Annotated in this window: 95 protein-coding genes and 3 pseudogenes (2 of these 98 running past the window's edge); 58 read left to right on the forward strand and 40 right to left on the reverse strand. The window is 37.9% G+C overall.

All coding sequences use genetic code 11. The annotated features are described in order from the left end of the window. The 8 genes from pepN to thiC all read right to left on the reverse strand — a co-directional run. A protein-coding gene (pepN, locus tag BTR_RS03605) for an aminopeptidase N (protein ID WP_038473406.1) crosses the window boundary here: on the reverse strand, positions 1-2,244 show its 5' portion. The gene continues 384 nt to the left of window position 1, outside the view; 2,244 of the gene's 2,628 nt are visible here — the first part of the coding sequence; it begins with the start codon at positions 2,242-2,244; its stop codon lies off the left edge, out of view. A 71-nt stretch (positions 2,245-2,315) separates the two neighbouring features. After that, entirely contained in the window at positions 2,316-3,155 is an 840-nt protein-coding gene (locus BTR_RS03610; RefSeq protein ID WP_012231288.1) for a uracil-DNA glycosylase, read from the reverse strand. 350 nt (positions 3,156-3,505) lie between these two features. Further along, a complete protein-coding gene (locus BTR_RS03615) occupies positions 3,506-4,264 on the reverse strand; it encodes a hydroxymethylpyrimidine/phosphomethylpyrimidine kinase (RefSeq protein WP_038473409.1) in 759 nt (252 codons plus the stop codon). Continuing rightward, on the reverse strand, positions 4,255-4,860 hold the full coding sequence (locus BTR_RS03620) for a thiamine phosphate synthase (protein ID WP_012231290.1): 606 nt from the start codon (positions 4,858-4,860) through the stop codon (positions 4,255-4,257). Before BTR_RS03620 ends, BTR_RS03615 begins: the two co-directional genes overlap by 10 nt. Beyond that, a complete protein-coding gene (locus tag BTR_RS03625) occupies positions 4,860-5,630 on the reverse strand; it encodes a thiazole synthase (RefSeq protein ID WP_012231291.1) in 771 nt (256 codons plus the stop codon). The genes BTR_RS03620 and BTR_RS03625 overlap by 1 nt, the downstream gene beginning before the upstream one ends. A 5-nt stretch (positions 5,631-5,635) precedes the next feature. Beyond that, positions 5,636-5,833, reverse strand: a complete 198-nt coding sequence (gene thiS, locus BTR_RS03630; protein WP_012231294.1) for a sulfur carrier protein ThiS — start codon at positions 5,831-5,833, stop codon at positions 5,636-5,638. Positions 5,834-5,836: 3 nt separating this feature from the next. Then, on the reverse strand, positions 5,837-6,787 hold the full coding sequence (gene thiO, locus BTR_RS03635) for a glycine oxidase ThiO (protein ID WP_012231295.1): 951 nt from the start codon (positions 6,785-6,787) through the stop codon (positions 5,837-5,839). Then, complete coding sequence (gene thiC / locus BTR_RS03640; RefSeq protein ID WP_012231296.1) at positions 6,784-8,604, reverse strand: phosphomethylpyrimidine synthase ThiC; 1,821 nt, start codon at positions 8,602-8,604, stop codon at positions 6,784-6,786. The genes thiO and thiC overlap by 4 nt, the downstream gene beginning before the upstream one ends. A 1,367-nt stretch (positions 8,605-9,971) precedes the next feature. On the opposite strand from thiC, the gene BTR_RS03650 reads away from it, so the two are divergent. Then, a complete protein-coding gene (locus BTR_RS03650; RefSeq protein WP_012231297.1) occupies positions 9,972-10,946 on the forward strand; it encodes a tail fiber protein in 975 nt (324 codons plus the stop codon). Between the two features lie 609 nt (positions 10,947-11,555). Here the strand turns inward: BTR_RS03650 and BTR_RS03655 are convergent. The 5 genes from BTR_RS03655 to BTR_RS03675 form a co-directional block, all read right to left on the reverse strand. Then, positions 11,556-12,389, reverse strand: a complete 834-nt coding sequence (locus BTR_RS03655; RefSeq protein WP_012231298.1) for a heme ABC transporter ATP-binding protein — start codon at positions 12,387-12,389, stop codon at positions 11,556-11,558. Next, a complete protein-coding gene (locus tag BTR_RS03660; RefSeq protein ID WP_012231299.1) occupies positions 12,386-13,465 on the reverse strand; it encodes a FecCD family ABC transporter permease in 1,080 nt (359 codons plus the stop codon). Before BTR_RS03660 ends, BTR_RS03655 begins: the two co-directional genes overlap by 4 nt. A gap of 17 nt (positions 13,466-13,482) precedes the next feature. Further along, positions 13,483-14,388 (reverse strand): heme/hemin ABC transporter substrate-binding protein, encoded by a 906-nt coding sequence (locus tag BTR_RS03665; protein WP_012231300.1) that lies wholly within the window; start codon positions 14,386-14,388, stop codon positions 13,483-13,485. Positions 14,389-14,401: 13 nt separating this feature from the next. Then, positions 14,402-15,445: a hemin-degrading factor gene (locus BTR_RS03670; RefSeq protein ID WP_012231301.1), complete on the reverse strand. Its 1,044-nt coding sequence runs from the start codon at positions 15,443-15,445 to the stop codon at positions 14,402-14,404. Positions 15,446-15,709: 264 nt separating this feature from the next. Next, positions 15,710-17,887 (reverse strand): TonB-dependent hemoglobin/transferrin/lactoferrin family receptor, encoded by a 2,178-nt coding sequence (locus BTR_RS03675; RefSeq protein WP_012231302.1) that lies wholly within the window; start codon positions 17,885-17,887, stop codon positions 15,710-15,712. Between the two features lie 241 nt (positions 17,888-18,128). Here BTR_RS03675 and BTR_RS03680 point away from each other — a divergent pair, with 241 nt between their 5' ends. Further along, positions 18,129-18,908 carry an energy transducer TonB family protein gene (locus BTR_RS03680; protein ID WP_012231303.1) on the forward strand — a complete coding sequence of 260 codons (780 nt, stop codon included), beginning with the start codon at positions 18,129-18,131 and terminating at the stop codon, positions 18,906-18,908. A gap of 1,010 nt (positions 18,909-19,918) precedes the next feature. Here the strand turns inward: BTR_RS03680 and BTR_RS03685 are convergent. Continuing rightward, complete coding sequence (locus tag BTR_RS03685) at positions 19,919-22,006, reverse strand: lytic transglycosylase domain-containing protein (RefSeq protein ID WP_012231304.1); 2,088 nt, start codon at positions 22,004-22,006, stop codon at positions 19,919-19,921. A 250-nt stretch (positions 22,007-22,256) separates the two neighbouring features. Here BTR_RS03685 and dapA point away from each other — a divergent pair, with 250 nt between their 5' ends. Both dapA and smpB read left to right on the forward strand, forming a co-directional pair. Further along, positions 22,257-23,141 carry a 4-hydroxy-tetrahydrodipicolinate synthase gene (dapA, locus tag BTR_RS03690; RefSeq protein WP_012231305.1) on the forward strand — a complete coding sequence of 295 codons (885 nt, stop codon included), beginning with the start codon at positions 22,257-22,259 and terminating at the stop codon, positions 23,139-23,141. 18 nt (positions 23,142-23,159) lie between these two features. Beyond that, positions 23,160-23,636 (forward strand): SsrA-binding protein SmpB, encoded by a 477-nt coding sequence (smpB, locus tag BTR_RS03695; protein ID WP_012231306.1) that lies wholly within the window; start codon positions 23,160-23,162, stop codon positions 23,634-23,636. Between the two features lie 24 nt (positions 23,637-23,660). On the opposite strand, the gene BTR_RS03700 is transcribed toward smpB, so the two are convergent. Continuing rightward, positions 23,661-24,329: a uracil-DNA glycosylase gene (locus BTR_RS03700; RefSeq protein WP_038474520.1), complete on the reverse strand. Its 669-nt coding sequence runs from the start codon at positions 24,327-24,329 to the stop codon at positions 23,661-23,663. Positions 24,330-24,889: 560 nt separating this feature from the next. Between BTR_RS03700 and rpoZ the strand changes: the two genes are divergently transcribed. From rpoZ to panB, 11 genes are all read left to right on the forward strand, one after another. Then, entirely contained in the window at positions 24,890-25,288 is a 399-nt protein-coding gene (gene rpoZ, locus BTR_RS03705) for a DNA-directed RNA polymerase subunit omega (protein WP_012231308.1), read from the forward strand. A gap of 138 nt (positions 25,289-25,426) precedes the next feature. Continuing rightward, positions 25,427-27,649 carry a RelA/SpoT family protein gene (locus BTR_RS03710; protein ID WP_012231309.1) on the forward strand — a complete coding sequence of 741 codons (2,223 nt, stop codon included), beginning with the start codon at positions 25,427-25,429 and terminating at the stop codon, positions 27,647-27,649. A 16-nt stretch (positions 27,650-27,665) separates the two neighbouring features. Further along, a complete protein-coding gene (gene pyrE, locus BTR_RS03715) occupies positions 27,666-28,244 on the forward strand; it encodes an orotate phosphoribosyltransferase (RefSeq protein ID WP_012231310.1) in 579 nt (192 codons plus the stop codon). A gap of 94 nt (positions 28,245-28,338) precedes the next feature. Continuing rightward, positions 28,339-28,929 (forward strand): DUF2062 domain-containing protein, encoded by a 591-nt coding sequence (locus tag BTR_RS03720; RefSeq protein WP_038473415.1) that lies wholly within the window; start codon positions 28,339-28,341, stop codon positions 28,927-28,929. 20 nt (positions 28,930-28,949) lie between these two features. Continuing rightward, a complete protein-coding gene (gene acpS / locus BTR_RS03725; protein WP_012231312.1) occupies positions 28,950-29,351 on the forward strand; it encodes a holo-ACP synthase in 402 nt (133 codons plus the stop codon). Between the two features lie 80 nt (positions 29,352-29,431). Further along, positions 29,432-30,244 (forward strand): signal peptidase I, encoded by an 813-nt coding sequence (gene lepB, locus BTR_RS03730; protein WP_012231313.1) that lies wholly within the window; start codon positions 29,432-29,434, stop codon positions 30,242-30,244. Further along, positions 30,225-30,932: a ribonuclease III gene (gene rnc, locus BTR_RS03735; protein ID WP_012231314.1), complete on the forward strand. Its 708-nt coding sequence runs from the start codon at positions 30,225-30,227 to the stop codon at positions 30,930-30,932. The genes lepB and rnc overlap by 20 nt, the downstream gene beginning before the upstream one ends. Then, complete coding sequence (gene era / locus BTR_RS03740; RefSeq protein ID WP_038474523.1) at positions 30,925-31,830, forward strand: GTPase Era; 906 nt, start codon at positions 30,925-30,927, stop codon at positions 31,828-31,830. Before rnc ends, era begins: the two co-directional genes overlap by 8 nt. 10 nt (positions 31,831-31,840) lie before the next feature. After that, complete coding sequence (gene recO, locus BTR_RS03745) at positions 31,841-32,587, forward strand: DNA repair protein RecO (RefSeq protein WP_012231316.1); 747 nt, start codon at positions 31,841-31,843, stop codon at positions 32,585-32,587. Positions 32,588-32,615: 28 nt separating this feature from the next. Beyond that, complete coding sequence (panC, locus tag BTR_RS03750; protein WP_012231317.1) at positions 32,616-33,476, forward strand: pantoate--beta-alanine ligase; 861 nt, start codon at positions 32,616-32,618, stop codon at positions 33,474-33,476. Continuing rightward, complete coding sequence (gene panB, locus BTR_RS03755; protein WP_012231318.1) at positions 33,473-34,288, forward strand: 3-methyl-2-oxobutanoate hydroxymethyltransferase; 816 nt, start codon at positions 33,473-33,475, stop codon at positions 34,286-34,288. Before panC ends, panB begins: the two co-directional genes overlap by 4 nt. Positions 34,289-34,882: 594 nt before the next feature. Here panB and BTR_RS03760 read toward each other — a convergent pair. Next, positions 34,883-35,500, reverse strand: a complete 618-nt coding sequence (locus BTR_RS03760) for a YfbR-like 5'-deoxynucleotidase (protein ID WP_012231319.1) — start codon at positions 35,498-35,500, stop codon at positions 34,883-34,885. After that, positions 35,493-36,365, reverse strand: coding sequence for a CAF17-like 4Fe-4S cluster assembly/insertion protein YgfZ (ygfZ, locus tag BTR_RS03765; protein WP_012231320.1), 873 nt, complete (start codon positions 36,363-36,365; stop codon positions 35,493-35,495). Before ygfZ ends, BTR_RS03760 begins: the two co-directional genes overlap by 8 nt. A 65-nt stretch (positions 36,366-36,430) precedes the next feature. Here ygfZ and BTR_RS03770 point away from each other — a divergent pair, with 65 nt between their 5' ends. Further along, positions 36,431-37,759, forward strand: coding sequence for a dihydroorotase (locus BTR_RS03770; protein ID WP_012231321.1), 1,329 nt, complete (start codon positions 36,431-36,433; stop codon positions 37,757-37,759). A 246-nt stretch (positions 37,760-38,005) separates the two neighbouring features. Beyond that, positions 38,006-38,234, forward strand: a pseudogene (locus BTR_RS03775) (Arm DNA-binding domain-containing protein); the annotation flags it as partial. A 341-nt stretch (positions 38,235-38,575) separates the two neighbouring features. Here the strand turns inward: BTR_RS03775 and BTR_RS03785 are convergent. Beyond that, positions 38,576-38,947 carry a TIGR02301 family protein gene (locus BTR_RS03785; RefSeq protein WP_012231323.1) on the reverse strand — a complete coding sequence of 124 codons (372 nt, stop codon included), beginning with the start codon at positions 38,945-38,947 and terminating at the stop codon, positions 38,576-38,578. Between the two features lie 482 nt (positions 38,948-39,429). Between BTR_RS03785 and cysS the strand changes: the two genes are divergently transcribed. The 5 genes from cysS to pssA all read left to right on the forward strand — a co-directional run bounded on the left by cysS (position 39,430) and on the right by pssA (position 45,310). After that, complete coding sequence (gene cysS, locus BTR_RS03790; protein WP_038473422.1) at positions 39,430-40,938, forward strand: cysteine--tRNA ligase; 1,509 nt, start codon at positions 39,430-39,432, stop codon at positions 40,936-40,938. A 43-nt stretch (positions 40,939-40,981) separates the two neighbouring features. Next, positions 40,982-41,653, forward strand: a complete 672-nt coding sequence (locus BTR_RS03795; protein ID WP_038474526.1) for a DUF421 domain-containing protein — start codon at positions 40,982-40,984, stop codon at positions 41,651-41,653. Between the two features lie 108 nt (positions 41,654-41,761). Then, a complete protein-coding gene (locus tag BTR_RS03800; RefSeq protein WP_012231326.1) occupies positions 41,762-43,645 on the forward strand; it encodes an ABCB family ABC transporter ATP-binding protein/permease in 1,884 nt (627 codons plus the stop codon). Between the two features lie 117 nt (positions 43,646-43,762). Beyond that, complete coding sequence (locus BTR_RS03805; protein WP_012231327.1) at positions 43,763-44,461, forward strand: phosphatidylserine decarboxylase; 699 nt, start codon at positions 43,763-43,765, stop codon at positions 44,459-44,461. Between the two features lie 9 nt (positions 44,462-44,470). Then, a complete protein-coding gene (pssA, locus tag BTR_RS03810) occupies positions 44,471-45,310 on the forward strand; it encodes a CDP-diacylglycerol--serine O-phosphatidyltransferase (protein ID WP_012231328.1) in 840 nt (279 codons plus the stop codon). Between the two features lie 71 nt (positions 45,311-45,381). Here pssA and BTR_RS03815 read toward each other — a convergent pair whose 3' ends face one another. The 9 genes from BTR_RS03815 to rpsF form a co-directional block, all read right to left on the reverse strand. Further along, positions 45,382-46,131 carry an SDR family NAD(P)-dependent oxidoreductase gene (locus tag BTR_RS03815; RefSeq protein ID WP_038473425.1) on the reverse strand — a complete coding sequence of 250 codons (750 nt, stop codon included), beginning with the start codon at positions 46,129-46,131 and terminating at the stop codon, positions 45,382-45,384. Between the two features lie 2 nt (positions 46,132-46,133). Further along, positions 46,134-47,624: an amidophosphoribosyltransferase gene (purF, locus tag BTR_RS03820; RefSeq protein WP_038473428.1), complete on the reverse strand. Its 1,491-nt coding sequence runs from the start codon at positions 47,622-47,624 to the stop codon at positions 46,134-46,136. 78 nt (positions 47,625-47,702) lie between these two features. Next, positions 47,703-48,284: a CvpA family protein gene (locus BTR_RS03825; RefSeq protein WP_012231331.1), complete on the reverse strand. Its 582-nt coding sequence runs from the start codon at positions 48,282-48,284 to the stop codon at positions 47,703-47,705. Between the two features lie 142 nt (positions 48,285-48,426). Next, on the reverse strand, positions 48,427-49,803 hold the full coding sequence (radA, locus tag BTR_RS03830; RefSeq protein WP_012231332.1) for a DNA repair protein RadA: 1,377 nt from the start codon (positions 49,801-49,803) through the stop codon (positions 48,427-48,429). 6 nt (positions 49,804-49,809) lie between these two features. Beyond that, entirely contained in the window at positions 49,810-51,300 is a 1,491-nt protein-coding gene (locus tag BTR_RS03835) for a replicative DNA helicase (RefSeq protein ID WP_012231333.1), read from the reverse strand. A gap of 600 nt (positions 51,301-51,900) precedes the next feature. After that, a complete protein-coding gene (gene rplI, locus BTR_RS03840) occupies positions 51,901-52,497 on the reverse strand; it encodes a 50S ribosomal protein L9 (RefSeq protein ID WP_012231334.1) in 597 nt (198 codons plus the stop codon). Between the two features lie 25 nt (positions 52,498-52,522). After that, complete coding sequence (locus BTR_RS03845; protein WP_012231335.1) at positions 52,523-53,503, reverse strand: hypothetical protein; 981 nt, start codon at positions 53,501-53,503, stop codon at positions 52,523-52,525. 152 nt (positions 53,504-53,655) lie between these two features. Next, entirely contained in the window at positions 53,656-53,904 is a 249-nt protein-coding gene (rpsR, locus tag BTR_RS03850; RefSeq protein WP_012231336.1) for a 30S ribosomal protein S18, read from the reverse strand. Further along, entirely contained in the window at positions 53,904-54,311 is a 408-nt protein-coding gene (gene rpsF, locus BTR_RS03855; protein WP_012231337.1) for a 30S ribosomal protein S6, read from the reverse strand. Before rpsF ends, rpsR begins: the two co-directional genes overlap by 1 nt. A gap of 347 nt (positions 54,312-54,658) precedes the next feature. Between rpsF and BTR_RS03860 the strand changes: the two genes are divergently transcribed. From BTR_RS03860 to gmk, 7 genes and pseudogenes are all read left to right on the forward strand, one after another. Beyond that, positions 54,659-55,261 carry an undecaprenyl-diphosphatase gene (locus BTR_RS03860; RefSeq protein ID WP_012231338.1) on the forward strand — a complete coding sequence of 201 codons (603 nt, stop codon included), beginning with the start codon at positions 54,659-54,661 and terminating at the stop codon, positions 55,259-55,261. A 62-nt stretch (positions 55,262-55,323) separates the two neighbouring features. Next, a complete protein-coding gene (gene fabD / locus BTR_RS03865; protein WP_012231339.1) occupies positions 55,324-56,268 on the forward strand; it encodes an ACP S-malonyltransferase in 945 nt (314 codons plus the stop codon). A gap of 19 nt (positions 56,269-56,287) precedes the next feature. After that, positions 56,288-57,025: a 3-oxoacyl-[acyl-carrier-protein] reductase gene (fabG, locus tag BTR_RS03870; RefSeq protein ID WP_012231340.1), complete on the forward strand. Its 738-nt coding sequence runs from the start codon at positions 56,288-56,290 to the stop codon at positions 57,023-57,025. A gap of 261 nt (positions 57,026-57,286) precedes the next feature. Further along, positions 57,287-57,523 (forward strand): acyl carrier protein, encoded by a 237-nt coding sequence (locus BTR_RS03875; RefSeq protein ID WP_004860281.1) that lies wholly within the window; start codon positions 57,287-57,289, stop codon positions 57,521-57,523. A 102-nt stretch (positions 57,524-57,625) separates the two neighbouring features. Next, positions 57,626-58,888 carry a beta-ketoacyl-ACP synthase II gene (gene fabF, locus BTR_RS03880; protein ID WP_012231343.1) on the forward strand — a complete coding sequence of 421 codons (1,263 nt, stop codon included), beginning with the start codon at positions 57,626-57,628 and terminating at the stop codon, positions 58,886-58,888. Positions 58,889-58,974: 86 nt separating this feature from the next. Then, positions 58,975-60,086: pseudogene (gene mltG / locus BTR_RS03885) on the forward strand (endolytic transglycosylase MltG). A 301-nt stretch (positions 60,087-60,387) separates the two neighbouring features. After that, entirely contained in the window at positions 60,388-61,053 is a 666-nt protein-coding gene (gmk, locus tag BTR_RS03890) for a guanylate kinase (RefSeq protein WP_012231345.1), read from the forward strand. 31 nt (positions 61,054-61,084) lie between these two features. Here gmk and rsmA read toward each other — a convergent pair whose 3' ends face one another. The 6 genes from rsmA to lptF form a co-directional block, all read right to left on the reverse strand. Further along, entirely contained in the window at positions 61,085-61,915 is an 831-nt protein-coding gene (gene rsmA, locus BTR_RS03895) for a 16S rRNA (adenine(1518)-N(6)/adenine(1519)-N(6))-dimethyltransferase RsmA (protein ID WP_012231346.1), read from the reverse strand. Continuing rightward, positions 61,906-62,919, reverse strand: a complete 1,014-nt coding sequence (gene pdxA, locus BTR_RS03900) for a 4-hydroxythreonine-4-phosphate dehydrogenase PdxA (protein WP_012231347.1) — start codon at positions 62,917-62,919, stop codon at positions 61,906-61,908. Before pdxA ends, rsmA begins: the two co-directional genes overlap by 10 nt. Next, the gene (locus BTR_RS03905) at positions 62,919-63,869 is read right to left on the reverse strand and encodes a SurA N-terminal domain-containing protein (RefSeq protein WP_038473436.1); all 951 of its coding nucleotides are present in this window, start codon (positions 63,867-63,869) and stop codon (positions 62,919-62,921) included. The genes pdxA and BTR_RS03905 overlap by 1 nt, the downstream gene beginning before the upstream one ends. A gap of 102 nt (positions 63,870-63,971) precedes the next feature. Continuing rightward, positions 63,972-66,341 (reverse strand): LPS-assembly protein LptD, encoded by a 2,370-nt coding sequence (locus BTR_RS03910; protein WP_012231355.1) that lies wholly within the window; start codon positions 66,339-66,341, stop codon positions 63,972-63,974. Beyond that, complete coding sequence (gene lptG, locus BTR_RS03915) at positions 66,342-67,433, reverse strand: LPS export ABC transporter permease LptG (RefSeq protein ID WP_012231356.1); 1,092 nt, start codon at positions 67,431-67,433, stop codon at positions 66,342-66,344. It lies immediately after the preceding gene. After that, on the reverse strand, positions 67,430-68,620 hold the full coding sequence (gene lptF, locus BTR_RS03920; protein ID WP_012231357.1) for an LPS export ABC transporter permease LptF: 1,191 nt from the start codon (positions 68,618-68,620) through the stop codon (positions 67,430-67,432). Before lptF ends, lptG begins: the two co-directional genes overlap by 4 nt. A gap of 409 nt (positions 68,621-69,029) precedes the next feature. Here lptF and BTR_RS03925 point away from each other — a divergent pair, with 409 nt between their 5' ends. Further along, positions 69,030-69,476, forward strand: a complete 447-nt coding sequence (locus tag BTR_RS03925; protein WP_012231358.1) for a DNA polymerase III subunit chi — start codon at positions 69,030-69,032, stop codon at positions 69,474-69,476. A 167-nt stretch (positions 69,477-69,643) separates the two neighbouring features. Beyond that, positions 69,644-69,907, forward strand: a complete 264-nt coding sequence (locus tag BTR_RS03930; protein ID WP_012231359.1) for a hypothetical protein — start codon at positions 69,644-69,646, stop codon at positions 69,905-69,907. Here BTR_RS03930 and BTR_RS03935 read toward each other — a convergent pair. Then, positions 69,904-71,193, reverse strand: coding sequence for an MFS transporter (locus BTR_RS03935; RefSeq protein ID WP_012231360.1), 1,290 nt, complete (start codon positions 71,191-71,193; stop codon positions 69,904-69,906). The genes BTR_RS03930 and BTR_RS03935 overlap by 4 nt on opposite strands. A 570-nt stretch (positions 71,194-71,763) precedes the next feature. On the opposite strand from BTR_RS03935, the gene bafA (BTR_RS03940) reads away from it, so the two are divergent. The 5 genes from bafA (BTR_RS03940) (at position 71,764) to ndk (ending at position 84,407) form a co-directional block, all read left to right on the forward strand. Further along, on the forward strand, positions 71,764-77,274 hold the full coding sequence (bafA, locus tag BTR_RS03940; RefSeq protein ID WP_012231362.1) for a BafA family autotransporter: 5,511 nt from the start codon (positions 71,764-71,766) through the stop codon (positions 77,272-77,274). Between the two features lie 353 nt (positions 77,275-77,627). Then, complete coding sequence (bafA, locus tag BTR_RS03945) at positions 77,628-80,192, forward strand: BafA family autotransporter (RefSeq protein WP_038473439.1); 2,565 nt, start codon at positions 77,628-77,630, stop codon at positions 80,190-80,192. Positions 80,193-80,504: 312 nt separating this feature from the next. Continuing rightward, positions 80,505-80,702 (forward strand): DUF4102 domain-containing protein, encoded by a 198-nt coding sequence (locus tag BTR_RS03950; protein ID WP_244393502.1) that lies wholly within the window; start codon positions 80,505-80,507, stop codon positions 80,700-80,702. 323 nt (positions 80,703-81,025) lie between these two features. Beyond that, positions 81,026-83,590, forward strand: a complete 2,565-nt coding sequence (bafA, locus tag BTR_RS03955; protein WP_012231366.1) for a BafA family autotransporter — start codon at positions 81,026-81,028, stop codon at positions 83,588-83,590. A 394-nt stretch (positions 83,591-83,984) separates the two neighbouring features. Further along, complete coding sequence (gene ndk, locus BTR_RS03960; RefSeq protein ID WP_012231368.1) at positions 83,985-84,407, forward strand: nucleoside-diphosphate kinase; 423 nt, start codon at positions 83,985-83,987, stop codon at positions 84,405-84,407. 312 nt (positions 84,408-84,719) lie between these two features. On the opposite strand, the gene pgsA is transcribed toward ndk, so the two are convergent. The 3 genes from pgsA to BTR_RS03975 form a co-directional block, all read right to left on the reverse strand. Then, on the reverse strand, positions 84,720-85,301 hold the full coding sequence (gene pgsA, locus BTR_RS03965) for a CDP-diacylglycerol--glycerol-3-phosphate 3-phosphatidyltransferase (RefSeq protein WP_012231370.1): 582 nt from the start codon (positions 85,299-85,301) through the stop codon (positions 84,720-84,722). A gap of 72 nt (positions 85,302-85,373) precedes the next feature. Next, a complete protein-coding gene (gene uvrC, locus BTR_RS03970; RefSeq protein ID WP_012231372.1) occupies positions 85,374-87,359 on the reverse strand; it encodes an excinuclease ABC subunit UvrC in 1,986 nt (661 codons plus the stop codon). Between the two features lie 695 nt (positions 87,360-88,054). Then, positions 88,055-88,918, reverse strand: coding sequence for a 23S rRNA (adenine(2030)-N(6))-methyltransferase RlmJ (locus tag BTR_RS03975; RefSeq protein ID WP_012231374.1), 864 nt, complete (start codon positions 88,916-88,918; stop codon positions 88,055-88,057). A gap of 1,114 nt (positions 88,919-90,032) precedes the next feature. On the opposite strand from BTR_RS03975, the gene tatA reads away from it, so the two are divergent. From tatA to BTR_RS04010, 6 genes are all read left to right on the forward strand, one after another. Further along, on the forward strand, positions 90,033-90,344 hold the full coding sequence (gene tatA, locus BTR_RS03985) for a twin-arginine translocase TatA/TatE family subunit (RefSeq protein WP_012231376.1): 312 nt from the start codon (positions 90,033-90,035) through the stop codon (positions 90,342-90,344). A gap of 55 nt (positions 90,345-90,399) precedes the next feature. After that, positions 90,400-90,840, forward strand: a complete 441-nt coding sequence (locus tag BTR_RS03990; protein WP_012231377.1) for a twin-arginine translocase TatA/TatE family subunit — start codon at positions 90,400-90,402, stop codon at positions 90,838-90,840. After that, positions 90,837-91,619: a twin-arginine translocase subunit TatC gene (gene tatC / locus BTR_RS03995; RefSeq protein ID WP_012231379.1), complete on the forward strand. Its 783-nt coding sequence runs from the start codon at positions 90,837-90,839 to the stop codon at positions 91,617-91,619. The genes BTR_RS03990 and tatC overlap by 4 nt, the downstream gene beginning before the upstream one ends. A 76-nt stretch (positions 91,620-91,695) precedes the next feature. Further along, a complete protein-coding gene (gene serS, locus BTR_RS04000) occupies positions 91,696-92,973 on the forward strand; it encodes a serine--tRNA ligase (RefSeq protein WP_012231381.1) in 1,278 nt (425 codons plus the stop codon). A 133-nt stretch (positions 92,974-93,106) separates the two neighbouring features. After that, positions 93,107-93,766, forward strand: coding sequence for a protein-L-isoaspartate(D-aspartate) O-methyltransferase (locus tag BTR_RS04005; protein ID WP_012231383.1), 660 nt, complete (start codon positions 93,107-93,109; stop codon positions 93,764-93,766). Between the two features lie 167 nt (positions 93,767-93,933). Next, positions 93,934-95,103, forward strand: coding sequence for a M23 family metallopeptidase (locus tag BTR_RS04010; protein WP_012231385.1), 1,170 nt, complete (start codon positions 93,934-93,936; stop codon positions 95,101-95,103). A gap of 104 nt (positions 95,104-95,207) precedes the next feature. Here the strand turns inward: BTR_RS04010 and BTR_RS13390 are convergent. Next, a pseudogene (locus BTR_RS13390) lies at positions 95,208-95,434 on the reverse strand (hypothetical protein); the annotation flags it as partial. A gap of 596 nt (positions 95,435-96,030) precedes the next feature. On the opposite strand from BTR_RS13390, the gene yajC reads away from it, so the two are divergent. Both yajC and BTR_RS04020 read left to right on the forward strand, forming a co-directional pair. Further along, the gene (gene yajC, locus BTR_RS04015; protein ID WP_012231387.1) at positions 96,031-96,492 is read left to right on the forward strand and encodes a preprotein translocase subunit YajC; all 462 of its coding nucleotides are present in this window, start codon (positions 96,031-96,033) and stop codon (positions 96,490-96,492) included. Between the two features lie 450 nt (positions 96,493-96,942). Next, on the forward strand, positions 96,943-97,329 hold the full coding sequence (locus BTR_RS04020) for an Mth938-like domain-containing protein (protein WP_012231392.1): 387 nt from the start codon (positions 96,943-96,945) through the stop codon (positions 97,327-97,329). A gap of 314 nt (positions 97,330-97,643) precedes the next feature. Here the strand turns inward: BTR_RS04020 and BTR_RS04025 are convergent, their stop codons facing one another. Further along, on the reverse strand, positions 97,644-97,823 hold the full coding sequence (locus BTR_RS04025) for a hypothetical protein (protein WP_038473449.1): 180 nt from the start codon (positions 97,821-97,823) through the stop codon (positions 97,644-97,646). Between the two features lie 607 nt (positions 97,824-98,430). On the opposite strand from BTR_RS04025, the gene BTR_RS04030 reads away from it, so the two are divergent. After that, complete coding sequence (locus BTR_RS04030) at positions 98,431-99,291, forward strand: phytoene/squalene synthase family protein (RefSeq protein ID WP_012231394.1); 861 nt, start codon at positions 98,431-98,433, stop codon at positions 99,289-99,291. 1,109 nt (positions 99,292-100,400) lie between these two features. On the opposite strand, the gene BTR_RS04035 is transcribed toward BTR_RS04030, so the two are convergent. Continuing rightward, positions 100,401-102,287, reverse strand: a complete 1,887-nt coding sequence (locus tag BTR_RS04035) for a peptidyl-prolyl cis-trans isomerase (protein WP_012231396.1) — start codon at positions 102,285-102,287, stop codon at positions 100,401-100,403. A gap of 154 nt (positions 102,288-102,441) precedes the next feature. On the opposite strand from BTR_RS04035, the gene tpiA reads away from it, so the two are divergent. The 13 genes from tpiA to lpdA all read left to right on the forward strand — a co-directional run. Next, a complete protein-coding gene (gene tpiA / locus BTR_RS04040) occupies positions 102,442-103,206 on the forward strand; it encodes a triose-phosphate isomerase (protein ID WP_012231398.1) in 765 nt (254 codons plus the stop codon). Positions 103,207-103,289: 83 nt separating this feature from the next. Then, positions 103,290-103,742, forward strand: a complete 453-nt coding sequence (gene secG / locus BTR_RS04045) for a preprotein translocase subunit SecG (RefSeq protein WP_012231400.1) — start codon at positions 103,290-103,292, stop codon at positions 103,740-103,742. A gap of 128 nt (positions 103,743-103,870) precedes the next feature. Then, positions 103,871-105,499, forward strand: coding sequence for a CTP synthase (locus BTR_RS04050; protein ID WP_012231402.1), 1,629 nt, complete (start codon positions 103,871-103,873; stop codon positions 105,497-105,499). 41 nt (positions 105,500-105,540) lie between these two features. Further along, positions 105,541-106,377, forward strand: a complete 837-nt coding sequence (gene kdsA, locus BTR_RS04055) for a 3-deoxy-8-phosphooctulonate synthase (RefSeq protein ID WP_012231404.1) — start codon at positions 105,541-105,543, stop codon at positions 106,375-106,377. 71 nt (positions 106,378-106,448) lie between these two features. Beyond that, positions 106,449-107,717 (forward strand): phosphopyruvate hydratase, encoded by a 1,269-nt coding sequence (gene eno / locus BTR_RS04060; RefSeq protein WP_012231406.1) that lies wholly within the window; start codon positions 106,449-106,451, stop codon positions 107,715-107,717. Between the two features lie 114 nt (positions 107,718-107,831). Then, a complete protein-coding gene (locus BTR_RS04065; RefSeq protein WP_012231408.1) occupies positions 107,832-108,239 on the forward strand; it encodes a TM2 domain-containing protein in 408 nt (135 codons plus the stop codon). 389 nt (positions 108,240-108,628) lie between these two features. Then, positions 108,629-109,081 carry a TM2 domain-containing protein gene (locus tag BTR_RS04070; RefSeq protein WP_012231410.1) on the forward strand — a complete coding sequence of 151 codons (453 nt, stop codon included), beginning with the start codon at positions 108,629-108,631 and terminating at the stop codon, positions 109,079-109,081. 366 nt (positions 109,082-109,447) lie between these two features. Next, the gene (locus BTR_RS04075) at positions 109,448-109,891 is read left to right on the forward strand and encodes a TM2 domain-containing protein (protein ID WP_012231413.1); all 444 of its coding nucleotides are present in this window, start codon (positions 109,448-109,450) and stop codon (positions 109,889-109,891) included. A gap of 185 nt (positions 109,892-110,076) precedes the next feature. Beyond that, positions 110,077-110,388: an FtsB family cell division protein gene (locus BTR_RS04080; protein ID WP_012231414.1), complete on the forward strand. Its 312-nt coding sequence runs from the start codon at positions 110,077-110,079 to the stop codon at positions 110,386-110,388. A gap of 135 nt (positions 110,389-110,523) precedes the next feature. Next, on the forward strand, positions 110,524-111,564 hold the full coding sequence (gene pdhA, locus BTR_RS04085) for a pyruvate dehydrogenase (acetyl-transferring) E1 component subunit alpha (RefSeq protein ID WP_012231415.1): 1,041 nt from the start codon (positions 110,524-110,526) through the stop codon (positions 111,562-111,564). Between the two features lie 16 nt (positions 111,565-111,580). Then, a complete protein-coding gene (locus tag BTR_RS04090) occupies positions 111,581-112,945 on the forward strand; it encodes a pyruvate dehydrogenase complex E1 component subunit beta (RefSeq protein ID WP_012231416.1) in 1,365 nt (454 codons plus the stop codon). Positions 112,946-112,959: 14 nt separating this feature from the next. After that, positions 112,960-114,297 carry a pyruvate dehydrogenase complex dihydrolipoamide acetyltransferase gene (locus BTR_RS04095; RefSeq protein ID WP_012231417.1) on the forward strand — a complete coding sequence of 446 codons (1,338 nt, stop codon included), beginning with the start codon at positions 112,960-112,962 and terminating at the stop codon, positions 114,295-114,297. Positions 114,298-114,513: 216 nt separating this feature from the next. After that, positions 114,514-115,343, forward strand: partial view of a dihydrolipoyl dehydrogenase gene (lpdA, locus tag BTR_RS04100; protein WP_012231418.1) — the 5' portion only. 631 nt of this gene lie beyond the right edge of the window; the window shows 830 of its 1,461 coding nt (coding positions 1-830); it begins with the start codon at positions 114,514-114,516; its stop codon lies beyond the right edge, outside the window.

Raw genomic sequence — 115,343 nt, forward strand, 5'->3', positions numbered from 1 at the left:
AGGGTCATGCCGATAGCGGTTTTCAAAATCATTTAAAGCATTTTGTGCCTGCTCACTTTTATTAAAACGCTTCACGAGAACAGCAATACTCGCCATTCGATCAGTCATATTATCAGCTGTTGCATATTGTGTCGCTGCACGATTTGGATTGTTCTCAGCAATGGAAAGATAATCCAATATTATATTCTTTAATGCTCGCTTTCCAGCTTGTGCAGTGTTTGGTGAATAGGGTTCTAGGATTTGCATTTGCTCGTAAAATTTTGTTAAGAGCTTTTGATGGATTTGTGCAAGTGAAGCTAAAAATTGATTACGGATATAATGAATACGATCTGGGTCAATATTTTTACCGATTGTATGCGCAAGCTCAACTTCACTAGGTAAATTTAAACAGAAAGCACGAAATTCAGGCTCTAAGTTTTCATCTGTTATGATTGTTTCAATGAGCTTTAGCAAAGCAGAAGGGAGTGTTGCTTTTGTCTGTGTTTTGTTTTGAATGCTTTGAATCAAAGCTTGCATCATTAATTGATTAAGAGACTGCCAGCGATTGATGTGATTGTCATCATGCTGTGCAAGAAAAATAAGTTCGCTTTCATTGAATGGCGTGTGGAGAATGATTGGCGCAGAAAAATCTCGTAACAGTGATAAAACGGGTTTTTCGCGGAGACCCTTTAATGTAAAAGTTTGGCTTTCCTTGGAGAGCAGCATAACGTCTGATTGAATATCTGTTTCCGATTCATAAGCGAGGTTTTCTCCATGAGAGCCTAACACGCCAAATACGATAGGGATAAGCATGGGCTTTTTTGTATTTTGTTGCGGGGTTGCAGGAATATGTTGCTTTGCACGAATTGTTAAAACACCATCGCTGTAATGACTATCGATTTCTACATTGGGGGTTCCTGCTTGTTCATACCACAGCATGAATTGAGAGAAGTCTCGGCCAGACACTTCAGCAAAACAATTAATAAAATCTTCAATTGTACAAGCTTTTCCATCGTGACGTTGAAAATAAAGATCAGTGCCTTTGCGAAACAGATTGGGACCTAAAATCGTTCGTATCATGCGAACAACTTCAGCACCTTTTTCATAAACTGTTGTGGTGTAAAAATTATTAATTTGGCTATATTGATGAGGACGAACAGGATGAGCGAGAGGTCCTGCATCTTCGTTAAATTGCGTCGCTTTTAATGTTTTTACGTCTTCAATTCGCTGTAGGCTGCGTACATTTTGATCTGAGGAAAATTCCTGATCACGATAAACAGTAAATCCTTCTTTTAAACAGAGTTGAAACCAATCGCGACAGGTAACACGATTACCGCTCCAATTATGGAAATATTCATGGGCAATGACGCGTTCAACATTTCTATAATCCTGATCGGTTGCTGTTTCGGGATCGACAAGAACATATTTATCATTAAAAATATTAAGTCCTTTGTTTTCCATTGCGCCCATGTTAAAGTCTGAAACAGCAACGATATTGAAAACATCAAGATCATATTCGCGCCCGAAACATTGTTCATCCCAACGCATGGAACGTTTGAGCGCGTCCATTGCATAAGCAGCGCGTTTAGTTTTTCCTTTTTCCACATAAATACCAAGCTCGATACGTCGTCCAGATACAGTTGTAAAATGGTCTTCTAACTTATCAAGATCACCACCTACTAAAGCAAAGAGATAAGATGGTTTGGGATAAGGATCTTCCCAAACGGCAAAATGGTGATTATTTTCTAGAGTTCCTGTTTCCACGAGATTACCGTTTGAAAGCAAGATTGGGATTGTCTGGGAGTCTGCTTCAATTTTCACTCTATAGGTAGAAAGAACATCTGGACGGTCGTAAAAATAAGTCATACGACGAAAACCTTCCGATTCGCATTGTGTGCAATAAACACCATTTGAAAGATAAAGCCCCATGAGTTGGCGGTTGCTTTCAGGATTCACTTCCGTAACCAATTTTAATGTAAAGGGAACCGCTGGTGGTGTTGTAATTTCTAAATGCGAAGGCGTAACTTTATAAGTGTTTGGGGCTAATGTCTCACCATTAATCGCAACAGAAATTAAAGTAAGATCATCCCCAGAAAGTACAAGAGATGTGAATTCTTTTGTATCGTGACGGGGTTCAATGGACAATAGGGCGGTAACATAGGTTTTTGTTGGTGCCAATTGGAAGGAAAGTTGTGTTTTGGGGATAGCGTAAGGGGTTGGTTGGTAGTCTTCCAAACGATAAATAGATGTTGTTGGCTGTTCCATAGTTTTTCTCATTTGTATTTTAAGAGTTTAAAAAGGTTTTTTAATTTTAGAAGCAAGATAGGATTAAAGAGTTACAAAAGGTTATCGAGGCGATTTTTCACTTCTAAGAAATCTATCCATGTAAGCTTTTTTTGACTAGGGGTTCTAAGAAGGTAAGCAGGATGGAAAGTTGGCATGACAGGTATTTTTATATTATCCTCGCTTTCATAAATATGCCATTTGCCTCGTGTTCGGATAATCCCACTTTGAGATCCGGTCAGAAACTGTGCAGCAACGCCTCCCAATGCTATAAGAACACGAGGACGCGCTAGATAAATGTGCCGTTCGATGAAAGGGCGGCACAAGGCAATTTCTCTGGGGGTTGGTGTACGATTTCCGGGTGGACGCCAAGGAATAGTGTTGGCGATGTAAACATTATTTCTTGTTAAGCCAATTGATGCGAGAATTTTATTCAGTAACATTCCTGCTTTTCCCACAAAAGGGACGCCTTGTATATCCTCTTCTCGTCCTGGAGCTTCGCCTATGAGCATCAGGGGACTTCCTGCTGTTCCATCTGAAAAACAGGTATTTTTTGCTGTCAATTTTAATGAACAACCATTAAATGCAAGAAGAGCAGATTTTAATTCATCAAGTGTCTTTGCACTTTTTGCGCTCTCTATAGCGGCAGGTTCATTTTGTATAGCCCTAGAGTTATGCAGCGGCTGATGATCTAATTTTACGGTTGGAGATGTTGTGGGGGATCTTTGTTGATGATGAGAAACGCTAACAACAGGCGTTGATTTTTTCTCTGAAGAAAAAGACTGCTTAAAACGATCAATAGGTAAATCTGCCAAGACAGCATCCGCACCACTTTCTTTATAAAAGCTTAAGAGTTCTTCATAGGAAATTGAGTACGGCGTTTGATTTAACATTTTATTTTTTCTAATGATCTAACAATTATAGATCAAACAAAATCATCCTTCAAGTTTTATAAATATGTTTATCAGTGTATAAAAACGCTGACAGAATTTTCTCTTTTTACAAAAAAGACAAATCGTAAAATGCAGATATTTGCAATTATAGACATTTTAAAATGTACAATTTGTTTGATTGCACGATTTTAATTTTTTAAACAGACTAATTTTTCGTGATAAAAGAATTCTCTATTGAATGAAAGTGGTTTGAATAACAATATATTTGTTTCTTTTTGTTATTTTTATTTAAAAATACTATGCATATAAGAAAAATACATAAATATTACTTTTATATAAGATATTATTATTTAAAAAATATTTTTACAATGGGTTAAAAGCAATGTGTGGGTATATGCTTTTGCTTTTTTTACAGCTGAAATAAGAGGTTCATTGAGTGCTAAATGGGCTGCAATAGCACTTGAGAGAATGCACCCTGTTCCACGCATTGTTCCTTTTAAACGTGGAGCAGAAATATTGATGACTTCCATTTTGTCAATGAAGCTATCAATTGCAAGAGGTCCTTCTGCATGCCCCCCTTTTACTAAAATAGAGCGAGCGCCCAATGACAAAAGTTTTTTTGCTTGTTGTATTGTCTCTTCATGATGAGATGCCAGTGGGGTTTGGCTAAGAAGAGCAAGTTCGTCTCTATTGGGTGTTAAAAGAGTAACATATGGGAGAAGCTGATTGATCATAATTTCTATGATTTTTTCCGTTGTTAGTTTTCCCCCTGACGAAGCAACCAGTACAGGATCAAGAATAACGGGAATATGAGGATAATCTTCGAGTACACGACAAATTGCTGCTATAATTGCTTGATTTCCTGTCATGCCAATTTTTATTGCTCTTATAGGATTAGCCTCTAAAGCTATGCGCATTTGCGCGGCGATAAGTTTCTCATTCATGGGCACGATTTCAGCAACGTGATGATCATCTTGTACATTCACACAAGTGATGGCTAAATTTGCCTTGATGTGAAAATATGCAGCTGTTTCTATATCACGAACAATGCCAGCACCGCCTGTTGGATCAGTACCTGCAACAATGAGAATAGAAGGTGTTAACGCCATGGTTGGGTCACCTTGAGCCATTGTTTTACCCGTTCTTCGGGTTTTTTATGAAGGATAATGTCGGTGACAACTGCCGCGCTATTGGTTCCTGCTTTCAAAACATCCATTGCGCGTTCTGGGTTTAAACCACCAATGCCAACGAAAGGTAAAGCACCAATCCGTTTTCTCCATTGTTTGATTTTTTCCAATCCTTGAGGTTGCCATTTCATTTTTTTTAGGATTGTCGGATAAATAGGACCAAGAGCAATATAGTCAGGATGAACAGAGAGTGCGATATCCAATTCATGTTCATCATGGGTGCTAACACCAAATCTTATATTATTTTTACGAATTGCATGAAGATCAGCATTACGTAGATCTTCTTGTCCAAGATGAATAAAATGGCATTTTTCATCAATGGCCATGCGCCAATGATCATTAATAATTAATTGTGCTCCCCAATGATCACAAATGTTTTTTGCGCGTTTGATATGTTGACTGATTGTTTGAAAATCTTCGTCTTTCATACGCAATTGTATGAGTTTGACACCAAGAGGAACCAAGCGTTCAACCCAATCAGCATTGTCAACAATGAGATAAAAGGGGTCCAACTTCATCAAAATACCGCTTTACCAATGACGGGCGTTGAAGGAACCGCGACATTGCGTGCTTCGAGAATACCTGCTTTATATCCCATACGTCCTGCTTGAATAGCTTTGGAAAACGCTTCAGCCATCAAGATAGGATCACCTGCTTTAGCAACTGCGGTATTGAGAAGCACTGCATCATAACCCAGTTCCATAGCAACAGCAGCATGGGATGGACGCCCAATGCCAGCATCAACAATGAGAGTAACATCAGGAAGATAAGCACGGATAGAGCGCAGTCCATCGATATGATGAGGGCCTTTAGCAGAGCCAATAGGCGCGCACCAAGGCATAATGACACGGCAACCAACATCGAGAAGCTTTTCAGCCACAATGAGATCATCGGTTGTATAGGCAAAAATATGGAAACCTTCACTGTTTAAAATTTTTGCTGCTTCAATTAAAGAAAAAACATTGGGCTGTAAGGTATCGGCATTTCCGATAATTTCGAGTTTAATCCAAGAGGTTTTAAAGAGATCTCGTGCTAAATAGGCTGTCGTTACAGCTTCTTTAACAGTGTAACAACCTGCGGTATTGGGAAGTATCGTTATATCGAGCTCTTGAAGGAATTGCCAAAACTGCCCTCCTTGTTTTCCCCCAGCGCTTTCTCGGCGTAATGAAACGGTTATAATTTCTGTACCGGATTTACAAATAGCATCACGCAGAATTGCAGGGGAGGGATATTGTGCTGTACCTAACATAAGACGGGATGAGAATTCACGTCCATAAAGATTCAACATAAATATTAGCCTCCTTGCATTGGGCTTAAAATTTCTACTTTATCTCCTTCATGCAAAATAAATTGATTGCGCGCCTCTAAAGGAACAACTTCAGCATTAACAGCAGTTGCTAGCCAATTTCCTTCATATCCCAATTCCACAAGCAAGAGATTAAGAAAAGTGGCTTCTGTTTGAAGTTTTTCACCATTAACAAATATCTGCATGTTTTATTCCAATGCCAATTTCATTGCTCGTTTTGCCATTTCTGGAGATAAAAGAAAACCATGTCTATAAAATCCATTCATAGAAATGTGATTACCATATTTGTATACAGAAGGGAAGTTATCAGGATAAGCTGGACGAACCCCAACACCAGATTCAATAATTTCTGCTTCAGCAAAAGCAGGGTGCAATGTATAGGCAGCGTTGAGCAATTCCATCATTGATCTGACAGAGATGGCACCATCAAAGTCACTCTCAATCATCGTTGCACCAATCATAAAAATATTATCTTGCCGCGGTACAATATAGAGCGGAATACGGGGATGAAGAAGACGAACGGGACGGGAAAGTTTAATATCTGTACTGCGTAGGAGCAGCATTTCACCCCGCACCCCTCGTATATCTTTATCTTTTCCTAAACGTGCTATTCCTGTTGCATCAATGATCATATCAAAATCTGTTGCAGATGTTTTGACATCAACAAAACATGCACCATTTTTTATCAGAATTTCTTTTAAAGCAGTAAGTGCTTTGCGAGGATCAAGATGCGCTTCATTTTCATAAAAAAGCGCATGGTTAAAACGTTCAGCAAGATCTGGTTCAAGACGCGCTATTTCTTCACCATTTATAATTCTATGATGATGTGTTCGCTCTGAAAATCGTTCAAGTTCTACCTTATCTCGTGCTGGTGCGACAACTAAAGTTCCTTTTCGTATAACAAGATCTGGAAATATTTTGCACCACCATTGTATAGCTTGTACACCAAGGTCTTCAACTATTTGTTCAGCATTTTCTTTTTCACAGTAAGGTGCCAGCATTCCTCCCGCATACCAACTTGCTGTTCCTATAGGAGAAGAAGGAGGGGCCGATACAGTAACATGAACGCCTTTTTGTTGTAACATAAAAGCAACGGTTAAACCACCGATTCCCGCACCTTTAATAAGAATATTCTTCAACTGTTTACTCTCTTTTTTTGAGGTGCTTCGACATAAATGTCACCCCTTTCTTGATATTTTTCTGCCATAGCAACCATACCCTCACCCTTTGCCTTTTTGAGTGCTGCAGCATCTCGAATATCATGGGAAATACGCATAGAACAGAATTTTGGTCCGCACATGGAACAAAAATGCACCAATTTATGAGCATCTTTCGGCATGGTTTCATCATGAAAGGCACACGCTGTTTCTGGATCAAGAGACAGGTTAAATTGATCATGCCATCTAAAGTCAAATCGTGCACGTGAAAGAGCATTATCGCGTAACTGTGCTCTGGGCAAACCTTTTGCAAGATCAGCTGCATGAGCGGCGATTTTATAAGTGATGACTCCCGTTTTGACATCATTTTTATCGGGAAGTCCTAAATGTTCTTTAGGCGTTACATAGCACAACATAGCGGTTCCAAACCATCCAATCATAGCCGCACCAATTGCTGATGTAATATGGTCATAACCAGGAGCGATATCAGTTGTAAGAGGTCCCAAAGTATAAAAAGGGGCTTCATGACAGAGATCGAGTTGTTGTTCCATATTTTCTTTAATTTTGTGCATTGGGACATGTCCTGGTCCTTCAATCATAACCTGTACATTTTTTTCCCAAGCAGTTTTTGTCAATTCTCCTAAAGTCTTAAGTTCGGCAAATTGTGCTTCGTCATTCGCATCGGCAATAGAGCCAGGGCGTAATCCATCTCCTAAGGAAAGAGAGATATCATAGGTGCTTGCAATATCACAAATTTCATCAAAATTTTCATAGAGAAAGCTTTCTTTATGATGATGGAGACACCATTTTGCCATAATAGAACCGCCTCGTGAGACAATACCTGTTATACGATCAATGGTCATCGGAATAAATGGTAACCTTAAGCCAGCATGAATAGTAAAATAATCAACGCCTTGTTCTGCTTGCTCTATAAGGGTATCACGAAAAATGTCCCATGTTAAATTTTCAGCAATACCTTGTACTTTTTCGAGTGCTTGATAAAGAGGAACAGTCCCGATGGGCACCGGGGAATTTCGAATAATCCACTCACGAATATTGTGAATATTCCGCCCTGTCGAGAGATCCATCACTGTATCAGCGCCCCAACGAATAGCCCAAACCATTTTATCAACTTCTTCTGCCATAGAAGATGTTACGGCGGAATTGCCAATATTGGCATTAATTTTCACACGAAAATTACGTCCAATAATCATTGGTTCGCATTCTGGATGATTGATATTCTGAGGAATAATGGCGCGTCCGTTTGCAATTTCATTCCGAACGAATTCCGCAGTATAAATTTCCGGTATTTCTCCACCCAATGGACTTGATTGCACTGTTTGCTGGTCTTTTATCGCGAGCCCTTCATTTTCTCGTATAGCGACATATTCCATTTCGGCGGTAATAATACCTGCACGTGCATACGCCATTTGTGTAATTGCTTTACCACTTTTGGCGCGTAAAATAGGTCGTTTTTTTTCAAAGGCTGGTATAGGAGAGCTTGTTAATCCATTATCTTCAGGTTTAACTGAGCGTGCAGGATAAGGTTCAGTATCAGCACGCTTAGAGAGCCAAGATGAGCCAATTGCTGGTAAACCTTTTGTAAGATCAATGATTGCCTCTTTGTCGGTATAGGGACCAGAAGTATCGTAGACATTTAAAGGTTTTTCACCACTACCATCGGTCAATGAAATTTCACGCAACGGAACACGCACATCAGAAAAAAGAGGACTCTGTTGATAAATTTTGCGTGAGGCGGGAAAGGGGCTGCAACTGATTAATGGAATATTTTTCGACACAAATTTTTTCCTTCTAAACACAGAGTTCAAAAACTAAGATGGTATGGGGATATATTCAAATGATCAATTATGTACTCTTGAATGAAGAAATGCTTATAATATTTTATAGTAAGTGATCTTCAATAAAGCCTAAGAAAATTTATTTGAAAAGATTAATGCAATATCTCAATAATATCTGCACCCCCCATGTAAACACTTTTGTTAGCATTAATATGATTGGCTTAAATACGGACATTGTCAATCACAAAGATATGTTCTTAACGATTTTGGTATATTTTTTAAGAATAAAAGTAGGTCTGATAAACTATAATATTAAGAAGTTGTCTTTGATAGTTGAGGGGATAGCAAATGTTAAATCAATGGAGTATTTTTTGTTTGGATGGGTGAGGCAGATAAGTTAGCAAAAGGGTTTGGAGAATGCTTACTTTGATATTGCAATGAATGAAGGAGAACAACAATAATTGCGAGATTATGTTGAGAGGGATTGATTGTTCTTGCAAAAAAAATATACATATAATAGAATACGTGTACAGGGAGAGCTGTTTTAAGTGAGAGCGGGTGGTTATCGGGCGCTGGTTTTAAAGAACCTACGAAACGTGTTCATAAAAGCTTGGGGGCGGGGTTATATTTCTTAATATACGGATCGGGCACAATCTTCAGAATTGAGGAAAGTCTGTGATATTTCCTTAGTATTTCAGTTCACTGAAGGTGTGAAGAAATTATCATATCGATATATTCTCTATGATACATGGAGTTTGAACAGAAGTCTGTTCAAAAACATGGGTGCTGATCTCATAACACAATTTCAGGAATAAATTGAATGAAATAGAATCAAGTATCTGCATGTAAATAAAAATAGAATAGGGGCATGCAGAAGATTTTAAGCTAACTTTTGAATTTTTTTAATAGAAATCATCATCAAAAGATAAGCTTAACATACTGAAAAAATAAAATGTCTCATTAAAAATTTAAATCAGAAACTTTCTATGCAGATGACAAGTTATTGCATTCAATAATGGTTAGATGAAATCTATAGTAAGAGAAAATTTTAACAGTATTTTTAAATTTTGCAACAAGATGCAAGATTTGAAAATACGGCTATATAACGACAGCAAAGTAACAAAACAAGATATCAAAGAACATCAGATGAGGTGCTTAGATTACACATTAGAAGTGGAAGCATTAAGACTGATGTTATGAAAAAAGTTTTATGAAATGAACTTATTAAATGGGAAGGAGTGAAGAGAGAAAGAATGCGTAAAATAGGGTTGGTGCAGCGGTTATGATGTACCAATGCGGCAGGCATATTTTTAGAGCACAGAACGAGAAATTATGAGAAAAACGATGAAAATAATGGGGGATTTATAATGTCTAATATTTACGATTGGTCGCTAAAAGCTGATGAAAATGCTCATTCAGATAATATCATTAACTGGGCAGAAGGTCAGCCACCTAGTTCTGTCAATGATAGTGCACGGGCGATGATGCAGCGCGTGCGTGAGTATCTTGCCGATAATGGTGGATCTATTGACTCATGCTTTATGGTAAATGCAGAAGATAAAACAACATTAATTACCTTAAAGACAGTTTCAGCGATAAAGAAATACGATAATGATATAATCATACGTTTTAAAGCGCGTGGTGTGAATATTGGTACGACAACAATAACTGTTAATAATATAGGAGAAAAGCTTATCTATAAAGCTACCGATGCGGGGATTATACCATTAGAAGGTGGAGAGCTACAAACAGATGGCATTTATGAAATGGTATATAATAGTGGTGTTTTAATAAAAGAGCATGAGGGTTGGTATTTATTAAATCCTACACCACCAAAGATAGAAAGTTTTCCTGCGGGATTCATTGCAACATTTGCTATGCGAAATATCCCGAATGGTTGGCTTTTATGTGATGGTACGGCTTATAAGCGTGAAGATTATCCGCAATTATTCAAGGCTATAGGTGATAAATGGGGAAAAAATAGCGATACAACTTTTAAAGTTCCTGATTTTAGAGGCATGTTTTTACGTGGCTTTGATGATGGTCGGGGTTTAGATAATGATAGAAAATTTGCAGATGAACAACAAGATAGCATAAAATCGCATACGCATATTGGGACCGTTGAAGAATCAGGAGCGCATGTGCACAATTTTGAGTATAAAGGAGTTGGATGGCCAACTGGTAATATTGGGAGACTCCCGAATTATTATACCTATAATACAACCCTGAAAGGGAAAACAGATTCTGCTGGTGCACATACACACAAGATAACTCTTTCCCATACGGGTGAAGCAGAGACGCGCCCTGTTAATACAACGGTTATCTATGCTATAAAATCATGAGTATAATCGGGGAGTAAAGAATCTATACACATTTGAATAATTTTATTAACGCGGAGCGATTCCGCGTTATTTTCTGCGTATGTGAAGAAAAAACTAGCTTATTACTATCTTAAAAGAGTTAAAAAACAATTTTTAAATAGAGGGAGAAAAGTCAAAAATATGATTTGATATGCTTTTACTATAGAGGTGTATAAATGAATATTTGTCTATTTGTAAAAATAGCTAGAGCATATGTGTCATAAAAAATAATGCCATTAAAGCCACAAATAAATATTTTATAGATTGAAGAAAGGAACTTGATTTCTATCGGGCATTTAGAAAATATAGACAATACATCTAATTTTGTACATATTTCTTGGATTATGTTTATAAAAACAAAAGTTATAGAAAAAGCGGGAAAGCGCATATCGATATTATATAAATTAATAGCAAAACAAAATCTCCAATATTTTTAGTCTCGTAAAATTTTAAAAGATTTTAAACAGGTTTTTTGTCCCAAAATACGGTGTACTCGATTCTCTTTTTTAAAAGGACATATGACCCAAAAGAAGTTCATTTAACAATAAAACAGACCGTTTAATATTTACATGTTTTATTTTTTTATGGATTTTAATTTTTAGATTGAAGCCGGTAGCTTTGGGATCTCTTCTCATGGGAAGAAGCCGTTTGAGGGAGTATAAATGGGATATCTTCTTTAGGTAATTCAGAAACGTTTAAGGAACAATGATAAACATCGTGGAGATTTTGTGTTGTCAAAACATTAGTTGCATTTCCTTCGCAATAAATCTCTCCTTCCTTGAGCAAGATCATGTTATCTGCATAATGTGCCGCGAGATTGAGATCGTGAAGAACAGCAAGAACACCACCACCAGAATGGGCAAATTGTTTCGCAATATCCATAACAATAATTTGATGTTGAATATCGAGGCTTGCAATGGGTTCATCTAATATCATCCAACGAGGAATTCCATTATAAATGGGTTTCCAGATTTGGCAAAGAACACGCGCAAGTTGTACGCGCGCTTGCTCTCCACCTGATAATTGATGATAATACAGGTTACCATAATCAGAAAGGTCAACGCGCTCTAAAGCTTCTTGGATAAGATTTTGCAATTCGACTTTGGCAATGGTAATGTGGTTTACAGAAAGGCCAAGTCCTACAACTTCATGGACTAAGAATGGAAATACGAGCGTTGTTGATTGTGGTAAAACGGCGCGCATTTGGGCCATTTCGTAAGTCTTTGTTTGGCGCACATCATAACCATTTAAGGTTATTTTTCCACTGTAAGGAATTTCTCCACTCAATGCTTTGACAAAAGTACTTTTCCCTGATCCGTTGGGACCGATAATGATGGTAAAAGCTCCACTTTTAGCTTGAAGATTAATGTGGTTAAGAATCTGTTTCTTTCCACGCTGAACGCAAATATTTGTCGCTTCAATCATGAAAAGTCTGTTCCTCGTTTGCATATAAGGATCCACAGGAAGAAGGGGGCACCAAAAAGTGCTGTTACGATTCCAATTGGCAATTCTGCGGGAGCAACAATTAAGCGTGCAAACGTATCAGCAAAAATAAGTAATGCTGCTCCCAAGAGGGCAGAATAAGGAATGAGATAGCGGTGGTCAGGACCAATGAGCTGACGTAAAATATGAGGAACAATAATACCAATAAAACCAATACCACCACTGACAGCAACAGCACTTCCACACATAAGAGCAACAAGGGGAATAGCAATATTTTTAACGCGTTGAATAGGGAAACCGATATGGACAGCAACGGCTTCTCCAAGCGCAAGAGCATTAAGTGCTCGTGATAAAAAGGGGGAGAAAAGAAGACCAATAAAGATGAAAGGAAGAACAAGCCATACTTTCAACCATGTCGCACCCGCAAGAGAGCCAAGGCTCCAAAAAGTGATATCGCGTAATTGTTGGTCATTTGCGATAAAAATCAACGTTCCGACAACTGCACTGCTTAAGGCACCAAGGGCAATACCGGCAAGCAACATGGTTGCAATAGAGGTAAAGTTATGATGCGTTGCTATGATGTAGAGAACAATCGTTGATAAAAGTCCACCAAAAAAAGCACCTATGATAACTTTATATGGCTCTAGAAAAGGTGCAAATGAAATAGGAAAGGCAAAACCGATAACAATTGCTAAAACAGCACCAAGACCGGCTCCTGCTGATACACCTACAATCCCAGGATCTGCAAGAGGATTACGGAAAAGTCCTTGCATCAGAACACCAGAGACAGCCAAAGCTGCTCCGATCAATAACCCTAAGATAACACGAGGAAGCCTGATATCAATAAATATGAGATAATTGCGTGTTTTACTACTGACAGAAAATTCTTGCGTAAACATGCTATAAAGAAAATCAAAGAAAGAAGTATTTGAAGCACCATTTAAAAGTCCGCTTAAAATACTAAAGACGAGAAATATTATTAGACTGAATAAGAGTATTTTTCTCAAATTCTCGCGATTTATTTTTTTATTTTTTTTTGTTTCAGATGCATAAACCATGGATGGCGCTACCAATTCTATCCGTTTTTACCGTTTTGGTTTGCACCATAAAGCATATGAATAAGTTCTCTTGATGCGTATGCAGTGCGTGGACCAAATCCTAAAAGGTACATAGCATCCATTTGTTTAATAGCATGATTTTTGGCGGCAGTTGTTGCTTGAATTGCTGGTATAGCTAAAAGCTTTTCAAGATTAATAGATCTTCCACTGTGTGTTATAAGCAAAATAGCATCAGGATTTGCTTTCAATAATGCTTCGTTATTGAGAAGTTTATACCCTTTATAATCAGTAATGGCATTGATACCCCCCGAAAGTTTTATGATACCATCAGCCGCTGTATCTGTTCCAGATGCCATAACGCGCCCATTTTGCACGGACAAAATAAAAAGGACACGCTTTGGTTTCGTTACTTTTGCCAAAAGAGCATCATTATCTACAAAATCACGGCTCACTTTTTGAATTAATGCAGCGGCTTGTGCTTCACGATGGATGGCTTTTCCAACGAGGTGAATTTTTTCTATGACACTTTCTCGAGAATAGTTCTCAGGTATGATCACGATAGGAATTGATGTTTTTTTGAGGATTTCAATTGTTGAAGGAGGTCCACTCCCTTCAACAAGCAAGATACCTTCTGGAGCCAGAGACAAAACACCTTCAGGTGAAAGAGCACGCATATAGCCAAGCACAGGAAGTTTGAGAGCTTCTTTAGGATAAACGCTTGTACTATCACGGGCAACAAGTTGATCTTGCGCGCCTAATGCATAAACAATTTCCGTCAGAGAACCACCAATAGAGACAATTCGTGCATTTTCAGAAAAATGTGTGGTAGGTTCAGCAATAACACGTTGAGAAAAAAAGCTAAGAGAAAGCAGTATAAAAAAAAGAAAAAAACTTAACCGTCTGCGCAAAAGAAATATAAGCATATTTTATCTCTTTCTAAGTGACGACTAATTCTTGATAGAGAGGAAGAGATTTCAATAAAGAACGCCAATCATCACGCTCTTTTTGACCTTCTTTGCGCAAGCCAAAGAATTGAACAATCATTTCATCATTTTTATCGAAAACTTCAAGTGAACTGACATAACCATCACGGGTAGGTTTGCGAACATGCCATACACGAGCAATACCAGATGTGAGTAAATGAAGATCAAATCCTGGATCGAGAACATTAAGCCACGGTCCCATTTGCTTAATATTTTTTACAGTCCCACTAAAAATTTGAATACACCCTCTATTACCAACAAAACACATAATTGGCAGTTCTTGTTGTGCGGCTTGGTTAAGCATCATTTCAACAGCATCTACCTGTAATTCATCGGCAAATTCATTACCAACATGTTTTACAGCATGATGCCGATTAATTTTAAATTCGGAAATAATTTTGTGAAGTTGGTGTACATCCGTCATTTTCCGCCAACGATCCCGAAAATTCTCAATATCCAATTCTGTTATATCACACTGAACTGGAAGGGAAACGGGAAGAATGTCAAGAGCAGAGGACTGATCTTCAAGAAGGAGCTTTTCAACAAGTTCATTCCACTCTTCCATATTTGTCATATCTTTAGAATAGATTTTTAAAATAGCAACGCCATGTTGATCAAAGAATTGTAGACTTTTTGTAGGTTTTCCAAGAATAATAACATCATATTCAAAACCAAACTTCCATTGTTTTGTAAAAATACGCAAATCAATTTCACCAAGCGTGATAGGAATATGTTCGTTTTGAACAACTTTTTCAAAACGTCCTGTTATTTCATGAACCGCATGTTCGTTTCGTGTTAAGACCATGACTGTTCCAAGTCGAGGAGCACTCTCCAAGAGAGTAGCAACATCAACTTGTAGTCTTTTTGCTTTTCCAACAGTACAATAGGCCGCAATAAGCTCTGCTTCAGATATACCAAGCGAAACCGCAAAATCACGGTTACGCATTTCTTTTTTTTCTTCACGCAAACGAAGAATCATTTCAGCTGTATGGGCCATGATTTTACCTTATGTTACTTAACTTAAAAACTAACTTTCAAATTTTAAAATTCTAAAGCAATAGATTAAACCCCTTAAAAGAGTTTAATCTATCACAAAATACCGCTCTATCGCGAACAGGCGAATAATTAAAAAACGATAAAACAGGAAAAATTAAAGCTCTTCTACCAAATCTTTGTAATTTCAAAGATGTTGAAAATAGAAACATAATAATTAATCCTTTTATCGATATAATTTTATTGACCGAATAGTTAACAGAAGTGATTAAAACTTTTGTACAAATGATACCTTAAAGTTACGACCAGGCTGGCTATAATAATCCTTTGGTGTTGAACTTTTACCTGAAGGAAGTTCTGATGCATTCCAATATTTTGTATTGAAAAGATTATAAACACCGGCTCTCAAGATAGGGCCTGTTTCACCGAATGGTTTCCACCACCCTGTCATATCAACGACATGATATCCTGGAATTTTTTGGTAATCAGATGCCTCAGCTACCTTGTCACGTTTGGCTGCCAAAGTAAGGATAATATCGCCCCCCCAAACTTCTTTCGCATATCCTAAGCCGATAACTGCTTTTAAAGGAGGAATTGAGTTAAGATATTCCTTTTTATCAAGATCTTTTCCTTGTGAATAAGCAAGAGAAACATTGCTATGAAAACCATTCTTAAGAGCTAGATGTGCTTTTGTTTCAACACCAAAAATTTGCACGCGAAAACGATTCATGTAATGCCGACGCGCAAATCTGAACTCTTCTGATGGTCCTCTATCTTCAGTATCTATGAAGTTCTTATACTGGTTAATAAAGGCATTGAAGGAACCTCCAAAATTTGCATTTCCATACCGTAGACCAACATCATACCCATTGCTTGTTTCTGGTTGAAGATCAGGATTTCCTTTCACGTAATAAGCAGAAGGCTTGATATAAGAAACATAAAGCTCTGAAATACGTGGTGCACGAAAAGCCTGTGCCCACTGAGCATAAAGGGTTACTTGATTACGAACATCCCACTCCATGCGTAATTTAGGAGAAAAGCGCGATCCACTTCTTTCTGGAGGGAATTTATCAGAAATCAGAGCTTTCTCATAAGAAGGTGTTTTCTGAGGAACATATTTGTACCAATCATACCGGATTCCCGGTGTTACACGAAAACGATCATCAACGAACCCAATTTCATCTTCAAAAACAAAGCCTAAATTGTAACCATTTGTGTCTGGTGAATCTGAGCGATTAGCAGGAACAAAAAGACATCCTCGAGCATATTCTTTTATATGACAATTGTCTTTACCTAACAAATAGTGATGAAATTTAGATGACGAAACATTTGTTGCAAACTTTAACGTATGGCTTGTAGTGCCAAAATCCACTTTTTTAAGTGCATCAGCATTGAAACCATAATTAATATTACGTAAGAAATTATCTCTTAAATAATCCCCTTTGGGCGCTGAAACACGAACGCCAGTCAAAACGTGACGACTTGATTGCCTTTGCCAATAAAGCACTCCACTAAACGCATCAAGAACCGCATCGCCGTTACCCTTATAATTATAAGAAAGAGAAAAACGCTCACGAAGCTTATCATCCCGCTCATAAACAGAACCTGGAGCATACCTTTTAGACGAATTTAATTCATGCGTGTTACTATTATGACCAAAACGCTCTGCGGTAAAACCAAGCCGATGATTATCACTCAAATATTGATGAATTTTAAAAAGCAAGTTATTTTTATCAAAGTTGGAAGGATTTTTACGCGTGCGTTCTTCATATCCTCCCACTGTTCCCATATTTTTGCGCTCATGACCTTCTACATAAGACCCTTGGAAAAGCAAAAATGTCCGGTAATTACGCACAGCAAAAGCTTGATCGATGCGCCAGCTGTTATCAACAGAATGGTAACCACCTTTTATAAGGCTTCCCCAATTCTTTCCTTCCACAATAAGGTCTTCAGGATTAAGAGTCCGCAATGCAATTATCCCCCCAAGCGCCCCAGAACCATAAAGACTAGAATCTGATCCCTGAATAGTATCAAACGTAGAAAGAGCATTGAAATCAAACGTTGTATTCCCACCTCCACCACGGAATATATCATTAAACCACGGAAGAGAAATGCCATCCATTGTCGTAAGAACACGGTTTGCATCTAAACCCCGAATAACAAAACTGTTATTTTCTGAGTTATAGGATACAGAAGGATTAAGACGACTCACATCATAAACATCAGTTATTTGTTTTTCATCAATATTCTTGTTGGTTTTACGATCAGTCAGAATGGTTATTGAATTTGAAGTATCTTCGACTTTTTTTCCCTTAATAAGGATTGGCTTAAGCTCAGTCACAACATTCTTATCGCTGTTTTGTGCAAAAACAAATGAAGGTATACAGACCGACAACGCACCTAAAATCACACAGCTTTTATGGATATTTTTTCGTCTTATTTGCATAACACATTATAACCTTTTTTTTAACATCCCCTCTCTAAGCTTGAAATTTTACATATAAAAACGCTTGACTTAACCCTACCAAAAATTAGCCAACCAAGCAGAGATGATTTAAAATATAAAATCACAGGGGAACCATATTAAACATGATAAAATCAGTCAAGAAAAAAGTTGCAATTTCAAAATAGCTTGTTTTAATGAGATGAGATACCAATATTGCACTTAGAATAGCGGCGGAAAAACGATGAACTTTGCAAATGAGAGGCAGTTATCAACTCTTTGGATGGTTGCATTTGTTGGTGCTCTGTCTCTGCATATTGCATTGGGAACACAGTTTTATTTTCGAAAGGCTGGTGTCAGTAAGGGTGTGCTCTCGTCAACGGTTATACTAACTCTTGCCCAAGAGAGTGTATACCTAGATGCTGATATAGATCAGTCAAATCTGGATAATGATATAGATTTGTCAAATGCTAGCACAAAACCAGAACTATTGCAGCCAGATCTTTCTGAGCAAGAGCCAGAGATATCGGAAACGGTGGATGATATTCAACCGGAAGAGTCCCAGCATAGTGTAGAAAAAGATGATTTTACAGTAAAGTCTTTGGAAGAATCTCTTCCTCAAAAAGTAGAAGATAAAATATTTGAGAAAAAAACAATACCAAAGACAGTTGTAAAGAAGCCATCTGTAAAGGCCGTGCATTCACTTAATGCCAGACAGAGCGGTAGTACAGTAGGGTTTGAAGATATGATGTTAATGGAGTGGTTAGCAAAGGTACAGTCGCAATTAGAACGGCAAAAAAATTATGTTGTAGGACAGCGTACCAGTCGAGCAAAAGGAACGGTGAAATTAGAATTTAGGGTGCATGAGCGGGGGGGCATTTTTTCTAGCCGTGTCGTCGTTTCTGCTGGAGATCCAGAACTTGATCGATTGGCTATGGCAGCTCTTCAGCGCGTTGGTGCTTTTCCTCCCCCTCCACCATCAAAAGTGAATAAAATTATCAGAGTATCCTTGATATTTAGCTGATTTTTTTAATGAAGACTCTGTTCACATAATATATTTATTTATAAAGGCTATTTATAATTTAAATGAAAGTTCAAATATAGTTTTTCGAATTTTTTTACATTGAAGCAATCAAAATCATCCGCGCTGACTTATGACACGAGTGAGGAAGAGCATGGATAAAAAAACTTTTTAAAAACAGTAATATATTTCTTATGAATGCTCTCAATGAAAGGGCTGTTGCAACGTTGGAAGTTAGGGGGAAATAGGACTATAGCTTTTATCAAATGAAGCTTAATTATGTCTAATAAAATTTTATGCCATTCGTGAGAATACTTTCATAATGACTCTTCAAGTATACAATGGTGAAATAGACTTAGAGATATTAAAATAAAAATCGGAATAAGAAAGCATACTATTTTAGCGGGATATTCTGTTTTGTATGAAGGATGTAAGCTTATATATAAAAATGAAAAAAATAAAAGGCAAAGCTTCACCTTCATTCTTAAAAGGTATTAGTGTGTTTGAAAGTTGTAAATCTGAGTGATAAGGGAAGGAAAAGTGGGATGTTTTTTATCTTTAAGATTTTCTCACTCAATGAGTGTTTATCTTTTTGCTTTAGAGATGTTTCAAACAGATCTACATAATAACTCTCCATTATTAAGTATAGAAATATTGTAAACAGAAAAAAATTCAAAACGTGCTGTTGTATAAAATTTGAATGTCGATTAATAAGCAATAGTAAAGGGATGCACTATTCATTTTACTCTTTTTACATTAATCCTCTATGATGTTATCGTTTATTTATTGAGAAGAAATGAAATATTTATGCAACATGATAATTCATTATTTTGTCTTTTGAATAAGAGACCCGAATAGCGTAGATTTTTCCATCTCAACTCTATTGATACTGAATCAATTAAAATCACTTGTTTGCACGTCAAAAGGGAGAGTGTATGTGGATACTCTTTAGGAAGGAATTAAAATGCTCTTAAGAACGCAATGCTCTTTGGGAAGATTAAGGCATATTATTTTCATCGACCAGAAAGCAGGTCGGTTTTTATATCTATTTTCCCAGTGAGTCTTGCTTTGTAGACACCGTAATTTTCCATGACACGCATCACGTAATTCCGTGTTTCTGTATAAGGGATACGTTCAATCCAATCAATGACGTTATCGAGAGATTGTCCTCGAGGATCGCCATAACGTTTTATCCATTCATCGACCCGACGGGAGCCAGCATTATAGCCAATAAGAGTTAGGATATAGGATCCATTAAAACGTTCTAATTGCTCATTGAGAAAATGGGTCCCTAATGTTACATTATAACGAGCATCACTGCTAAATTTTTTATGAGACCATGTGATTGAGTATTTTTTTGCGAGTGCTTTTGCTGTTGTAGGAAGCAATTGAAGTATCCCTTGTGCACCTGCTTTTGATATGGCTGTTGGATTAAATTCGCTTTCTTGGCGTGCAATGGCATAGATAAGCGATTTTTCTTCTACAGAAATATGAGTAGAAGCTGGTATAGCCCCTAGGGGATGAGAAAGTGCCCCGACATTTTTTCCCTGAAAAGCAGCTATTTTTCCGATTTTGAGGCTGGTATAATAGTCACCATTTTTTTCTGCCATAACAGCTAGAAGAGCTAATTCACCGGGACTTTCTATTTTTTTCGCGAGTTCTCTATAAAAAACTTTAGCAAAGTCAGCATAGCCGGCTTCTTCAAGACGTTGAATTGCTTTGATCGCTTGTCGTGCACTAAAATGCTGTCGTTCAGCGGTTGTTGGTTTAGGAAAAGAAATATTAAGCTTTTTTTGGTTGAGTCGTGCAGCGGCTAATTGGCCATAATAAGTTGCACCAAAATGAGCTGCGCGATGAAAGTAATGCTGGGCATTTTTGTGATCTCCTAGCGTTTCTGCAGTTCGCCCCATCCAGTAATATCCACGTGATGCAGAAAAAGGTGAAGAGGAGAGTTGAGGAATGCGTGAAAAATGCTGCATTGCCAATTTAGGGTTATGAAGAAACCGTAGTGCGTACCATCCTGCATGAAACTCAGCATCAACAGCTAATGCAGATGTTATGCCAGTGTGCATCGCAACAAGTTGATAAGCCATTTTGGGTTTATTTAAATCGAGCATTTCGCGAGAAAGGGCGCGTTGCTCTTTCCACAATGAATGAGGGTTCATAAGATGAAAGGTATCTTTTGATGTTTTCATCATCAGTGTTGCGGCGGCATCATATTGCTCTGTTCGCCGAAGATGGCGTATTCGAGCAAACTGGAAAAGAGGATCTTTTTTCCATGTTCTCTCGACAGCGCGTAATTTTTGTGTCGCTCTAGGATCATTTTTTTCAACGGCGACAAAAGCATCAAAAAGGGCTTGAGCACGGGCTAATTTTGCAACGCGTGCCGCTGAATCAAAACGATGTGCATACAGCATAAACTGCATGCGTTTTAAATGATCAATAGGTTTTAAGGTAGCGCTTGCATTGTTAAGAACAAACACTTCTTCTTTTGCATTAAGCGGTGTTTTATGCCACCATGGTGCAATAATGTGTTGAGCGTGGGTGATTTGTCCCGTTGCAATAAGTGCTTTAGCGAAGAGAGCCATGCCTTGTGCCGTGAGGGGGGGGTGATGAGAAAATTTTTGGATAATGGCGCGTGTGACATTGGTTTCATTAAGAAAAGCACGTTCAGCATTGCGTTGCATTGTTTCTATACCAGGCCATCCTTTTAGTATGTTGATTGCATTATAGATTTCAAAGCTTGGTATATTATCTTGGTTTGATAGCCCCAGCGCCCATGTCAAAATATGACGATCAAGGCTATGTTTTTCCATTGAATTACGCAAGTTTATTGTTTTTGCAATATTGTTGTTTGCAAGAGCATCTAGCCCAGCTTTTAGTTGCTTGAGTGTCGTAGTATTGTGCGATGCCGTGTATCCCTGTTGAAGAGGTTCTTGAGCTTCTTGTTTAACAGTAAGGAGGGCAGGACGTGTCGAAGGGATTGGTGCTTTCCCATGGAAAAGAGGTGTTTGTGCATGTGCACTTGAAAATAAAATTCTTATTGCCAGTATAAGTGCAGTAAAGGTTGATACGAAAAGAGAGGTGGAGAATACGCGCATAGAGAAAAGACCTTGAAACCTTGCTTTTTGTAAAAACTTAAGGGTTTATAGAGCACAAGCATGAAAAACGCGTTAATACAGATGGTTTATTTTAAAGAAATGTTCAAAATTTAAAGAGGGACATCTTCATCTTGTAGAGGCTTTTTTTGAAATTCATCTTGCTTCAATGATAGAGCAAGATTATGCTCTATTTAAATTTATAAAGGCGATTATTAAAGAAAATAAAAGCGAACATTATAGGGAGTTTATCATGCTCAAGGGAGCTATAACTGCTCTTATCACACCGTTTGATCATAAGGGTGCAATTGATGAGAGAGCGTTTTGTGATTTTGTTGAATGGCAGATCACACAAGGGATTAACGGTGTAAGCCCTGTTGGGACAACAGGTGAATCGGCAACTTTAAGTCATGAAGAGCATAAGCAAATTATAGAATTGTGCGTTGAGCAGGTTGCAAAGCGTGTTCCTGTTGTTGCTGGAGCGGGATCAAATAGTACAAGTGAGGCTATAGAGCTTGCGCAGCATGCAGAAAAGGCTGGTGCAGATGCCGTTTTGGTTGTTACTCCCTATTATAATAGACCAAATCAGTCTGGCTTATACAAGCATTTTTCTTCTATTGCCAAAGCTGTTTCTATTCCGATTATAATTTATAATATTCCAGGACGTTCTGTTATCGATATGGCTGTGGAAACGATGAGAGACCTTTATCAAAATTTTAACAATATCATTGGTGTTAAAGATGCAACGAGCAGAATTGAGCGCGTGAGTGAACAAGGTGAAAAGTGTGGCAAAGATTTTGTGCAGCTTTCCGGTGATGATTGTACAGCATTAGGTTTTAATGCACATGGAGGTGTCGGATGTATTTCAGTTTCCTCCAATGTTGCTCCAAAACTTTGTGCAGAGCTTCAAGCCGCTTGTTTTCATGGTGATTATAAAACAGCACGGGAATTAAATGATCGCCTCATGCCTCTAAACCGTGCTGTGTTTATTGAACCTAGTCCAGCAGGGATTAAATATGCTGCTGCAAAATTGGGGCTTTGTGGTGAGACTGTACGTTCTCCGATTGTTCCATTAACAGAGAGCACCAAGAAGATTATTGATGAAGCCCTTAGTCATGCTGGTCTTTTAAAAGCATAGAATGATATCGACAAAGCCATGAATAAAAAAAAGAACGCGCCCGTACGGAAAATAATTGCTGACAATCGTAAAGCACGTTTTAATTTTGAAATCCTTAATAATCTTGAGGCGGGTCTTGTTCTTCAAGGAGCGGAAGTGAAGTCTTTACGTTCTAATCATGCGAATATTGCTGAAAGCTATGCTAGTTTTGAAAATGGGGAATTATGGTTAGTCAACAGCTATATTCCTGAATATACGCAGGCTAATCGTTTTAATCATGAGCCGCGACGTTTGCGTAAGTTATTACTTTCAAAACGTGAGATGGCACGCTTTTTTAATGCAACATCCCGTGAAGGGATGACACTTGTTCCTCTCAAACTTTATTTTAATGAACGTGGGCGCGTTAAGTTAGAGATTGCTCTAGCACGAGGGAAAAAACTTCATGATAAGCGTGAAACGGAAAAAAAACGTGATTGGGGACGTGAAAAAGCAAGACTTTTAAAAAGATATGGATGATCGATAGGGATCTCCTTTATTTATTTAGCATTGATCTAAGTATGCTTTTGCTGCTTGAAAAATTTGGTGAAACATAGCGTCTGTCAGGCGGCCAGTATTCGTATTATAGCGAGAACAGTGATAGCTTGAAAAGATGCGTAATCTACCAACATTATTGATTTTACCATGTTCAAAAGGGTGAGCTAAAACTTTTGCATTAAGAGCGCGTATGGTTGAGTGGTGTGCAATGGTTCCTAAGGTAATAACGGCTTTTAGTTTGGGAAGATTTGTTAAAAGAGGCGAAAAGAAAGAGCGGCACGTGTTAATTTCTGCACCGGTGGGTTTATTTTCTGGTGGAACACAACGAACAGAGTTAACAATTGCAACATCAATCAGTTCAAGATTATCGTCTGCTCTTTCTTCAAAGGTTCCTTGGGCAAAACCGAATTTTTTCAAAGTAGAATAAAGTAAATGTCCAGCATAATCACCCGTGAATGGACGTCCAGTTCGATTGGCTCCGCGTAATCCAGGCGCAAGACCAACAATGAGAAGACGCGTTGTGTCTGCTCCTTTATAGGGAAAGAAAGGGCGTACCGGTGCGTTATGCCAACTTGGTTCTTTCACACGCCAGTCAGCGATAAATTGATAGAGCCTAGGGCATAAATTGCAATTTGGGGGAGGCTCTGGGCAAAGCGATGTTAATGGGTTATTCATGGCGTTAGGCATCATTTTTTTATTCTTTTAAGTCTTTTATGACGTATATGATGGGTCATGTTTTGATAAACAATCTAGAATATCAATAAACTGCTTTAGAAGAAAGTTTAATATAAACTTATGGCTAATTATGATGTAACAAGAGGCAATCTTTCAGTAAGTTATTTGATGAATAAGAGTGCAATACATATAATGTTCAAAGAAAAAATTCTATCTTTCATAAATATATTATCATAAAAAATGTGCATAAGGCTGTTGTTATTGGAAAATCTTTCTAAGAGCTGGTATTTCTTTTAAAAGGATAAAGACTCTAAAGGAACCTTTTGTCAAGAAACACCTTTCTTTGCTTGATCCAATCTATTGGAATTCTTTTAAGAGCAGCTTTGATAACGAGCATGGGTAGGTATACATTTTTTTATCAAGTTTCCAAGAATCTTCTCAAATAAGTTTTTTAAGCAAAAAATATGAAAGCTTGTGTTGTTTTTCTTGTGTTTTATTTTGATTATTGTATATACTCACCTATCCGCTATTAAATTTTTTTATTTGAGAAAGAGGCATAAATGGCCCGCGTAACGGTAGAAGATTGTATTGATAAAGTTGATAACCGCTTTGAATTGGTACTTTTAGCAGGTCATCGGGCGCGTCAGATTTCACAAGGAGCGCAAATTACAGTTGATCGGGACAATGATAAAAATCCAGTTGTTGCTTTGCGTGAAATAGCAGAAGAGACATTGTCACCTGCTGATTTAAAAGAAGATCTTATTCATTCGCTGCAAAAGCATGTGGAAGTAGATGAACCAGAGATGGCAAGTGAATTTATCACCCATTCAAGTGAATCTGAAAGCATTTTTAATACTTCATCGCAAGAAGAAGGGACTTCATTTGATCATATGTCAGAAGAAGAGCTTTTAGCGGGCATTGAAGGTTTGGTTGTTCCGGAAAAAAGTGACGATTATTAGATTATTAATTGCATCGATTGATATTGCAGGAGTTAAAAGATATCTTGTCATGTGAGAGGCAGTTATTTTTCTTGCCTTTTGTTGATAAGATGTGTTCAATAAGGATGAGAGGTGTGAAAAGATAAAGGATATTCTCGTATGATGCGTCAGTGTGAGCTTGTTGGGCGTGTTCAGCGTTACAAGTCTGACGTAGATGAGGCTCTTTTAAACAGAGCTTACGATTATGCAATGAGAAAGCACGCACATCAAAAGCGCGCTTCAGGTGATCTTTATTTTTCTCATCCTTTAGAAGTTGCTGCTATTTTAACAGATATGCGGTTGGACGAAGCAACGATTGCTGTTGCTCTTTTGCATGATACAATTGAAGATACGAGTGCTACACGAGCAGAAATTGATCAGCTTTTTGGTTCTGAAATTGGAAAGTTGGTTGAAGGGCTTACAAAGCTTAATAAGCTTGATCTTGTATCAAAGAAAGCCGTACAGGCAGAAAATCTTCGTAAACTCCTTATTGCCATTTCTGATGATGTTCGTGTTCTTTTAGTCAAACTTGCGGACCGTCTTCATAATATGCGAACCCTTGGTGTCATGCGTGACGATAAACGTCGACGAATTGCTGAGGAGACAATGGATATTTATGCACCACTTGCGGGGCGTATGGGTATGCAGGATATGCGCGAGGAATTAGAGGATCTCTCTTTCTTTTATTTAAATCCAGAAGGTTATCGTACAATTACCAATCGACTTTCTGAATTATTAAAGCACAACCGTGATTTGCTTTCCACAATTGAAAATGAATTGACAAAACTTTTTTTGGAAAATGGTATTAAAGCAGATGTTAAAAGTCGTCAGAAAAAATCTTATTCAGTTTTTCGCAAAATGGAAAGTAAAGCATTATCTTTTGAACAATTATCGGATATTTTTGGATTTCGTGTGATTGTTGAATCCGTGAATGATTGTTATCGTGCTCTTGGCGTCATCCATACGACATGGCCGGTGGTTCCTGGTCGTTTTAAAGATTATATCTCTATACCAAAGCAAAATGATTATCGTTCTATTCATACAACCATTGTGGGGCCCTCGAGACAACGCGTTGAATTGCAAATTAGAACGGCTGCCATGAATGAAGTTGCTGAATATGGCGTTGCTGCCCATTCCATATATAAAGAGCAAGGTTCTAATTATTCGCCTTCGAAGTTATCAAGTGAAACGAATGCCTATGCATGGTTGCGTCAAACGATACAATCTTTATCTGATGGAGATAATCCGGAAGAGTTTTTAGAACACACAAAACTTGAGCTTTTTCAAGACCAAGTTTTTTGTTTTACACCAAAAGGTCGATTAATTGCTTTTCCTAAAGGCGCAACACCTATTGATTTTGCTTATGCCGTCCATACAGATATCGGTGATTCTTGTGTGGGCGTAAAAATCAATGGTCGTATTATGCCTTTAATGACTAAATTAAAAAATGGTGACGAAGTTGATATTATCCGTTCACATGCTCAAATTCCACCAGCGGCGTGGGAGTTTCTTGTTGTTACGGGTAAAGCACGTTCAGCTATTCGACGTGCAAGCCGAGCAGCGGTACGTAAGCAATATTCGGGCTTAGGATATCGTATTCTTGAGCGTTCGTTTGAATATATGGGAAAACAATTTTCAAAAGACGTTTTGAAGAAAGTTTTACCACGTTTGGCACGTAAAGACGTAGAAGATGTATTGGCTGCTGTTGGGCGTGGAGAGCTGTTTTCCGCTGATGTGATTAAAGCAGTTTATCCTGATTATCAAGAGCGTGTCGTACAAAAGTCATCTTTTAAGTCTGGGGAAGAAGGGTGGTTTAATATTGAAAATGCTCAAGGGATGATTTTTAAAGTTCCAGAAAATGAAAAGCATGCAATGCTCGAGAATCACCAATCTAAAGCATTACCTATTCGAGGAACCCGTGGAGATATCCCTGTCCGTTTTTCACCAGAAGGAGCTGTGCCTGGAGATCGGATTGTTGGCATTATGCAACCAGGCGCTGGGATTGTTATTTATCCAATACAGTCTTCGGCTTTGATGGCATATGATGACCAGCCAGAAAGGTGGATCGATGTTCGCTGGGATATTGATGCCCAAATGAATGAACGTTTTCCTGCACGGATGAATATTTTGGCTGTAAATCGTCCTGGTTCTTTAGCTGAAATTACGCAAATAATTTCTGCTAACGATGCCAATATCCAAAATTTATCTTTTATTCGTACAGCACCAGATTTTACAGAAATGATGATTGATTTAGAAGTTTGGGACTTAAAACATTTGAATCGTATTTTTTCTCAGTTAAAAAAGGCAGATTCGGTCAGTACAGTACGGCGGGTTCATGGATAACAAGAAAGATTTTGCAATGAATACACAAGATGTCATTGATATTTTTAAACAAGCAGATGCTATTCTAGAAGGGCATTTTATTTTAACATCGGGGCGCCATAGTGCAACTTATATGCAAAAGGCAAAAGTATTTATGCATGCAGACTTAACGGAAAAGCTCTGTCGTGGATTAGCTGAAAAAATAAAAGAATCTATCGCAGAACCAATTGATTATGTCGTTGGTCCTGCAATTGGCGGTCTTATCCCTTCCTATGAGACTTCACGTCACCTCGGTGTTCCTTCTCTTTGGGTAGAACGTGTCAATGGTGTCTTTGAATTGCGTCGTTTTGAAATCAAGAAGGGTGCACGGGTTGTTATTGTTGAGGATATTGTGACAACGGGTCTTTCCATTCGTGAGACCGTTGAGGCGCTGGCAGCAGCAGGAGCAGAGGTATTGGCAAGTGCGTGTATCCTTGATCGTTCTGGTGGTAAGGTTGATGTTGGTGTTCCATTGATTGCGCTTGCTGAATACGAGATAGCTTCTTATGCGAGTGATGCACTTCCTGCAGATCTTTCTGTTCTTCCAGCGATTAAACCAGGTAGTCGAAATATTTAATTGTCTTTCTATTTTTTTTTATGCAAAAATTTTTAAAAATTAATTTGGGTGATATAGATTATTTCATCATCAAAAGATGTATATTGAGAGTCATATGCTTTTTCGTCGTCGAGAACCAATAGATTTTGTAACGCGTATTCGACTTTGGTTATGGCCACGTCGTTCATTTTCTCGCTCATTTTCTTACATCTATAAACGTATTTTGCGGATATCAGCAACGCCGCATGAAGTTGCGTTAGGGTTTGCTATTGGCATTTTTTTAGCCTGTTCCCCTGTCTTTGGGGTGCATATTATCTTGGCAATATTTTTTTCTTGGATTTTGCGCGCAAACTTTGCGGCTGCAATCATTGGGACGGTTTTTTCGAATCCACTCACGTTTTTATTGATTGTCATGGCTGATTATAAAGTAGGGTATTTTTGTTTATCGCTTTTTAATGATGTTAATGAGATTTCTCTTTCTCAAATTCGTGCTCTGTTTAATGGTTTGACAGTGTCAAATCTCTCTCTTCTTTTTAAAGGTGCGTGGAACACAATTATGATTCCTATGATTTTAGGAGGAACTCTTTTAGGTGTTGTTTTTGGTGGTTTATCTTATATAGGTGTTTACAGAGCAACGGTTCGTTTTAAACAAAAACGATACCAAAAGATTATAAAAAAGAGATGTTTAAAGAAGCGTTCATCGTAAGAAAGATCGGGTAATATCTTATGATTGTTGGCCTTGGAAATGATTTGGTTGATATACGACGGATTGAGAGAATGTTGGTTCGTTATGGCGAGCGTTTTATTCAACGTATTTTTACGGATATTGAAAGGAATAGGTCCGAAAATCTCAAAAAAAATTCTTCTTCTTATGCGAAAAGATTTGCTGCTAAAGAAGCATGTGCTAAAGCTTTAGGGACGGGGATTGCTTGTGGTATCAATTGGAAAGACATGGGGGTGGTTAATTTGTCATCAGGTAAACCAATCATGCAATTAACAAATCATGCGCAAGTGCAACTTCAGAAGTTATTACCTCCTCATCATGATGCGATTATTCATCTCAGCATAACAGATGATTTTCCTTGGGCGCAGGCATTTGTTATTATTGAAGCACTTCCACGTGGATAGATGGCGTGAGAGATTGTACTTTTATTATTTGAATATTATGATGGAAAAAAGTTATATTTGTGATAAGAAGGTAATTGGTGATGGTCCAAAAAGATGAAGTGCATAAAAAAGAAAAAAAAGGTGGGATTCTTGAATTAATTTCTGTTTTAATACAGGCTCTGCTTTTGGCAGCCTTTATTCGGACACTTTTTTTCCAGCCTTTTAGTATTCCTTCCGGTTCAATGCGTCCTACTTTATTAGTGGGGGATTATCTCTTTGTTTCTAAGTATGCATATGGGTATTCTCGTTTTTCCATCCCCTTTTCTCCTCCCCTTTTTTCTGGACGTATTTGGGCATCTCAACCTCAACGGGGAGATGTGGTCGTTTTTCGTTTACCAAGTAATCCGAAGATCGATTATATAAAACGCGTTGTTGGGCTACCAGGTGATCGTATACAAGTTCGTCAAAGCGTCCTTTATATTAATGATGAGGCTGTTTCTCGCCACTTTATGGGGGAGATTGATAATTCTGATATAACGGAAGTAAACTATCCTGTTGAGGTCTATCGCGAGACACTGCCTAATGGTGTTCGCTACGATACGCTTGATTTAGCTTTCATCCCAAAAGTTGATGATACGAAAGTCTTTGAAGTTCCTCAGGGACATTATTTTATGATGGGTGATAACCGCGACAATTCAGATGATAGTCGTTTGGATGTAGGTTACGTTCCAGAAGAAAATCTTATTGGTCGCGCGAGCGTGATTTTCTTTTCTATCAGTAATGGTTCAAGTGCTTGGCAGCTTTGGCGCTGGCCATTTGATGTGCGTTGGAAACGTTTGTTTTCTTTCATAAATACGGTTCATGATTTACCGCTAATCAAGCAAGGAAACAACGATGAGACGTCTCATGATTGATCAGCTTTTCAAGCTGACGGGGCATCGTTTTAAAGATGAAGAGAAATTAAAAAGAGCATTAACACACGCGAGTGTACAAGATTCGGAACAGGGGAATTATGAACGACTAGAGTTTCTAGGTGATCGGGTTCTAGGGCTTTTGATTGCAGAGATGCTGTATCAACTTTTCCCTCAGGCAAGTGAAGGTGAATTATCAGTCCGTTTAAATCATCTGGTCAATGCGCAGACATGTGCTGATATTGCACGCGAAATGAGGCTGCCTGATATGATCCAAGTTGGTTTTGAGATGAGAAATTTTGAAGGGCGTCGGCTCATCAATATGCATGCAGATGTCGTGGAAGCTTTGATTGCAGTGATGTATCTTGATGGAGGGTTGGAAAGCGTTCGTCCTTTTATTCAAAAATATTGGCAAAGTCGGGCAAAGAAAATGGATGCAGGTCGACGTGATGCCAAGACAGAGCTACAAGAATGGGCGCATATTCAAGGCGATGCACAACCACATTATCAGGTTATCAAACGTTCAGGTCCAGATCACGATCCTGTTTTTATGGTAGAGGTCAGTATTTCAGGTTTTGCTTCAGAGATTGGGCAGGGGAGCTCTAAAAGAAATGCCGAAAGAATGGCCGCTGAAAAAATTTTGCGACGAGAGGGGGTATGGAAAACGGTGGAAAAAAATGATTATGAGTGACGTTATGAAAAGGCGTTCTGGATTTGTTGTGCTTATTGGAATGCCGAATGCCGGTAAATCAACATTGGTTAATCAATTGGTTGGAACAAAGGTTTCAATTGTAACGCATAAAGTACAGACAACACGAACTTTAATCCGCGGTATCGTCATTCATGATGATGTACAAATTGTGTTGGTTGATACACCGGGTGTTTTTCGTCCTCATAAGCGTTTAGAACGTGCCATGGTCTCTGCTGCTTGGGGAGGAGCTAAGAGTGCTGATGTTCTACTCGTGTTAATTGACGCTCAAAGTGGTCTTTCGGATGAAGTTGATAGGATGTTAGATATTGTAAACACTATGAAACAAGAAAAAGTTCTTGTGCTAAATAAGGTTGATACAGTTGTTAAATCATCTCTTTTAGCGTTAACCACTAAAATCAATGAACGTGTGAAGTTTGCGCAAACATTTATGATTTCTGCTTTAAACGGTTCTGGTTGTAAGGATTTACTTCATGCGTTGAGTAACATGATGCAGGAGGGGCCATGGTATTATCCGGAAGATCAAATTTCCGATATGCCTATGCGTCATCTTGCTGCTGAAATTACGCGTGAAAAACTTTTTCTTCGTCTTCATGATGAACTGCCTTATTCCTCAACGGTTGAAACAGAAAGCTTTGAAGAGCGTTCAGATGGTTCCGTTAAAATTAATCAAGTTATTTATGTAGAGCGTGAGAGTCAGAAGAAAATTGTTTTAGGAGCAAAAGGCGATACAATTAAAACGATTGGTCAAGCAGCACGCAAGGAGCTTATGGAAATTATGGATAAAAAGGTTCATCTTTTTCTCTTTGTGAAAGTGCGCAATAATTGGGATACCGATCCAGAACGTTATCGCGAAATGGGATTGGATTTTTTAAAATAATTAAAATAAAATGAAGTGGAAAGAACAAGCTGTTATTCTTGGTGTACGCCAATATGGTGAAACAAGTGTTATTCTTGAGATTATAACGCGTGAACGTGGGCGTTATATGGGGGTGGTAAAAGGAGGGCGTTCGCGTCGTATGGCAGCTCTTCTTCAGCCTGGAAATTTTGTGGAGGCTGAATGGAGTGCGCGTTTAGAAGAACATTTGGGACTTTTTCGCCTTGAAGCCCTTGATTTCCATGCGGCACGATTAATCTGTTTACCAGAAGCACTGTATGCTTTGCAATTGATTGCTTTTCATTTACGGCTTCTCCCAGAGCGTGATCCCCACCCCGTTTTATATGATATTTTACACCTTTTTATGCAGAATTTTGATGAACCATTTGTAAATGCAGAATTGCTGGTGCGTTTTGAAATGCGGCTTCTTGAAGAACTCGGGTTTGGTCTTGATTTATCTTGTTGTGCTGCAACAGGTCGTAAGCAAAAGCTTTATTACGTATCACCAAAATCTGGACGAGCTGTCTGTGAAGAAGCGGGAGAGCCTTGGAAAAAAAAGCTTCTTATTCTCCCACAGTTTCTTGTACAAAGAGCGACCCGTCCTGCTGATTTTAGGGATATAATAAATGGTTTTAACTTAACGAGTTTTTTTCTTATGCGTTATGTCTGGGAGCCACGAGATATAAAACAGCCATCAGTACGCACGAATTTGATACAGTTATTTGAGCGTCGATTTGGTATACAGGCATTCATATGTTGATCTGATAATAATTAAATAGAATGAGAAAATGAAAATTTTAAAGACAATTGCTGAAGTTCGTTACTATATTTCAGAAGAACGACGGTTAGGTTTTTCGATTGGTTTTGTTCCAACAATGGGAGCACTCCATGAGGGGCATCTTGCATTAGTGGAGCGTGCAAAAGCCATGTGTGATCGCGTATTGGTTTCTATTTTTGTTAATCCAAAGCAATTTGGACCCCATGAAGATTTTGCTCAATATCCAAGAGATTTGAGGAGCGACTGTGCTTTATTAAAAAAAGCAGGTGTTGAATGTATTTTTGCTCCTTCTGTCGATGAAATGTGGCCAGCGGGAAATGATACAATTGTGCAAGTGGAAAAATTATCACGTATTTTGATGGGAAAATTACGTCCAGGGCACTTTTGTGGTGTAACGAGTGTTGTTGCTAAGCTTTTTAATATTGTTCAGCCTGACAAAGCCTTTTTTGGAGAAAAGGATTTTCAACAAATTTTAATTATTCGGCGTATGGTTGAAGATTTAGCTTTTCCTGTTGAGATTGTTGGCGTTCCTATTCTACGTGAAGCAGATGGTGTTGCGCATTCTTCACGCAATCAGTTTTTAACATTAGAAGATCGTAAAGCGGCCAAAATTATTCCTGAAAGTGGCAAAGCTGCTGAAAAGCTTTACCATGAAGGTGAACGATCGGTTGATAAATTATGTAAAATTGTTCGTGATACTTTACAAAAAGAAACGCGTGCAATCATTGAAGCAATAGATTTACGGGATATGGAAACTTTATGCGTGGTCAAAGGAAAATTGAATAGACCTGCAGTTTTACTCCTTACTGTCCGTTTTGGTGAGGTAAGGCTTATTGATCAATACATATTGCAAGAGAAGGGCGGAAAATGAGTGTACATAAAATGGTCAAACGTATAACATCTTCTCAAATACGCGCAAGAAAGGGGCAACAGCCGATTGTTTCTTTAACAGCTTATCAAGCTTATACTGCGCGGATTGCTGATCCCTATTGCGATATCCTTTTGGTTGGTGATAGCGTTGGTATGGTGGTGTATGGGTTCGAGACAACACTTCCTGTTAATTTAGATATGATGATTTTGCACGGGCAGGCTGTAGTACGTGGATCTCAAAAAGCTCTTGTCGTTATCGATATGCCTTTTGGCTCTTATGAGGAAAGTAAAGAGCAGGCTTTTTTAAATGCATCGCGTATTCTGGCACAAACGGGATGTGGGGCTGTTAAGCTTGAAGGTGGTGTTTATATGGCGGAAACAATAGATTTTTTGTGTAAACGGGGCATTCCAGTGATGGGACATATTGGTCTTACTCCCCAAGCAGTGAATCGTTTTGGGGGCTTCAACACACAAGGACGCAAAGAAAGTGATTGGCAAAGAATTGAAGACGATGCAGTAGTGATTGAAAATGCCGGTGCTTTTGCTATTGTTTTGGAAGGGATTGTCGAGCCTTTAGCTGTAAAGCTTACAGAAAAGCTTTCTATTCCAACCATCGGGATTGGCGCATCTAATCAATGTGATGGGCAAGTTTTGGTGATGGAAGATATGTTGGGCTATGGTGCTCACGTGCCTAAATTTGTACGCCGTTATGGGGACCTTGAACAAGCTATGGAAACCGCAATCAAGAACTATGCAGAGGATGTCACATCCCGTGCTTTTCCAGCAGAAAAGGAAGTTTACAAGCTGAAATAAATTCTCGTTTAAGGTAAAAAGTTAGACAAGAGAACATTTGTTTATTTTTATAATGAACGTGCATTATTTCATATATTTTTGTATGCAATTTTAGCTATGATTTTTTCCATTGCTTTAATGGAAGAAGTCTTCTCATGCAAAACAGAATACCATTGGGGTGCTGCTAATGCATGCTTTTTAAAAAGAAACATTTAAACACCTAATTTTACTCTCGAGGCTGTGCTCGTGAATGGTATAACGGTAAAGTCTCCAAAGAAGTGCAGAAAATTTATAAAGCGCTATCATCTTTATGCTTCATAAAAAAGAAAGCGGACACCATCACACATTTTGCCAACTTCCAATGTGGCGATAAACGCTTGGCACTTGAGATGATTCATAAGAGGCATATTTAGTCCTCTTGTACAGTTTTTATCTACATGACCCATCTGCTTATGACGTACAAGAAAATAATTTTGATTGATTGAGTATAAGAAGGTTTGAAATGAGCAAATCCTAAGATATTCGGGGCTCTCATTCAACATAAAAAACAATGAATTATGATTATAAATCAGTGTGATGAGTCTTTAATGACAAGAAATAAGCAATGCAAAGAGTCTATAATTTTTGGACATCCAAGTCATTAAAGCGAATTAAAAATGCGTTTTCAATTTGCTGTGTAGAGTAGGGGTGTAAACGAAGATCATCGGGTGAAATATTATTGGGAGAGCCAAAATAGCGAAGGGCTTCTTCTGCATTGAATCCAGCAAGCATGATCGCTTCATGATATGCAGCAATACGGTCGGCTTGTTTGATTTTTTTTAAAAGTTTTTGAGAAAGGTCAACGGGAAGAGAAAAGCGCATGTGGATTGCATCTTGGATGCACTTTTCAATACGTTTATATTGTTTTCCTATGATAGCTTTAAAGGGTGAAATCATATCGCCAATGACATATTCTGGTGCATCATGAAGAAGGGCACAGAGACATTCATTCCTCGGCGACTGTGGAAAAAGTTTTTGAAATATTTGTTCGACCAAAAGTGAATGTTGTGCAACAGAATAGGCATGCTCTCCTCGTGTTTGACCATTCCAACGTGCTACGCGAGCAAGTCCGTGAGCGATATCTTCAATTTCAATATCAAAAGGAGAAGGATTGAGAAGATCAAGTCTGCGTCCAGAGAGCATTCTTTGCCAAGCGCGTGCTTCTCCATTTTTTAATAATTCAGCTTTAGCCATGCGTATTTTCTACAGTATTTTTAGGAAAGGTAAAATTCATATTTTCAGCAATATGTATGGTGACAGGAATGTTTTTTACGGTAAAGGGAATGTTATGGTCCATAGCATCTTTGACGTGGTCAATACGCATTAAAGCGAGAGCTTCATTTGTAACACATGTTCCTAAGTGGCCAAGCACTTTTGTTCCTGCTTCAATGCTCGATTGAGGGGAAAGGTCACACTGGCTTTTTATAATTAAAATACGGCGACGTGCTGCGCGGCGGTGGTGCATGCGTGAAACAATTTCTTGTCCAATATAACATCCTTTGTTGAATGAAAGTCCATTGATTTGATCGTAATTAATGTCATGAGGAAAGATTTTGCCAACTTCATAGTCTTGGCCACTTTCTGCAATTGCATAACGAATACGCAATTGATTCCATGTGTCATAATCTTCTGAAGCCAAAAAAGGAATTTTACCATAGATTCGTATTATTTTTTCTTGTTCCGGGAAGCGTTTATCAACAAAATTTGAATCAAAATTTAAAGTATCTGATTCATTTTTCCAAGAAACTGTAACAAGTTCTTGTAATGGTTGTGTAATTTCTACTTTTTTACGCAGTTTATAGAGCAGTAGACGCTTGTAGAGTGTATCAGCCAAAGATATCTCAATATCAATAAAATAACCATCTTCTCTTTTACCGATAAGAAAATCAGCAAGGACCTTTCCTTGTGGGGATAAGAGGGCTCCAGGGAAAAGTTCTTGGGGACTGATTTTTTTGACATCTGTTGTGATCAGGGATTGTAAAAAATCTGTTGCTTCTTCGCCTGTAATTTGAATAATTCCGCGGTTTTTTAAGCAAATGGCATTTTGTTTTTCAATCATGGTTCTTGCCTTTCTGCTCAAAGTTCCATAATCGATAAGTGAGCAATATGTAAGGAGCTTGGCCTATGTTTAAAACATTTGATACAATTTTTAAAGGTGCGACACTTGTGAATCATGATGGAAAAAGCAAACGTGATATTGGTGTTACAAATGGCCGTATTGCTGAAATTGGCGACCTTACATGTGCTGCGGCTGGTGAGGTGATTGATTGTACGGGGCTTCATATTTTGCCGGGAATTATTGATAGTCAAGTGCATTTTCGTGAGCCAGGCAATGAATATAAGGAGGATTTGGAAAGTGGCTCATATTCTGCTGTGTTAGGGGGGGTTACAGCAGTGTTTGAGATGCCTAATACCAATCCATTGACAATATCAGAAGAAACATTAAGCGATAAGGTTAAGCGCGGATTTCATCGCATGCATTGTGACTTTGCATTTTGGGTTGGAGGAACGCGTGAAAATGCTCATGAATTGTCTGAATTAGAAAGACTTCCTGGTGCCGCTGGAATTAAAGTCTTTATGGGATCTTCTACCGGTGATCTTTTGGTCGATGATGATGAAAGTGTACGTCTTATTTTGAAAAATACACGCCGTCGTGCAGCTTTTCATTCTGAAGATGAGGAAAGGCTTAAAGAGCGTAAAATACTGCGTATTGAAGGGGATACATCTTCACATCCAGTTTGGCGTGATGAAATTGCAGCGTTAAAGTGTACGCAGCGTTTGGTAAAAATTGCCCATGAGACAAAAGCACGCATTCATGTGTTACATCTTTCGACAGAAGAAGAAATTGATTTTCTAAAAAAACATAAAGATGTCGCAACAATTGAAGTGACACACCATCATTTGACTCTTACGGCTGATGATTATAAACAGTTTGGTACATTAATTCAGATGAATCCACCTATTCGTGAACCGCGCCACCGTAAAGCTCTTTGGTACGGTGTTCAACAGGGGATTATTGATGTTTTAGGCTCAGATCATGCGCCTCATACTTTGGAAGAAAAGCTTCAATCTTATCCCTCTTCTCCTTCAGGAATGACAGGCGTGCAAACAACAGCAGCAATTATGTTGACCCATGTGAATGCAGGAAAAATATCCCTTGAGCGTTTTGTTGATCTCACATCCCATGGCCCTAGTCGTATTTTTGGTATAAGCTGTAAAGGACGTCTTGCTGTCGGATATGATGCTGATTTGACCATTGTTGATCTTAAGCGAGAAGAAGTTATTACGAATAGCTTAATTGGTTCGCGTGCCGGTTGGACACCTTATGATGGTCAAAAGGTTAAAGGTTGGCCTGTCGGGACTATTATCCGTGGTATGCGTGTTATGTGGGAAGGTGAAATTGTCACTCCTTCACAAGGCGAGCCTGTTAAATTTATAGAAACTTTGGTGTAAACAGCATAAGTTGTATCTTGTTATGCCAAAAACACCATCTTTTATAGAGCGATGATGTGATTAATGCATATAACACATTGATTTGTAATGATAATTCACTGTTTTTGCATATTGAATGAGAGTTACGAATATAGTAAGATTTTCTTATTCTAAACCCTCTCAGATTGAATCAATTAATATCACTTGCTTGCACGTCATAAGCGGGGCTGGCGTGCGGGTAAAAACTGTATAAGAAAGGATTAAAAAATGACTCTTATGAACCGTCTTAATGCAAGATCTGTCGCAACACCCACGAGCTGGCAAATATAATGATGGTGCTGGCTTGCTACTCCATAAGCGTAAAGATGGCGGTGCTCAATGGCTTTATCTTTATACCATTCACGGTCGGCGTCGTGAAATGGGATTGGGTGCCTTAAGACATGTTTCTTTTAAAAAAGCGCGTGAATTGGCAAATCAATGGCGTTCTGTTTTGCATATCAGCCTCCTTAACACGTAAGTGTTTTTTAGTGTGTGATGAATATTCTTCGTTTTTTTGCAGAGTTTCAAAGCACATCACATGGTGGAAAGCCAAGTAAAATGCACGAGCGCTTGGGCTATTTACAAACCAGATTGGATTAAGAATTTTCATCCTTTGAAAGTGGGGAGGAAGCCAAAGAATGATTTTTTACCAAGGAAAGGCGCTCATAAGAATCAAAGCATATCCAGGCACTCTTCTTCAAAAGTTTCTTTATTTTCAAAAGCAATTTATTGATCTCTTCACTTGTGAGGGGGCATTATTGATATCGCTTAAATTGAAGGAGATGCTTTTTATACAGGTTAGTTGTTATAATGCATGAGAAGGTTTTCAGATAAAGCTCTTCCTTCCTCAAAATATCTTTGATTGGCTTCAATGGCTGCTTGTGTACAATGATGATAATTTTCTGAGAAAGCACGATAGGCTTCATTAAATGCTTCATAAAAATAAGTGCGTCTTTTGGGAGTCGGGTGTTCTGCTTCAATCAGTGCGTTCATATAGTCGTACCATTGGTTTGTTGGAGGTTCACAAAGATTTTGGAGAGAATGCAATGATCCTAAAATTTCTGCGAGACGAAGTAATTTTTTCTCATAAGGTGGAGGTTGTTGCGTGAAGGCTGGCATTGAAATGACAAGGAGTATTAAAAGAATGATTTTTCTCAATTTACTACGCATTATTTTTTATTACCTTCTTTGAATAAAACTCTGTACAAATAAATAATTGTGTCATCAGAACGATGTTAAAAAATAGGGTTAATTGCGATATTACTCTCAATGATTGATTATAAAATATAGGGCGTAAGGGACAGTAAGGAACCCATTGTGGAATATTGAAAATACTGATGAAGCTTTGTGTGATTAAAATTTTAAGCTTCGCTTCCTATCATCTATTTTTCATATAGTATTCTATTGCCTATGAAATGTTTTCTAAACCCCTTTTCTTCAAGGAGGAAAAAGCGCTCTATCTGTAGAATGCTTTTATCCAATCAAATAAAAGAGATTGTGTTTATGATAAATGATGGGTACAGCCTCAATGACAATAGGGTAAGAAGAATTGACGATAAGGTAAAAGTTTTAGTCTAAATCACATAATGCGATCATTTGAGATAAGAGACATCTAAAGGAGCGGTGCATAATATCGTTCATGGAGTATAATGATGAAAGAGTTGCGATTTTATAATACGCTGACACGTAAAAAAGAAAATTTTATACCGATAGATCCAACAAAAGTACGTCTTTATGTTTGTGGCCCAACAGTTTATGATTACGCGCATATAGGGAATGCACGCCCTCTCATTGTTTTTGATATTTTATTTCGCTTATTGCGTCATGTTTATGGCAGTGATCATGTTCTATATGCGCGTAATATTACAGATGTTGATGATAAAATTAATGCACGAGCCGCTTGTGAATACCCAAACTTGCCACTGAATGAGGCTATTCGTCAATTAACAGAACGTACATATTTTCAGTTTCAACAAGATACAATAGCGCTTGGTTGTTTATTGCCAACCAGTCAGCCGCGTGCAACCGAACATTTAGAGGAAATGCGCGCACTCATCGAAAGACTGCTTGAAAAGGGGCATGCTTATAAAGCGGAAAATCATATATTATTTTCTATAAGCAGCATAAAAAATCCTCCTCATTATGGGGCATTTGCAAATCGTTCTTTAGATGAAATGAGGGCAGGGGCGCGTATCGATGTTGCTGCTTATAAAAGGGAGGAGATGGATTTTGTTTTATGGAAACCTTCTGCGGAAGGAGAGCCAGGTTGGAAATCGCCAGGAGGAATTCCTGTTTTAGGTCGTCCAGGTTGGCATATTGAATGTTCTGCCATGTCAATGGCAAAGTTATTAGCGCCCTATGGTGGTGGTTTAACTTGTGATGATCCGATCGCGAATATTTTTGATATCCATGGTGGTGGACTTGATTTAATTTTTCCTCATCATGAAAATGAGATTGCACAAAGTTGTTCAGCTTTTGGGACGGAGCGAATGGCTAATTTTTGGATGCATAACGGCTTTTTACAAGTTGAAGGCAAAAAGATGTCGAAAAGCTTCGGCAATTTCATAACCATTCGTTCTGTTTTAGAAAATAATTTTTTGGAATTTAATGGTGCTTTAGCTTATGAAATTAAGCAAAATTGGGCGGGGTTATCTGCACGTTTTTCAATGCTCCAAACGCATTATCGTGAACCATTAAATTGGACAGCGCAGCGTTTAATGCAATCGAGCAGTGAACTGTATCGTTGGTATGAACTGCTTCGCGATAAAAAGAGTATGATGGAAAACAATGAAGCGATTGAGGATACTTTAATAGATGCTCTCAGTGATGATCTTAATACACCAAAAGCATTCACTCTTTTGCGAAAATTTTATAAAGCAGGAGACGCTTTGGCTCTTGCGAATGGCATGAATTTATTAGGACTATTACGACAAGAATGGATTAAAGAAATAGACTGCCCATTATTTATAAAAAAAACCTCTCTTGATTCAAAATTTATTGAACAGTGCATTGCCGAAAGACTGCGGCTTATCCATAATAAAGAGTGGGGAGCTGCGGATAAAATTCGCAATGAGCTTGCAGCCGAGGGGATTCTCTTAAAAGATGGTAAGGATCCGCAAAGTGGTAAGCGTATAACTGTGTGGGAAATAAAACGATTCTAATTTTCCTATTCCAGCAGTTTTCATAAATTAAAGGGAGAATATGGTGGAATTTTTATATTATTACGGATACATCGCACTTAAGCTTTCTGTAGGTCTTGTTGCCTTCCTATTTATTTTAAGAACGACGGGTCGTGGGAGTCTTAGCCAGATGACACCCGTTGATTTAGTCAGCAATTTTGTTATGGGAGGTATTATTGGAGGAGTCATTTATAACCAAAATATTAGCTGCATTCAATTATTGCTTGTTTTGCTGATTTGGCAAGCTTTGATTGCCTCTTTTAATTTTTTTGCACGCTATTCAGTTTTTTTTCGCCGTCTTATTGCAGGGCGGAATGTCACATTGGTTTTAGATGGGAACTTTCAAATGGATAAGATTAAGAATTTAGGGATCAATGTTAATGATCTCATTGCGATGTTACGTCTTAAAGGGTGTCACTTACACGAAGCTGCTTTTGTGCGTTTGGAAACCAATGGGGAGTGTACTGTTATTAAAAAGGAAGAGGGTAAGAAATCGACGATTGTTGTAGAAAATGGTGAAGTTATTGATGATGGTTTAAAAGAGATTGGTAAAACAAAAAAGTGGCTTCAGGCAGAATTGAAAAAAAAGCATGTAAAAATTGAAAATTTATTTGCAGCAGAGTGGTATGAGAATACAGATCAAAATAATAAACTGTATAGTGGATTATTTCTTGTTCCTTTTTCAAAAACAGTCTAACTTCAAACAATGAGTAGGTATCGCTTATCGGAAGCGTAAGAAACTTATAAACAACCACAGCGGGGTGTTTTGCCTTTTTCATGTGGATGATAGAGAAGTAAGAGCTTTATGAAATGTAATGAAATGACAAAAACTGTATCATCAGATACAGGAAAAACTCTGCACACACTTTACAATTTATGGCCTTATATGTGGCCGGTGGATCGGCGTGATCTAAAAATACGTGTACTATGGGCAATATTTTATCTTGTTTTAGCCAAGCTCATTCTTATATCTGTACCATATTTCTTTAAATATTCTACCAATGTGCTCGATGCGAGCTTTCAACCCCCTGAGTGGTTTTCATCCAGTTTGATTATTCCAATCACGCTCGTTTTGGCATATAATGTTGCACGTATTGTGCAGGCTGGATTAAATCAATTACGCGACTCCCTTTTTGCTACTGTTGGTCAACACGCTGTTCGTCAATTAGCTTATAAAACCTTTATACATATTCATGAGTTATCTTTACGGTTTCATTTAGAACGCCGAACTGGTGGGCTTTCTCGTGTGATTGAGCGTGGTACGAAAGGAATAGAAGCGATCGTAAGGTTTTCAATTCTCAATACCATACCGACAGTTTTAGAATTTATATTAACGGCCCTTGTATTTTATATAAGTTATGGATGGTATTATCTTCTCATCGTTGTTGTAACGGTTTTATTATATACTTTGTTTACCATTAAGGCGAGTGATTGGCGTATTCGTATTCGGCAACAAATGAATACAGCAGATACTGAGGCGAATACGCGCGCTGTTGATTCTCTTTTGAATTTTGAAACGGTCAAATATTTTGGCAATGAGGCTCTAGAAGCCGGTCGTTTTGATGCTTCTATGGCAGGTTATGAAAAAGCTGCAACAAAGATTTGGACATCATTAAGCTGGCTTAATTTTGGTCAAGCTCTGATCTTTGGTATTGGAATGACGATCATGATGCTGATGTCGGCTTATGAAGTTCTTTATAAAACACAAACTTTAGGAGATTTTGTTTTTATTAATGCCCTTTTGATGCAACTTTCCATTCCACTGAATTTTATTGGTTCAATTTATCGTGATGTGCGACAAGGTTTAACGGATATTGAAGCGATGTTTGATCTTTTGGATGTTCAGAAAGAGATCGTTGATAAATCGGATGCTAAACCGTTAGAGATAAGCGATGGGACCATTCGTTTTCATCAGGTAAAGTTTTCTTATGATTCGACGCGTCAAATTCTCAGAGATATTGATTTTGAAGTCCCTGGAGGAAAAACAGTTGCCATCGTCGGTCCATCGGGTGCAGGTAAATCAACCATTTCTCGATTACTTTTTCGCTTTTATGATGTTGATGCAGGCTCTATCACAATTGACGGGCAGGATATTCGTGACATAACACAAAAAAGTTTGCGTGAAGCGATTGGCATGGTCCCACAAGATACGGTGTTATTTAATGATACAATTGCCTATAATATTCGCTATGGGCGACCAAGTGCGACCGATGAAGAGATGTGCAAAGCTGCTGAAATGGCACAAATATTAAAATTTATTGAGATGTTACCGGAAGGTTTTCAGTCTATGGTAGGAGAGCGTGGTCTCAAATTATCAGGGGGTGAAAAACAGCGTGTGGCTATCGCACGGACACTCTTAAAAGCGCCCCCACTTCTTATTTTAGATGAAGCAACAGCAGCTCTTGATACGGCGACGGAACAGGAAATTCAACAAGCATTGGATATTGTAAGCCGTGGACGTACAACATTGATTATTGCGCATCGTCTTTCTACGGTTATCAATGCTGATGAAATTTTGGTTCTTAAAAGTGGTCGTATTATTGAAAATGGAACGCACACAGAGCTCTTACGAAAGAAAGGTCTCTATGCTTCAATGTGGAATAAGCAGCTTGAAGCATCTCAAGTTGAAGAAAAATTACGTAAAATGCGTGAAGAAGATGAGACGGGTATTGTTAATCGTAAAAAATAAGGTGGGCAAAATGTAATCTATATCTTTATAGGGAGTGATTGATTAAATACATAAAAAGAGACAAGAGGAACAAAAAGGTTTATTGCTTGTTTAAGTTTACGGTGAATAGGAAATTATATGAGTATTCTACAATCTGTCCATAATAGCTTTGTACCGATCCATAAAGAAGGTTATCCTTTTATTGTAGCGTTTTTTGTTATTTCGCTTATTCTTGGTTGGATATGGAGTCCATTATTTTGGTGTGGTCTTATTCTTACAGTCTGGTGTATTTACTTTTTCCGTGATCCAGATCGTGTGATCCCTTTGAATTCAAATTGGGTTATGTCGCCTGCAGATGGGCGTATTTCATTTGTGGAATCCTGTGTTCCACCTGAAGAATTAGGCTTAGGGAAAGACGAAATGATCCGTATCTCCATTTTTATGGATATTTTTTCATGCCATATCAACCGTATTCCTATCAGTGGTACAGTAGAGTCTATCCTTTATCATCCAGGTCGGTTTACCAATGCAGAGTTTGATAAGGCTAGTCAGTTTAATGAGCGTAATGGAGTGGTCATTGAGAGCAAGCATGGAAAAATTGGTATCGTACAAATAGCGGGGATGTTTGCCCGTCGGATTGTTTGTTGGTCAAAAGAAAACGATGCCGTTATCACGGGAGAGCGATTTGGATTGATTCGTTTTGGTTCTCGCCTTGATATTTATATACCGACTGAAATGAAATTACGTGTTGCAGTTGGACAAACAGCTATTGCTGGAGAGACAGTTTTAGGTTCTTTTGATGATAAGAGTGCCACAACGGACTTCAGATACGATTAGGACCGTACAATGAAAAATTTTTCGCCATTTTCTTCATTCAATCCTGAGGGGCAGCATGATGATGTTGCAAATCGGCGACGTTCACCGACATCGATGCGGTATGTTATTCCCAATATTATTACTATTTTGGCCATTTGTGCAGGGATGAGCAGCATTCGTTTAGCTTTTGAGAATCGCTATGAGGCTGCTATTTTAATGGTGCTTTTGGCTGCAGTCTTAGATGGTGCTGATGGTCGCATTGCGCGTTTAATAGATGGGAGTTCGTCTTTTGGGGCACAGATGGATTCTCTTGCTGATATTGTAAATTTTGGTGTTACCCCTGCACTTATTGTTTATTCCTTTATCTTGAATCAAGCACACCACATTGGTTGGGTTGCAGCTCTTGTATATTGCGTTGCTTGTTGTTTGCGATTAGCGCGTTTTAATGTGATGTTGGATAACACCGATATACCTCAATGGCAGAAAAGTTATTTTGTTGGTGTTCCTGCACCTGCAGGAGCATTACTCCTTTTATTGCCGACCTATTTAGGCGCTCTTGGTTTGGTCCCCAATTGGGGGTGGGCATTGTTTTTTAGTCTTTATACTGTAATTATTGCTTTTCTTTTGATTAGTCGTTTACCAGTGTGGAATGCAAAGACAATAGATCACAATTTAAGGCGTGATATCGTTATACCGTGCATGTTGGTCATTGTTATTTATGTCGGTTTTCTTGCGACTTACACATGGAAAACTTTATTGATTACGGCTGTTGGCTATATAATTTTTCTCCCCTGTAGTTTTATCGCTTATAATAAACGCGCTGCTTTAGAAGAGAAAAAGGCTGATGCTAAAGCTATCCAAGAGTCATAAAGTGCTTCATTTTTCTATTGAACAGCACAGGAAAAAGAGAGAGATTCAACTATTGGCGTCTCAGATGATGTTCAATGAGGAGCATGATAATCCACAAACTGATTTTTACGGACATTAAAAAGTTTTCCAGTTTCCTTTAAATCAGGGGATAGCAAATGGACTATTTTTTTTGCAACCTCTTGTGGTGAGGGGAGCGTTTGTGGATCTTCACCAGGCATAGCTTCAGCGCGTATGGCTGTGCGTGTAGCTCCAGGGTTGACGCAATTAATCTTAATAGAGGTTTGTTTGAGTTCTTCTGCCCAACAGCGGGCAATCATTTCTAAAGCCGCTTTAGAGGCTGCATAAGCGCCCCAAAAAGGGCGCGCAACATGTGCAACGCTTGAGGATAAAAGGATGGCTCGTCCAGCATCAGATTCACGTAATAAAGGCTCAAGGGCTTTTATTAAGCGCCATTGACTGATAAGATTGATTTGAAAAACATCTTCAAATACCGTGTTTTCTATATGTGCTATTGGTGAGAGTGTTCCAAGGATTCCTGCATTTGCGACGATAATATCAAGTTTTTTCCAGCGTTTGGCAATTGAGAGTGCAAGAGTATCAATGTTTTCCATATGATGCAAATCCAGTGGAACGAGGGTTGCATAAGCTCCTTTTTTTCGGATTTTATTGTCCAATTCAGTAAGCCCACTGACTGTTCGTGCAAGAGCAATAATATGAGCGCCGCGTGCAGCGAGCTCGAGTGCCAAATAATAACCAATTCCTCTTGATGCACCAGTAACAAGTGCAACGCGCCCATGGAGACTAAAGTCATGTTTTGTCATCATTAATCTCTTGTTTTAAGAACAGATGATTGATGAATTTTAGAGAGATTTTCTTGATCAACTAGATGCGTAGGATAATATCCAGTAAAATAATGGTCAGTAAATTGTGGATCAGCGTTATTTCGTTTTTCTCCTGCTACAGCAAGATATAATCCATCTGTTGAAAGAAATTCTAAAGAGTCCGCTCCAATAAAATTGCACATAGATTTTAAATCTGGATATTGATTTGCTAAAAGGCTTTCAGCTTTAGGGGTATCGATACCATAAAAGTCAGGATAAAAAATCATAGGGCTAGAAACGCGCATATGGACTTCTTTTGCTCCCGCATCGCGAAGCATTCGCACAATTTTAAGGGATGTTGTTCCCCGTACAATAGAGTCATCAACCAGAATAACACGTTTTCCTTCAATCACAGGACGGTTTGCCGAATGTTTTAACTTGACGCCAAAGGCACGAATTTGTTGTGTTGGTTCGATAAAAGTGCGGCCCACATAGTGATTACGAATAATACCAAGTTCAAAAGGAATTCCAATTTCTTGTGCATAGCCAATTGCGGCAGGCGTTCCACCATCAGGAACAGGGACCACAACATCGCCCTCACAAGGGGCTTCCTGAGCTAAGCGAATTCCCATATTTTTGCGTGTTTTATAAACACTACGTCCCCCAACGATGGAGTCTGGACGGGCAAAATAAACATATTCAAACAAGCAAAGTTTTTCTGGTTTTGTATTTTCTGCTTTTATAATTTTTTTGGTAATTTCCCCATTTTTTTGTATTTCACAGATGATGATTTCTCCATTTTTAACATCACGGACATATTTTGCTCCAATAATATCAAGAGCACACGTTTCAGAACAAAAGATTGGCTTACCATCAAGCTCTCCCATCACGAGAGGTCTAATTCCTGTTGGATCGCGTGCCGCAATAAGCTTTGTACGTGTGAGTGCTAACATAGCATACCCACCTTCTACTTGCCGAATTGCATCAACAAAACGATCAGAAGAGGATTCATAACGCGAGCGGGCAATAAGATGGAGAAAAACTTCTGAATCTGATGTTGATTGACAGATAGCACCAGAAGCAATGAGTTCACGGCGCAATGTAAGACCATTGGTAAGATTACCATTATGCGCAATAGCAATGCCTCCAGCTTTCAATTCAGCAAAAAGGGGTTGAACATTGCGTAATGCCACTTCTCCAGTTGTTGAATAACGGGTATGTCCAATAGCGCGATTTCCTGGTAAACGTGCAAGTGTTGCAGGGTTTGTATAGTGATCACCAACAAGACCTAAATGCTTTTCTTGATGAAATATTTTATTATGGTAAGAAACAATCCCAGCTGCTTCTTGCCCACGATGCTGAAGTGCGTGGAGTCCAAGAGCTGTTAATGTTGCAGCATCTTCATGCCCAAGAATACCAAAAACCCCACATTCTTCATGAAGGGTATCATCATCTAATGAAAATTCTTGGCAGGAAATATCGCTTTTTATCATCATATTCTTTCACTTGTGATATGGAAGAATCATCCATATCACATTTTACATCATTTAGTTCTCTTTCCGCATGAAAAGCTATTCTCCATTTTTGAGGAGCGTTTTTTCAAGAGAATTTTGTTTATGTGTATGTTTATCGCTGTTTTTAAACAAATTTTCTACCTTTTCGAGAACAGATCCAAGATCTTTTGGGAGTATTTCCCAAACTTTTTGTCCCAGAGAATCTAAAATAGGCCTTGTTTTAGCATCTTTTAACCAGTTCGCTTGGTGTTCTGGTTTAATCAGGGCATTAATCAGCAACATACCGATGACCATAATCAGTAAACCGCGAAGTGCTCCAAAAATAAAACCAATAGTGCGGTCAAGGATACCAATTCGACTATCAATAATAAAATCGGAGATTTTCATTGTAATAATTGAAGTAATAATGAGAACAACAATAAAAATTGTGACCAATGTTGTGATCAATGCAATCATTTTATTAGAGAGATATTGTTCAAAGAAAGGTAAGACCGGTTTGAATAAAAACAGTGTCGTAACAGCTGCAATTGCCCAAGAAACCAACGATAATACTTCACGTGAAAATCCTCGAAGCATAGCAAGAAAAGCGGACAACAGGATGACTACTACGACAATTCCATCAAGGATTGTTATGATCATTTGTTTGTTCCTTATACCTAAATTTGTGTTCTTTTAAGTCAGTCTACAAATATATTTTTTGTTATGCCATTTTTTTTTCTTATAGCAAGGATCTTTTGTATTTTATAGAGTTTTTTCTATATTATCCTGCCTGTGATGCCGATCATTTTTTACTTGCAGTAAGCGTGGCAACGAGTTCGGGAAGGTCGGAAAAAGTTTTTTGTTGAAAATTAAGCGACTTCATCATTTCGGTTGTTGTCGTAGGGTGAAATGCCCCTTGAAATCCGAGTTTTTTTGCTTCATTGATGCGTTGGGCTGAATGTGCAACAGCGCGTGTCGCTCCTGAAAGACTAACTTCACCAAAATATACATAATCCGTTGGCAAAGGAATATTGGCAAGAGAAGATACCAAAGCAGCGGCTACAGCTAAATCAGCAGCAGGCTCTGATATACGATATCCACCTGCTACATTCAGATAGACATCATGCTGCCCAAAACGAATGCCGCAATGGGCTTCTAAAACGGCAAGAATCATAGAAAGACGATTTCCATCCCATCCGACAACCGCACGTCGTGGTGTTCCAAGAGAAGAGGGAGCAACAAGCGCTTGAATTTCTACCAATATCGGGCGTGTTCCTTCCATGCCGGCGAAAACAGCAGCACCTGGTGCTTTTTCATTGCGTTCCCCTAGAAACAATTCGGATGGATTAATCACTTCGCGTAATCCTTTATCAGACATTTCAAAGACACCAATTTCATCTGTTGGCCCGAAGCGATTTTTTACAGTTCTAAGAATGCGATAATGATGCCCTCCTTCACCCTCAAAATAGAGAACGCCATCAACCATATGTTCAACGACCCGAGGGCCAGCAATTTGTCCATCTTTTGTAACATGACCAACAAGAACAACAGCAGCGCCTGTTTTCTTGGCAAAGCGTATCATAGCTTGAGCACCAATACGGACTTGTGTGACAGTTCCGGGTGCTGAATCTGCTGTATCTGACCATAGGGTTTGAATCGAATCGATAATCACCATATCAAGGTTTTTATGTTCGCTTAAGGTTGCAAGAATATCTTCAACATTGGTTTCAGCAGCAAGTTTCACCTCTGTATTATGAGCTCCAAGCCTTTGTGCGCGCAGACAAATTTGCGCAATAGCCTCTTCACCTGAGACATAGATGACATTATGTCCTTTGCGTGATAAAGCCGCAGCTGTTTGTGTGAGCAATGTTGATTTTCCAATACCGGGGTCACCCCCAACAAGAAGTGCTGATCCACGGACAAAGCCCCCACCGGTAACACGATCAAGTTCAGCAATACCAGAATGAATACGTGGAGCATCTTGGATATCTCCAGAAAGAGATGTAAGGGCGACGATGCGTCCTTTACGCGTATTTTGCTTAGGACCACTTCCTATGCCACCATCTATATTTTCTTCAACAAGAGAATTCCATTCACCACAAGCGCTACATTTCCCTGCCCAACGAGAATGAACGGTTCCACAATTTTGGCAAATAAATTGAACACGGTTGCGTGCCATATCGATTTAACCAATTTGTTCTGGAAGATAATTGCTATCTGCCAGATCACTAAAGCGTGTGAAATCAGATTGAAATGCAAGGGATACGATTCCTGTCGGTCCGTGACGTTGTTTTGCAACAATAACATCAGCTTTTCCCATAATTTTATCCATTTCATCTTGCCATTTTTGATGTTCCAAAGTGCCTAATTTTGGTTCTTCATTTTTGAAATAATATTCTTCGCGATAAACAAAAAGGACAATGTCGGCATCTTGCTCGATAGAACCAGATTCACGTAAATCTGAGAGTTGTGGACGTTTATCTGTTCTGTTTTCGACTTGGCGCGAAAGTTGTGAAAGAGCGATAATAGGAACATTCAATTCTTTCGCTAATGCTTTTAACCCTGTGGTAATTTCTGTAATTTCTTGAACACGATTTTCAGATGAACGCTTTGAGCTACTTGTCATGAGTTGGATATAATCAATAAACAAGACATCCAAGCCATGTTGTCGCTTGAGACGCCGAGCACGGGCAGCCAGTTGCGTAATTGATATTCCCCCAGTTTGATCAATATAAAGGGGGGCTTTTTGGAGCTGGTTCACCGCACGGATGATTTTTGAAAATTGTTCATCTGAAATATTACCACGTCGAATATCAGAAGAAGAGACTTCTGTTTGTTCAGAAATAATACGTGTTGCAAGCTGCTCTGAGGACATTTCAAGTGAGAAGAACCCTACAACGCCGCCCTCATTGTCTTGGATATTACCATTATGATTATAAGCATTGGCAATATTAAAGGCAATGTTGGTTGCTAGTGAAGTTTTACCCATACCAGGGCGTCCCGCAAGGATAATTAAGTCAGATGCTTGTAATCCCCCCATTTTTTCATCAAGCGTTTTAATATGGGTGGCTATCCCTGATAATTGTGAAGAACGTTTTTTCGCAGCACTTGCCATATCGAGTGCTTTTTTTACAGCCTCATTAAAATTTTCAAATCCGCCTCCATATTTCCCTTTTTCTGCGAGCTCAAATAACTGATTTTCAACAGTTTCAATTTGTTGGGTAGGCGTAAGCTCTACAGGAGCATCAAAGGCCGTATTGACAACTTGAGTTCCAAGGTTAATCAAAGAACGACGGATAAAAAGGTCGTAAATAACGCGTCCATAATCTTCAGCGTTAATAATAGTGACTGCTTCTTTGGCTAAGCGAACAACATACTGGTAGACAGTAATATCTCCAATTTTCTCTTCCATTTGGATATAAGGCTTGATCGTAACCGGATCTACAAGTTTTCCTGTTTTAATAAGGTGAGATAAAACAGCATAAATCTTTTGATGCAACGGTTCAAAAAAATGTTCTGGTTTTAGAAAATCCGAAACGCGGTCGAGAGAATCATTGTTGATAAAGATAGCACCAAGTAATGCCTGTTCAGCTTCAATATTATGTGGAAGTTGCCGAAAAGAAGGGGAATCTTCTTTTTTCGAAGAGCTGATATTAACAACACTAGTTTCTTCCATAATATTTTCCCACTAAAATTCCAAGTCTAGCTACTTTAGGCGTTAAATTTAAAATCGTACATTAAAAAAATAGAGCTACAAAGCTTCATTTTAAGTTAAAATCATATAATTTTTAAAAACTCTCTTCTAATTGCTCATTTATCATTCGTGTATTATTAATATAACATCTATTTCGTATGTTCTATTTTTATAATATATGACTTTTAAAGTGGAAGGTTCGACACTCTAAATTGAAGTATTTTGAAATTATGTGATTTTAAAATTCTCATACCAGTGTCAGTGGAATGACTTCTTTGTCATTGAAATCATTGTAGATCACCTGAAGATATAATTAACTTACCGCTCATGCAAAACTCACCCTTAAGGAGAGAGCTTTAAATTATTTTTTCTTTGATGCTGGAGAAATAAAAGCATTTTCTCTTAGTGATATTATCATTTTGGACATGCAATAATCTTTAGATAATATATTTCTAATTCTTCATAAAAATTAGATTCTTTATGTATGATAGCCATAAAATACTCAATTTTAAAGCGTGAGTATTTTATGACCAATATTTTAAATGGAATAAAAGATATAAAACAAAAAGAAAAACGTAGCAATTAAGCTTCTTGATGAGGACTATTTATATCGTTGTCGTTAATTTCTTCTACCAACAATTCTTCCTGATTTTCTTCTAATATTTCTTCTTGAAGATTATATATTTCTTCAGCAGAAGTAAGAGTTTCACCTTCTGCTTGGCGTTGTGCTTCACTGGTGGAACGTGCAACGTTAATAACCACAGAAATTTGAACTTCAGGATGGAGACTAAGAGTAATCGTGTGAAGACCGATCATTTTTATTGGATGATTAAGTTCAATTTGATTTCGCCCAATAGAGAATCCTTCATCTGTTATGATTTCAGCAATATCACGCGTTGACACAGATCCATAAAGTTGTCCTGTTTCACCAGCAGAACGAACAGCAATAAATGATTGACCATCAAGTTTTTCAGCAATTTTTTGTGCTTCGCTTTTGCGCTCAAGATTACGTGCTTCAAGTTGTGCACGTTGAGTCTCAAAATGTTTTTTATTCGCTTCATTTGCGCGTAAAGCTTTACCTTGAGGCAAGAGAAAATTACGTGCATAACCATCTTTCACTGAGACAATATCACCCATCTGACCAAGACGAGGAATGCGCTCAAGTAGAATAATATCCATAGTTTTTCCTTTCGAACAAATAAATTTAGGGAAGTTTTTCATGTGATTGAAAGTTGTATTGAATAGCAGCCCAAATACCCATCAAAAGCATCATGAAAGAAACAGGTGGGAAAAAAACGACAGTTAAAATAGCAATATAAACAAGAGAAAGTATAATAACCCGACCGTTGACCCCTTTTGTAATATTGTGAAGATACGCTAGACCACTAATTGATATGATGACAGTATAAGCAGAGCTAAAGACGCGTGTCCCCAAATTAAGAGAATCGCTCAATTCAGCCATGGATGCGATGGAAACAACAATGAAAATAACAATTCCAGAAATTGGAAGGCGAAGAGTTTTGCTCCAATCATCTCGAGGTCTTTTAAGCCACTTCATATATTGGGCCGTTATTATTGAAAAATAAAGATTACCAATGAGAAAAATCAAACTATAAACTGTCAGAGCGATAGCTGCTAAAGTTGCAGCATGTGCCATTAAAAATTCACTAACATTAAGTATATTAGCTTCTTTTAATGACTGCAATTGTTGTAGAGCCTGTACGATGTTTTCAATGATTTTTTTTGCAATGAGAGGGGTATCAGAACTGGCTTTCACATAGAGTCCAATGAAGGTGACTATAAGAGCAATAAAGTTGGTTAAATGAAAAATAACGGATGACAATGGGTACCATATCAGTGTATTTTCTTTTTGCGCTGGTCGCGCAAGTCCAAGAAGCCAAGAGGCATACACAGCAGGAAGAAAAGATAACAGCATAAACCCAAGAGCAATATAGATATCCGTGGCTATGACAAGAATAACAGTTGCACTTATTAAGGCAACGAAGCTGGCAAAAGTTCCTTGACCGAACGCAACAATAAAAATTGGCAATGAGAGAAAGCAGCCAAGAAGAAAAGAAAAAGAGGGAGCGATATTGGCAACACTGATGATTGCCATTCCTATCACAACAGCAAACAATCCAGCCAAAACACCGGTTAATATCTCATAAGTATGATTTTTTTTCATTTATTGCTGTCCTGCTTTCTGCAGTTAGAGGCATGTCACTACCTCAACTTTTATATTTAAGAGCTTAACATAGGATACAATAAGCCATTTTTCTAAACCATAAAAGAAAAGCAACTGGAGAGTTTCTCCAATTGCTAGAATGTCTTGATCGTTTACTTTATAACGTATGGAAGTAATCCTAAAAAGCGAGCGCGTTTGATAGCGTTAGCTAATTCACGCTGTTTTTTCTGACTAACAGCTGTAATTCGCGACGGAACAATTTTCCCACGTTCAGAAATATAACGTTGTAACAATTTGATATCTTTATAATCAATTTTGGGCGCAGTAGCCCCCGAAAAAGGACATGTTTTACGACGACGATGAAAAGGGCGACGTGAAGAGTTTTGATTCGTGTCAGTCATCATTCTACCCTTTCTATAGCATTTTCACGTTGACGACGTGGGGAGCGAGAGCGCTCCTCATCCTGACCAGCGTGCGCATTGCGATCAAGGTGCGAAAGCATCGCAGATTTTTCTTTTTCGTGTTTTTCTACACGAATGGTCATATAGCGCAAAATATCTTCATTGATTCGCATTTGACGCTCCATTTCAGCAATTGCTGCAGCTGGTGCATCAATATTGACCAAGACATAATAAGCCTTACGGTTTTTACGAATACGATAAGCAAGAGGACGAAGTCCCCAATTTTCTACGCGCCCAACCTTTCCACCGTGCGTTTCAATGACACCTTTGTAAAGGCTCAAAAGTTCATCGACTTGCTGCGGTGCAACGTCTTGTCGGGCAAGGAACATATGTTCATAAAGAGCCATTGTTTTGCCTTTCTTCAATTAAATCTTACCGGTTTTAGCGCAAAGCCTCTGCGACTTGTCTTTTTGGGAAATCCAAAGAAGAAAGGACGCGTTTACGATTTGAGACATCTCAGAGCGGAGACACGGGAAGCCGGAAACATTGTATTTCCTACTGATATTTTACAGCCCTCCGTTCAACCTCCAGCTAAAGTGCCGGCAACGAACACTTCATATCTACAGGTTATCTTTTAAAATAGCAAGTTTATATACATAAAAAAAATAGATTTATTAAATCTTGATATATTTTCAATATACTTCCCTCTTCTACAAAGAGATAGTGCTGTAACATACAGATAAAGGAGAGAAAAATGGATTTTTTAAACCAGATTGATGTTACGCTCTTTAAGATGTTTGTCGGCAATCATCAGTCTTGGTCAATTTTAGTTTTGTTTAGTATTTTTTGTGCAAAGTTTTTAATTTACATTATTCCTCTTCATCTTTGTGTGTTGTGGTTTTGTGGTGGGGAAAGGGAGCGATGTGTTGTGCTAAGCATTTGCATGAGCATTTGTACTGCTCTTTTTATAGGTTATCTCATTTCTCTCATTTATTTTCATCCACGCCCATTCGTTGTAGGGTTGACAACACCACTGATTAAACATCGTGCAACAGCTTCTTTTCCAAGTAATCATGCCTTGACCATTGCATCTTATACAGCGAGCTTTTATTTTTACCGATACAAAGGTACTTTTAAATTTGCTGTGGTATTTTTGTGCATGATTTGTTGGGCCCGCATTTTTGTGGGGGTACATTATCCCTTTGATATTTTAGCAGGCACAATTTTAGGAGGTCTTGTAAGTCTGGGCGTTATTCAGTTTATAGCCCCATATTTTCCTAAGTTTTTATATCAAATTCCACCCTTAAAATATAATTTGAAGAGAGGTATTCGTTCTAAACGAAGCACTTTATCTTGACTTTTTGCAGATGAATAAGGTCAAAAGAAAATAATTTAATTGCACAATTAAGGAGTCGATTAATGGGTGCAGCTTTTATTTTTCCAGGGCAAGGGAGTCAACTTGTTGGGATGGGGAGGGCGCTTACAGAGCAATTTTTTGCGGCGCGAATGGTTTTCGAGGAAGTTGATGATGCTTTGGGTGAGAAATTATCAGAGATCATTTTTGAAGGACCAGCAGATGTTTTAACGTTAACAGCCAATGCACAACCAGCATTAATGGCTGTATCCATGGCTGTCATACGTGTGATGGAACAATTAGGGCTTCGTATAGAAGAAAAGGTAAAGTTTGTTGCTGGTCATTCTTTAGGCGAATATTCGGCTCTTTGTGCTGCTGGTACATTGAGTCTCACAGATACGGCAAGGCTTTTGCGCATTCGTGGCAATGCCATGCAGGCTGCTGTTGCGGTTGGTGAAGGCTCTATGGCGGCACTTATTGGTTTGGAAGAGCACGTTGTGGAAGAAATTTGCAAAATTGTTTCTGGAGAAGGACTATGCCAGATTGCTAATGATAATGGTGGTAGGCAAATTGTTATTTCAGGTGAAGCAAAAGCTGTTGAGACAGCGGTAGAGATTGCATCAACAAAAGGTGCAAAACGTGCACTTCTCCTTCCGGTGTCTGCACCTTTTCATTCGTCTTTAATGCAGCCTGCTGCGGATGCCATGAAGAAAGCACTTTTGACTGTTAACAAAAATGCTCCTATTGTTCCTTTGATTGCCAATGTTTCTGTTGAACCAGAAAGCGATCCTGAGCGTATTGCTACTCTTCTCATTCAACAAGTGACTGGGAGGGTGCGGTGGCGTGAAACAATAGAATGGATCGGTGCTAATGGGGTTGATACGCTTTTTGAAGTTGGTTCTGGAAAAGTATTAACAGGTTTAACGCGCCGTATTAACAAGGATATAAAGGGGGGAACAATTGGAACAGTTGATGAAATAGAATCAGCGCTAGGGATGCTTGGCGTTTAATCTATAAGGAGTTTAAAAAATGTTTAGATTAACAGGACGTAAAGCTCTTGTAACGGGGGCATCAGGAGGAATTGGTGAAGCAATTGCACGTTGTTTTCACGCACAAGGCGCCATTGTGGGACTTCATGGAACACGTGAAGACAAGCTTAAAGAAGTGGCAGCAGAATTAGGACAGAATGTTTTTGTGTTTCCCGCTAATCTTTCTGAACGTCAATCGATTAAACAATTGGCTGAAGTTGCAGAAAAAGAAATGGATGGTGTTGATATTTTGGTCAATAATGCGGGAATCACCAGGGATGGTCTTTTTGTGCGTATGCAAGATAAAGATTGGGATGATGTTTTAGAAGTTAACCTAACAGCTGCTTCTCTTTTGACGCGTGAATTAACACATTCTATGATGCGTCGTCGTTATGGAAGGATTATTAATATTACATCAGTTGTTGGTGTTGTGGGAAATCCTGGACAAACGAATTATTGTGCTGCAAAAGCAGGCTTGATAGGTTTTTCTAAAGCATTGGCACAAGAAATTGCTTCGCGAAACATTACTGTCAATTGTATTGCTCCAGGATTTATTAAATCTGCCATGACAGATAAGCTTAATGAAAAGCAAAAAGAAGCCATTATGGCTGCGATTCCAATGAAGCGTATGGGGAGTGGGCAAGAAATAGCCGCTACTGCTGTTTACCTAGCGAGCGATGAAGCGGCCTATATGACAGGTCAAACGCTCCATATTAATGGTGGCATGGCAATGATTTAAGTATTTTCTTGTATTCCACATTGATTTATAAGCTGTATTATTTTAGATAGTAAGGATTAAAATGAAAAGATGCGCTATTTCTTTAACATGGTCGTTAATCAATTGATGTCAGAATATCAGATTGGTTCATTTTTTAGGGGATATCCACAGGATGTTTTAAATCATTGCTAAAATCTTTTAAAGGAATGCATCTATTGCTTGATTAGATGAGCCGGTATAGTTAACCAAATTATAGGAAAATATAAATTCGAGGATTTCAATATGAGTGATACAGTAGAGCGCGTTAAAAAAATTATTGTGGAACATCTTGGGGTGAATGCTGATAAAGTCGTAGAAAATGCGAGCTTTATCGATGATCTAGGGGCTGATAGCCTTGATACGGTTGAACTTGTTATGGCTTTTGAAGAAGAATTTGGTGTAGAAATCCCAGATGAAGCTGCTGAAACGATTTTCACAGTTGGTGATGCAGTCAAGTTCATTGATAAAGCTTCTGCATAATTACCAAAGGGCAAAGGCATTCATTGCTTTTGCCTGTATTCTTCGGAACTCTTTATGAAAAGAGAGCTTTGAGAGCTGAAGTTTAGTTCAAGGTTAGAAGTTATGAGACGTGTTGTTGTTACTGGTTTAGGATTGGTATCTCCATTGGCTGGTAATATTGAATATAGTTGGAAACGACTTCTTGAAGGGAGAAGTGGTGTTCGGCGTATTACTGAATTTGATGTGTCCGATTTGCCATGCCAGATTGCAGCACGTATCCCCTTAGGGGATGGAACAGAGGGGACCTATAATGCTGATTTGTATATGGAACCTAAAGAACAGCGTAAGGTTGATGCATTTATTGTTTATGCAATGGCAGCTGCTCACCAAGCGCTTGCAGATGCTGAATGGTTTCCTAAGAGTGATGAAGATCAGATTTGTACAGGGGTATTAATTGGTTCGGGGATTGGAGGGATTGAGGGCATTGTTGAGGCTGGTTATACGCTTCGGGATAAAGGTCCACGCCGTGTTTCTCCTTTTTTTATTCCAGGGCGTTTGATTAATCTTGCTTCTGGTTATGTGTCTATTCAGTATGGTTTACGGGGGCCTAATCATTCGGTTGTGACAGCTTGTTCGACAGGGGCTCATGCGATCGGTGATGCGGCACGTTTGATTATGTTCGGTGATGCAGATGTCATGGTGGCAGGGGGAACTGAATCTCCGATAAATCGGATATCTCTTGCGGGCTTTTCTGCTTGTAGAGCTCTTTCTACTTGTCGCAATGATGATCCTGAACGGGCTTCACGTCCTTATGATGCTGATCGTGATGGTTTTGTGATGGGGGAAGGAGCGGCGGTTGTTGTTTTAGAAGAGCTAGAACATGCCAGAAAACGGGGGGCACGTATTTATGCTGAGGTTATTGGCTACGGTTTATCGGGTGACGCTTACCACATTACAGCGCCTTCAGAAAGTGGTGAAGGGGCTCAGCGTAGTATGATGGCTGCTCTTAAGCGTGCACAAGTGAATGTGAGTGAACTTGATTATATTAATGCTCATGGTACATCAACGATGGCTGATTCCATAGAGTTAGCAGCTGTTGAACGTGTTTTAGGAAATTATGCACCACAAGTTTCTATGTCATCAACGAAATCCTCTATCGGGCATTTACTTGGTGCAGCCGGTGCTGCTGAGGCTATTTTTTGTGTTTTAGCTATACGGGATAATATAGCGCCAGCGACGCTTAATCTTGACAATCCATCGATTGAAACGAAAATCGATCTTGTCCCGCATAAACCACGTGAACGAAAGATCGATACGATACTTTCCAATTCTTTTGGATTTGGTGGAACAAATGCATCGTTGGTGATGAGACGTTTTAGGGGATAAGAAGTATTTTTATTTAATTTCTGCTTTTGAATTTTCACCTTTATTATAAGGTTAATGAGAAATTGTAATATTGTCCTTAATCGCTATTGAGGGGTTATGTTCTATGTGGAAAATCATTAAAGGATGTAAGTGATCCCTCTTCGAATTATTAAGCGGATAGTTAGGCATGTTAACACATAAAAAACAAAAGAAATCATCTATCGTCCGTAATCCTTTGGTTATTCTTGGTCATTTTTTTCTCATGCTGATTGTGATTATTCTTTTCGGCATAAGTATTCCTCTTTATATTGGAAAAAGTATTTTTGAAGAAAAGGGAAAAATTGAGGAAGAACAAGTTGTTCTTATCAGTCCTGGTACAGGAATTCGTGAAATTGCTTCATTGTTAGAAAAACGTGGTTTCATTCGATCATCAGATATTTTTGTTTATGGGGTTGGTTATTACAAAAACACCAGCCATCTGAAGGCTGGTGAATATTTAATTCCAGCTCATGCTTCAATGCAGGATATTATGGATATTCTTGTGAAAGGAAAATCCATTGAGTATACATTTACAGTACCAGAAGGTTTAACGGTTCAGCAAGTTTTCGATCGATTAGCGGCAAATGAAATTTTGATTGGGGATCTTCCAAAAGTTTTGCCTCCAGAGGGCTATTTGATGACGGATACTGTTCGCTTTATTCGGGGGACAACGCGTGAAGAAATTATAAACAGATTGTATGAGGGACAGAAAAAATTAATTCATGCGATATGGGCGACGCGTTCACCTGATTTACCCATTAAATCAGTTGATGAATTTGTCATATTGGCCTCAATTGTTGAGAAAGAAACAGGCGTTGCAGCAGAGAGACCAATGGTTGCTGCGGTATTTTATAACCGCCTTGTAAAGCATATGCGTCTTCAATCAGATCCAACGGTAATTTATGGTCTCTTTGAAGGAAAAGGAAAGCCATCAGGTCGTGCAATTTACCGTTCAGATCTTGAGAAGGAAACACCCTATAACACTTATAAAATTAATGGTTTACCCCCAACAGCCATTGCAAATCCAGGTCGTGATTCTTTGAAAGCAGTAGCACATCCACCAAGCAGTGATGCACTTTATTTTGTTGCTGATGGTTCAGGAGGGCATGTTTTCTCTCGAACCTTAGAGGAACATAATATGAATGTTCGCAAGTGGCGAGAATTAAAGGCAAAACATTGATTTATAATGATACTGCGTCTTTTGGCATCGTAAATGAGAGCTCCAAATGTAGTAAGATTTTTCTGCTTAAACTTTTTTGATGAGAATGATGAAAAATTATTTTCTTGTATGTTACAAGTGGGATTAGCGTATATACAAAATATTTAAGAGAGAAATTAATATATTTCTGATAAATTATCTCAATAAAAATGCAGAATAGCATTGAAAACTGCTAAAGAACACAAATTGGTTAGGGAAAAGATTGAGATAATGTATCGTTCAAATTTTGAATAAAAGTTTATGAACAAAGTAGAGTGGTGTAATGATAGTCTTTGAAAGTGAATTGAATACTCTAAAAACAAATCAACGCCGCGGTTTTTTATTTATTCTCTCTTCACCTTCAGGTGCTGGTAAATCAACAATTTCGAGGTTGCTTCTAAAAGATGGACAATTAGAACTTTCTGTCAGTGTGACCACAAGGAAAAAGCGTCCCAGTGAAGTCAATGGACTCCACTATCACTTTATTTCAAAAGAAGAATTTGAATATAAACGTGATAGAGATGAATTTATTGAATGGGCAGAAGTCCATGGGAATTATTATGGCACGTTACGTGAAGCCGTTGAAAATGCATTGAGTGCTGGCCGTGATATGTTATTTGATATTGATTATCAAGGCACCAAGCAGATGCAGAAAAAAATGCCAGGAGATACCGTATCTGTTTTTATTCTTCCCCCCTCAATGAAAGAGCTTGTTTCGCGTTTAAATCGTCGAGCAGAAGATAGCCAAGATATTATCAATTTACGATTGGAAAATGCACGAACGGAGCTAACGCATTGGCGTTCTTATGATTATATTGTGATTAATGAAGATTTAGATCAGTCTTTATCTTTTATTAGGTCAATTTATTTAGCTGAAACCGTAAAACGCGAGAGATGTGCTTTTCTTGAAACTTTTATTGATGAACTTATTTCTGAAAAGATTGATTAATATTTTTATTGTTTTGGAAAAGTTGTGCTTTTTAGGTTATCAAATTCGCTAAAGTTACAAATTCGGAAATAGAGAGCGTTTCAGCACGGCGCGTTCCATCAATTCCAGCTTTTTCTAAAATGATTTCACCTCCAAGTGTTTTGAGATTTTGACGAAGCATTTTTCGTCTTTGTCCAAAAGCGGTTTTTGTGATGAGGCTTAGTTTTTGCGCAGAGCAGACAAGAGGTTGAGCGCGTGGAATGATATGCACAACGGAAGAAGTGACTTTAGGCGCTGGTATGAAGGCTTGAGGAGGCACATCAAAAGCAATTTTAGCTATGGTACGCCAGCCAGTTAAGACACTAAGACGTCCATAATGAGAAGATTGAGGTTTAGCCGTAATTCGTTTGGCAACTTCACGTTGAAACATCAATGTCATTGATTCATAAAAAGGGGGCCATGGTTCCACTAATAGCCAATTTAATAAGAGTTGGGTTCCAATATTATAAGGAAGATTGGCAATAATGCGTGGTTTTTCTGGGCTTGATCCAAAGAGTTTTGAGAAATCTTGTTTCAGTGCATCATTACAAATAAGTTTTAATTGGTTCGGATAGTGCTTTTCTATTTCTAAGAGAGCCGGTATGCAGCGCTCATCGCGCTCGATTGCTGTTACAATAGCGCCCTTTGCGAGCAAGGCACGTGTAAGCCCTCCAGGACCAGGACCAATTTCAAGAACAGGTTTTCCTTCTATAGTGCCTGCTTGATGAGCAATTTTAGATGTTAAATTCAGATCAAAAAGGAAATTTTGCCCCAAAGATTTATGAGCTTGTAACCCATATGTATCAATGACCTCACGCAGAGGAGGGAGATTATCTATTGGCATGGCATCGAATTATTTTTTGCAAGTTGATTTGCAAGTTTAAGAGCCGCAATAAAGCTTTCAGGAGAAGCGATGCCTTTATCAGCAATATCAAAAGCAGTTCCGTGATCTGGAGACGTACGAATGAAAGGTAGACCTAACGTGACATTAACGGTGGTATCAAAATCTAATGTTTTAATAGGGATAAGAGCTTGATCATGATACATGCAAAGAGCAACATCATATGTTTTTCTTGCGCATTCGTGGAACATTGTATCGGCAGGAAGCGGACCAATAATATTGAGTCCTTTCTTTTTAAGATATTCAACAGCAGGAGTGATAATCTCGATATCTTCTTTTCCCATTGTGCCTTCTTCTCCAGCGTGAGGATTAAGACCAGCGACAGCTAGCCGAGGTGACGTTATTTTAAATCGTGTTTTTAAGTCACATTCAGTAATGAAGGCCGTTTGAATGATTAAATGACGGCTCAGTTTTGAAGGAACATCTTTGAATGGAATATGAACAGTCATTGGTACCGTTTTTAATCGAGGTCCCGCTAACATCATAACTGGATGATAACATTTATGAAAAGCTTTATGGGCCAAATCGGCTAAAAATTCTGTATGACCTGGAAATTGAAAACCAACATCATAAAGATTCTTTTTTGCAATAGGACAAGTGACAAGTGCACATGCATGTCCATTTTGAATTAATTGAACACTGCGCTCAATAGCCTCAATGATTCCAGCAGCATTGTTTGGAGAAGGAAAACCTAATTGATCACTTTGTTTGTTTTTTAACGGTATGATAGGAAGAGCGTTTTGAAAATTTTTGACAGGATTGGTGGTTAAAACAGATTCCACCTCAACATCCATCTGTAAAAAACGAGCGCGCGAACAAATAACATCTGGATCGGCGATAAGAACAAAAGCCGGAACTTGGCGGGTAACGCGCAAACTCCACGCTTTTAGAGCTATTTCAGGACCAATTCCGGCAGGATCACCACCACTAACAACAAGAGCAATCATTATTGAATACGTGCTACACGCCGCAGTTCTTCTAAATATTTTTCGCTTAATTCTTCAAGTTTTTTTGGATCTCTTTTTTTATTATCTTGAAGAGAAAATATCAGCCGAGCGACATAATCATCGGAAATCCTTTTTATTTTGCAAACAGCAATGGCTTCGATTCCATCAGATGTCTCTTGCAATTTTGTCATTTTTCCAGCAGGTGTCGCAAGAATAGCTTGTTCCCATGCACTGGGAAGTTGAGGTTCTAGAAACTTTCCTAAGGGGCGGATCGTAACATCTAAAATACCTCTTGCTTGATTGTGAGCATTTGCACATCCACGGAAATGTGCGCGGAAATTGCTTGCTTCTCTTTGACGTCTTTCCAAGATTTCTGAACGACGATGAGCAGGAATAACAAAAACAATGCGCTGTAATGTATATTCGTTGGTTGAAGGTTTAACACCACCATTTTTTAATATTCTGCGCACAGCTTCTTGTTCGCTAACCATACCCGTTTGAGCTTGATAGCGTGCGCTAACAAGACGCCCCCATCCTATTTGTCCACGGATGTAATCTTTAAAATGTTGCACAGTAATATCATTTTGGATCAGAATCTGATTGAGCTGGTCAACCGTCATATTATTTTGCGTTGCAAAGTTCTCAAAAGCTCTATTAACTTCATCATTACTTACCTCAATATTACGGCGTTTTATTTCAATATTTTTTAGCTCTTCGTCGATAAGCTCTTTTTTAGCTTGTGCCGCCAAACTGCCCTGCTTTTGTTGCAATCTGAGAAATGCAACGCGCCTTTGTATATCATAATTTGTGATAGGATTGCCATTAACTGTAACAACAATAGCAGTTTGAGCAAAGGCTGAGGAAATCAAAAATTCATTTATGAGCAGGCTGCTTACGCCCAAAGACGCAATACAAAATAAAGCAAGAAGACGCTTTTTCAATTTATTCATGTAAATAGGCTTTCGCATTGTTTATTAATTCTCATCAATAACTTAAACTATACGCTTTTTTTCATAAAAACAATAATAAGTTAAATCACTTATACATTCTCTTTATAAATTTGAATCTATCTTTTTTCCGATATCTGCGATTGTACGCAATGAAAGAGAGAAATTAAAGTTTTGCAAGGGCGTTTTTCTCCCCGGATTCATGACCTGTTGATAACCGAATGTGAGCCCGAAACATTCATCTGCATAATTCAAGCTAATTCCTCGTTTTATAAATGTACCGGATACGAGATCATAACCGGCATTACTATTAACAGACCAATAGTCTGCCAGTTTTAAGCCCGTTTGAAAAGAAATTTCTTGCCGCTCTTGTGGATATTCATAATTCGGTTGGCTTGCGATATAAGCATATTGTACAGAGGCCCAAAAAAGATTCCATTTTTGTGATACTTCAATTTCACTACGGCGGATTTTTCCTGTTTTTTTGTCAAAGCGTCCACGTGTTTCCAAGGAAAAGCCGCTTTTATGGGTTGCACCAAACATAGCAACATAGTCTGAACGTTTTGCCTCTAAGCTAGAATGAATACCGACATTAACAAAGTCTTTTTCTGCAAAAGAATTCTTTCCTGCTAGATGAAAGGACTGTCCAATAAGACCATACAGGGACCAAGTTTCATTAAAGCTTCCAGAATATCTTAGACCTATATTGGCTCTTGTCCCACCTTCTACACGATCATAACCAGAAAATTTATCTCGTTGAAAGAGAGTGGTTGCATCAAAGATAAAGCTTTGAGCGTCTTCATTAGGAAGTTGTCCGATATATTTTTCGTTATTGCGTATAAAAATTTGTGCGGTTGGTTCTATAATATGTGTAGAATGAGCAGCTGTAATAAGGAAGGGATAGCGTGCTTCCAACCCTGCTGTTGCCATACTACGAATTGTTGAGCTACGCATTGCGGATAAGGCATTGTTTTCTACAGAAGCAGCGTGATTTTCGTGTACATTTGTTGTAAGGATATCGGCCCGTAGAGAAAGAAGGGGGGTTAAGATGAGTCCATTGTGCGTGTTAAAACGTTTTTTCCACTGAAGCTCATTTGTCAAACGCAAACTATTTCCAGCCATACCAGAAAGTCTTACAGTGTTGAGAGGATTTTCGTTCCAGTCGGGTGAACTGAAGTCGGCATGACGACGATAAATTGATTGTATATTGCTATGGAAGGTAAGCTCTCCATTATAAATGGGCTCATCTGGTGTAAAAGAATAATCGATACGTGGTAGAACCCATGCTTGCTGAGAGTGACGTTCATAATGAGGATCATTCGATACGGAGTCTTGAATTTTAAAATGATAAAAACGCATGTCAAAATAGTTTTTTCCTGCAAGACCATTTAGATAGATCTGAGAAAGTTGTGTAGGATTGCTATAGTTTTCCAGCTTGTATGCACGGCTAAAATGTCGATCGGATTGTGTAAAAATATCCCATCCATAAGTCCAGTGTGAATTAAGACGAAAGTCCCCCTTTGTCGCTAGCATATAACGGTTTTTATGCTGTGCATCAATCGTATCATTGTCAAATCTATGTGGTTTCATTTGATATATATGAGCAAAACGAATGTTATAACTGCCCATTTTTAAACGTTGACGCCATTCCCCTTCAGTTAAAAGCCCTTGTTGAGTATAAACCGTAGAAGAAAGCGTAAAATCGTAATTGGGGGCAAGATTCCAGAAATAAGAATTCTTTACTCCCATACCAAGATAATCAGTATAGAAAAAATGAGGTGTAAGCAGACCGCTCGCACGCCTGACAGTTGGATCGTAGAGCTCAAAATTGGGAAATTTTATAATCGGTACACCAAAAACTTCAAAACTGCTATTTTCAAACCGAATTTTTTTAACGCTATTATTCCATATGATCTTCCTGGCTTTAATTTTCCACAGGACTTCTTTATCTGGTTTATAAGAGCAAGGTTCACAAGCTGTATAGCTTGCATTTTCAAAGATTGTTATTTGATTATTTTTACGCGTAGCATTTTGAGCGGCAAAGTGCACATTATTAGCTGTATCAATACGTAAGGCGTTGACAAAACCCTCGCCAAGATCTTTGGTCATATCAATTTGATTGGAATAAATCTTATTACCATCTTTTTGAGTAATTTCAACGTTTCCTTGTGCTATAAGTCGTCCTGTTTTTTGATTGTAAATAATTTTCTGAGCGACAACTTTATTGCCGTCATATTCAACTTGAACATTACCTTGTGCAGAAACAGTGTTTTCATCACGATTGTAAATGAGTTCATCCGCAGAGAGCAAAAGAGGACGTTCCGGATTTTGAATGCGACTTTGAGCAGGAGACATAAGGTTTTGAGCGTTTGCGCAATAAGGCAATGCTCCCCCTAAGATAACCGCTATAACACTTTTAAAAGTGAGAGCACTTAATTTTGTTAAAATGATTTTCTTACGTGTTAATGCTTTCACTTAGCCATCCTCTTTATGAAGTAAAAAAGAGATTCCCAAGAATAATGCAATAACAACAGGTGTCCAAGCGGCAATAATTGGTGGAATATATCCAGCATTACCAAAAGCCTGAACAAGTACGGAAATAACATAAAGCATAAACCCAGCGATTACGCCACCAAGAATCAACGTTCTAGATTGTCCAAAACGTGTAAAATTTAAAGATACAGTTGCTGCAATGAGAGTCATTGCCACAAGCAATGCCGGTAAGGCAATCAAAGATTGTAAATACATATCAAAATTATGAGCAGAATAGCCAAATGAACGTGCGATCATGATCTTTTTGGGTAATTGGTAAAATGGAATAGTTGCGGGATTCACTAAACGTTCCGTTAAAAATTCAGGCTTTAGATTGGTTTTTATTTTCAACACGGTAAATTTTTCAGGAGGATGTCCTATTTTATAGATTGTTCCATTTGTTAAGAACCAAGCGCCATGGGTCAAGGTTGCTTTTGGGGTGTTAATCCAATTTTTGACGGTTGCGTCGTCTTTGTATTGTACAAAGGTTGCATCGAGAAGAGAAAATCCTTGATCGGTGATAAATTTAGCACCAATGGTTGTTCTGCCTAAATCTGTACGCTGTGTTAACCAGTGGATACGCGTATTATGAAGAGATGTTAGCACATTATTATTGCGCCATTCAGTCATCATTTTTTCTGCTTGAGAAAATCCCCATGCAGCGAGTGGATTGATAAGAAGAATTGAAAATAATCCCAAAAGAAAAGCGCCCAAACAAGCTGGCATAAGAAATTGCCATGCAGAAACACCGATGGAGCGAGTCACGACAAGTTCAAGTTTTTTGTTAAGCGAGATAAGCGTTGTCATGGCAGAAAAGAGTGCAATAAAAGGGATAAGTTGTTGCATAATAAAAGGGATGCGTAAAACAGAGAGGAGAAATGCATCTTTTGCGGTATAATGCGGAAGGGAGGGCAGCCTACCGGAGTTTTCTGTAAAATCAATTAAAAGAGCAAGAACAAAAATACTCCCCCAAAAATAACAAGTTATTTTAAGATAACGTATAAAAAAATAGCGTCCAAGTGTCCACCCAATCATGATATTTCATCCAGAGAATCTTGAGATTTTCGATGTTCAAATTTGTTCACTACTTTTTGAAAAGTGATTTGCAGTATCTCATGAAATTTTGCGGGGAGTCCAATTTTATGATTCGTTAAAAGCATAAAAAAGACAAATAGACTTGTTCCTATGGGCGTAATATAGAGAAGGGGAACATATGCAAGATCGTTTTTTGCTTTTTCGGCGAAAAAATAACCTATCCAATAGACCAGAAAAGAAAGGGCAATCGCCGAAAAATTTGCGCAGTAGCGTGCTTGTCGATGGGAGCCTACATTTCCCGCCGCTGCTAATGCAATAAGTGAAAAAACGATTGGATAAAGCCATTGGGTTAGTCGTCGGTGAAACTCAGCTTTATATTGGAGTGGTTTTCGTTGATAGTAGGGATCTTTTGGGTCAGGGTTTTGTAAATAAGAAAGAGACCGATCTTTTGGATAAAGAGTAGGTGTTTTATCGCTGGGAATAAATTCCCCTAGGCTAAAGGTGTATGCGCTAAATTGAACGATTGAAACGCTATTATTTTCATGATTGACTCTTTCTATTTCACCGTTATTGAGGATTAAAAAACGACCATTTTTATTGCTTACAATGGAGGCTTTTGTTGCGTAATAAAAAAGATCAGTTTTAGGGTCACGCTGGTCGGCAATGAAAAGACGTTCAAGTGTTCCGTTTGGATTCCGTTCGCCAATTTCTATGTAAAGGTTATTGGCGAGTTTTTGAAAGCTTCCTTCACTAATGAATAGATTAATAAGATCAAAGTGAGCACTGGCTAACATTTGTCGCATATGAAGACGCGCTTGAGGAACAACAAAATTAGCTATAGAAAAGGAGATACATGATGCAACAATAGCAAGAAGAAGCACTGGTTTCCAAACAGTACTCTTAGGAAAACCAGAGGCATTGATGACAGCAAGTTCGGATTCTTGATTCATTGCTGAAAGGGTGGTTGTAACTGCGATCACTAATGCAAATGGAATGACAAGAAAAATAACAGAAGGAACCAATGAGAGTGAAAATTGCAAGACTGTGAGGAGTGTTTGTTTACTTGTTGTGAGAAAATTTATCCGTGCAAGAATTTGCACTGTCCAACTAACGCCCACTGCTGCAATCAAAACAGAACTAAATAGAAAAAAGACACGTTTCAGGATGTAAAACTCAATAATACGCATAAATTGGGGAACACCCTTAGTCTTTAATTCGATAGCAAATATTTTTACTGCTTTTAGTTAAAATGTAATAAAATTCAAAAAACATCCTTCCCTGAATTGGACATTTTTAGCAAATAGATAGTATAAAATCTCTCGTTAAATCCCCTTTAATTTTTCACATATTATATTTTATTTTTAACGATAGTCTACAAAGAATCTACAAAATAATTTAAAAAACTTTTTTATTAACGCTGAAAATAAATTTTTTTTATCTTTTAAAGAGTCTTTTAAAACCACGGGCAAAAAGATAATGCATCTCAATCGAAAAAGAGGTTTATATCTTGAACCGTTTCCTTTTATAGGAGGAATATAGAATTTTCTCTAAAAAAGATGTTAGCTTTTTTATAATGAGTGATGAGGGCTTAAGAGATTGGATATTTTATTCTATCATTTGACGCAGTCAACGCTGAAAGATATTTTGCCAACGCTTGTGGAGCGTGCATTGGCTCGTTTTGGTAAGGTAACAATACAATGCGTGAGTAAAGAACAACGCGATTCTATCGATATGCATTTATGGGTTTATGCTGATGAATCATTTATTGGACATGGAACGGAGTGTGATCAATATGCAAATCTTCAGCCTGTATTTCTGACGATAGGACAAGAAAATCCGAATGATTCAAAGATTCGTTTTCTCATAGAGGGAGCTGTTTGTTCGGATATTAATGTTTATCAACGGCTTGTCGTGCTCTTTGATGGTAGAAATGATGAGCAGTTGAATTTTGCTCGGGCACAGTGGAAAAAATATAAAATGGAAAATCATAATTTAACCTATTGGCAACAAACTGAAGATCGTTGTTGGGAAAAACAAGTTTAATGCACCTCGTATCTTTTGTTATGGTTTTGATAGGATTGGCGGGAATCGTAAACCCAGCCCTTTTTATTGTGGAAGGATCAGGGGGAGGGCGTTGGGTCTTTATTGTTATTTTTTTTTAGGCATGATCAAGATATGGCCTATAATTAAAAAAATGAAACGGTATCATCATGATTATTGATCGAATTGTGCTTGTTTTATGGGCTGTGATGTTGGCTTTTTTTTGCGTTTCGTGGTTAGGGACAACGCATATCTTATCAGGGGTATTTGCTGTTGCTGATATGAGCAATATCGCGGATTTTTTATTTTTCTTTTTGAGTGCATTGTTTGCAGGAATATTGTGGTGGAGCATACCGCAACCCATGTCTTTTAAAATGAGACTGGCAGCATTTTTTCTGCCAGTCTTTATTTTATTCTTTGCTCTTATATTTTAGTTGGATATTTCATCATCTGTAAATCCGACAAAACAAATCAGTGAAATAAAAGAAGCAAAAAGCAAATAATAGCCGATATAAGACGTATCAAAATGTTGCACCAAGTATTCTGCAATATAAGGTGCGAGAGAAGCTCCTACGATACCAGATAAGTTGAAAGTAATAGAAGAGCCCGTGTATCGAATGGCTGTTGGGTATGGTGAAGCCAAAACAGCACCAAGAGGACTGTATATCATCCCCATGATAGACAAACCAATGACAGACATTGCAAGGACTCCTATAACTCCGGAATTTAAGAAATAAGGAATTGCAAAAGAATAGATACCGGTGATGATTGTAACCCAAATCATCAAAGTTCTCCGTCTAATACGATCAGCGAGTCTTCCAGTAATGATCGTAAAAATTCCGCAGAAAATAGCACCGACAATTTCGACTTGAAGAGCTTGATAATATGACAATTGCAAATGGTTTGTTGAATAGCTTAACAAATATGCAGTAACCAAGTAAAACAAAACAAATGTGGCCATACCAGAAAATATTCCAAGAAATAAGATTCGTGGACATTTTAAGAAGACATCGATAATAGGAACTTTGACACGTTCTTGACTTTCAAGATTTTTTTTGAACTGAACAGTTTCATTGATTGAAAGACGAACCCATAATCCTATAATCATAAAAACAACTGAAGCAATAAAAGGGATACGCCATCCCCAAGCGACAAGTGCATCATGATCAAGGAAGTATAACAGACCTAAATACACAGCAATGGATAAAAACAAACCGATTGGAACGCCCAATTGGGGAAACATTGCATACCAGCCTCGCTTTTCTGGAGGGGCATTTTCTGTTGCGAGCAAAACAGCTCCACCCCATTCTCCTCCTAATCCCATTCCCTGCCCAATACGGCACAAGGTTAAGAGGAAGGGGGCAAACCATCCAGCGGTCTCATATGTGGGAAGAAAACCAATAATGACTGTTGAAAGACCCATTGTAAGAAGAGAGGCAATAAGTGTTGCTTTTCTTCCAATTTTATCTCCAAAATGTCCAAAGATAATTGATCCAAAGGGGCGCGCAAAAAAGGCCGCTCCAAAGATCAGGAAAGATTGTAAAATGGCAATCTGATCATTTTGTGTTGGAAAAAACACATGAGGAAATATGAGAGCTGCGGCAGTGGCAAAAACATAAAAATCAAAGAATTCAATTGTTGGGCCAATAAGGCTTGCAAATAAAATGCGACGAGGGGAATTTCTGTTGCTTGTGCCTTGCATTTCTAAGTTTATAGACATGAATAGAATGTCCCTTTCAGTATATGGCAAATCAAATATGAATTAACCAACTATAATTATAAAAATTTCAAATCAGTGTCGAGTCGATATTATAAAGTTCCTTAATATATTAGAACAATGATGATGGACCGATGCACATCAATAAGTGTTTTTTTAGATTATCAAAATTGAATAGAATAAAGAAACTATTTTAAGTGCTGTAAAAGATAAAATATTTGGCCATAAAGACTACTCTCATTCACAGTGCTGTTTTCTTTAAAGTTTTAAGAGCAATTTTTAGCTATTGAGGGATCAATCTTATTCATAGATCAGTGTTTAGTGTCTCAAAAATATTAAAAAATTTTTTATGAATATAATTATAACACTTTTTAGTTGCATTTAATAAAACAAAATCTTTTAGTTGTGCATATATTTAAAACACATGGTGTATATTTGATCTGTCAGAGCTTAATCATCGAATGGTTTATTAGCCTAAAAAAACATGAGGTTGAGCCATTACAGAATGTTGTTTTGGTCTATGCACTTTTTTCTAAATGAGGGATTTAAATTTAGAATGATGGAGTGTGAAGAATGCAACGCAAATTGAAATTAAGTTTTTGTGCGTTAATGACTAGTAGTTTTTTTGTCAAGATTGCGAATGCAGATGGAGTAGCAACACTAAAAGAAAAGCTGTTAACACCAGTAGTTATCAATGAACAGCTAGAAGAGACAAAAAAATTGTTATCAAAAGTGAGGGGATTAAAAGAGAAAAAAGAGGGGGCAAAAATGATAGTGCATGAAAAGACACTAGAAAGAAGGAAGTCTTCAGAAGAGGAAAAGAAGGGATTAGAAAATCTACTCTTTGAAGTTCTTACAAATTCAATAATAAACGATGGTGCTACTATTTATATTACGAACCGTGTCTCTGAAGGTTCTGAAATAAATAGCTTTAGCTATGAAGATGCTGCCTATTCCATCAATAATACGGTTCAGGAGGGTGGAAAACTTTACATTGATGCAGCAAGTGTGAGTAGGGATACGATCATTGAGCATGGTGGGATTGAGTTTGTCCAAAGCTTGAGCACTTCAGAATATGCCGTTGTTAAAAAAGGGGGACAACAAATTGTTGAAAGTGGTGCAAATGCTGAAGGAACTAAAATTCATGGTGGTGAGCAGATTATTTTTGGTAAGGGGATCCTTGGAGAAGGTTCGTCGCGTAAAGATAAGGAAAGCAGTGCTTATGGCACTGAAATTTATGCTGCTGATGGAATGCCAGGAATACAAAGTATCTATAGTGGAGGGATGGCTGTTGACACAAGGGTTATGAAAGGAGGTGTTCAGAATCTTGATGGTAAAGAGAATTTTAATAACATCTCCTCAGAAGATGCTGATACAGCCGATATAGAAGAGGAAGATTTTACGATCAATGAGGGGGCTTTTGCACTCAATACCGAACTTTTTAAAAATGGGATGCAGAATATCTTTGCAGGAGGGAATGCGAGTGAAGTTACTTTATACCATAGAGCTACGCAGAAGATATATGATTCTGGATATACGGATGATCTAACAATTAATCATCAAGCAAGGTCGTGGGCTTTTGCGGGGGCAATATTAGATAAGGATACAAATGTTCATGATTTTGGCAGCCTCTATCTTTATGCTGGAAATGATGAAGCGGTTACGGAAGTAGAAAATCTTAATTTAAATGGAGAAGATACCAAACTATACATTATTGCTTCTGAAGATAACAGCAAAAAACCTCACGTTAATATCCAGAATTTAAAAGGAAATGGGAGAGTTATTTTTACGTCTTTAGGGATAGGTAAACATTACTCAGAGCTTAATATTGATAATCTTTCAGGTTCTCTCCATTTCGATTTTAATATCGATTTTGTCAAGCACCTTAAGGATTATCTTGTCATTAAAGAAAGTGGCTCTGGTTCTCACACAATAAGTGTGGCTGATTCTGGGGGTGAAATGACAAATTCTTCTCACAAAAAGTTTAAATTAATTTCTGATCACAGTGGGAATGCTCATTTTACTCTGACAAACACTTTTGGTGAAAAAATCGAAACGATTGATGCCGGAACCTATAGGTATCGTTTGAAACATAGAAAAGATAAGGGCACTGGTAAAATTTGGTATTTAGATGCGAATTATGCTGTTGATGAAGCGAATACCTCTTTATTTTCTGATTTTAGCTTGCAACCATCTGTTATGGCTCCATTATCGAATGATCTTACAGAATTTGTAATTGAAAAGGGAATGATTGTTACGATTGCGGATCCTAGCTTTGATGGGAACAGTGAGAAAGTTGATAGCAATGGAGAAACTTCAATTAGTAATACAGTTAAAGATGGTGGAAAGCTTTCCGTTTATAACGGTGGTTTTAGCTTGTATACGACAATTGAAAGAGGAGGGACTGAGCTTATTGGAAGGCAGGGGCTTTCACAAGATAGTACAGTTAAGAGAAGGGGAAAACAAAAGGTTGAAGATGGGGGGAAAATTGAAGGGGCTAAAATTTACGGTGGTGAGCAGTTTGTTTCAGGAAAGTCTGATATTAAAGGTGCGATGGTAAAGAGCAGCGCTTATGACAGCGTTATTTCTGGTGACAATGGAGCACTAGGATATCAGAATGTGTACGATGATGGAGAGGTTTTTAATACAAAGATCATGGAAGGAGGGGTACAAAGTCTTTATGTAGAACAGGACCTAGACGATTATAGCAGTTTTGCATTTGATACGAAGGTCTTTTCTGGTGGACAACAACACGTTTTAGCAGGGGGAATCGCGATTGGCGTTCTTTTACAAGGGAACGCTTTCCAGAAAATAGATTTAGGGGGCTATGTAAAAGATTTAACAATCAAGGATCAAGCACAATCATGGTTACATTCTGGTGCAACATTAGAAGGAAGCACCATGATTCATGATTCTGGACGCATTTACCTTTATGCTGGTGCAGATCAATCTCGCACTGAAGTAGAAACAATTGTTTTAAATGGCAAAGATACAAAATTGTACGCTATTGCTTCTAAGATGGATGGCGAAAGTTCTTTGATTGAGAATCTGAGTGGTGATGGCAGCGTTATTTTTACTTCTACCGTATTTAATCCACATTACTCTAAACTTGAGGTCGGGAATCTTTCAGGGAGTTTACATTTTAGACTGAACACCAATTTTGAAGAGCAACGCGGTGATTACCTCCTTATCGAAAAGGGGGAAGGACATCACACCATAAGCGTAATTGATTCTGGTATTGAAATTGCCAATTCTTCTTTAGAAACGCAAAATTTAGTTCTTGAGCTTGATTTGATTAATGAAAAAAGCGGAAATGCTCATTTTGCTCTGTCGGATTTTTCTGGTGAAGAGATTAGTGCGATTGATGGTGGAGTCTACATGTATGATCTCAAGAAAAAAGATCATAACGGGGGAAAGATTTGGTATTTGGCACCGTTGGGAACACCTTCTACTCCTGTAATCCCCGCACCTCATGCAGAGTATCCTGTAAATAAGCTTCCTGAAAAAGAAGAAAATATAACCCCCTCAAAAGATTTTAGTATCTCTGATGTTATTAATTTCAGTATTCGTGAGGGAGGAGGCATTTTACAAAACTTTTGGCTTGGTGATGACAGGGTAGTTTATATCTCTTATGATGGAGAGCAAGGTGCACTTAGACAGTCTATTAACACTACAGTTGCGGGATCTGGAACACTTTATGTTGAGGCTGGTGGTTTTGTTAAGAATACGACAATTGAAAATGGTGGTGCTGAGATTGTAGGGGAACAGGGGATTTCAGAGTCTACGATTATTTACGAGGGTGGAAAACAAAAAGTGGAGGGGGGAGGTTCTGCATTGAGAGCTGAAATTTATGGTGGGGAGCAGCTTGTTTTCGGAGATGGGTACGTGGACGGTGGGATTGTTGGGAGCAGTGTTTATGATACGACAATTCATGGTCAAGGGGACATACCGGGACAGCAGAATGTGTATGATGATGGAATGGCAGTGGGAACAAAAGTGATGAGTGGAGGAATACAAACTCTTGCTAAATGGTTTCCTGGTGATGATAACTTTGCAGAAAAAAACGGTGGTTTAGCCATCAATACGGAAGTCTTTTCAGAGGGTATGCAGCATGTTTTAGCAGGAGGTGAAGCGAATACAGTAATTTTACATACTGGTGGTGTTCAAGAAGTCTATGCGGGTGGAATTGTGAAGAATCTAAAGATTGAAGATAATGCCAATTCATGGGTTTCTGCTGGTGCGGTATTAGGGGGAGAAATAAAGGTTCAGGATTTTGGTGGTCTCCATCTTGATGCAGGAAATGATACTCAACAAACTATAGTAGAAAACATTGCTTTAAATGGAGAAGAAGCTCAATTATACGCCATTGCTAGTGAATTTGATGACAAAAGTACACACATTCAGCAATTAAGCGGTGTAGGAAAAGTTATTTTTACCTCTTCTGAAGATAGTTTGTATTACTCTAAGCTTTATGTTGATGAGCTTTCGGGTAATCTCCATTTTGATTTTAATGTCAGTCTTGCAGAAGGAAAAGGTGATTATCTCTTTGTCAAGAATGGGAGTGGTTTTCACACAATAAGTGTTCTAGATTCTGGTATTGAAATTGTTGAGCCTTCGTCAGCAGAACTTGATTTAATTTTGGATCAAAGTGGAGGCGCATCTTTTACTCTACAAAGTTTTTCTGGTGCAAAAATTCCAATTGTTGATGGGGGAACCTACATGTATGGTTTAAAACAAAGAATTGCTGAGGGTGGAGGGCAAAAAGTTTGGTATTTATCTGCAATCTCTATTGATAATTCTTCATTTCTTAATAGTTTGCCACGAAGTAGAAGCAGATCTGCGCGGCATTTAAGTCAAAATCAACCGATTTCTTCTCTTTCAACTCTTACGGCTACAAAAGAGCGTGCGATTAAGTTGTCAGGTCAAAGAGAAAATCGCCAAAACTTGAGTCAAAAGTCTCCAGCTTCTGTTTCTCTAGCTATTTCAACTCAAGAAAAACAAGTTACAGAAGTATCAGATTCATCAGCTCTTCCTCCTCTTTCTGAAGAAAAACAGCAGGGTGCTGTTTCAACATCTTCTCATTCTTTAGCCGATCAAATGATTTTGTGTCCAAGTGCTCAGGAACAACCTTCTCCACAATTAAGTGAGAAGCTTTCAGTTTCTGACTTTTTAACCACACCTTCTACAGATGCAGTCTTGTCTATGTTTGTAGCGCCAGCGATGGTATTTCACAATGAAATGCAAAGCGTGCGTGCGGGAAGAGGAATTCTCGATAAAAGTAAAAAGAATACGGTTTTATGGACCTATGCGATTAAGTCGAAAGAAAGCATTACGACAGAGCATATAGACTTTAAGCTGGATCAGACCGGTATCGTTTTGGGGATTAATGGCTTAAGCGAATGGGAAAATGGAGATTTTTATATCGGTGGTTTTGGCAGTTATGATCATGCCCGTGTTGCGCATGCACGGGGGGGGACCAGCGGTATCAATAGTTATGGCATTGGTGCTTATGTCACGTATTTAGATCATAGTGGATGGTATCTCGATAGTATTTTAAAATATAACCATTATCAAAATACCCTGAAGGCCGTTTCAACGAATGGTTTAGGGATTGAAGGAACTTATACGCAATGGGCGGTGGGCAGCTCCTTTGAAGTGGGGTATCGACTTCAGACCTCACAGAGCAGTTGGCTCCAGCCTTATGGACAATTTACATGGTTGAAAGTTGAAGGTAAAGAAATCAAGTTATCGAATGATATGACAGGTGATATGCGTCCGTTTACTTCATTACGCAGTGAGGTTGGTTTATCTTTAGGGTATGAATTTGGCTCTCGTATGAATTCTTCATCCCTTGCGTATATTACCGCAGCATGGATGCGTGAGCATAAAGATGATAATCAAACGTTGATTAATCAGCGCCATCCATTTACCACGGACGTATCAGGGAATGCGGGTAAATTAGGAATAGGTTTAAGCAGTTTGGTGAGTGAGAAGTTGAAGTTCTATGGAGAGGCCCATTATATTAAAGGGCGTAAAACAAAACAGTCTCTTCAGGGCATTATAGGGGTACGCTATAGTTTCTAATGATAGAGGTATTTTTTAGTTATCTTTAAAGGTATAATTGTTTTTAAAAGTCTTTAATGAAGCGTAAACAATTTTTCAGAGCATGCAGCTTCACTTTTCATGACAGATTATATGCTCTAATTTTATATTATAGTTTATTATGTGTTACTTTTTTCTTTGAAGAAAAAACTTTGAAGGAATGGAGGAATTCCCTTATATTTTCGATTAAAAACGCGTTGAAGAGATGGTAAAGAACAGTTTTTGAGTAAAGTGATGGGGCTACTCAGAAGAATTATTACAATCTAAGGTTGAAAATATATTTTGTAGAGCTAGTTACGTTTGGTGTCTATACAGACGTGAAGAGGGGGGAGGATATGGCTACACAATATAAATGGAAACGAAATTTTTGGGTACTCATGTTGAGCAGCTTTTTTGTACAGGCTGCTGCTGCAAGTGAGGGGGGGGCATCGCTTTTTTGTCAATCTTCGAGTTATGAAAATAACCAAGTATTTCAGGATCAATACAATGAAGATATGAAAACGGGAAGATGCATCCTTGGAGCATCGAATGATGGCATTGTAAGAACACGCAATGAATTAGGCTTTTTAAAGAAGCCTAGCAATTTTACTCTTGTTAAAGGCACTAGAGTATTCGCAAGTCAACAGGAGTTTGACAGCAGTCATCATAACAATGTTGGGTATAATGTACATGAACAAAATACTACGTTTTTTAAAAAACCAGAGCTTATCTTCATTAAAGATGGAGCACGGCTCGAAAACTATGTCCTTGATAATGAAGGTAAAGCATACATTTCCAATGATGGTGAGATTGATAGTCCAGGGCGGTCTATCGATAACACGGTAAAAAATGGTGCGGAGCTTTATGTGTATGCAGGAGGTCTCAGTGAGAATAGTAAAATTGAACATGGTGGAATTGAAAATGTTCAGGCTTTAAAGGGAAAACAAGGCTTTTCAAAAAATGCTGTCGTTAAAGAAGGCGGACAACAAAGTGTTGGAAATGGAGGAAAAGTAGAGGGGACTAAAATTTATGGTGGTGAGCAGCTTGTTTTCGGAGAGGGGGATGTTGGAGGAGAGATTAAAGGGAGTAGCGCTTCTCATACAGTCATTTATGGTCAAGATGAAATATTAGGCCAACAAAAAGTATATGATGGGGGGAAAGTTTGGAATACAAAGGTTATGCGAGGGGGCGTACAAGAGATTGGAAAAAAATCTCAAAGTGCAAAAAATGATGGTTTTGCGTTTGACACAGAGGTTTTTGCTGGTGGTAAGCAACGTATCTTAGGAGGCGGTCAGGCTATTGGAGTCACTTTAAATGAGAACGCTATTCAGGAAATAGATACGGATGGATTTGTAAAAAATCTAACAATGAATGATGAAACAAAATCATGGGTGCATGCTGGAGCGACATTAGAAGGCAAGACACAGGTAAATCACTCTGGGCAGCTTCATCTTTATGCTGGGAATGAACAACATCGCACCACAGTAGAGGATATTCTTTTAAATGGAAAAGAGACAAAACTGTATTCACTCACGGATGAGTCTGATGGAAAAAGCTCTTTGATACAAAAATTAAGTGGTGAGGGGAGTGTTATTTTTGCGTTTACGGGTTCTGATCCCTACTATTCTCAGCTTCATGTGAATAATCTTTCGGGAAGTTTACATTTCGCGTTCAATACCACGATTGCCCAAAACCGTGGTGACTATCTCTTCGTTGAGAAAGGTATAGGGAATCATACGATCAGTGTTGCTGATTCTGGCGTTGAAATCACCGATCCTTTTTCAAATAAGCGTGATTTAATTACGGATCAAAGTGGTGGAGCGCATTTTACGCTGACAGATCTTAAGGGTGTAAACATTAACGCCATTGATGGTGGAACTTATATGTATGGACTGAAAGAAAGAAAGGATGAAAATGGAAAAGTTTGGTTTTTATCTGCAGACCGCCTCAGTGGACCGGAAAACTCTATTCCAGATCCCACAAATCCGTTCGTTCCTGGGGGAACAGCAACAACACCTTCTACGGATGCCGTGTTAACGTCGTCTGTAGTCCCTGGACTTATTTTTAACAACGAGTTGCAAACTGTACGGAATGGTAGAAAAATTTGGAACAGAAATAGAAAAGGTATCGAGCTATGGACTTATGGGATTAAGAGCCGAGAACGCATTGCGACAGGACATACACACTTTAAGCTTGGGCAGACAGGTTTAGTCTTTGGGGCTGATCAGTTGAATGAGTTAAGGCATGGAGAGTTATATGTTGGTGGTTTTGCTAGTTATGATCAAGCACGTATTTCTCATGCACGAGGGGGTGACAGTGATCTGAGCTCTTATAGTATTGGAACTTACGCAACCTATTTTGATCATCGTGGATGGTATATGGATGGTGTTTTGAAATATAATTATTATCGAGATAATTTGAAAGCCATCTCAACGAATGGTTTAGCGATTCAAAGTCGTTATAATCAGTGGGCGATAGGTGGATCATTTGAGATTGGTTGTTATTTTGAACCAGCGCAAAATACTTGGATGCAGCCTTATATCAAGCTAACAGGTCTACAGGTTGAAGGTAAAAAAATAAAACTTTCCAATGGAATGATCGGTGATCTAAGACCATTAATTTCATTTCGTAGTGAAGTTGGCTTGACGGCAGGACATGAATTCTTTGTGAATTCAGAAACTTCATTAACAGCTTACATTATGGCTGCTTGGTTGCGTGAGAATATCAATAATAATTCTGCGATAATTAATAATCAGCATAAATTTATCACAAACTTATCGGGTAGTGCGGGTAAATTGGGAATAGGTTTAAACAGTTCGGTCAATGATAAACTAACACTTTATGCGGAAGCTCATTACCTCAAAGGACATAAGATTAAAAATGCTCTTCAAGGTATTTTAGGATTACGCTATAATTTCTAAGTACACCTTTACACGGCAGATTAACTTTACAAATGTCATTGTTTTACGAGCCTAAAAAGATAATGCATCGCTATGACTTATAGAGAGTATAGAGACTATCTCAAACGGTAGGAATATCTTTATACTCTTTTTTAAAGGCAAGGTACTAATTTATAAAGAATGTCCATTATTGTGTACGTTGAATGAGAGTCCTGAATATCGTAGGATTTTCTTATTAAAAAACTGCTCCATGTTGAATTAATCAAAAATATTTGCTTGCTTGTCACAAGCGGGGAAAGCCGTGTGGAGTAAAATTGTATAAGAGGACTAAAAATGCCTTTTATAAACCGCTTCAAGTGCCAAGGGGTATTGCAACATTTTAGGGCTGGAAAAGTGTGTGATGGTGCCGGCTTACTTCGTCTTAAGCGTAAAGATAGTTATACTCAATGGATTTACCATTACTATTCACTGTCGACATTGGGAAATGGGCTTGGGCGTATTGAGAGATATTTCCTTAAAACAAGCGTGTGAATGCGCAACGCCAAGGGTGTTCTGTTTTACGTGAGGGGTATGATCCCATTAAAGGGCATAAGCATTTTTTTCATCCATAATTTCAAATATGCAAATTATTCCTTGAATTCAAGTAAATAGTTTGAATTTTATTCAGTTTTTTATCTTCATTTAGAGTTTTTTGTGGTTTATAAGATTACAACTTATAATTGTTTTATGTTAAAAAAATACACTAAAAAATTGCATTTAGACATAAATAAAACACATTATGATACAATTTAAAATGAGCTACCTGCGTAGCCGCGGGATATTTCTCTAAATAATTGAAGAGTGGAGTGTGGATAATGAGGTATAAATACAAGTTAAGTTTTTCAGTATTGATGATCAGTAGTTGTCTTGTGCAAGTTGCAAATGCAGTTGAGAGTAGGAATAGAGAGTTAACAAAAGTAGGAGATATGAGAAATGGAGGGACGGTACCAAAAGGTTCAGCACTGATTAGCCGTACTTTCAGCAATAATGTTACAATCGAAGATGGTGGTGTTGAGATTGTTGAGAATGGAAAAACTTCCTTGAAATCCACTATTAAAAAAGGAGGGATGCAAATAGTTACACGTGGAGGAACTGCACTAGAAGCTAAAATTTTAGGAGGTCAGCAGTTTGTTCATGAAGAAAAAAACATTGATCTTAGAAGTGTGGTTAGAGGAAGTAGTGCGTATAATACCACAGTTTCTGGGGGTGGTGGAGCAGTAGGACAGCAGAATGTATATGATGGGGCATGGACTTGGTATACGAAAGTAGGAAATAACGGAGAACAAAATCTTTATGCGGGAGAAAGAAAAGAGGGGGGTAGGTCAATGGCTACAGAGGTCTCTGGGAATGGTAGACAGCATGTCTTAGCGTATGGAACCTCTTATACTACTACTTTGAAGGATCAAGCTACTCAAGTAGTATATCCTCAAGGGTTTGTGGATACTTTAACGATTACGGATTTTGCCCAATCGTGGTTACATGTTAATGTGAAAGATGTTGTGGGAAAAGTAAGGATCAATGGTCACGGAGAACTTTATTTGTTTGCTGGTGATAGGACAAATCATACGACTAAGAAAAAGATTCCTATAGAAGGGAGAGCTGAGGAAACAATATTTGAGGTTGGTGAACGGAATATAGGAGAAAAACCTCAGGTTAAAATTGAAGATTTAGGGGGGCAGGATGGGACTGTTATTTTTACTTCTATTCCGTATGATCCACGACATATTTCACTTCATGTTGAGAAGCTTTCAGGGGATTTACATTTTCGCTTCAATATTAGTGCTGCAGGGGATGTGAGTGATTATTTGTCGATTGATGATGGCAGAGGTAATCACAAAATAAGAGTTGCAGATTCTGGTCGTGAAATTACAGGTCCTCTCTCACAAAGGAATAGTTTTGTTACTGAGTTTCCGTTAATTACCGATAGAAGTCACAATGGCGGAGCTAATTTTACTTTGGCAGATCTTTCGGGCAAGGACATTACAGCTGTTGATAGTGGAGTCTATCAGTATCAATTGCTGAAGAGAGAAAGATGTGCTAGCTCTAGTGGTAATGCTACAATTTGGTATTTAAGTAGAGCCGGAGGTACGGAACGTTCTAGTCCTGAAGTAGAGTGTGTAAACAGGAAAACAAAGATTCCTGTTGCATTGTCTGATCAAGGTGCTTCATCTGGAGGAAAAAAGACTGGTCGTCGTCCACCTACTAAAAAAGAGCAACCTAAGCAACGGCCTCCGCGTCATTTAAGAGAAACACAGAATGTTTCTAGTGTTTCGGTATCTTCTTCTCAAGAAAAACGGACGCATGTGGTGTTCCCTCCAACAGGTTCTCGCCCTCTTTCTGATGAAAAGCAAGCGGTTGTTGTTTCAGCCTCTTCTCAATCTTCAGCTGATCAAATGACTTTACGTCCAGTTCATAAAGATCAAACTTCTCCACAATTAAGTGAGAAGCTTTCAGTTTCTGACTTTTTAACCACACCTTCTACAGATGCAGTATTGTCTATGTCTGTAGCGCCAGCGATGGTATTTCACAATGAAATGCAAAGCGTGCGTGCGGGAAGAGGAATTCTCGATAAAAGTAAAAAGAATACGGTTTTATGGACCTATGCGATTAAGTCGAAAGAAAGCATTGCGACAGAGCATATAGATTTTAAGCTGGATCAGACCGGTATCGTTTTGGGGATTAATGGCTTAAGCGAATGGGAAAATGGAGATTTTTATATCGGTGGTTTTGGCAGTTATGATCATGCCCGTGTTGCGCATGCACGGGGGGGGACCAGCGGTATCAATAGTTATGGCATTGGTGCTTATGTCACGTATTTAGATCATAGTGGATGGTATCTCGATAGTATTTTAAAATATAACCATTATCAAAATACCCTAAAGGCCGTTTCAACGAATGGTTTAGGGATTGAAGGAACTTATACGCAATGGGCGGTGGGCAGCTCCTTTGAAGTGGGGTATCGACTTCAGACCTCACAGAGCAGTTGGCTCCAGCCTTATGGACAATTTACATGGTTGAAAGTTGAAGGTAAAGAAATCAAGTTATCGAATGATATGACAGGTGATATGCGTCCGTTTACTTCATTACGCAGTGAGGTTGGTTTATCTTTAGGGTATGAATTTGGCTCTCGTATGAATTCTTCATCCCTTGCGTATATTACCGCAGCATGGATGCGTGAGCATAAAGATGATAATCAAACGTTGATTAATCAGCGCCATCCATTTACCACGGACGTATCAGGGAATGCGGGTAAATTAGGAATAGGTTTAAGCAGTTTGGTGAGTGAGAAGTTGAAGTTCTATGGAGAGGCCCATTATATTAAAGGGCGTAAAACAAAACAGTCTCTTCAGGGCATTATAGGGGTACGCTATAGTTTCTAATGATAGGGGTGTTTTTTGATTGATCTCGGTGTGTGAGGGGATTTTCGAACTTAGATGTGAAGTGTCTCGATCCGTCTTCTTTAAAAGAAGAAGATTTTTTAAAAAGTATATATTTTTCGTGTTGGTTTTTTCTTATAATTTTTATTGCTTAAATGGTCATTTTGATGGGAGGCATTGAGGAATATAAAAGGAGTTTAACATTTACTAAGAAGCGGATGCGCTCTTATGATGGGGTGAGAAATGGCATGCATACCTATTTTTATTGAAGTCTTTTTATAATTCATTCTATGTTTTTAAGAATTTATATAGATTTTTGCAGAGTCACTTGGCAAAAGGCTGCTTGCTCGTTATAGAAATAGCCAGAGAATTTTATAAATAAAATAAAGGTGATTAAATGGCTTTAGAGCGTACTTTTTCAATGATTAAACCAGATGCAACACGTCGTAATTTGACGGGTGCAATTACGAAAATGCTTGAAGATGCGGGCTTGCGTGTTATTGCATCTAAACGTGTGTGGATGAGCAAGCGTGAGGCTGAAAAATTTTATGCTGTTCATAAAGAACGCCCTTTTTTTAGCGAATTGGTTGAATTTATGTCTTCTGGTCCAACAGTTGTACAGGTTTTGGAAGGAGAAAACGCAATAGCTAAAAACCGTGAAGTGATGGGTGCTACAAATCCTAGTGATGCAGAAGAAGGAACAATTCGTAAGGTTCATGCTTTGTCGATTGGTGAAAATTCTGTCCATGGCTCCGATAGTGCTGAAACGGCAAAAACAGAAATTACTTTTTGGTTTTCTGAGATAGAAATTGTTGGTTAATAAAAGCGTAAATAAGAAGAAAAAACCCGAAAGATAATGTTTCGGGTTTTTTCTTACAAGATTATAGATCTCTTTGATAGATATGCAGTTTCACCGTTTTTTCTGCTTTTAATATTGCAACTGTTTTTTCGAGCGCCTATTTACTCTTTTCTTCAATGTCTTTTATCTGTACACCAACTTCGTTTGTGATGGGCAAAAGAAGTGTTTTAGTTGATTCATCATCAATAGATTTGAAATACGTAGATTTAGGGTAACTCTTCTCTTGTTTAAGTTGCAGCAAGATAGGGTATCATTATAAATCAAGAGACAATTTCATGAGATGACGTGTTTTAAACCTGCGCGAAAATAATCCCATCCTGTCCACAATGTCAGGAGGGCAGAAATCCATAGCATAGTAATGCCAAACTCTACTGTGTAGGAGAAAATTTTGTTACCCGCTGGTCCTGCTAAAAGAAAGACAATAGCGATCATTTGTACAAAAGTTTTCCATTTTGCAAGACGAGAGACCGGAACGCTTACTTTTAATTCAGCTAAATATTCACGTAATCCTGATACAAGAATTTCTCGGCAAAGAATGATAATGGCGGCCCATAGAGTCCATCCCGCAATGGTACTGTCTGCTGCAAGCAAGAGCAAGCAGGCAGAGACGAGAAGTTTATCGGCAATTGGATCTAACATGCGACCAATATTGGATGTTTGTTCCCAAATACGGGCAAGGTAACCATCAAGAAAGTCAGTAATGGATGCAATGACAAAAATGGAAACGGCAATCCAGCGTGCGATATCACTAGATTGTAGGCGTCCTTCTACAAAAAAGCAGGCAACAACCATTGGGACTGCAACAATTCGTGCATAAGTTAAAAGATTTGGAAAAGAAAAAGTATGATTTTTCATAGAGCTATTTTTAATTCTTGTGAAAGAGAATATATCCCCTAAAAGTAACAAGGCTAAGGTGATGAAACAAGCCTATTTTTCATGAAAATGGTTATGAATTTTTTGTGCAATTGCGGCAGAGATTCCTGTAACTTTTTTCAAATCTTCAAGTGAGGCATCAGCAACAGCTTTGGCACTTCCAAAATGATGAAGCAACGCACGTTTTCTTGTTGGACCGATATTTTCGATTTCATCAAGTGGATTTTTGAATGTTGCTTTTTTTCGTTTTATTCTATGCGTTCCAATGGCAAAATGATGCGCTTCATCACGCAGACGTTGTAAAAAATAGAGGATAGGATCACGGGGGGGAAATGTAAAAGGAGGGGTACCTTTTATAAAAAATCGTTCACGTCCTGCATGACGGTCAACACCTTTAGCGATTCCAACAACTGTGATCAGGTTATTTAATTGTAATTCAGTAAGGATTGTATGTACACTGTTGATTTGTCCTTCACCACCATCGATTAAGATAAGATCAGGCCAAATAGGAAAAAGATCATTCTCTTGATTGTGTATGTCATGATTTTTATTGGGCAAATCATGCTCTTTGATAAGGCGTGAAAATCTTCGTTTAATAACTTCTTTCATCATGCCAAAATCATCGCCAGGCGTTATATCTGTTGAGCGAATGTTGAATTTTCGATATTGATTTTTAACAAATCCCATTTGACCAGCAACAATCATAGCACCGACAGAATTTGTTCCCATAATATGAGAATTATCATAGACTTCTATACGGCGCGGAGGAAAAGGGAGCTGGAATGTTTCTGCAAGTCCTTGAAGCAATTTTGTATGGGTAGCTGTTTCAGCAAGTTTATGTTCAAGGGCTTCTTGAGCATTGAGATAGGCATGATTAACAAGCGTTTTCCGTTCACCTTGCTTGGGTAAAGAGAGAGATATTTTGTGGTTTGCTTTGAGACTCAATGCTTCTGTAAGAAGTGTCTTTTCTTCAATTTCTTCAGATAAAAGGATGCTTTTGGGAAGGGGTTTATCATCGTAAAATTGGGTCAGAAAACTCGCCAAAATTTCAGTACGGGAAAAAGAGGGATCTGCTTTAGGAAAATAGGCACGGTTTCCCCAATTTTGTCCCATGCGAAAAAAGAATACTTGAATGCAGGTCATTCCTTCTTTTTGCGCAATTGCAAAGACATCGGCTTCTTTTATCGTTTGAGGATTAATACCTTGATGGCTTTGTATGTGAGAAAGGGCTGATAAGCGGTCACGATAGGAAGCAGCTTGTTCAAAATCAAGATTTTCTGCGGCTTTATGCATAGCTTGAACCATATCATTTTTAACAGATTGATCTTTTCCCGAAAGAAACGCCTTTGCTTCTCTTACCAGTTCTTTATAATCAATGTCATTAATTTCATGGGTACAAGGTGCAGAACATCGCTTAATTTGATGAAGCAAACAGGGGCGTGTACGATTTTCAAAAATTGTATCGGTACAGGTCCGTAATAAAAAAGCGCGTTGTAAAACATGAATTGTTTGTGTCACCGCACTAGCAGACGCAAAAGGGCCAAAATAATGCGCTTTTTGTGTTCGAGCACCACGATGTTTGTAAAGTGCAGGCGCTCGATGATCATTTGTGATCATGATATACGGGAAGCTTTTATCATCACGGAGTAATACATTAAAATGGGGATGCAATCTTTTGATGAGATTCGCTTCTAAAAGGAGTGCTTCTGTTTCTGTATGAGTAACAATAAATTCCATATGATATGTTGCACGAATCATACGGGTAATACGATTATTATGTCCTTGTTCACGTGCATAGTTTGAAACACGTTTTTTGAGATTACGGGCTTTGCCAACGTAGAGGATATCACCATTTTCACCAATCATCCGGTAAACGCCCGGCTTATGCGGAAGGTGTCTAACAAACTCTTGTATGAATTTGACACCTTGGAATTGGTTTTTTTCATTGCTTTGATTGGCATTGTTCCATGTAAGGTTAGAGAGAAAAGAAAGCTTTTCTCGTTTATTTTTCGGACAATTTGTATTATTTTTCAGAATCATTCCGTTTATCAAGAAATGCTTTTTGTTGACTCTATTCAATATTCTTTTTTATTAAATAATGGTTATTTATGTCTTTAATAGTTTTTGTCCATCAATAACACATTATAGCATAAGAGCCTGATTTTAGAGTGCCTATTTTTCATAAAAAATATAAGCGTTGTTATTTAAGATAGCTTTATGAATATGCCTCATTGATTCATTAAAAATGATTAGAATAGGAAATCTATGATGATAAGAGGATAGATCTTCTAAGAAAAAATAATTACGAAATAAAGCATTGATTTACAAAGATAGTTTATCATTGTTGATATTGAATTATAAACTCCTAAATAGCGTAATATTCTCTCATTTCAAACCTATTCTATGTTAAATCAATCAAAACTATATCTCTTGCATGTTACAAGCGGGGAAAGCTGTGTGGAGTGAAACTGTACAAGAAAGGACTAAAAATTTCTCTTACGAGTCGTCTCAAGTGCTAACGACTGTTGCACATTGAGGGCTGGTAAGATATACAACAGTACTGAATTACCTCTTTTATGAGGCGTAAAGAGGGGGGACTCAAGAGCTTTAATATTCTATGAATTACCTAATAATTATAAACCTACTATATGTTTATATTATCCAAAAAATAATAGAATTTACAGCCTTTGTATCTTACAAAAGGGTATTTTTAGGGAAAATATGCAAGAAAAAATCTAACTTACTAGATATTCCTTTTGAATCCACTTATGCGTTATTTGGGCATTTTCATCTTGTCCAAGACGGCTGATAAGAAAAGGGCTGAGTTTTTTCATTTCTTCTTCCAAAAGATAGGGAGGATTGATAATAATCATCCCACTTCCATTCATTGTAGGTGGATTTGAATTTTTTCGGACACGCATTTCAAGCTGTAGAATTTTAGGAATTCCTGTTTGATAAAGCGCGTGAAGAAAACTTTCAATTTCTTGTTCGTATTTAACAGGATACCATAAAGCGTAGATCCCTCCAGAAAAACGACGATAGGCTTTCATTAATCCCTCAATAAGGCGGGAAAATTCTCCAGTCCTTTCAAAAGGAGGGTCAACAAGGATAAACCCACGTTTTTCTTTTGGTGGTAAATGAGCATTTAAGGAAAGCCAACCATCCAAATGCAGAACTTTTGTCTGATAATCGCCGGAAAAATTTTTTGCTAAAATATAATAATCTTCATTGTGCAATTCTATTGCAGTGAGGCGATCTTGTTTCCGTAATAATTGACGAATAAGAACAGGAGATCCAGGATAAAATACAATTTCTTTTTCCCCTTTATTGAGGGCATCAATGATATCACACCATGGACAAAGGAGCACTCTTAAATCTTCTGGGATAGGCGTTGAAAAAATTCGTTGTACACCTTCGCGCCACTCTCCTGTTTTATGGGCTTCTAAAGAAGAGAGGTCATAAATACCAATACCAGCATGCGTATCTATAACGCGAAAAGCTTTTTCTTTGCGTTTGAGATACTCTACAATGCGCGTGACAATAATGTGTTTAAAAACATCAGCAAAATTGCCAGCATGATAAATATGCCGATAATTCATGGAGGAAACTCTATCATATGGATAATTGTATCAGATTATTAGCATAGAATAATAGAATTGATATCCATAAAATTTTCTTTTATAAATCAAATAAGACCCTCATCAAAAAACTATACGCATAAAATATGAATGTCATGGGAGCATTTATTCATTACGATTTTAAATTTTTTATATGAAAGTTGGACAGTAAGAGGATAAACATTTGAATGGAAGCTCTTCGACTTAATAAAGAGGGAAGCTGGCATCATTATATCCCTAAATATTATAACTTATTTGCTAGCGTCTTTGACACTTAAGCTGGTCTATAAGAGCCGTTTTAATCATTTTGATCTCTCTATGCTAACCTTGTTTGTGATGTGCAAGTGAATGATTTTTATAAATGAATACATTTTACACGTTAATAAAACATATTTCCAGATATGATCACACGCACAAATGTTGCCTCATATGCATTTTGAGTGAGTGCATATTGCGGTATCACACTTAATATTTAGAAAAATATGATGTCGCATCTTTTAAACAATGTGACTGATTGATTGACGCTGATCATTGCTCATATTGCTTATGAAAAATCGATAACAGGATTCCTGCAACACAAAGAATTATCAAAAATATTATTCATAAGAGATGGGTGTTGAGGAAACTTTAATGTTCAGTGATGTGTCAAAGAAAGCTGTTTCAGAGAGTATACTTTCGAAAAATTTTTAGATACATGTAAATTTTTTTATAGAAGGTGATGATATTAGGTCTCATGGGTAAAGTTGATTGCAAAGAGATATTTATAGTTTCATGGACGATACCGTTTTTAAAAGGAAAGACATTGGATACAATCTTTGCAGGAAGATGAGTCGTCCAAAGGATCATATAAAGTTCCTTTAGAAAAGTTTTTAAGCCTTTCGGACTTTGGAGGAAGTTGTTTATAATTTTTGAATAGTTTGATATCCTAAAAAGAGATGATAGGATAAAAGTTCGTTTACACCGTTTACGTTAAAAAACGTGTGATTGCTTTTAAGTTAAGAAAAAATATATAAGGAGGATGCGATATTTGATATATTCTTCAAAGAAAGCATGAATAAGTGAGATAGCATTTAAAAGCATAGAGTTAGAGAGAATAATGGGTAATATTTTTTCACCGACACATTTAATTATAATTTTATTGCTTATTTTATTGCTTTTCGGGCGTGGTAGAGTTGCTGAATTAATGGGCGATGTTGCTAAGGGAATTAAAGCTTTTAAAAAGAATATGAAGGAAGAAGAGGAGAGCATTGAGGATAAGGTTGAAATGGCTGATACTTCTCAAGTAATTAATGAAGAATCTCAACAATCTCAGCCATTATCGGTAAAACGTGCCGCAATACGCAGAAAGGCTTCGTCTGACTCTAAAGGAGGGAAGGCATCTATTGCTAAAAAACAGCGTGTCAAATAACAAAAACTTTATCATCATTGTGCATTATTTTTTATGAGAAAGTCGAGTATAAGCGATGTTTGGGATTGATGGACCAGAGCTTGTCGTGATCTTACTTGTTCTCATCATTGTCATTGGGCCGAAAGATTTACCTAAAATACTCAAGACAATAGCAAAGCTAAGGGCGTATGTATCTTCAACAGCAAATGAACTTCGTCACCAGTTTGATGATGTAATAAAACAAATCGAGCGCGATGATTTACAAAAAACGTGTCCAGATATTAACAATTCAAGCAAGAAGTTGGCAGAAACTTTTGATCCCACTCAAAATACATTAGAGGATATCTACGATAATTGGGATGTTAAGGCAACACACCATAAATCAAAAAAAGATAAAGAAATTTTGGAATGTGATCAAAAGGTAATCAAGAAAGATAGGGCGGTCTCTATAGTTTCTCATCATTCTGAAAACATTTCTGTTTCTTCTAAAGATAAAGAAAAAGAAGATGTATCATGAATGTAAAAAAAGATGAAGTTGATGCCAATATGGCACCCCTTTTAGAACATTTCATTGAACTTCGTCAGCGAATTATTTCTTCCTTGATTGCATTTATGATCGCTTTTATGATGTGTTTTTTTGTTAAAGATTATATCTTAAATTTTTTACTATGGCCGTATCAGTGGGCAATGAAAATAGCAGGAGGGTATCCTGAGAGTATTCGTTTGCAATCAACGCAAGTATGGGAAACTTTTTTAACGAAGATGAAGCTTTCTGCCTTTGGGGGAATTATTTTATCTTTTCCCTATACAGCTTTTCAGTTTTATCGTTTTATTGCACCAGGGCTTTATAAAGATGAGCGCATGGCTTTTTTACCATTTCTCATTGGTGGTCCTATTTTATTTTGTATCGGAGGGGCGTTCGTTTATGCTCTATTGGCACCCATAATACTATGGTTTAGCCTTTATCAACAATTTCTTCCAGATGCCCATTTAAAAATAGAGTTTATAGTGCGTATTTCTGATTATTTGGGTTTTATGACGTCATTTATCCTTATTTTTGGTTTGATCTTTCAATTGCCTCTGGTCATTAGTCTTTTAATAAAAGTTGGACTTTTAACGTCTCATGATTTGGTGTCTAAACGAAAATGGGCTATTCTGCTCTCTTTTATCATTGCGGCAATGATAACGCCGTCGGATTTTTTTACGATGTTTGCAGTCGCTTTACCAACAATAGCGCTTTATGAGATCTCAATTTTAATTGCTTATGGTATAGAAAAGAGAAGAAGATCCGCTTAAGAAAAGTGTATAATCTTACGCGATGAGAAATGAGTAAAAACGATATAGAATAAAAATAATTAAATGAGGAATTTTGATGCTTGATATTAAGTGGATTCGTGAAAATCCTGAGAAATTAGATAAAGCGCTCGTAAGTAGAGGTCTTGAGCCACAAGCTGAAAGGTTAATACAACTTGATTTTGCACGCCGGTCGCATGTTGCTAAGGTGCAGTTGGCGCAGGAGCGTCGCAATGCGGTTTCAAAGGAAATAGGACAAGCTTTAGCTGTATCTGACGAGAAAATGGCTGAACGTCTTAGGTCTGAAGTTGAAGAGCTTAAAGTCTTTCTTTCTTCTGCAACAGCGGAAGAGAAACAGCTGACGGAAAGTCTTGAAAAAATTCTTTCAGCACTTCCCAATATTCCATTGGATGATGTTCCAGAGGGTAAAGATGAAAGTGATAATGTCGTCATTCGACATTTTGGGCTACCTCCAACATTTAATTTTACACCAAAGGAGCATTTTGATCTTGGTCAAGATCTCAAGCAGATGAACTTTGAGCGCGCTAGTCGTTTGTCTGGAACTCGTTTTACGGTGCTTTCAGGAGCGTTAGCACGGCTAGAACGTGCATTGGGACAATTTATGCTTGATGTGCATGTCAATGAGCATGGTTATACAGAAGTTTCTGTGCCTCTTCTTGTTCGTGATGAGATTGTTTATGGAGCAGCCCAATTACCGAAGTTTGCTGAAGATCTTTTTCAAACAACAGATGGTCGATGGCTTATTTCAACAGCAGAAGTGCCATTAACCAACTTGGTCAACGATGAAATTCTTGAAGTATCAGATTTGCCACTGCGATTTTCTTCTTTATCTCCCTGTTTTCGTTCAGAGGCGGGAGCTGCTGGCCGTGATACGCGCGGTATGTTGCGTCAGCACCAATTTTGGAAGGTAGAAATGGTCTCGATTACCAGTGAAGAGCAGTCTCTCATGGAATTGGAACGTATGACGGAATGTGCAGAAGATATATTAAAACGACTCGGTTTGCCTTTTCGCACAGTGGTTCTTTCTACGGGGGATATGGGGTTTGCAGCACGTAAAACCTATGACATTGAGGTTTGGCTTCCTGGTCAAGAATGTTATCGTGAAATTTCTAGCTGTTCAGTTTGTGGAGACTTTCAAGGTCGACGTATGAATGCTCGCTATCGTAAAGAAGGTGATAAAAAATTGCATTTTGTTCATAGCCTTAATGGTTCTGGTACAGCTGTTGGCCGTTGTCTTATTGCTGTGCTTGAAAATTATCAACAGGCTGATGGATCAATTATTGTTCCAGATGTTTTACAACCCTATATGGGAGGCATGCGTTGTATTTCTGCTTAATTTTTTGAAAGGAGAAACAATATGCGTTTATTGCAAAGAGGTAATGGTATGCAAACGCAAGGTTTTGCCATTTTAAAAGAGGCAGTTTTTAGGGACGATAAAAGTACATCTCTATGAGAGAGTGAATGATACTATGGGGCAAAAGGATATTTTACAATTTCGTGAGGAGTTGGCTGCTCTTGTACTGAAAATGCGTAGCAAAGGCATCGATGACGTGCGATTTTTTTCGGCATTAGAGAAAATTCCACGTCAACAATTTGTTTCTGCTCCTTGGTTTAATAGTGCTTATGATAATAAAGTTATTCCCCTTGAGTGTGGTGAATATATGGAACGTTTGGAAGAACAACTCTTGATTCTTGCGGCACTATCATTGAAAAAAAAGCACCGTGTCTTAGAAATTGGTACAGGCTCTGGCTTTTGTACGGCTCTTATGGCATGTTTGAGTGACCGTGTGACAACGATTGATCGTTATAAAACGCTTGTTGATTTGGCTCGCCAAAAATTTCAAACTTTAGGCATCGAAAATATTGTTATACGGCAGATTGATGGAAATCATAGTGTGACAGGTTTGGGATCATTTGATCGCATCCTTATTTGGCCATCACGTTCTGATGAACCCAAGGAATTTTTAGAACTTTTAGCTGAAAATGGAATTCTCATTCAGGCGATAGGACCTGATGAAGGGGTACAAACGGTGACGCGCTATACAAAAATTGGGTGTCGATTTGAGTGTTTAGAATTGTTTCAAGTGCGTTATCAACCTTTTATTAAAGGTATTGCGGAGATACTTTAATTTTTAAAATTTAAGAAAGAGCGCAAATTATTTCACTTTTTTATTTCCTTTAAATTCATTTTGATCTTGATTAAAGATATTTATGAATAAAACATATCATTTTAACTCTTCGGTAATTTAAAAAAGCTTTAATGGAGTGAGTTGAGTATTGATGAGTGAGCAAAACGATGTGTTTAAAAGCTTTGGATAAAATTTTCCGGCATAATTTTCAGAAAATAACTTTTTTAGCGGTGGCAACTATTGTTGCTGGTTGTAGTTCTGGGACACAACGTTTTTCCAATATTTTCTCTCATCATACGGTATCATCTCAATCAAATATATCGAATTCTATGTCTACAGATCCACGAGTGCTAGCGTACGGTGGGGATATGATACAAAGCACTGAATTGCCACCTGTGGAACCAAGTAATAATTCGTGGATTGATGACAATTCTCCACAGCAAGGTAGGGGAGATTCTTCTGATGGTCGCGTTATGGGGGGGCCTCCACGTAATCTTGGCACACTTTCCCGTTCACAAATGGATAATTCTCCTATTTTTCGACGGAATTCTTATATTGTCCAGAGTGGAGATACGCTCTTGAGTATTGCACGACAAGTAGGGGTTAGTGTTGAGGCATTAAAATCAGCAAATGGTATAAACAGCAATTCCATTTATATCGGCCAGGTTCTTGTGCTTCCAAGCAGGCGTACATTAGCAACTTCAAAAGCACCCAGTCGTAACGATTGGGCAGCGTCAACAGCAGAATCTTCATCTCAATCTCAAGTGATGTCTTCTATAAAGCCGAAGAAGACTTCTCCTATATATAAAGCTCCTGTAACACCACCACCTTCTGCACAGATGAACAGGTCAAATTTTGAAAAAAAATCTTCTCAACAGACGATGCAATTGAATCATGACGCTGATTTATCAGGTACTGTTACGAATACAGATAATATTAAGACGCCGCAAGCTACAGGAATTTCTAAGATGCGTTGGCCAGTACGGGGGCGTTTATTAAGCCAATTTGGTCAAAAAAAAGGAACGGTAATGAATCGAGGAATAGATATTGCTGTGCCTGAAGGATCATCGGTAAAGGCATCAGAAAATGGTGTCGTTATTTACGCGGGAGATGGATTAAAAGAGCTGGGTAATGTTGTCATGATTCGACATGAGAATAATATTATCACTATTTATGGATGTAATAGTAAGATTACTGTTAACAAAGGACAAAGGATAAGACGTGGTGATGAGATTGCTAAGTCAGGTGTTTCAGGAAATGTTAAAACGCCACGTGTTTATTTTGAGATGCGGAAGAATTCATTACCAGTTGATCCGCTTAAATATTTAGAAAACTAATTTATTGATGACGTTAAGTTTGAATAATCTTATAGTTTATAGAAATTTCGTGAAAAACAATTTATTTTCTTAAACCAATAGGCACGCATCAGAACGTTTTAATCTTCTGCTTTCGGAGCTAATTCTGCAATAACATGATCTTTCTGCTCGCTTTGCTCTTTTCGATGATTCAAGATACCAAGTAATGCTTGAGGAGTCGAATAACCAATTTGTGGTATTGCTCTTTCTTTTCAAGCTGTTCATATATGATAAAGTACTGACGTGCTTCATATACTTTATCATTATGCTTGATCATTGAAAGGTGTTTACTTGTGTCTAATGTCATGTGATAGCAGAAAACCATTGGTTTAGAAGAGCCGTTCGCTGGGTTCATTCGATTACTATCATCTTTGTGTTGATGAAGTATAAGACGATAGCATCGTACTATCTGTCAGCATTCAATGTTCCGACTGCTTTTGCAGTTAAGAGGAGGCATGAAAAGAGATATTTCACTTCCTATCATAAATAAATTTTCTCTCCATGTTCATTTCACAGGTGTGATGTGCAAGAAAATCATTTTGATTCATTCAAAGGGTTTGAAATGAGGGAGTTTTGCGGTATTTAGCTCTATCATTTGACATTTAAAATAATGAATTATCTCTATAAATTAAATTTTTTTCATTAGAAAAATTATTTTATATCATTTATTGAGTGAGTAAGAAGGCTTCTCGTTGTAGGATATATGATAGAGAGAAATAAATCTGTTTTTTAAATATTTTTCTTATTGTATTCTATCTCTTAAGGATTTATTGCATTTTTATAAAGCTGAGATTAAATTATCTTGTCATCGCTTTTTATAATGAATTCTTTAGGAAAGTTTTTCTGAATCAGGATTTTATTTTAACAGAGTGGAAAATAATACCTGAAGTTTAACTATAGGAGATAAAAATGTTTATTACGAACGCTTATGCTCAGGGCGCAGGCGATGTTTCCGGTGGAATTTCATTTGTTGGCGCTATCCCACTCATTTTAATTTTTGCAATTATGTATTTTTTTATCATTCGTCCACAGCGTGCACAAATGAAAAAACGTCAGGAAATGCTTGATGCAGTACGTCGCGGTGATACAGTTATAACGGGTGGTGGTATTATTGGCAAGGTTACGAAGGTTCACAATGAGAGTGGTGAATTAGAGGTTGAAATTGGTGAGAGTATGAATATTCGTGTTCTTCGCTCAACATTAGCTGATGTGCGCGTTAAAGGTGAGCCGATTGCAGAAAAGAAATCAAAGCTTAATGCTAAAGCAAAAACACCACAAAAGTCTAAATCTAAAACGGCAACGAACGAGAATGTGAGTATCTCTAAAGAGAAAAAAGCTATATCAAAGGAAAATAAAGAAAATGCATCTTAGAGTGTAAATGTAATTTATATTTTAAAAGTATTTTTATATAAAATGTCGAGATATAAAGATAGTTTCATTAGAAGGAATAATTTTTATAGTCATTAAAAAGAAATAGTGTCTTTGTTTTTTGTAGACGATTAAAATAGTTAATTTATTTATGGGATATTACGGAAAATTTTTCTGTCTTTTAAATAAAGTCCTTATTTCTATAAAAAGAATTTTCTCACTTTTGAGTCAACTAAGTTGAGGACAGTTTTAAAAACGTAGATAAGTATAGCCTCGCGGGTTATTGCTAGTTTTTCATATATTTTTGTATGATTCAATCAAGATTTATAGTAAAAATTTCTACCTCAATATGTCGGTAGGCTATGGTTAACATATCAATGTTTGTATTGCCATTAACTTTTATAGTGAGAAGTAAAAGACAAGCGGATTTTCAAAAATAAAAGGTGCTTATTTATGTCCGATGCAATTCAAATTCGTGAAGCACATTTTCCAAGTCGTGCGCCTATTGATGCTTATGGAAATGGTGGATTTCGTTTTGCTGATATGTCACATAAAGGTTCTATTATTTGTGTCCCATCAGGAATTTATGGCATTGATATGGCAGGGCCTATTCCCACTCAACGGGATCTATCTCGTATTTTAGAAGAAGCAAATGAGATTGAAGTTTTATTAATAGGTACTGGAACTGAATTATTACGATTACCTGAAGAGTTACGGGGCCTTTTATGGGAAAAGCGTATTTCATCAGATACAATGGGTACGGGTGCAGCGGTGCGTACATTTAATGTTTTATTGGCTGAAGATCGCGCTGTTGCAGCCTTATTATTTGCGGTAGAATAAAGTATTATTTAATAAAATAAATATTCTTGCTTAGCCATAAAAGACGGGGGGTATTATTTTATTGTGCGGCAAAATACCGTTGTTTAGGGTGGTCATATAAGGAACATAATATACATTAACGCATTAAGTGTATTTTAATACAGCAGCAAATATTCAGAATTAGGCTAGTCTGTGGTATCTAGTGTATCACATAAGGTGATAAGCCTCTGGCACTAACAACGCATTGATTTATAATGATAATTTAGCGTTATTCATATTGAATGAGAGTCCCGAATAACCTAAGATTGTCTCATTTTAAATTAGTTTATATTGCTTCAATCAAAACCACTCATTTGCACATAACAAGTGGGATGAATGTGTGGATCAAATTTGTATAAGAAAGGACTAAAAATGCTTCTTATGATCGTCTCAAGTAACAAGCCGGCACCATCATTATATTTGCCTGCTCCCAATGTTGCGACAGATCTTGCATTAAGACGGTTCATAAGAAGCATTTTTAGTCCTTTTTAAAGAGTACTTACATACCCGCTCTACGTGTGAAGTGAAAGGGAATAGATTTGAAACAAGAGAGTCAAGTCATAAAATCTTAGTTTTTTTCATTCAACAGACAAAACGATAAATTATTATTATAAATTAATTTGTTATGAGCAGTAGGAACATGTTAAGAGCAATTGGATTTTTGACAGACAGATGTGGGTGGAAATCTTTGTTCTTTGAGGTGGCGGGAAGAGGTCAATAATTTGTTTTAAGTCTTTGTGATCAGTACATTATCATCTATTCAGTCAAAAAGTGTTTTGCATTGTCTGTTGTTCTAAGTTTCATGATGCATGTTACGGTTCATTTTTGGCTGTTTTTACGATAAATAAAAGCTTAAATCCTATAAGATAAATTTTATCAAAAAAATGATTTATTTAATTTTAAAGATTCTTCTTTTTGAAAAGAAAAGACCCTAAGAAGAAATTTTCATTCATAATACGGTTAAAAGACACATTTAAAAATCTTATTCTCTGAGCTGTATTTTCTTATCTCTCATTTTTTAATATGAATAAAAAGAGAATTTTAATTTAATTGCTAAAAAAGGAACGTTAATAGGCTCATAGAATGATAGGTTCTCTTCCTTATAGTTTTGATATTTTACGCAACATAGATCGTGATCGCTATATATCGGTTTTATTTGCACCTAAAAAAAAGCGCAAAGCATTGGCTGCTCTCTACGCATTTAATGCTGAGATTTCTCGTATTCGTGAAAGTGTCCATGATCCATTCATCGGAGAAATACGATTACGCTGGTGGTATGATTCTATCGCACATGGTGAAATGCAAACGAGTGGAAATAATCCGATTTTGAGTGATTTATGGGCAGCAATGACTCTTTTTAATTTACCTAAGACAGCTTTTTTACGGTATTGTGATGCACAAATTTTAGATCTCTATCACAATCCGATAGAAACACTTCATGATCTCGAGTATTATTGTGGTGAGACAGCAAGTATAATTTTACAGCTTTCTTGTCAGGTATTAGATCCTGATGCCGCACAAGACTTTACGGATATCTATGAACATGGAGGGATTGCTCAAGGATTAAGCGGTGTATTACGACTTTTATCATTCATGCAATCACGATATCACTACTATTTACCTACCGATATGCTGAAGGCTGTAGGGGTGAATAGGAAGGATTTAGACTCTCATCATCTTAGTGATCAACAAAAGGGCCATATTGTTGAAGCTATGGTCGCATTATCACGCGATCATTATAGCAAATTTTACGCATATTCTCATGCTTTACCTAGAGCTCTTAAGCCAGCATTTCTTCCATTGGTCATTATACCGGCTTCTCTTCAAAAAGCTTTACAGCTGAGGTCTGCAATTTTTCAAGAAAGCGCAACTTTACCATTGATACATCGCTATTGGTTGATAACAAGAGCCGCAATAAGCGGTAATTTTCCAAAGATATTATAAAAGGATATGACGACGTTAGAGTTAGGCTGATTTTTTTCATGTTGAAGATAAAGGGAGATATTGTCATTCCAAATCATTTCTTTGTTATCAAAAATATTGATATCGTTCTTTCTATGAATGCAAAAGAATGAGAAATTTTAAGACCTTGAAAATACGGTGTATGGGATAACTGCGGGACAAGCACCATTGTTATATCGATCACCTTCCAATATTGTGCAGCCCTTGTCCTCTTCATAAGAAGTATGCCCTTTCTTTAATGTTTATCCAAACGCTAATTCTGCTTATAGCGTGCAAGCGAGAGGTTTTGATTGATTCAATCATAAACAGATTTGGAATAAAAGAAGCTTACGGTATGCAGGATTTTTATTCAGCATAAATAAACTATATTGTCATGATAAATCAATGCATTATCTGATAAAGGAAAACATAAGATAAAGCTTAATACATTGATTCATTTGATGAAAAATTTTGATATTAAGTGCTCTGAATGTGTTGGTCGCGTTTTATTTTTAAATGAAATATAATTTCTGTTTTTTATGAGAGCAGTGATCTTAGCGGCCTATTAAGTCTATAAAAAAAAACGCTCATTTTTGAGAAATTAAAATGATGAAGCCATAATCGATAACTGTTATGATATATTAAAAATATTAATTTATCATGAAGTTTTTTCTCTCATATCGCATGAAAGTCTTGAAGGGAAGAAGATTTCCTCATTTTAGATCATGTTTAGAATGAATTTTTAAAATAGTTTTTTCCATATCATAAGTTTGGGTGTGTCAATGAAAATCATTTAAGGAAGAAACAATAGGCTCCTTATGAATGAATATTAAGATTAGTAATATGACGAGCTGTAAATGGATGATAATAGAGACGAGATTTATAGCTTAATTTGGATGGATGAATTGCTTACTGCATTGAAAAAAGGGACTCCACATTGTCTATTGACTATTTTCTCGCAAATTGACACATACACTGATTTGCGAGAGAGCTCATTATAATGCCGATTTTTAAATATAAGCAAACAAGAGATCGCTCTTACCTTTTCAACGATAGACGAAGTACTGATAAAAACTCTATCAAATAAGCTTTTTAAATTATGTATATCCTTTTTATTGGAGAGCGTTAAAGATCTGATTGTAGTTTTTGCTATTAATTTCCAAAGGATGTTCTTTATTGGCAATTTGTAACATTTCTAACTTGAGATCTTCTCTTATCATCATATCTATATTGGTCCGAACCTCAGGTGAAAGAGTATGAGGCGTGATATCTTTAGGCATCGTTACAGAATTTATTTGATAAATGATACGGTTTGTTGCAACCGGACCTTTTATGATGCCATAATGACCTTTGGGACCAGAAAATAATGCTTTAACCCCTTCAACACCAAGAATTTCAAAGGGATCTTGACGCCGGAGGGGTGGTGTTGTTTGTTTTGTAACACCAAGTGTCCGAGCAAGGTCAACAAGACTTTTTCCTTCCATAAACTGTTTGAGAGCATTTTGGGCTTTTTCATCAAGAAGGCGCTGAGTTTCCTCACTTTTCCATTGAGAAAGAACATCGAGCTCAGCTTCTTCAAGTGTTTTATCGCGGGCCGGAATAATTTTATCGACCTTATACCAGAGATATCCACCATTTTGAAAAGAGAGAGGATCAAGATCGACTCCTTCATTGGATTGATAGATGGCATCGAGTAAAGCATCTTTTTGAGGCAAATCCGTGAGGGTTTCACCTTCAAGCGTTTTGCCCGTTTTATCAAGGGTAATTGTGCGCAGAGATAATTTGTATTGGTCAGCAAGTTCTTTGAGAGAAGCACCTTCAAAACGAGCATTTTCAATGGCGACATAATTGTTACGGATATCATCAGTCGCACGATTTTTGGCAAGTGTTTGGCGAATACTTTCTTCTACACTTTCAAAAGGAAGAGAACTTGAAGGTTCAATATGTGTGACGCGAATGAGGACAGGTCCCTGTAAGTCATTTATTACAGGACTGACTTGCCCTTGTTGGAGTTCAAAAATTTCAGATGCGAGATGATTAGGAAGTTCATTTTCTGCAAGAGGCCCTTTTTTGATGTCATTAAGAGTCTTTTTTTCAGCTTTTACCAGTTCATCAAAACTCAATCCATCGGCTATTTTTTTTGCTGCATTATCGGCTTCTTCGCGTGTGGGAAATCGCAGTTCTTCGAATGTACGCTTTTCAGGCGTTACAAAATGTGAAGTATTTTGGGTATAATAAGCTTTTGCCTCATCTGTTGAGATATCTTTAGGTTTTACGAAATCGTTAAGTTCCATCGATAGCAAAGAGACAGTACGGTATTCCGGAGCGCGAAATTCACTTTGATGTGTTTCAAACCATTTTTGCAGTGTTTCGTGATCAGGATCAGCAATTGTTTGCTCTTTTAGATCAATAATGAGATAATCAGCGCTCCGCTTTTCTTCTTGATAAAGAGCAAGCGCTTTATAAAAGAGATTGGGGGCTTTCATATCAGAAAGTAAAGCGGCAATAAGTTGGTTACGCTTTTCTTGTTTGGTGTAATAATTAAGAAAAGCACTTTCACCGATCCGTAAATGCTGAAGATAGTTATAAAATAAATCTTTATTAAAAGTGCCATTTATCTGAAACATCTTATCAGAACCAATCGTATGAGCGATTGTATCTTTTGAAAGACTTATTTTCATTTTACGGGCTTGTTCATCAAGCAGTACATTTTGTTGCAATTGATTAAACACAAAAGCAGGAATTTGGTATTGCTGCATTTCATTTGGTGTAAACATTCGTCCAAGATGAGCAGCCTGGGCTAAACGTGCGCTTTGATCGGCAAGTGCGAGACGATAATCATCAATAGTGATTATGGACTTTCCAGAAGTAATAAGATCTCTTTCGCTTTTTGTGTGTAACTGTGGTATTCCCCATAAGAGAATGAAGCATAAGAGTAAAATAGCAAGAAAAATTCTGAAAATCCAAGAATTTGCAGCACTTCTTATGACGTCAAGCATTATTCAATTCCATTTTAAACATAAGTTATTATTAAAGCAGGAATGGAATTTGCAATAAAGAAACGAAAGATGCAAGCTTTTAAAGACTTGCTTTCGTTTTATAATTTGATACTACAAATAAATAAAGTGTTATAAGAGCTCTTGAGGTGAAAATATGTCTCTAAATATTCGGCCTTTTCTTGCTGGAAATTGGAAAATGAATGGAACGAGAGAATCGCTTGGAGAGTTACGTGCTATTGCAACGGGCGTTAGCTCTAATTCAGGTCATCTATTTGAAGCACTCATTTGTGTTCCTGCAACGCTTTTATCGCGTGCTTATGATACGCTGAATGGTGAGAGTCTCCTTTTAGGAGGACAAAATTGTCACTTTGATGATTATGGTCCTTATACGGGAGATATTTCAGCTTTTATGCTTAAAGAAGCAGGAGCAAGTCACGTTATTATTGGGCATTCGGAACGTCGTACAGTGTATCAAGAAAATGATGCAATTGTCTGTGCTAAAGTGCAAGCAGCGTGGCACGCTGGTCTTGTGGCTCTTGTGTGTATTGGTGAAACATTAGAGGAGCGCGATAATAATAAAGTAATGGATGTTCTTGCGCAGCAGCTTGAAGGATCTTTACCAGATGATACAACAGCAGAGAATACCATTATCGCTTATGAACCTGTCTGGGCGATAGGTACTGGTAATACGGCAACTTCAGAAGATATTGCAAAAGTGCATTATTTCATTCGTGATAAGATATGCTCTCGTTTTGGTGATGAAGGAAACAAGATACGTTTGCTTTATGGTGGATCCGTCAAGCCATCCAGTGCCTTTGAGCTTTTAAGCATTCCTCATGTTAATGGGGCTTTGATCGGTGGAGCCAGCTTAAAAGCCATTGATTTTTTAACGATTTGCGATGTTTGTCGCAAATTATAGTAGAGAAATTTGAGTTTTCCCCTTGGATTGTGTGTTATTTATGTATAAATAATTGTGAAAGAGTTATTTGAAGAGTAGGGTTTATGCAAACAGTACTTATTGTTATTCATTTATTGATTGTGATTACTTTGGTTGGGGTGATTTTAATCCAGCCTTCAGAAGGTGGTGGGCTTGGTGTGAGTAATAGCTCAGGGTTGATGAAAACCCGTGGGTCTCGAAACCCTTTAACACGTTTGACAGCTATTTTAGCCTGTTGTTTTTTTGTTGTTTCCATTGCCCTTACTGTTGTGGGAAGTATATCAAATTCTGGTTTTGATATTTTAAAACGCATACCGGTTAATTCAGAGCAGAACTCTACCAATAAAAACTCAGAATCAGTTCCATCATCAGATGGTGAGTCTCAACCTTCTATTCTTGAACAGCTCGGAGGCACTTCGGATTTCCAGCAGGAACGAAAACAGTCTATAAAACCTGAAACGGAAAACCCAGTTCCACCGGTTCTTGAAAATCCAGTTCCGGATAATAGTAAAAAATAGTTTTTTGAAGAAAATATAGACTTTTAAAAAGGTGATTTTTTCACCTTTTTTTATTTTAAAAGAAAAATTGTTTCTTTTTGTATTTTTTGCTGGAAAAATCATTATAAATTGCTTATCACCATAAGCCCATGGCACGTTATGTTTTTATTACTGGTGGTGTGGTTTCTTCCCTTGGAAAAGGCATCGCAGCGGCGGCGTTAGCAGCGTTATTACAGGCACGTGGCTATCGTGTACGCCTTCGCAAACTTGATCCTTATTTAAATGTTGATCCAGGGACGATGTCTCCTTATCAACATGGTGAAGTATTTGTGACCGATGATGGTGCGGAAACGGATCTTGATCTTGGTCATTATGAGCGTTTTACTGGGCGTTCTGCAAATAGCCAAGATAATATTACAACAGGGCGTATTTATCGCAATATCATTGAACGAGAACGTCGGGGTGATTATTTGGGAGCGACAGTTCAAGTTATTCCTCACGTTACAGATGAAATTAAGCGATTCATTACGACAGGGAATGAAGAATTTGATTTTGTTTTGTGTGAAATAGGTGGAACGGTTGGTGATATTGAGGCTATGCCTTTTCTGGAAGCGATTCGTCAACTTGGGAATGAACTTTCCCGACAAAATGTCATTTATATCCATCTTACATTAATGCCTTTTATTCCCTCGGCAGGTGAATTAAAAACAAAACCAACACAGCATTCTGTCAAAGAATTGCAATCAGTTGGTATTTCTCCAGATATTTTGCTTGTGCGTGCAGATCGATCTATTCCAGAAACAGAAAGGTGCAAATTATCACTTTTTTGCAATGTTCGCGCCAATGCTGTGATTCAGGCATTAGATATGCCAACAATTTATGATGTTCCTATGGCCTATCATAAAGAGGGTTTAGACTCTGAAGTTCTTTGCGCCTTTGGAATCGATTCGGCTCCGCCTCCCCAGATGGATCTTTGGGAAGATATTACGCATCGCATTCATCATCCTGAAGGAGAAGTGACGATTGCTGTTGTAGGAAAATATACGGGCTTAAAGGATGCTTATAAATCTCTTATCGAAGCGATTGCGCATGGTGGCTTAGCAAATAAAGTGAAAGTTAATATCGAGTGGATTGATTCGCAACTTTTTGAAAAAGAAAATTCTGTTTTAGCTTTACAAAAAGCGCATGGAATTTTGGTTCCTGGGGCTTTTGGAGCTCGAGGGGCAGAGGGGAAAATTCGAGCCATTCAATTTGCACGAGAGCGTAAAATTCCATTTTTAGGGATTTGTTTTGGAATGCAATTGGCTTGTATAGAAGCTGCGCGCAATATTGCACAGATTGAGAATGCTTCATCAAGTGAGTTTTGCGAAACAGAAAATCCAATTGTAGGCTTAATGACAGAATGGCTTAAAGGTGATGTTCTTGAAAAACGGACAAGAAATGGTGATCTTGGCGGCTCCATGCGCCTTGGTGCTTTTGCTGCTGAATTAAAAGAAGAAAGTCATATTGCTAAGATTTATGGGATGACAAAGATTGTTGAACGACATCGTCATCGTTATGAGGTCAATATTGATTATAAAGATAAATTGGAACAGTGTGGTTTGATTTTTTCTGGCATGTCTCCAGATGGTGTTTTGCCGGAAACGATAGAGTATGTAGATCATCCATGGTTCATTGGTGTTCAATATCATCCAGAACTAAAGTCACGTCCTTTTGATCCACATCCGCTTTTTTCTTCTTTTATTGAAGCCGCTGTAGAACAAAGTCGATTGGTTTAATGCATAAATTTGGTTACTTTTCTTTTGAGGGATAAGATAAAATGACGAAACCAAATGCGCGTGTAAAAGTTGGAAATATTATTTTTTCAAATGAAATGCCTCTTTCATTAATTGCAGGGCCATGTCAAATGGAAAGTCGTGATCATGCTTTTGAAATGGCTGGTCGTATTAAGACAATGACCGATCAGCTTGGTATCGGATTTGTTTATAAATCAAGTTACGATAAAGCTAACCGGACCTCTTTGAGTGCTGCACGTGGCATTGGTCTTGAAAAAGCAATGGCTATTTTTTCTGATTTAAAAAAAGAGTTTGATTGTCCTATATTAACTGATGTGCATACCGAAGAGCAGTGTACAATTGTTTCTTCTACGGTTGATATTTTACAAATACCTGCTTTTTTATGTCGTCAAACAGATCTTTTGGTCGCAGCCGCCAAAACAGGGTGTGTTGTTAATATTAAAAAAGGTCAGTTTTTGGCTCCGTGGGATATGGAGAATGTTTTAAAAAAGGTTGTTCACAGTGGTAATCCCAATGTTATGCTTTGTGAGCGCGGCACATCATTTGGTTATAACCGACTGATTTCAGATATGCGTTCGTTGCCTATTTTACGTTCATTTGGGGCTCCTGTTATTTTTGATGCCACACACTCCGTTCAAGAACCTGGAGGGCAGGGAGCTTCATCTGGTGGACAGCGTCAATTTGTTGAAGTTTTAGCGCGTGCAGCTGTTTCTGTTGGGGTTGCTGGTATTTTTTTAGAAACACATCAAGATCCAGATCATGCACCTTCTGATGGACCCAATATGATTAAAATTGATGATTTACAAAGATTGATTGAAACTTTAATGGAATTTGATGATCTGTCAAAGAAGTTGAATTAAGAAGAGAAAAAATATTTCGTGAATAGAACATTAGAGATGAATCGCGGCTTTGATTGGATAAGGAAATACAGATGACTATAATTGTTGATATCATTGGACGTGAAGTTCTGGATAGCCGTGGTAATCCAACGGTAGAAGTTGATGTTTATTTGGAAAATGGCGCTTTTGGTCGCGCTTTGGTCCCCTCAGGAGCTTCAACGGGGGCACATGAGGCTATAGAACTTCGTGATGGTGATTTGCGTTATCAAGGGAAAGGTGTTGAAAAAGCGGTTGCTGCAGTCAATGGCGAAATTCTTGAAGAGCTTGGTGGGCGGGATGCCAGAGACCAAATCGCTATTGATCAAGCCATGATTGCTTTAGATGGAACGCCGAACAAAGCCCGTCTTGGTGCCAATGCGCTTCTTGGTGTTTCATTGGCTGTTGCAAAAGCTGCCGCGGACTCATTAAATTTACCTCTGTATCGTTATATTGGAGGTACGCAAGCGCATATTCTTCCAACACCTATGATGAATATTATTAATGGTGGCGTTCATGCTGATAACTTGATTGATTTTCAAGAATTTATGATTATTCCTGTAGGAGCTCCCAGCGTGAAAGAAGCCATCCGTTATGGTGCTGAAATTTTCCACGCGTTGAAAAAGCGTTTAAAAGATGCCGGGTATAATACCAATGTTGGTGATGAGGGTGGTTTTGCACCTCAATTTAAAAGCGCAGACCAAGCTATTGATTTTATTATGGAATCTATTATAGCTTGTGGCTATAAACCAGGTGAACAAATTGCCATTGGTTTAGACTGTGCTTCCACTGAATTTTATAAAAATGGTTCGTATTTTTATAAAGGTGAGGGAAAATGTCGTAACATTGCAGAACAGGTAGACTATTTGGCACAACTTGTGAAAAGTTATCCTATTGTTACCATTGAAGATGGAATGGCAGAGGATGATTGGGAAGGTTGGAAACTCCTCACTGATACAATTGGCACAAAATGTCAGATGGTTGGCGATGATTTATTTGTAACAAATTCAGCGCGTTTGCGTGATGGTATCAAAATGGGGGTAGGCAATTCTATTCTCATAAAAGTTAATCAAATTGGGACATTGAGTGAAACACTTGATGCTGTAGAAGTCGCCCATAAAGCAGGTTATCGTGCCATTATATCTCATCGCTCAGGCGAAACAGAGGATTCTTTCATTGCAGATCTTGCGGTTGCAACGAATTGTGGACAAATTAAAACAGGCTCTCTTGCCCGTTCGGATAGATTAGCAAAGTACAATCAACTTATTCGTATTGAAGAAATGCTAGGATCTCAAGCACGTTATGCGGGTGATATATATCGTTAATCGTTGTGAGCATAAAATCTGAAAATATCATATCATTTAAATTATGAAATTGAGATTTCTTATCAAAGGTATGGAGCAATCATTTTATAGGCATTTAAATTTATAGGGATTAAGATGAGAGGTATAATCATTAGTCAAGATCAAGGAACATATCTCGTTTCAGGTGATGATGGTAAGCGTTATCAGTTTGCGACTTGGGATTGGTTGGGAAAGAAACCACCAAGGATTGGTGATACTGTTGATTTTGTCTGTGAAGGAGGTGTGGTCAGTTCTGTTTTTCCGTTGTTGAGATCAGGTGCAGAGAACTCAAAGATAATGTTTGCACTTCTTTGTTGGGTTGCAGGGATCTTTGGTGTTCATCGTTTTATGGTTGGGAGAGTTCGTACCGGTGCTTTAATGCTCATTCTATCTTTATCGGTTGCTGGGTTGGTGATCACTGGTATTTGGGCAATCGTTGATTTTATACTCATTGTTGCAGGAAAATTTACAGATAAAAATGGAAATCAGATTACAGATTTGTAAAAATTTTATAATTTTTATAATAATGTAAAGAGCAGGGAATTGCTTTTTATTTTTACAGATATATTAAGTCCATCATGCAGAATTATTGTACTCTATTTCTTTAATGTGAGATATTAAGAAAAATATGCACAGTTAAATAAAACTATTGAAAAAGACTGTGCTATTTTATATGGGTGAAACAAAGACGCAAATCGATTAAAGTGTACTTTGAGCTGCAGCTTATAGCAGTGGAAAGCATTAGGTTATCGGGGGGCTTAGCTATTTTAATTTCACGTTTATCACGACTGCTATGAATTTTATTTACGCCGTGAGGTTAATCAGCATATTATAAAATTAGAAAAATCTCTTTATGAATAATACATGGGGAGCAGCTTTATAGGTGGGCAAAGATGAAAGGTATGATTATTGGTCAAGATCAAGGGATGTATCTTGTTTCGGGAGATGATGACAAACGTTATCAATTTTCGTGTGAAGATTGGTTAGGAAAAAAAGCACCAAAGGTAGGAGACACTGTTGATTTTGTGTGTGAAGGAGAGAGCGTTAAGTCTGTTCTCCCTTTTTGGGATCGAACAACAACAGAACAATCGCGATTAGCTTTAGCTCTTATTTGTTGGTTTTTTGGATGCTTGGGTATTCACCGCTTTATGGCCGGTAAAATTGCGACAGGTACTGTAATGCTTGTTATAAGTATACTAGGTATAATAACTGGATTTTTTACTTTTGGGGTAGGATTTGTTTTTTTTATTCTTTTTATAACTATGCCTTGGTCATTTATTGATTTTATAGTTATTTTATCTGGGTATTTTAGGGATGTAAATGGCAATAAAATTACAAAGTGGTAGCAATCATATAAAGTTATACACAAACAAACATTTTATTTATTCTTATTAAGGTATTAATTTAATAATGTAAATTATTTAAGTATGTGTATCTAATGTTAAATATTAAATAAAATTATAAATATTTAAATAAAAATATTGAAAAAGACTGTACTATTTCATATAAGAAACAAAAGTGCAGATCGAACAACGTGCTTTGTATTACCACTTATAATTGCGGGAATTTTAAGTTGTTGGGGGATTTTTAGCTTTTTAGATTGTCATATGCACGGTGAATACAGATTGTATTCATGCTGTGAGGTTTATCCAATATATTATCATATTAGAAGAAAAACTTCTTTATGAATAACAATTTTATAGGTGGTGAAGATGAAAGGTAAGATTATTGGTCTGGATCAGGGAAATTATTTTATTTCAGGTGCTGATGGTAAACGTTATCAGTTCTTGAGTAAGGATTGGTCAGGGAAAAAGCCGCCTAAGGTGGGTGATTCTGTTGATTTTGTGTGTGAAGGGGATAGCATTAAATCTGTTTCCCCTATCTTGTCAGCAGGGCAGTCACAACAATCAAAAGTGACGTTAGCGGTTGTTTGTTTTTTTCTAGGTGGACTAGGAATTCATCGTTTTATGGTTGGTAAAATTATAACAGGCATTGTAATGCTTCTTATAAGTATAATAAGTATAATAACTGTACTATTTATGTGGATAGGGTTTATTTTAATTGCCTTTATAATTATACCTTGGGTATTGATTGATTTTATAGTCATTTTAACAGGAAATTTTAAGGACAAAGATGGGTGTAAAATCACAAATTAGAGGCTATCCAATATTTGTCATATAACAAAGTGGGGCATTCAGCTTACTTTGATTGTCTTGAGGGGGGGGATAAATTGGTGGTAACAAATTGTTTGCGTGTGTAGATTTGGTAATGAGGTGTTAATCAAAATCGTGCATAGTTGGGCAGAATATTAAGAAATTTGTGCTAGAGACTGTGCTATTGTATGTGGACAAAGCAGAAACGTCGATCAATCAAAGTACGCTTTGTACTACCTCTTATGACGGTGGGTGTTTTAAGCTATTTCAGTTACCATATTTATCATGGTGAGTATGGATTATATTCACGCAGTGAAGTTAATCAGTATATTAGCGAATTAGAAAAGGAGCTTCATAAAATAGAAGCTGAGCGGAAATTCATTGAAAAGCGCATTTCTCTTTTACGCAATGGACATATTGAAAAGGACATGTTGGATGAGTATGTCCGAAAGAATTTAAATTTTTCTAAGCCAAATGAATTGACAATCTTAATGCCTTGAAATGATACCAAAGGTAAATGAGAAATCGCTTAATTTAAACGACAATCAGCAATGATATTATTTAAGCCGATTGATAAGGCTTGTAACTTTCGTTCGTAAAGGTTATTCCTAGATAATCATAAAAGGGAGTTTAATATGGCAGAACGACTTAAAAAAAATTCTGCGTCGGTAACGCACACTGCATTATCAAGCACCACGAAAAAAGCACCAATAGCAGTTTTTACAAAAGAGGAAGAAATTGATGCCTATCGTGAAATGCTTTTAATTCGCCGTTTTGAAGAAAAAGCAGGACAACTTTATGGTATGGGGCTTATTGGGGGATTTTGTCATCTTTATATTGGACAGGAAGCTGTTGTTATAGGAACATTAAAGGCAACAAAAGAAGGTGATCAAGTTATTACGTCTTACCGCGATCATGGCCATATGTTAGCAGTTGGGATGAGCCCGCGTGGTGTCATGGCAGAATTAACGGGACGCCAAGGGGGATTTTCCAAAGGCAAAGGTGGCTCGATGCATATGTTCTCTAAAGAAAAGAACTTTTATGGTGGACATGGTATTGTTGGTGCGCAGGTTCCCATAGGTTCAGGCTTGGCATTTTCGAATCAATATCTTGGTAAAGATAATGTGACATTGGTTTATTTTGGTGATGGTGCTGCAAATCAGGGGCAGGTTTACGAAAGTTTTAATATGGCTTCACTTTGGAAGCTGCCCGTTGTTTATATTATTGAAAACAACCAGTATGCTATGGGAACATCCGTTTCACGGGCATCTGCAGAAACTGATTTTTCTCGTCGTGGTCTTTCTTTTGAAATTCCAGGTATTGTTGTTGACGGTATGGATGTTCGATCCGTAAAAGGCGCTGCTGATGAAGCAATTTCTTGGGCTCGTTCGGGTAAAGGGCCGATCATTCTTGATATGCAAACCTATCGTTATCGTGGTCATTCCATGTCTGACCCGGCAAAATATCGCTCTAAAGAAGAAGTCCAAAAAATAAAAGAGGAACACGATCCGATTGATCAAGTAAGAAGTCGGATTCTTAAACAAAATTGGGCGAGCGAAGATGATTTTAAGTCTATTGAGAAAGAGGTCCGTGCAATTGTTGCTGATGCGGCGGATTTTGCACAAAGTGATCAAGAGCCAGATGCTTCTGAGCTCTACACTGATATTTTAGTTTGATGCGAGGGAAGCAAGTATGTCTATTGATATTTTGATGCCGGCGCTTTCACCAACTATGGAAGAAGGTAAATTGTCTAAATGGCTCAAGAAAGAAGGTGATAAGGTTAGCTCTGGCGATGTTATTGCTGAAATTGAGACGGATAAGGCGACAATGGAAGTAGAGGCTGTTGATGAAGGAACTCTTGGTAAAATTTTTGTGCCTGAAGGTTCTGAAGGCGTAAAGGTTAATAGTGTTATTGCGGTTTTATTAGAAGAAGGTGAGCGTGCTGAGGATATTTCGCAACCTACAGATACAGCACAAGCCCCTAAAGCATCCTCCCCTTCTCTTTCCTTGTCAGTTCCGCAGTCTCCGACTTTTGCTATCCCTGCTGATTTTGATATTCCAGCGGGAACACAAATGGTGACAATGACAGTCCGTGAAGCGCTTAATCAGGCTTTGGCTGAAGAAATGCGGCGTGATGAAAAAGTTTTTCTCATGGGGGAAGAAGTTGCGCAATATCAAGGGGCCTATAAGGTTAGCCAAGGTTTGTTGGAAGAATTCGGAGAACGGCGCGTTATTGATACCCCCATTACAGAGCACGGCTTTGCTGGGTTGGCTGTTGGTGCTGCTTTTGGAGGGTTACGTCCTATTGTCGAGTTTATGACCTTTAATTTTGCCATGCAGGCAATGGATCAAATTATTAACTCAGCAGCCAAAACACGTTATATGTCTGGTGGACAAATGACGGCTCCTATGGTTTTCCGTGGTCCCAATGGTGCGGCAGCTCGTGTTGGTGCTCAACATTCTCAATGCTATGCTGCATGGTATAGTCATATACCAGGTCTGAAAGTTATCATGCCTTATAGTGCAGCAGATGCAAAAGGTTTGCTAAAAGCTGCTATTCGTGATGATAATCCTGTTATCTTCCTTGAAAATGAGATTTTGTACGGGCATCAATTTGAGGTTCCTCAACTCAATGATTTTATTTTGCCTATTGGTCGAGCGCGTATTCATAAGTCTGGACAAGATGTGACGATTGTTGCCTGTGGAATTGGAATGCATTATGCTGTTCAAGCGTTACCAGAAATTGAGAAACTTGGTATTGACGTTGAATTAATTGATCTACGAACCATTCGTCCGATGGATCTTCCGACAATTCTTTCTTCCGTTAAAAAAACGGGTCGTTTGATAACAATTGAAGAGGGTTTTCCTCAGTCATCTGTAGGAACTGAAATAGCAACACGTGTTATGCAGCAGGCTTTTGACTATCTTGATGCACCAATTGCGACGATTTCTGGTAAAGATGTTCCAATGCCTTATGCTGCTAATCTTGAGAAGTTGGCTTTGCCTGATACTGCTGAAATTATTGAGGCTGTTAAGGCTGTGACGTACAGAGCATAACGGAGGAAAGCACAATGCCCATTAAAATTACAATGCCAGCGCTTTCCCCTACGATGGAAGAGGGAAATTTAACAAAATGGAATATTAAGGAGGGCGATAAGGTTTCTTCTGGAGATGTTATTGCTGAAATTGAGACGGATAAAGCGACGATGGAAGTTGAGGCCGTTGATGAAGGTACGGTTGCCAAAATCGTTGTTCCTGCTGGAACACAAGGCGTTAAAGTGAATTCTTTGATTGTTGTTTTAGCAGAAGAAGGTGAAGAGTTAGCTGAAGCTGCAAAAGTTGTAGAAGAGACTTCTTCTTCTACAAGACAAGAATCAGAGGGCATAAAACAACCAGATTCTCTGAAGCCGACGGACGCAAAGGGAGCAAAAATGTCTCATGAATCATCAGCTCAGCAATTAATACAGCAAGATAAAAAGAGGACTCGTCTTTTTGCCTCTCCTTTAGCGCGGCGATTAGCTTCTCAGGCAGGTCTTGATTTATCGCTTATTTCTGGGAGTGGTCCTCATGGACGTATTATTAAGTGCGATGTAGAAAAAGCTATGGGCGGTGATATTTCTCAAGACTCGTCCCGGGTTGGAGAGGCAGCCGCAGCCGGTGTTTCTGACAAACAGATATTGCAACTCTTCAAAGAGGATGAATATATTTTCGCACCCCATAATAATATGCGTAAAACGATCGCCACACGTTTGGTGGAATCAAAGCAAAGAGTTCCGCATTTCTATGTGACCGTAGATTGTGAACTTGATGCGCTATTAGCGTTGCGTACACAATTGAATGCTGCTGCTCCAATGGTTAAGACTCTGGAAGAAGCTAAGCCTACTTATAAGCTTTCTGTTAATGATATGGTCATTAAAGCGGTTGCACTTTCTTTGAAAGCCGTTCCTGATGCGAACGTCTCTTGGCTTGAAGGTGGCATGCTTTATCATAAACATTGTGATGTTGGGGTTGCTGTTTCTGTTCCCAATGGATTAATTACGCCGATTATTCGCCATGCAGAGGAAAAGCCGTTATCGCTTATTTCCAAAGAGATGAAGGATTTTGCAAAGCGTGCGCGTGAACGCAAGTTAAAAATGGAAGAATATCAGGGGGGAACAACAGCTGTATCAAATATGGGGATGTATGGTGTAAAAAGTTTTTCTGCTATCCTTAACCCACCACATGCGACGATTTTTGCGATTGGCGCAGGGGAGCAACGCGCCGTTGTTAAAAATGGTGCATTAGCCGTTGCAACAGTTATGTCGGTTACACTTTCTGTTGATCATCGTGCTGTTGATGGTGCTTTAGCAGCAGAGCTGGCACAAACTTTTAAGAAGATGATTGAAAATCCATTAGCAATGTTGGTTTGAACGATAGTTCTTCACGTAAATTATGAGCGTGTGTGTTAAGAGAGTAAAAGAGAATTTAAAAAGTTTGAAGAGGAATGCTATTGCTGTTTCTGGTTTGGGTAAAGCATTTATGTGAAGCATAGAGTAAAAAACATAAGATAAGTTTATCATGTTGGTTTTCAGTCTTAAGTTCAAAAAGTTCATATCCATTTTATATATATCCATGGAGGAGTTACTGTGGCAAATCTTTATGATGTAATTGTAATTGGATCAGGTCCAGGCGGATATGTAACCGCAATTCGTGCCGCGCAATGTGGCTTTAAGACTGCAATTGTTGAGCGTGAACATCTGGGAGGGATTTGTTTAAATTGGGGATGTATTCCAACAAAGGCCCTTTTACGTTCGGCGGAAATGAAACATTTTGCTGAACATGCGAAGGATTATGGACTAAAAATTAATGGTTCAATTGAAGCAAACATCAAAGATGTTGTGACACGTTCACGCAGCGTTTCAGCACGTTTAAATGCTGGTGTTGGTTTTTTAATGAAAAAAAACAAAATTGATATCATCTGGGGTGAAGCGAAGCTTACGAAAGAAGCAAAAGGAAACCAACCAGCGGAAATTATGGTTTCTTCATCCTCCAAACCGGTTATGCAACCGCAAAATCCAATCCCTAAAGGAATATTAGGGAAGGGAACTTATCAAGCAAAGCACATCATTATTGCAACAGGAGCACGACCTCGTGTTCTTCCTGGTATTGAGCCAGATGGAAAGCTCATTTGGACTTATTTTGAAGCGATGATCCCGCCAGCAATGCCAAAATCGCTTTTGGTTATAGGGTCTGGGGCTATTGGTATTGAATTTGCTTCCTTTTATCGTGATATGGGCGCTGAGGTTACTGTTGTTGAAATGATGCCTCACATCATGCCCGCTGAGGATATTGAAATTTCAACATTTGCTCGTAAACAGTTAGAGAAAAAAGGTTTACGTATTCTTTGCCAAGCAAAAGTAACAAAGGTTGAAAAAGCTTCCAATTCTGTGACAATACATATTGATGTTCAGGGCAA

Source organism: Bartonella tribocorum CIP 105476, assembly GCF_000196435.1.
Lineage (GTDB): Bacteria > Pseudomonadota > Alphaproteobacteria > Rhizobiales > Rhizobiaceae > Bartonella > Bartonella tribocorum.

Coding starts and splice junctions, on each gene's coding strand:
- BTR_RS03610 (WP_012231288.1), bottom strand. CDS start 3,155: ATGTTAAATCAAACGCCGTACTCAATTTCCTATGAAGAACTCTTAAGC.
- BTR_RS03615 (WP_038473409.1), bottom strand. CDS start 4,264: ATGGCGTTAACACCTTCTATTCTCATTGTTGCAGGTACTGATCCAACA.
- BTR_RS03620 (WP_012231290.1), bottom strand. CDS start 4,860: ATGAAGTTGGACCCCTTTTATCTCATTGTTGACAATGCTGATTGGGTT.
- BTR_RS03625 (WP_012231291.1), bottom strand. CDS start 5,630: ATGTTGAATCTTTATGGACGTGAATTCTCATCCCGTCTTATGTTAGGT.
- thiS (WP_012231294.1), bottom strand. CDS start 5,833: ATGCAGATATTTGTTAATGGTGAAAAACTTCAAACAGAAGCCACTTTT.
- BTR_RS03650 (WP_012231297.1), top strand. CDS start 9,972: ATGTCTAATATTTACGATTGGTCGCTAAAAGCTGATGAAAATGCTCAT.
- BTR_RS03655 (WP_012231298.1), bottom strand. CDS start 12,389: ATGATTGAAGCGACAAATATTTGCGTTCAGCGTGGAAAGAAACAGATT.
- BTR_RS03660 (WP_012231299.1), bottom strand. CDS start 13,465: ATGGTTTATGCATCTGAAACAAAAAAAAATAAAAAAATAAATCGCGAG.
- BTR_RS03665 (WP_012231300.1), bottom strand. CDS start 14,388: ATGCTTATATTTCTTTTGCGCAGACGGTTAAGTTTTTTTCTTTTTTTT.
- BTR_RS03670 (WP_012231301.1), bottom strand. CDS start 15,445: ATGGCCCATACAGCTGAAATGATTCTTCGTTTGCGTGAAGAAAAAAAA.
- BTR_RS03675 (WP_012231302.1), bottom strand. CDS start 17,887: ATGCAAATAAGACGAAAAAATATCCATAAAAGCTGTGTGATTTTAGGT.
- BTR_RS03680 (WP_012231303.1), top strand. CDS start 18,129: ATGAACTTTGCAAATGAGAGGCAGTTATCAACTCTTTGGATGGTTGCA.
- BTR_RS03685 (WP_012231304.1), bottom strand. CDS start 22,006: ATGCGCGTATTCTCCACCTCTCTTTTCGTATCAACCTTTACTGCACTT.
- dapA (WP_012231305.1), top strand. CDS start 22,257: ATGCTCAAGGGAGCTATAACTGCTCTTATCACACCGTTTGATCATAAG.
- smpB (WP_012231306.1), top strand. CDS start 23,160: ATGAATAAAAAAAAGAACGCGCCCGTACGGAAAATAATTGCTGACAAT.
- BTR_RS03700 (WP_038474520.1), bottom strand. CDS start 24,329: ATGAATAACCCATTAACATCGCTTTGCCCAGAGCCTCCCCCAAATTGC.
- rpoZ (WP_012231308.1), top strand. CDS start 24,890: ATGGCCCGCGTAACGGTAGAAGATTGTATTGATAAAGTTGATAACCGC.
- BTR_RS03710 (WP_012231309.1), top strand. CDS start 25,427: ATGATGCGTCAGTGTGAGCTTGTTGGGCGTGTTCAGCGTTACAAGTCT.
- pyrE (WP_012231310.1), top strand. CDS start 27,666: ATGAATACACAAGATGTCATTGATATTTTTAAACAAGCAGATGCTATT.
- BTR_RS03720 (WP_038473415.1), top strand. CDS start 28,339: ATGCTTTTTCGTCGTCGAGAACCAATAGATTTTGTAACGCGTATTCGA.
- acpS (WP_012231312.1), top strand. CDS start 28,950: ATGATTGTTGGCCTTGGAAATGATTTGGTTGATATACGACGGATTGAG.
- lepB (WP_012231313.1), top strand. CDS start 29,432: ATGGTCCAAAAAGATGAAGTGCATAAAAAAGAAAAAAAAGGTGGGATT.
- rnc (WP_012231314.1), top strand. CDS start 30,225: ATGAGACGTCTCATGATTGATCAGCTTTTCAAGCTGACGGGGCATCGT.
- era (WP_038474523.1), top strand. CDS start 30,925: ATGAGTGACGTTATGAAAAGGCGTTCTGGATTTGTTGTGCTTATTGGA.
- recO (WP_012231316.1), top strand. CDS start 31,841: ATGAAGTGGAAAGAACAAGCTGTTATTCTTGGTGTACGCCAATATGGT.
- panC (WP_012231317.1), top strand. CDS start 32,616: ATGAAAATTTTAAAGACAATTGCTGAAGTTCGTTACTATATTTCAGAA.
- panB (WP_012231318.1), top strand. CDS start 33,473: ATGAGTGTACATAAAATGGTCAAACGTATAACATCTTCTCAAATACGC.
- BTR_RS03760 (WP_012231319.1), bottom strand. CDS start 35,500: ATGGCTAAAGCTGAATTATTAAAAAATGGAGAAGCACGCGCTTGGCAA.
- ygfZ (WP_012231320.1), bottom strand. CDS start 36,365: ATGATTGAAAAACAAAATGCCATTTGCTTAAAAAACCGCGGAATTATT.
- BTR_RS03770 (WP_012231321.1), top strand. CDS start 36,431: ATGTTTAAAACATTTGATACAATTTTTAAAGGTGCGACACTTGTGAAT.
- BTR_RS03785 (WP_012231323.1), bottom strand. CDS start 38,947: ATGCGTAGTAAATTGAGAAAAATCATTCTTTTAATACTCCTTGTCATT.
- cysS (WP_038473422.1), top strand. CDS start 39,430: ATGAAAGAGTTGCGATTTTATAATACGCTGACACGTAAAAAAGAAAAT.
- BTR_RS03800 (WP_012231326.1), top strand. CDS start 41,762: ATGAAATGTAATGAAATGACAAAAACTGTATCATCAGATACAGGAAAA.
- BTR_RS03805 (WP_012231327.1), top strand. CDS start 43,763: ATGAGTATTCTACAATCTGTCCATAATAGCTTTGTACCGATCCATAAA.
- pssA (WP_012231328.1), top strand. CDS start 44,471: ATGAAAAATTTTTCGCCATTTTCTTCATTCAATCCTGAGGGGCAGCAT.
- BTR_RS03815 (WP_038473425.1), bottom strand. CDS start 46,131: ATGACAAAACATGACTTTAGTCTCCATGGGCGCGTTGCACTTGTTACT.
- purF (WP_038473428.1), bottom strand. CDS start 47,624: ATGATAAAAAGCGATATTTCCTGCCAAGAATTTTCATTAGATGATGAT.
- BTR_RS03825 (WP_012231331.1), bottom strand. CDS start 48,284: ATGATCATAACAATCCTTGATGGAATTGTCGTAGTAGTCATCCTGTTG.
- radA (WP_012231332.1), bottom strand. CDS start 49,803: ATGGCACGCAACCGTGTTCAATTTATTTGCCAAAATTGTGGAACCGTT.
- BTR_RS03835 (WP_012231333.1), bottom strand. CDS start 51,300: ATGGAAGAAACTAGTGTTGTTAATATCAGCTCTTCGAAAAAAGAAGAT.
- rplI (WP_012231334.1), bottom strand. CDS start 52,497: ATGGATATTATTCTACTTGAGCGCATTCCTCGTCTTGGTCAGATGGGT.
- BTR_RS03845 (WP_012231335.1), bottom strand. CDS start 53,503: ATGAAAAAAAATCATACTTATGAGATATTAACCGGTGTTTTGGCTGGA.
- rpsR (WP_012231336.1), bottom strand. CDS start 53,904: ATGACTGACACGAATCAAAACTCTTCACGTCGCCCTTTTCATCGTCGT.
- rpsF (WP_012231337.1), bottom strand. CDS start 54,311: ATGGCTCTTTATGAACATATGTTCCTTGCCCGACAAGACGTTGCACCG.
- BTR_RS03860 (WP_012231338.1), top strand. CDS start 54,659: ATGGATTTTTTAAACCAGATTGATGTTACGCTCTTTAAGATGTTTGTC.
- fabD (WP_012231339.1), top strand. CDS start 55,324: ATGGGTGCAGCTTTTATTTTTCCAGGGCAAGGGAGTCAACTTGTTGGG.
- fabG (WP_012231340.1), top strand. CDS start 56,288: ATGTTTAGATTAACAGGACGTAAAGCTCTTGTAACGGGGGCATCAGGA.
- BTR_RS03875 (WP_004860281.1), top strand. CDS start 57,287: ATGAGTGATACAGTAGAGCGCGTTAAAAAAATTATTGTGGAACATCTT.
- fabF (WP_012231343.1), top strand. CDS start 57,626: ATGAGACGTGTTGTTGTTACTGGTTTAGGATTGGTATCTCCATTGGCT.
- gmk (WP_012231345.1), top strand. CDS start 60,388: ATGATAGTCTTTGAAAGTGAATTGAATACTCTAAAAACAAATCAACGC.
- rsmA (WP_012231346.1), bottom strand. CDS start 61,915: ATGCCAATAGATAATCTCCCTCCTCTGCGTGAGGTCATTGATACATAT.
- pdxA (WP_012231347.1), bottom strand. CDS start 62,919: ATGATTGCTCTTGTTGTTAGTGGTGGTGATCCTGCCGGAATTGGTCCT.
- BTR_RS03905 (WP_038473436.1), bottom strand. CDS start 63,869: ATGAATAAATTGAAAAAGCGTCTTCTTGCTTTATTTTGTATTGCGTCT.
- lptG (WP_012231356.1), bottom strand. CDS start 67,433: ATGATTGGGTGGACACTTGGACGCTATTTTTTTATACGTTATCTTAAA.
- lptF (WP_012231357.1), bottom strand. CDS start 68,620: ATGCGTATTATTGAGTTTTACATCCTGAAACGTGTCTTTTTTCTATTT.
- BTR_RS03930 (WP_012231359.1), top strand. CDS start 69,644: ATGATTATTGATCGAATTGTGCTTGTTTTATGGGCTGTGATGTTGGCT.
- BTR_RS03935 (WP_012231360.1), bottom strand. CDS start 71,193: ATGTCTATAAACTTAGAAATGCAAGGCACAAGCAACAGAAATTCCCCT.
- bafA (WP_012231362.1), top strand. CDS start 71,764: ATGCAACGCAAATTGAAATTAAGTTTTTGTGCGTTAATGACTAGTAGT.
- bafA (WP_038473439.1), top strand. CDS start 77,628: ATGGCTACACAATATAAATGGAAACGAAATTTTTGGGTACTCATGTTG.
- BTR_RS03950 (WP_244393502.1), top strand. CDS start 80,505: ATGCCTTTTATAAACCGCTTCAAGTGCCAAGGGGTATTGCAACATTTT.
- bafA (WP_012231366.1), top strand. CDS start 81,026: ATGAGGTATAAATACAAGTTAAGTTTTTCAGTATTGATGATCAGTAGT.
- ndk (WP_012231368.1), top strand. CDS start 83,985: ATGGCTTTAGAGCGTACTTTTTCAATGATTAAACCAGATGCAACACGT.
- pgsA (WP_012231370.1), bottom strand. CDS start 85,301: ATGAAAAATCATACTTTTTCTTTTCCAAATCTTTTAACTTATGCACGA.
- uvrC (WP_012231372.1), bottom strand. CDS start 87,359: ATGATTCTGAAAAATAATACAAATTGTCCGAAAAATAAACGAGAAAAG.
- BTR_RS03975 (WP_012231374.1), bottom strand. CDS start 88,918: ATGAATTATCGGCATATTTATCATGCTGGCAATTTTGCTGATGTTTTT.
- tatA (WP_012231376.1), top strand. CDS start 90,033: ATGGGTAATATTTTTTCACCGACACATTTAATTATAATTTTATTGCTT.
- BTR_RS03990 (WP_012231377.1), top strand. CDS start 90,400: ATGTTTGGGATTGATGGACCAGAGCTTGTCGTGATCTTACTTGTTCTC.
- tatC (WP_012231379.1), top strand. CDS start 90,837: ATGAATGTAAAAAAAGATGAAGTTGATGCCAATATGGCACCCCTTTTA.
- serS (WP_012231381.1), top strand. CDS start 91,696: ATGCTTGATATTAAGTGGATTCGTGAAAATCCTGAGAAATTAGATAAA.
- BTR_RS04005 (WP_012231383.1), top strand. CDS start 93,107: ATGGGGCAAAAGGATATTTTACAATTTCGTGAGGAGTTGGCTGCTCTT.
- BTR_RS04010 (WP_012231385.1), top strand. CDS start 93,934: ATGTGTTTAAAAGCTTTGGATAAAATTTTCCGGCATAATTTTCAGAAA.
- yajC (WP_012231387.1), top strand. CDS start 96,031: ATGTTTATTACGAACGCTTATGCTCAGGGCGCAGGCGATGTTTCCGGT.
- BTR_RS04020 (WP_012231392.1), top strand. CDS start 96,943: ATGTCCGATGCAATTCAAATTCGTGAAGCACATTTTCCAAGTCGTGCG.
- BTR_RS04025 (WP_038473449.1), bottom strand. CDS start 97,823: ATGCTTCTTATGAACCGTCTTAATGCAAGATCTGTCGCAACATTGGGA.
- BTR_RS04030 (WP_012231394.1), top strand. CDS start 98,431: ATGATAGGTTCTCTTCCTTATAGTTTTGATATTTTACGCAACATAGAT.
- BTR_RS04035 (WP_012231396.1), bottom strand. CDS start 102,287: ATGCTTGACGTCATAAGAAGTGCTGCAAATTCTTGGATTTTCAGAATT.
- tpiA (WP_012231398.1), top strand. CDS start 102,442: ATGTCTCTAAATATTCGGCCTTTTCTTGCTGGAAATTGGAAAATGAAT.
- secG (WP_012231400.1), top strand. CDS start 103,290: ATGCAAACAGTACTTATTGTTATTCATTTATTGATTGTGATTACTTTG.
- BTR_RS04050 (WP_012231402.1), top strand. CDS start 103,871: ATGGCACGTTATGTTTTTATTACTGGTGGTGTGGTTTCTTCCCTTGGA.
- kdsA (WP_012231404.1), top strand. CDS start 105,541: ATGACGAAACCAAATGCGCGTGTAAAAGTTGGAAATATTATTTTTTCA.
- eno (WP_012231406.1), top strand. CDS start 106,449: ATGACTATAATTGTTGATATCATTGGACGTGAAGTTCTGGATAGCCGT.
- BTR_RS04065 (WP_012231408.1), top strand. CDS start 107,832: ATGAGAGGTATAATCATTAGTCAAGATCAAGGAACATATCTCGTTTCA.
- BTR_RS04070 (WP_012231410.1), top strand. CDS start 108,629: ATGAAAGGTATGATTATTGGTCAAGATCAAGGGATGTATCTTGTTTCG.
- BTR_RS04075 (WP_012231413.1), top strand. CDS start 109,448: ATGAAAGGTAAGATTATTGGTCTGGATCAGGGAAATTATTTTATTTCA.
- BTR_RS04080 (WP_012231414.1), top strand. CDS start 110,077: ATGTGGACAAAGCAGAAACGTCGATCAATCAAAGTACGCTTTGTACTA.
- pdhA (WP_012231415.1), top strand. CDS start 110,524: ATGGCAGAACGACTTAAAAAAAATTCTGCGTCGGTAACGCACACTGCA.
- BTR_RS04090 (WP_012231416.1), top strand. CDS start 111,581: ATGTCTATTGATATTTTGATGCCGGCGCTTTCACCAACTATGGAAGAA.
- BTR_RS04095 (WP_012231417.1), top strand. CDS start 112,960: ATGCCCATTAAAATTACAATGCCAGCGCTTTCCCCTACGATGGAAGAG.